This is a genomic window from Allobosea sp. 67-29 (genome assembly GCF_001898115.1).
Classification (GTDB): Bacteria; Pseudomonadota; Alphaproteobacteria; order Rhizobiales; family Beijerinckiaceae; genus Allobosea.
Genome location: NZ_MKSQ01000026.1, coordinates 1 through 111381 on the forward strand (window position 1 = coordinate 1; position 111381 = coordinate 111381).

Below are 111381 nucleotides of genomic sequence, written 5' to 3' on the forward strand. Positions count from 1 at the left end.
GAAGTCGAGATTGATGTTCTTCAGCGCCTTGTGCTCGCCGTAGTAGAAATCGAGGTTCTTCACCGCGATCCGGACGGGGGCCTCGGCATCGAGCGTCTGGGGGGAGAGTTCAAGGGTCGAGAGCATCGACATGGTCCTCAAGGTCGGGCGCGACCGGGTTGGATTCAAGTCTTATTTGCCGCCGGCGACGACGCGCCGGGCAATGATCGAAAGCAGCAGGATGGAGACCGTGATGATCAGCGAGCCGGCCCAGGCGAGCTGCTGCCAGTTCTCGTAGGGCGCGGAGGCGAACTGGTAGATCGTCACCGGCAGGTTGGAGACGCCGCCGGAGAGCGTGGGCGAGAACCAGAAATTGTTGTTCAGCGCCGTGAAGAGCAGCGGCGCCGTCTCGCCGGCGATACGCGCCAGTGCCAGCAGGATGCCCGTGACCATGCCGGCCTTGGCCGCGCGCCAGGTCACGCTGGTGATCACCACCGAAGGCGGCGCGCCGAGCGCGGCCCCGGCCTCGCGCAGCGGACCGGGCACGAGGCTCAGCATGTCCTCGGTGGTGCGCACGATCACGGGGATCGCGATGATCCCGAGCGCGACGCCGCCGGCCCAGCCGGAATAGCCGCGGAAGGGCTCGACCAGGATGACGTAGACGAACAGGCCGATCAGGATCGACGGAGCCGAGAGCAGGATGTCGTTGATGAAGCGGATCAGGTTCGCGAGCTGCGTGCCCCGTCCGTATTCGGCCAGCCAGGTTCCGGCCAGCACGCCGATCGGCGTCGCCACCGCGATGCCGAGGAAGGTCAGCACGAAGGAGCCGACGATGGCGTTGGCGAGGCCGCCGCCCTGCGTGCCGGGGCCGGGGGTCACCGCGGTGAAGGTCGCGAGCGAGAGCCCGCCGATGCCCTTCACCAGCAGCATGCCGAGGATCCAGAACAGCACGAAGATGGCGCAGAAGGTGAAGCCCGTCGCGATGATCTTCATCGCGCGATCGGCCGTGCGACGGGACTGGCGCACGCGGCCCCACGGGATGTGGGAGGTGGCGGCCGGGGTGGAAGCGTTCGTGGTCATGCTCATCTGATCCCAGCCTCAGAACTTCTTGACGCGGGCGACCAGCAGCCGCGCGATGACGAGGACGACGAAGGTGACGAAGAACAGGATGCAGCCCAGCGCGATCAGCGAGTTGAGCTGCAGGCCGAGCGCCTCGTTGAACTCGTTGGCGATGCGCGAGGCGATGGTCGAGCCGGGGTCGAGGATCGAGGCCGAGAGCCGGTTGGCGTTGCCGACGACGAAGGTCACCGCCATCGTCTCGCCGAGCGCGCGGCCGAGCCCCAGCATGATCGCCCCGATGATCGAGACGCCCGCCTGCGGCACCAGCACGTGCCGCACGACCTCCCAGGTCGTGGCGCCGATGCCGTAGGCGCTCTCGCGCAGCACCGAGGGGATCTGCTCGAGCATGTCGCGGGTGATCGAGGCGATGAACGGCACGATCATGAAGGCGAGGATGATGCCGGCCGTGAAGATGCCCAGCCCCGAGGGCGAGCGCGAATACAGGATCGTCCCGACGACCGGTATGCCCTCGACGAGGTTCGAGAGCGGGATCTGCACATAGGCGGCGAAGAGCGGCGCGAAGACAAACAGCCCCCACATGCCGTAGATGATCGAGGGCACCGCGGCGAGCAGTTCGATCGCGGTGGCGACCGGCTTCTTGAACCAGGGCGGCGCGAGCTGGGTCAGGAAGACCGCGATGCCGAGCGAGAGCGGCACGCCGATGACGAGCGCGATCAGCGCCGTCGAAAGCGTGCCGACGATGGCGGGCCAGGCGCCGTACTGCTCGTTCTGGGTGTCCCAGACGCTGGAGGTGATGAAGCCGAGCCCGAACTCGCGGAAGGCCGGCCAGCCGCCGACGATCATCGACAGCATGATGCCGGCGAGCAGGGCGAGGACGAGCAGGGCCGCAAGGAAGCTGGCATTCCGGAAGACGACGTCGAAGGTCGCCTTCGGCGTCCTGCGGGCGACCGGCTTCGGCGCGGCGGGAATGCTGGTCATGTCGGTCACTGCGGTCATCCGCGAGGCTCCGGTAGGAATTGGGCCGAGGCCGTCCGCCGGTCGCCCGGCTTCAATCGGCCTCAGCCCTCATCCTGAGGAGCGGTCCGCGGGAGTGCCTCTCGAGGCCCCGGCGCACTCCGGATCACCCTTCGGGAGGCCGACTGACGGCTCCTCAGGATGAGGGCTTGAACGGTGCGACGAGGCGGGCTCGGCCCGCCTCGTCTTCTTCAGCGGCGGGCGATCAGAAGATCGGCTTGCCGGAGTTGTCGGTCACGCCCTTCCAGGCGGTCCGGATCTCGTCCTTCACATTGCTCGGCAGCGGCACGTAGTCGAGGTCGCTGGCGAGCTTGTCACCGTTCTTGTAGGCCCAGTCGAAGAACTTCAGCGCGGCCTGCACCTCTTCCGGCTTCTCCGGCTTGGCGTGGACCAGGATGAAGGTCGCCGAGGTGATCGGCCAGGCATCCTTGCCCTTCTGGTTGTTGAGCGAGATGCCGAAGCCCGGCTGCTCCTTCCAGTTGGCGTTGGCCGCGGCAGCCTGGAAAGCCTCGATCGTCGGCATCGGGAAGTTGCCGTCGTGGTTCTTGATCAGGGCGTAGGAGAGCTTGTTCTGCTTGGCGTAGGCGTATTCGACATAGCCGATCGAGTTCGCGACCTGCTTGACCGAGGCCGAGACGCCTTCATTGCCCTTGCCGCCGATGCCGACGGGCCACTGCACCGAGGTGTTGTTGCCGATCTTCGACTTCCACTCGGCCGAGACCTTGGAGAGATAGTCGGTGAAGACGAAGGTCGTGCCCGAGCCGTCCGAGCGATAGACCGGGTTGATGTTGGCGTCGGGCAGCTTCAGGTCGCCGTTCAGCGCAACGATCTTGGGGTCGTTCCACTTCTTGATCTCGCCCATGTAGATGCCGGCGAGAACGTCGCCCGAGAGCTTGAGCTTGCCCGGCTCGACACCGGCGATGTTCACGGCCGGAACGACGCCGCCCATCACGGTCGGGAACTGGACGAGGCCGTCCTTGGCCAGGTCCTCACCCTTGAGCGGGGCGTCGGAGGCGCCGAAGGCGACCGTCTTCGCCTTGATCTGGCGGATGCCGCCGCCCGAGCCGATCGACTGGTAGTTGAGGCCGGTGCCGGTCGCCTTCTGATAGGCTTCGGCCCACTTCGAATAGATCGGGAAGGGGAAGGTCGCGCCGGCGCCGGTGATGTCGGCGGCCTGGGCGGAACCGGCGATCCCGGCGGCCACGGCCGCGAGAACGAGAATCTTGCGCATGTGAGATGTCCTCATCTGGTCGCTGTTTGCAGCGCCCCGTCAGAACACCCTCTGTATGACAGCCGCATGACAATTCGTCATGAAAACCGTCACAATGCCCGAAAGCTGTCTTCGTCCGTCAAGGATCAGCCGGCGCCTCGCGCCGCGCCGAAGCGCGGCAGGATGGCCTTGAAGGCGGCCCCCTGCCCCGGCTTGCTCTCGATCATCAGCCGCCCGCGATGCCGCAGCACGATGTGCTTGACGATGGCGAGCCCGAGCCCGGTGCCGCCGGCCTCGCGGCTGGCGGCGGTATCGACCCGGTAGAAGCGTTCGGTCAGGCGCGGCAGATGCTCGGGCGCGATGCCCGGTCCGTCGTCCCGGACGCAGACGCTGGCTTCCCCGTCATGGGCGTCGACGGTGATCGTCACCTCGCCCGCCCGCTTGCCGTACTTGATCGCGTTTTCGACGAGGTTCTCCATCAGCCGCAGCAACTCGTCGCGGTCGCCGGGCACCTGCAGCGGCTCCGACGGGACCTGAAGCTTCAGGGCCACCTCGCGCTCCCGCGCCAGCAGGGCCAGCGAGTCGACGATCTCCCGCGAGATTCCGGCGAGGTCGACCGGCGTGTCGGGCGCGACATGGGCGCGCTGCTCGATGCGCGAAAGCGAGAGCAGGTCGTCGACGAGGCGCGCCATCCGCAGTCCCTGCTCGCGCATGATCCCGAGGAAGCGCTCGCGCGCCCGCTCGTCGTTGCGCGCCGGGCCCTGCAGGGTCTCGACGAAGCCGAGCAGCGAGGCGAGCGGCGTGCGCAACTCGTGGCTGGCATTGGCGACGAAGTCGACGCGCATCCGCTCGATCACGCGCTGTTCGCTGAGGTCCTCGAAGGTGAGCAGGGTCGGGTGCCGTTCGCCCGACCCGGCAAGCGCGGCGATATGGATGCGGAAGGTCCGTTCGACCGGGACCCGCTCGACGAGCTCCAAGGTCTTGCGCTGACCTTCGCCCGCCACCGCCTCGATCGCCTCGATCAGATCCGGGTCGCGCAGCACCAGGGCGAGCAGCTTGCCGCGCTCCAGCCCGGGTATCAGCGCCCGCATCGCAGGGCTGAGCGCCTGTGCCACGCCCAGCTCGTCGAGCAGCACGACGGCGGAGCCCAGTGCCTCGACGAAGCCGCGCGCCGCGGCCATGGAAAAGTCAGCCCTGTCGATCATGGCACGCCCGCAACCACCGGCGGCCGCCGGCAGCGCCTTCCTGCGCATAACCGCGGAGGGCGTCAATTCCCTTCCGCACGACGGCCGGCTAGGGTGGGCCGCGCAACGAGGGACAGGCGATGGCCAAGAAGTTTTCCGGTTCCGAGGTGGGTAACGTCGTCGAGATGCCGGCCGCCAAGGCCACCGAGGCGGCGCAGAAGGACAAGGCCGCCCGCAAGCCGGCCAAGGCGAAAGGCTTCGACATCGAGGCCGCGACCCTGCCGGAATCGATCATCGACGCGGCCTATCACAGCGGCGGCTACCCCTATGGCAAGCGGATGAAGCGCAAGCGCTACAGCCGCGAACTCCAGCCGCTGCAGATCGAGCTGCAGAAGCTGATGCGCTGGGTCCAGAAGGAGGGCGAGCGCATCGTCATCGTCTTCGAGGGACGCGACGGCGCCGGCAAGGGCGGCACGATCTCGCGCTTCACCCAGCATCTCAACCCGCGCCATGCCCGCATCGTCGCGCTGTCGAAGCCCTCGGACACCGAGATGGGCCAATGGTATTTCCAGCGCTACGCCGCCGAGATGCCGACCGCCGGGGAAATGGTTTTCTTCGACCGCTCCTGGTACAACCGCGCCGGAGTCGAGCCCGTGATGGGCTTCTGCACGCCCGCGCAGACCGAGCATTTCCTGCGCGAGGCCCCCGCCTTCGAGGGCATGCTGGCGCGGGACGGCATCCGCCTCATCAAGCTCTTCCTGACCATCGGTCGCGAGATGCAGATGACGCGTCTGCATGCGCGCTGGCACGACCCGCTGAAGCGCTGGAAGCTGTCGCCGATGGACTTCGAGGCGATCCCCCATTTCGACGACTATTCCCGCGCCTTCGACGCCATGCTCGGGCGGACATCGACGGAAGATGCGCCCTGGTTCGTCGTGCGCAGCAACGACAAGCTGCGCGCCCGCCTCAACGCCATTCGCCACGTGCTGCGCGCGATTCCCTACAAGGACAAGGACGAGACCGCGATCGGCGCCCTCGACGACAAGGTCGTCATCTCGGTCGCGCGCTATCTCGACAAGGGCGGCGAGCCGGAAGGCTGAGCACGCGCGCCTCGCCTCACGGCCCCATGATGTGATCGGGCAGCCAGGTCGTCAGCGGCGGCCAGAGCGTGATCGCCGCGAGCACTGCAAGCAATGGCACGAGCCAGGGCAGGATCGCCTTCGACATCGTCTCGAAGGACACGTTGGCGATGCGCGTGACCACGAAGAGCACCACCCCGATCGGCGGATGGATCGTCCCCAGGATCAGGTTCAGGATCATGATGATGCCGAACTGCACCGGGTCGATGCCGAAGCTGTTGGCGGCCGGGACCAGGATCGGGATCAGGATCAGCATCGCCGCCAGCGCCTCCATGAAGCAGCCGACGACCAGCAGGATCAGGTTGCAGACCACGAGGAAGACGAGCGGGTGCGCGATGGTCTCGACGATCATCGGCGTCAGCGTCTGAGGCACGCGCGAGATCGACATGCACCAGCCCAGCGCGCCGGCCGCCATGACCAGCACCGCGACGAGCCCCATCGTCTCGACCGTATCGATCAGGATCGGCCAGAGCTGCCTGACCTCCAGCGTGCGGTAGACGAAGAAGCCGAGGAACAGCGCATAGAGGCATGCGACGGCCGCCGCCTCTGTCGGGGTCACGATGCCGGTGAACATCCCGCCCAGGATGAGCGGCGGCGTCATCAGCGCGAAGAAGCCGTTCAGGAAGCTGCGGCCGATCTCGCGGAAGCCTTTGAAGCCCTCCTTGCGAAAGCCCTGGCGGCGCGCGACGACCATCACCATCGCCATCAGCGACAGCCCCATCAGCACGCCGGGGATGACGCCGCCGATGAACAGCCGGCCGATCGAGACGTCGGCCGTGACCCCGTAGATCACCATCGGCAGCGAGGGCGGGATGATCGGCCCGATCGTCGCCGCCGAGGCCGTGATCGCCGCCGCCGTCTCCGGCCGGTAGCCGGCCTTCTGCATCGCGCGGATCTCGATGGCGCCCGAGCCCGCCGCATCCGCCACCGCCGAGCCGACCATGCCGGCGAAGATCATGCTGGTCAGGATCGAGGCATGGGCATAGCCGCCGCGCAGCCAGCCGATCACCGCCGTGGCGAAGGCGACGATGCGGTCGGTGATGCGCGCGGCCGCGAGGATGTTGCCCATCAGGATGAACAGCGGCGCCGCGACGATCGGGAAGGAGTTCATCGCCTGCGCCATCTTCTGCGGCACGATCGAGGCCGAGAGATCACCCAGCAGCACGAAGGCGAAGGCGGCGAGCCCCATCGAGGCGAAGAGCGGAAAGCCGGCGAGGATCGAGAGCAGCCAGACGGCCGAGATCTTGAAGATCAGCGCGCTCATTCCGCCGGCTCCTGCAGGCTCGCCGCGACGGGCTCGTACGGGGACGTCCGCCAGTTGCGCAGGTTTCCGAGGAACTCCGCGAGGCCCTGCAGCAGCGTGACGACCCCGGCCAGCACCATCGGCGCATAAAGCAGCCCCATCGAGAGCGGCACCGTCGTCGCCTCGAGATCGTAGTTCGACTGCACCAGATGCACCGAGTACCAGGCGACCAGCCCGCCGAAGACGATCATCGCGAGCTGCATCACCGCCTCGGCCGAGCGCCATCCGCGCGCCGGCAGCATGTCGTGGAAGAAGCGGATGCGGATATGGGCGCGCCGCCGGCTGGCGAGAATCCAGCCGGTGACGGCGACCCACAGCATCAGGAAGCGCGAGACCTCGTCGGTCCAGATCAGCGGCTCGCCGAGCGCGCGCGTGACGATGCCGAGCGTCACCGTGACGAGCAGGGCGACCAGTAGAAGGGCCGCGACGACCTCCATCGTCCGGTCGAATAGTCGGGGCCAGATCGTCATGCGGATGCCTTTGCTATCGGGGCGTTGGACACCGCCACCGTCATTCCGGGACCGGCCAGAGACGCAAGTCCGGCGTCGTCATGCTCGCCCTTGCGGCGAGCATCCACGTCATGAACACGCGGTTCGGCCCGAGAAGCCGTGGACGGCCGGGGCAGGCCCGGCTATCCCGGATGGCAAGCCGAGCTGCGGTTCGGGTTCGGTTGAGAACCGCCCGCCTCACAGCGCCTGGATGCGGTCCCAGAGCCCCTTGCCCCACTTGCTCTCGAACTTGGCCGGCACGCTCGCCAGGACCGGCTTGCGGAAGGCCTCGTTGTCCGGCGTGGTCACGGTCATGCCGGCCTTGCCGAGGCTGTCGGCGAGCCCCTTCTCCTGCTCCAGGATCTCGTTGTCCTGCCAGGTCGCCGCCTTGTCCACGGCCGCGACGACGACGTCGCGATCGGCCTGCGGGATCTTCTGCCAGGCGGCCTCGTTCACGATCACGAGGCGCGGCGTGATGATATGCGCCGTCAGCACCAGATATTTCTGCACTTCCGCGAGCTTGGCCGAGGCGATGGTCGGCAGCGGGTTCTCCTGCCCGTCGACCGCGCCCTGCGACAGGGCGAGATAGAGCTCGGAGAAGTTCAGCGGCGTCGGTCGCGCGCCCCAGGCCTCGGCCATGGCGCGGAAGGTGTCGACCTCCGGCACGCGCAGCTTGAAACCCTTCATGTCCTCGACCGAGTTGATCGGCTTCTTGCCGCTGGTGAGGTGGCGCACGCCGTAATAGTTGACGCCGATCATGCGCATGCCGCGCTTCTCGACCAGCGCCTTGTTGAGCTCGTCCATCAGCGGAGACTTCAGCGCCCGCGTCATATGGGCGGCGTCCTTCCAGATATAGGGCGCCTCGATGATCGAGAGCTGCGGCACGAACTGGCCGAGCTGCGCCGCGCCCTCGGTCACCATGGTCAGCGCGCCGCTGGCGACGGACTCGACCATGTCCCGCGAGGAGCCGAGCTGGCCGTTGGGGAAGGACTGGATCTCGATGCGCCCGCCGGTCTTCTCCTTGACCTCGGCGGCGGCCTTGAGCGCGCTTTGCGGCGAGGGGTGGGCGGCTGGCTGCCCGTCCGCCCAGCGCAGCACGACGGCCTGCGCCCGTGCGATCGCCGGCATGAAAACGGCAGCCCCTGCCGCGGCGGAGCCATGGAGAAAGTCTCGCTTGGTCAATCTGGTCATGGTCGTCTGCTCCCTTGAGGCCGGTTCTCCGGCTCGTCGTCATGTTGCGGTGCGTGATGGTAGCTTCAGCGCGAAGTTAATGCCAATGCCTCTCGATAATATTGCGTCTCAGTATTGCATCGCCCGCGCCCTGGCGTTGCCGATATGAGCCGCCATCGCTGCGCCCGCGCGCTCGGGGTCGCGGGTCTCGATCGCCGCGATGATGGCGAGGTGGTCCTGCATCACCGGCACGATGATGCTGTTGTGGATGCGCGTCTCATATTGCCGGATCAGCCGGATCTTGAGCCAGGTGACGCGGAAGGCCTGGCTCACGATGTCGTTGTCGAGATGATCGATGATCGCCTCGTGCATCAGCCGGTCGATGTCCTCGGCATCCTCGATCAGCGTCTCGTCGCCGCCGGCCTCGGCCCGCGCGATGATCGCCTCGTGGCGCGCCCTCTGCTCGGCGATCTCGGCGTCGCTCGCGTTCTGCGCGTAGAGCGCCGTCGCCTCCTTCTCGAGGAAAAGCCGGAACTGGAAGGCGTTGCGGATCAGGTTGAGGTCGACATGGGCAACCTGCATGCCCCGCTGCGGCACGGTCTTGATCAGCCCCTCCGCTTCCAGCCGCGGCACGAGCTCGCGGATCGCGCCCAGCGGAAAGCCCGTCATCGCGACAAGCTCGCGCTGGGTCACGAACTGGCCGGGCTTGATCTCGCGCGCCAGCAGCCGCTCGGTGAAGGAAGCATAGGCGCGCTCCCTCAGCTTCAGCGGCTCGCCCTCCCGCGGTTCCTGCTCCGGCTGGCTCACAATTCCTCCTCCAGGCCGCCCCGCTCAGGCAGCCTTCGCCTGTGTGATCGAATCGAAAGCGGCAAAGAGCCGCTTCCGGGTCGCCTCGTCCAGCGCCTCGAGCGGCGGGCGCATCGCGCCGTAGCCGGCATCGCCGTGGACATGGCCGGTCAGCGCCTTCACCGCTGCGAGCACCGGATAGGAGCAGATCTCGTCGACCAGCGCGTTCACCACCGGGCTGTCCTTCCCCTCGTACACCATCGGGCGCAGCAGCGCCGGCACCAGGTTCGCGACGCCGCAGATCGTGCCCTGCGCGCCATTGCGTACGGCCCTGGCGAGCTGCCTCTCGTCGCCGACGAGGATCGCAAGCTCGCCATGCGCCTTCAGCAGCGCCTCGGTGTTGGCGTAGTCGCCCGAGGAATCCTTCACGCCGGCGATCAAGCCCGGGAAGGCCGTCTTCAACCGCTGCACCAGCCCGACGCTGATCTCGACCGCCGTCACTGACGGGATATGGTAGAGGATGATGTTGCGGGCCGAGCTGCCGAGCTTCTCGAGGAACTGCGAGAACCAGGCATAGAGTCCCTCGTCGCCGACCCCCTTGAAGTAGAAGGGCGGCGCGACGAGCAGCCCCTTGGCTCCGGCATCGAGCGCGAGCCGCGACTGCTCGATCGCCTCATGCATCGAGGCGGCCGCGATGCCGGCATGGATCCGCGTCGCCGGATCGATCCCGGCGCCGATCAGCGCCCCCATCATCGCGGTCCGCGCCGGCAGGCCAAGCGCCGCACCCTCGCCGGTCGTGCCGAACAGGGTGACGGAATCGCAGCCCTGCGCCAGCACATGGCGCGCGTGACGGACGAGACGCGGCAGGTCGACGCCGCCGCCCTCCCGCATCGGGGTGGTGATCGCGCAGGAGAGGCCGAAGCGGGTCTTGTCGGAGGCCATGGGATGAGCTTTCAGGGCTGAATGTTGACTGACATGTTAGGATGAAGACAGTACCGCCTGCAAGCGGTCCTTAGGACTCTGCTAGCCGTCCTTGAGGCCTCCGGCGGAGAGGCCAGCGACGATCTGGCGCTGCGCGATGACGGTGACGAGGAGCACGGGCAGCGTCACCAGCAGCGCCGCGGCAGCAAGCGGCCCCCAGGAGATCTGCTCGAAGGTCAGCGAATTGTAGACGGCCGAAGGCAGCGTGCGGCTCGCCTTGCCGCCGAGCACCACCGAGAAGATGAAGTTGTTCCAGGAGAAGATGAAGGCGAGAATGCCGCCGACCACGATGCCCGGCTTCGCCAGCGGCAGCGCGACATGGCGGAAGGCCTGCCAGGTCGTGGCGCCGTCGATGCGCGAGGCATCCTCCAGCTCCATCGGCACGTTTTCGAAATACCCGATCATGATCCAGACGATGATCGGGATGGTGATGACGAGATGGGTGATGACCAGCGCGGTAATGGAGCCGACCAGCCCGGTGATCTGGAAGAGCAGGAAGAGCGGGATGAGATAGGACAGGGCCGGCGTCATCCGCGCGATCAGGATCAGGATCGCGAACTTATGCGCCTTGCCGCGCGCGATGCCGTAGCCGGCCGGCACGCCGACGAGAAGCCCGATCAGCACCGCCCCGCCGGTGACGAGGATCGAGTTCCAGAGATAGAGCCCGAAATTGTTCTGCGCGAAGACGTCGACATAGTTCTTCAGCGTCGGCGGGTTGGGGATGAAGACCGGCGGGAAGGCGGTGTTGTCGAGTTCGTTCTTGAGCGACAGCGAGATCATCCAGAGGAAGACCAGCACCGCCGGCGAGACCAGCACGAAGACCGAGGCCCAGAAGCCGGCTTTCTTGAGCACGCGGTTCATCACGCGTTCCACTTCGACTTCTGCCGGGCATAGAGCAGCAGCAGCGAGAGCATGATGATGATGACGAAGAAGATCACCACCACGGCCGAGGCGTAGCCGATCTTGTAGAACTGGAAGGCCTGCAGATAGAGGAAGATGTTCAGCGTTTCCGACGCCGTTCCCGGCCCGCCCTGCGTGATCACGAAGATCGTGTCGAACGCCTTCAGCGCATCGATGGTGCGGATCACGATCGCCACCATGATGAAGGGCCAGACCAGCGGCAGCGTGATGTGCCGGAACATGTGCCAGTCGTTCGCGCCGTCGATCAGCGCGGACTCGTAGGGTTCTCGCGGCAGCCCGGCCAATCCGCCCAGCACGATCAGCATGACCAGCGGCGTCCAGTGCCAGACCTCGACCATGACCAGCGTCGGGATCACCGTCGCCGGATCGTAGACCCAGCCCTGCGGCGGAATCCCGACCAGAGAAAGAAGGTAGTTCAACACCCCGAGCTGCGGGTGGAACATCATGGTCCAGACCAGCGCCACCGCGACCGGCGTCGCCATCATCGGCATGACGAAGACCGTGCGCAGCAGGCCCCGGAACGGGAATTCGCGATGGAAGACCAGCGCCGCCGCGGTGCCGAACAGGATGGGCAGCACCACTGCCAGCACCGTGAAATAGGCGGTGTGGCCGATCGCCTCGACGAAGCGCTCGTCCTTCGCCAGCGCGGCGAAATTGCTGAGTCCGACAGATTCGGCGCCGCCGCCGATCTTCCAGTCCTGCGTCGACATGAACAGGGTGAACAGCCAGGGGAAGACGATCACCGCCGCGATCACCAGCACCGCGGGCAGCGAGAACAACCAGTAGCGCGGCGTGAAATCCGCCGAGGCCGCAGCGGTGCTGGCGGGCGTCGTATCGGCAATGCCGGCTGGCAGGGACGTGCTGGTCATGCGTCTGGAACCGTCATGCCCGGGCTTGGGCCGCAAGCATGTCTTCGAAGCTGCGCTGGGGTGGCGTCATGGCCGGGCCGAGCCGGGCCATGACGCCTGATGGTCTCAGCCCTGCTCGCTCTTGGCGAGCACCGGCGCGAAGGTCTCGGTCGCCTTCTTCAGCTCGGCCGCGACATCCGCGCCGCCGATCATGTTGGTCAGCGCCACGCCGAAGACATCGCGGAACTCGGTCACCGGCACGATCTGCGGCAGCCCGGCCCGCGCGATCTTGGCCGAGTTCAGCAGGCAGTCGAAATACTGCTTGCCGAACTTGGAGGCCTGGATCGTCGCGGTATCGAGATAGGCCGAGGAACGACCGGGCGCGCCGGCGCCGCTCTTCAGCATCGCGAGCTGGTTCTTCTTGTTGGTCATGAACTGGAGGTAGAGCCAGGCCGCCTCCTTCTTGGAGGAGCCGCGCGAGATGCCCATGCCGTCGGCGAACATCGCCGCGTGATGCGCCTTCGGCCCCGGCGGCGTGACGCCGTAGCCGACCTTGCCGACGATGCGCGACTTGGACGGGTCCTCCAGCGGCGTGGCGAAGCCGACGCCGTCGAGCCACATCGCGGCGCGCCCCTGCATGAAGGTGGTCTGGCACTCGTTCCAGTTGAAGCCGACGGAGCCGACCGGCCCGGTCTCCTTGTTCAGCTTCTTGTAGAGTTCGCCGGCCCAGATCGCCTCCGGCGTGTCGGTCTGCAGCTTGCCTTCGGGCGAGGTCGTCTCCATGCCCTGGCCGAGCATCAGCGCGGTCCAGACCGGGACATTCGCGTTCTTCAGGCCGCGCGAGACGAAGCCGGCGACGCCCTTGGCGGGATCGTGCAGCTTCTGCGCCGCGGTGAACATCTCGTCCATCGTCTTGGGATAGGCGACGCCCTTCGCGTCGAAGAGCTCCTTGTTGTAGTAGACGATCCAGTAATCGACGAAGAACGGGATCGTATCGAGCGAGCCGTCGGCCTGGCGCGCATAGGCGACCGGGCCCGCGCCGAAATCGGCGAAGTCGAAGTCCGGCGAGGTCAGCGACGCGTTCTTGATGTAGGGCTCGAGGTTCTCGAACCACTTGCCCTTGGCCGCCATGCGCTTCTGCACGTGCAGCGAGATGCCGCTGACGTCGAAGGAGGGCTTGCCCGAGGCGAACTCGATCACAGCCTTCTGACGCTGCTGCTGCTCCGGCACCTGCTCGGAGGAGACCTTGATGCCGGTCATCTCGGTGAATTCCTTCTCCGCCTGCTGCATCAGGTCGGAGCGCGGGTTCTTGACCAGCAGCACGTCGATCGACTGGCCGGAAAACTTCTTCCAGTCGAACGCCCCTTGCGCCTGCGCCTTGCGCAGCACCAGCGGCGAGGCGAGCGCGGCGGCCGCGCCGCCCAGAAGGACGCGGCGGGTCGGCTTGAGAAGATGATCGGTCATCGGCGTCCTCCCCAGGACTCTTGCACCATGGTCGTGCCGCCCTTTGCGGGCTCGGCTTCGCGGGCCGCTCGGATGCGGCGCTTCCGCCACCCGCGACCGGGCTCGACGCTAATCCGCTTTCGGGCCGGTTGCAAGCTAACATGTTGGCGTGCACATAGTGCGGCACCAGATGCCGACCGGCACCGATCCTGCCGTTGGGAGACGCCCGTGCAGAGCCAGCCCCGCATCGATTCCCACCAGCACTTCTGGCGGCTCTCCCGCGGCGATTACGGCTGGCTCACCCCGGCGCTCGGCCCCATACACCGCGACTTCGAACCCGCCGACCTCGCCCCGCATCTCACCGAGCACGACATCGCCGCCACCATCCTCGTCCAGGCCGCCCCGACCGAGGCGGAGACGCGCTTCCTGCTCGATATCGCGGCCCGTACCCCCTTCGTCGCCGGGGTGGTCGGCTGGGCCGATTTCGAGGCTCCCGACGCCCCGGCCCGGATCGCCGCGCTGGCGGTCGACCCGCTGCTCGTCGGCCTGCGGCCCATGGTCCAGGACATTCCCGATCCGCACTGGCTCGCCCGGCCGGAGCTCGCCCCCGCCTTCGCCGCCCTGAACGAGCACGGCCTGGTCTTCGACGCGCTGGTGAAGCCGCCGCAAATCCCGGCCCTGCTCGCCCTGCTCGCGCGCGAGACGCAGCTTCCCGTCGTCATCGACCACGGCGCCAAGCCCGACCTCACCAAGCCCGACCTCACCGGCGCCGATCTCGCCGAGTGGCGCGACGGCATCGCGGCGCTGGCGGCGCGGCCGAACACGGCCTGCAAGCTCTCCGGCCTCGTCACCGAAGCCGGACCGGACTGGAGCGACGCAACGCTCGCGCCGGCTGTCGCCCATCTCGTCGCCTGCTTCGGGCCTGAGCGCCTGCTCTGGGGCAGCGACTGGCCGGTCGCGACGCTGCGCGCCGCCTATGGCGACTGGCACGCCGCCGCCCGGCGCCTGACCGCGACGCTGACCGAGCCCGAGCGCGCCGCGCTCTTCGGCGGCAATGCGGCGCGCCTCTACCTGGCGAAACGTGGCCGAAATCCGGCGAATCCCGTCAGCGGCGGTTCATCTTCCCGGTCCTAGCCTCTCTCCTGCTGCCCGACCGCCCGGAATGACCCGCCCGGCCGCAGCGGCACCGACAGGCATCCCTTCGCGGGAGGATCTCACATGACACGGACCAGATTCGCGCTTGCCGCCGGCTTCCTCGCGCTCGCCGGCGGGTTCACGATGCAGGCCTCGACGCCGGCGCTCGCGCTGACGATGAAGGAGTGCAGCAGCAAGTACCAGGCGGCCAAGACCGGCAACACGCTGAACGGCCAGTCCTGGAACGATTTCCGCAAGGCCCAGTGCGGCGACGGCACCGCCGCTGCCGCGACCTCCGCCGCCGGCGCGCCCGCCGCCGCGAACCCGCTGAAGCCCGCCGCCGCGACCGCCGCCGCCCCCGCGGCGCCGAAGCCCGCCGCGCCGCGCACGGCCGCGCCCGCCGGCAACGCGGTGTTCCCGAGCAAGGTCGACCCGAAATACTCGCAGCTCTCGGCCGGCAAGCAGCGCTTCAAGACCTGCGACGACCAGTACAACGCCAACAAGGCCACCAACGGCAATGGCGGCCTGAAATGGATCCAGAAGGGCGGCGGCTACTACAGCCAGTGCAACGCCCATCTGAAGGGCGCCTGAGCGCCTCTGCGCCCAGCGCGCGGGGCGCCGGCCCGCCCGGCCGTCCCGCGCCCGCCTCGCCTCGGCGCCCCCTGTCGTCAGGCGCCCTTGGCGATGGCCTGCTTCAGCCGCGCGACGGCCTCCGCCGCGCCGGCCCTGACTTGCACGTCGGCGCTCTCGCCCTCGCGCTCGACCAGCGCGATCAGCGCCTCCGGCGTGATCGCCTCCCGCGCCGCGGTGAGCTTCAGCACGGCATTGGCGAGGATGTTCGGCCAGAACGCCGCCCCGCCCTTGGCCAGCCCCTTGGCCTTGCGGCCCTCGAATTCGCGGGCGAGCTGTTCGGGGGTCTTCTTGGCCATGGTCGCGTCACCTCCAAAGCAATTCCGGCAAGACTGCGAAGCGGCTTTGCGCCCGGAACCGCGTCAAAACAAAAGGCTGGAGCCTGACGGCGAACCCGGTTCGCCGGACAGGCTCAAGCGGAACGAGCCGCTGCCTATCACGAAACGCCGGACCCTGCCTGCCGTTTCGCTCCGCCCCGGCGGCCGGACCGCCGAGCGGGAGGCGGCTGCCCGGCGTCATGGCCGGACTTGTCCCGACCGTCCCCGTCTTCGTCCGTCGCGCAGCGTCGTGTTCAGGAGACGGATGCTCCCTCGGGGGCGAGCATGACGGCGAGGTCCGCGCACGCGCCTTCGCCCGCCCGCGCCGGGGCGCGTTCGGCTGTCATGAGGGGCAGCGGAGCGCCGCGAGGCGCGAGGTGTATAGGCCGCGTCCATTGAGCCAGGATGCGGCGCGGAGGGATTGAGCCACCCTCCGCACGCCCCGTGGCGCTCCGCCTGCCGGCGTTCTTAAGTCTTCGGGCCGCGCTTATACGGCTGGGCCGGTCGGGAGCTGCGGGTCCGGGCGCCAGTTCCCCTCATCGGGTTGTCGCGCCCTCGCTTACGCAATCCGTCACGGCCGAGCCTTCCAGCGAGCTCCTCGCACAGGGATCGTAATGTCCCCAGGGCGGTGCCCCGAAGCCTCCCGGGAGTGGGTCGTAACCCCACCCGCAGGCGCCGCCCCCGCCCCCACCAACGGCATACCTCCGGATGGCTGCCCCTCGGGGACGAGGTGCGGCGATCATAGGCGCAGCGGAAGGAGCGGGGATAAGTTTTCCGGACGGGCGGCGGGGACCACTGATCCACCCGAAATGTTGCGCGTACAATAAGAAATCGCCTCTCCAAGTAACTCCGTTTCGAGTGGAAAATTAAAAATCGACATTTCGACACTTATCGCAGCCGATTCACATCATCGCAATCTTACAAAAACGCTTTAGATATCTTATTGAACAAATCTTGAAAATCAATCATATCTTTTTCTAAAACGGATGTACTCTTAAATTCTTCAAGAAGACATTTCTTTATATGGCTTTTAGCGGAATTCCGCTCCTTCGTTTCCTGAGATTGGAGAGCCATAACATGCATGTACTCGTTCGAATAAACCTGTTTCATTATATTAGCAGGAAGAAGTCCTTCGATGCACTGACAGCCTGCGGCAGGCTTGCCTACGGCAATGAAATCCCGTCCCTCCACCAAGCCAATCCTCTCGAGAGATGGCTTTATCTCATGGCGCGCATCTAGATCGAACGTGATAAATACGCGCCCAAATCTATTTATCATAAACTGAAGAAGAGACGTATTTTTAAGTGCATCCTTGCCACCATACGGAACTATCTCTACTCCATCTGGTATTTTGTATAGCTTTGGAAATTTTCCTTTAATAGTCTCGAAATAAACTCTATCGATATCGCCTTCGACTAAAACAGCCTTACTGCTATTAGAAGAAAAAATACCTTTCCAGCTTTCAAATTCACTAGGTATAATTCCAAGATTTTCAGCAAATGGCAGCATCCAATCTTTCCCAGATGTATCTATTATTGTAGTATCTCTCAAAGAATTTCTAAATACCTTACGTTCAAGAAGAATATTCGCCGACGGGTCATTTTGATTCAACATGTAGGGACTGTGAGTAGTTGCTATAATTTGAATCTCTAATTCTTCAGCAAGTCCATTCAAAACCTGGCCGAACTCAGCCTGCGCGGACGGATGAAGAAAGCTCTCAGGCTCCTCGACGATAAAAACCGGCGTGGACCTGTCCTTTGGGTTCACAGACGATCTGATTCTAATTGCATCCAAAACAGACATTAAAACTCTCGTTCGATTCTGCGTACCTGCGCCCCAATCATTTAGAGGAACTTCGACATTTTTATCTGTAAGCTTTACCTCAAGAGGAAATCTCGATGACCTACCGCTATCAATAGAGCTTAACTCTACCTGGTATTTTTCGTTCAATTTTCCCAAAAGTTTTTCTAATTCCTCCTTCTGCTGCTTTGTCGCTTTCTTCACGCGCGTCTGCAGCCCTTTTTCGGCCTCGGCAATTTTCTGCCTATCTTCAGGCGAAAAATATGCATCCAGAACTTCTTTGTAAGTTCCACCGAGGTAATACAATTGCCGCGACGGCTGAGTGGAATTATGAACTATAAGATTTGAGGTAGATCTAAATTTTTTAAGAATCTCACTGGATTCTTGTTGACCGAGAGCGTTTCCATCGACAAGACAAACCGTTTTTTCACCGCCGTCTTTCGAAAAAATACTCGTTAATTTGACGCCGACGTGCTTATCGATCAGTTTTCTAGTATTATATGTATCAACCACAAAGAAAACTTCCGAATCGTCATCTCTGTCAATCTCTACGGAAATTGAAACCTCAATATCGTCTCCCGCGACCCATTGCGTAGCATCCTTCGCAAAGGTTATGCCATTACCAAATAACAGGCGATCTTCATTTCTATCCCTCAAGAAAAACTCTATTATTCTAATAACAGCCGATTTTCCGGCATTATTCTTTCCAGAGATCGCACAATAATTCCTTTTGAAATCGAGACTAAAGTCAGCCAAAGTTCTAAAATTCTTTGCCTCGATGGAACATATCTTCATAAAATTCACTCCCCAGCGGTCTTCGAAAATACGAAACGACAGGAATCGACGCAACCCAAACTTGCATCTCACTGTGGCTAAGTTGTTGATTAAATTTGCTCTCAACATGCGATGCAGCGTCGCCGCGCTTGACTCCCCCCGCCCTCCCATCCTACCCCCATCGACGGGACACGCCCCCCCAACGGGGCGCGCCCATCTGTAAGGATGGAGACATCGATGGCGAACACCGTACCGACCACGCGTCCGCGCGTGCCTAATTTCTCGTCCGGCCCCTGCGCCAAGCGCCCCGGCTGGGCCCTCAAGAACCTCTCCGACGCACCGCTCGGCCGCTCGCATCGCGCCAAGATCGGCAAGGACAAGCTCAAGCGCGCGATCGACCTGACGCGCGAGGTGCTGCAGGTCCCCGCCGATTACCGCATCGGCATCGTGCCGGCCTCCGATACCGGCGCCGTCGAGATGGCGCTCTGGAGTTTGTTGGGCGCCCGCGGCGTCGACATGGTGAGCTGGGAGAGTTTTGGCGCCGGCTGGGTCACCGATGTCGTCAAGCAGCTCAAGCTCGCGGATGTCCGCACCTTCGAGGCACCCTATGGCGAATTGCCGAACCTCAGGAAGGTCGACACCAAGAACCGCGACGTCGTCTTCACCTGGAACGGCACCACCTCGGGCGTGCGCGTCATCGACGCGAGCTGGATCGCCGACGATCGCGAGGGGCTGACCATCTGCGACGCCACCTCCGCCGCCTTCGCCCAGCGCCTCGACTGGCCCAAGCTCGATGTCGTCACCTTCTCCTGGCAGAAGGTGCTCGGCGGCGAGGCCGCGCATGGCATGATCGTGCTCTCGCCCCGCGCCGTCGCCCGGCTCGAAAGCTACAAGCCGGCCTGGCCGCTGCCGAAGATCTTTCGCATGACCTCGGGCGGCAAGCTGATCGAGGGCATCTTCACCGGCGAGACCATCAACACCCCCTCCATGCTCGCGGTCGAGGACTATATCGACGCGCTGGAATGGGCGCAGAAGGTCGGCGGTCTCGACGGGCTGGTGAAGCGCGCCGACGGCAATGCCCGCGTCATCGCCAAGTTCGTGCGCGAGAACGACTGGATCGACTTTTTGGCCGTGAAGCCGAAGACGCGCTCCAACACATCAGTGTGCCTGAAGTTCACCGACCCGACTGTGACCGCCCTGCCGGCGGACGCACAGGCGGCCTTCGCCAAGCAGGTCGTCTCGATCATCGAGAAGGCCGGCGCCGGCTACGATCTCGGCCACTACCGCGACGCCCCTCCCGGCCTGCGCGTCTGGTGCGGCGCGACCGTCCAGTCGCGCGACCTCAAGGCGCTCATGCCCTGGATCGCCTATGCTTTCGCCGAGGCCAAGGCAGGGCTCGGCAAGAAGGCGGCGTAAGCGCCTAGCCCTGTCATTCCGGGGCGCGGGCCTTGGCCCGCGAACCCGGAACCCGCGACCGGGGCAGTCCCGTCATTGCGAGGAGCGCAAGCTCCGAAGCAATCCAGGGCGCCGTAGAGCGCTGCCGCCCCCGGATCGCTTCGCTCCGCTCGCAATGACGGCAACCCGCATCCCGTTTTCTCAGCGCAGAGCGCCTTAGCGCCGCGCCTTCCGGAGCCATCCTATGACAGCCCCAAAGGTCCTGATTTCCGACGCCCTCTCCCCCGCCGCCGTGCAGATCTTCAAGGATCGCGGCATCGACGTGACCTTCGATCCTGCGCTGGGCAAGGACAAGGACAGGCTCGCCGCCGTGATCGGCGACTATGACGGCCTCGCCATCCGCTCGGCGACCAAGGTCACCGCCAAGCTGCTCGGCGAGGCGAAGAACCTCAAGGTCATCGGCCGCGCCGGCATCGGCGTCGACAATGTCGAGATCCCCGCCGCGACCGCGCGCGGCGTGATCGTGATGAACACGCCCTTCGGCAACTCGATCACCACCGCCGAGCACGCCATCGCCATGATGTTCGCGCTCGCCCGGCAGATCCCCGCCGCCGACACCTCCACCCAGGCCGGGAAGTGGGAGAAGAACCGCTTCATGGGCGTCGAGATCACGGCCAAGACGCTCGGCCTGATCGGCGCCGGCAATATCGGCTCGATCGTCGCCGAGCGCGCCATCGGCCTGAAGATGCGCGTCATCGCCTATGACCCCTATCTCTCGCCGGAACGGGCGGTGGCGCTGGGCGTCGAGAAGGTCGAGCTCGACGACCTGCTGAAGCGCGCCGACTTCATCACGCTGCACGTCCCGATGACGGCGATGACGAAGAACATCCTCTCGGCCGAGAATCTGGCGAAGACGAAGAAGGGCGTGCGGATCGTCAACTGCGCCCGCGGCGGCCTCGTCGACGAGCAGGCGCTGGCCGATCTGATCAAGTCCGGCCATGTCGCGGGTGCCGCCTTCGACGTGTTCTCGGTCGAGCCGGCGGAATCGAACCCGCTGTTTGGACTGGAAAACGTGGTCTGCACGCCGCATCTCGGCGCCTCCACCAACGAGGCGCAGGAGAATGTCGCGCTGCAGGTCGCCGAGCAGATGAGCGACTACCTGCTGAAGGGCGCCATCACCAACGCAGTCAACTTCCCCTCGATCACGGCGGAAGAAGCGCCGCGCGTGAAGCCCTTCGTCGATCTCGCCGAGAAGCTCGGCTCCTTCCTCGGCCAGCTCACCGAGGCCCCGGTCAAGGGCATCCGCATCGAGTACGAGGGCGCGGTCGCTGCCCTCAACCTCAAGGCGATCTCGGCTGCCGCGATCACCGGCGTGCTCAGGCCCTTCCTGCCCGAGATCAACATGGTCAATTCGGCCATGGTGGCGAAGGAGAAGGGCATCGTCGTCGAGGAACTGACCCGCGAGGTCGCCGGCAATCTCGAAAGCGTCATCCGCATCGTCGTCGAGGCCGAGGACATGCCGCGCCACGCCTCCGGCACGGTGTTCCAGGACGGCAAGCCGCGCATCGTCGAGATCCGCGACATCGCGGTGGATGCCGAGTTCGCGCCGCACATGCTCTATGTCCGCAACGCCGACAAGCCGGGCTTCATCGGCCAGTTCGGCTCGCTGCTCGGCGAGGCCGGCGTCAATGTCGCGACCTTCGCGCTCGGCCGCGACAAGCCGGGCGGCGACGCGATCTGCTACGTCTCGGTCGACGAGCCGATCTCGGACGAACTGCTCGACAGGATCCACGAGATCCCGATGGTCAAGCGCGCCCGGCGGCTGAAGTTCTGACCGTGCTCGGCCCGCTGAAGGCTCTCGTCGCCGCGCCCGCCGGGGCGGCGGAGCCGATCCGCTTCGAGGTCCGCCGCGACGAGGCGGCGGGCCTCTGGTACGCCATGGATACCGGCGAGCTCGGCATCGTCACCGAGGCCGAGACGCTGGAGGCGCTGCGCGAGCGGCTGAAGCAGCTCCTGCCGGAATGCTTCGGCATCGAGGGCTGCCCGGTCGAGCTGGAGCTCTGCGATGCGGAGAATGGCGAGCCGGCCTGAGGGCTGCCGCAACCTCGCCGCAATATCACGGCCCTGTGATCGCTCCATCGCAGAGGATCGCCCATGCCTGCCCTTGCCCGCCTTGCCGCCGTCGCCCTTGCCTGCCTGACGGCCGTTCCGGCCCTTGCCGACTGGGACCGCGACAAGCTCGACAAGGGCATCGACGCCATCGAGACGCGCTCGAAGGGCCGGCTCGGCATCGCCCTGATGGACCTGCGCGACCGCAAGCTCTGGTCGCATCGCGGTTCCGAGACCTTCCCGATGCAGAGCGTGTTCAAGCTGCCGCTGGCGGTCGCCGTGCTGCAGCAGGTCGAGGCCGGCAAGTTCAAGCTGGACCAGCCGATCACCGTCACCCGCAAGGATTTCTCGCTGTTCCACAGCCCGCTGGTCAAAGCCTTCAAGGGCGAGCGCAACGATTATCCCTTGAGCGAATTGATCCGGCTCGCGGCCGGCGAAAGCGACAACACCGCCGCCGACCTGCTGATGCGCGAGATCGGCGGGCCGCAGGTGGTGACCAGGATGCTGCGCGACGGCGGCATCCAGGGCATGTCCATCGACCGCTATGAACGTCAGTTCCAGCCCGAGATCTACGGCCTGCCCGGCTTCGGCTGGGACCAGGTGGTGGACGAGCCGGCCTTCCGGGCGAAGCTCAAGGCGCTGAAACCGCGCTACCGCATCGCCTCGCTCGCCAAGGCGCTCACCGACAAGCGCGACGCCGCGACACCGGAGGCCAGCGCAGAATTCCTGGAGGCGCTCGCCCGCGGCAACTGGCTGCGCGACCCGGCGCACAACGCCTTCCTGATGAAGATCATCACCGAGACGAAGATCGGCGCCGACCGCATCAAGGCCGGTCTGCCCGCCGGCTCCAGCCTCGCGCACCGCACCGGCGCGGGCCTGACCACGGACGGCGTCAACCACGCCACCAACGACATCGGCATCGCCAGCCTGCCGGACGGGCGCCGCTTCGTCATCGTGACCTACCTCGCCGGCTCGCGCGCCGATGCGCCGCAACGGGAGGCCGCGCTGGCGGAGGTGGCGAAGCTGGCGGTTTCGGCGCTGCGCTGAGGGCCCCTCAGCGCCCCAGCCGCTCGGCGATGAAGATGCCGCCAAGCACCAGCGCCAGCGCCAGTGCATGGTGCAGGCCGAACGGCTCGCCGACGATGAGCACGGCCAGGATCGGGGCGAAGACCGGCACGAGATTGACGAAGACGCCGGCGCGCCCCGGCCCGATCAGTTCGATCGCGCGCATGAAGGCGAGCTGCGACAGGATCGAGGGGCCGATGATGGTGAAGGCGAGAATGGCCCAGCCCCGCAGCGTCGGGGCATGGTACTGGCCGATGCCGACCTCGATGGCGAGCAGGGGCAGCGCGATCACGCAGGCGAAGCTGGCCGCGACGGTGAAGAAGACCAGCGGCGGCATCTGCGGCCGGTTGCGCACGGCCACGGTGTAGCCGGCGTAGAAGATGCAGGCGAGGATCATCAGCAGGTCGCCGGCCACGAAGCGCAGGTTGGTGAGTGCGTGGATGTCGCCCCGGCTCGCGGTGACGGCTACCCCGAGCAACGTCACGGTGACGCCGAAAGCCTGCATCGCGCCGATCGGAATCCGATAGGCCGCGAAGGCGCCGAGCAGCACGAAGATCGGGATCGAGCCCTGGAGAATGCCGATATTGATCGCCGAGGTCGAATGGGCGGCGATGTACATCAGCGTGTTGAAGGCGGTGAAGCCGGTGATGCCGAGCAGGGCGATGAAAGGCCAGTGCGCCTTGATCTGCGGCCAGTGTGCCGCGATCTGCCGGCGCAGCAGGAACGGCATGATCAGGCAGACGCCGATCCAGCGGAACGAGGTCAGCGCCATCGGCGTGATGTTGCCGACGGCAAGCCGACTGGCGACGGCGTTGCCGGCCCAGATCAGCGTCGTCAGGATCATCAGGAGATAGGCGTTGTTCCAGGCCCGTCGCGGCCAGCTCAGCGTCGAAGTCCGGTCTGGGTGCACGTTTCCGCCCTGTCGCGATGGAGGGCCCCTGCAATAACCTTGCGCGACACGCTCCTCCTATGAGATTGCGCGCACACCCGCCCGTCGTCCGATGCATCCCCTGCGGAAATCACCCATGCTCGAAACCGGTCACCGCCCGCTCCGCCTGCTCTTCGTCGACGGCAACACGCGCGAGCAGCGCGCGAACTATGTCAGGGACTATGGCGCGACCCCGGCGGAAGCCTATGCCGCCGAGATCACGGCGATCGCGCCCGGCATCGTCTCGGACATCTGCCTCCCCGCCGACGAAGGCGCCAATCTGCCCGATGGCGATGGACTCGAATCCTATGACGGCATCTTCCTCACCGGCTCGGCCCTGCACATCTACGACATCGAACCGGCGGTCACCCGCCAGATCGAGCTGATGCGCGCCATCTACGCCAGTGGAACGCCCTGCTTCGGTTCCTGCTGGGGCATACAGATGGGCTGCGTCGCCGCGGGCGGAACGGTGGTCGCCAATCCGAACGGGCGCGAGGTCGGCTTCGCGCGGCGCATCGCACCGACGGAGATCGGCCGCGGCCATCCCCTACTGGCCGGGCGGCCCGCCGCCTTCGACGCTCCCGCGATCCATCTCGACACCGTGGCGCTGCCGCCGCATGGCACCACGATCCTCGCCTCCAATTCCATCAGCCAGGTACAGGCGGCAGAGATCAAGCATGACGGCGGCACCTTCTGGGGCGTGCAGTACCATCCCGAATTCTCGCTCGGGCTGATCGCCTCCATCCTCGGCCGCATGGTCCCGTCGCTGATCGCCGAAGGCTTCCGCAAGGACGAGGCCGCCGCCCGGGACTGGCTGGAGGATTTGCGCACGCTCGATGCCGAGCCCGGCCGGCAGGACCTCGCCTGGGCCCATGGTCTCGACCGCGAGGTGCTCGATGCGACGCGCCGCGTCACCGAACTTCGCAATTTCCTCGACCATCGGGTCCGGCCCTGCGCCAGCGAGCGCGGCCGGGCGTGACGGCGCTCCGCTCCGCCGGCTGATCAGCTTCGCTCGACGGTCAGCGCCGCAATGGCCGCTCCTGCGAATGCAGGACGAGGCCGTGGCCGCGGGCCTCTATCCGCAATCGGGCGCGATTTCGCCTTGGGTGCGCCGAATTCGCCGGGCCAATCTTGGCGCCTCATGCGTGATCCGGAGGGGACGATCGTCATGCGAAACCATATTGCCGCTGCGCTTTTCCTGATGCCGGGGCTGGCCTCGGCCGGCGAGACCGATCTCGACAGCCGGATCGACCGCGTCACCGTCTATCCGGACGGCGCCGTGGTGACGCGCCTCGGCAAGGCCTCGCTCCTGCAGGGCGCCTCGCAGATCGTGCTGCGCGGCCTGCCGGCGACGATCGACCCGGCCTCGATCCGGGTCGAGGGCAAGGGCTTCGCGGATAAGGCGGGCGACGGCGCCTTCTCGGTCGGTGCCGTCGATGTCCGCCTCGCGCCGGGCGAGGCGAAGCCCGTGCTCGACAGGACCGTCGAGGACAGGCTGAAAGCCCTTCGCGAGGAGAAGGGCGAGCATGAGGGCCGCATCGCCGCCATCGAGGCCCAGCGCGCCACGATCGAGCGCTTCGCCCAGGTCGGCCCCGACAAGCTCGGGCCCGACGGCAAGGCCCTGCCGGTCTCCGACTGGCCGGCCGTGTTCGCGGCGATCGGCACCGCGCTGGTCAAGGTCCAGAACGATCTGCGCGCGGAACGCACGAAGCTCGCCGATGTCGCCGCCGAGATCGCCGCGCTCGAGCGAGCCCATCCGCAGGGCCCCCGGCCCGGCGCGCCGAAGCGCGACATCGCCATCGCGGTCGAGGCCCCCCAGCCGGTCGCGGCCGAATTCACCGTGAGCTATCGCGTCAGCGGCGCCAGCTGGACGCCGACCTATGAGGCGCGCCTGACCACGACCGGCGAAAAGCCGGAGGTCGCCCTGACGCGCCGCGCCGAGATTCGCCAGCGCACAGGCGAGGCATGGGACAACGTCGCACTGACGCTCTCGACCACGCGCTCCACAGGCGGCACCCGTGCGCCTGAGCTCGTCCCGATGCAGGTCGCCTTCTTCGAGCCGCCGGTGGTCTATGAAAGCCGCGGGCGCGTCGGCGCCGTCGCGCCGGCCCCGATGGCCGCTGCCCGCGCCAAGGCCGAAGCCGAGGCGACTGCGGACGCATTGGCGCGACAGTCGCAGCGCGCCGCCGCGCCCAAGCCCGCCGAGCTTCAGGTCGCAACCATCGAAGCCGGCGCCTATCAGGCGAATTTCAAGGTGCCCGGCCTCGCCTCGATCCCGCAGGACGGCAGCCCGAAGACGGTGACCCTGAGCCAGCGCAAGGCGGAAGCGACGCTCGCAGCCCGCGCCGTGCCGGAGCTGGAGCAGAAGGCCTATCTCGAAGCTGCCTTCACCCATGGCGAGGAGGCGCCGCTGCTGGCCGGCCGCGTCGCGCTGCATCGCGACGGCACCTATGTCGGCATGGGCCGGTTCAATCTCGTCGCTCCGGGCGACGAGGTCGCGCTCGGCTTCGGCGCCGACGATCGCATCAAGGTGAGCTATGCCCCGGTGAAGCGACGCGAGAACGAGCCGCGCTGGCTCGCCCAGAGCCGCACCGACCAGCGTGAGTTCCGCACCGTCGTGAAGAGCCTGCACGCGCAACCGGTCAAGATCACGGTGCTGCAGCGCATCCCCTTCTCGGAGAACAGCGCGATCGCGGTCGAGCCCATCGCCGCCCAGACCACGCCGCCGACCGAGAAGCAGGTCGGCGACAGGCGCGGCGTCTCCGCCTGGACCTTCGACCTGCCGCCCGGCGGCGAGAAGGACATCCGCCTCGCCTACCGCATCAAATGGCCGGGCGACCGCGAGGTCGCCTATGAGGAGCAGCCATTGCCGCAGGCGGCGGACTGAAGCCGGATCAAGGCGGCGTGACTCACACCGCCATTTCGAGCTCGCGCTTGCGGCCGAGATCGTTCATCCAGCTCCGGAACTTCGGCTGCACGGCGATCTGGTGGCCGTAGTGCCGCCCCAGCGCCTCCGTCAGCCGGCCGCCGCGGCCGAGCTGCTCGTCGGCAAAGCCGATCATCACCGAATTCGGCCAGGCCTGCGGGCGAACCGCGCGCAGCCGCGCGAAGAGAGCGTCTTCGCCCTCAGCCGGATCGGCCTGCGCCATCAGCGTCAGCATCGCCGCGGTCGAGCGCGAGATGCCCATGTGGCAATGCACCAGCAGATGCCCCTTCAACCGCGAGGCGGCGGTCGCGCGCAGGCCCTCGCCGAAGTTCAGGATCGCCTCGACATGTTCGGGCGCCGGCATGATCTGGCCGGGGCGCGGCTCGATGATGTCGTGGAAGCGCAGCGTCACGCGGTGATGCTCGCCATAGGCATCGAAGGCCGCGATCTCGGCCCGGTCGGGATCGAGCACCGAAAGCACATGCGTCACTTCGCGGGCGCTGTTGCCGGGCAGTTCCTCGATGCCGCAGATCGTCAGGGTCGAGATGGCGAGGGTCTTCATGGCGCGCCTCCGCTGCGGAGCCCCTTGTCCGGCACCGGCACGGCCGCGCGCAACCGCCGGAACGGGTCGCTCCCCTGAAAGGCCAGCGGCCGGCGACGACGCCGGCCGCTGGCTTGTCCTCACTCCGCCGCGACGGCGCGCAGGCCCTGCCCGAGCTCCTGATCGACGACGCCGACCCAGTAGCGCACGCCGTCCGGGATGATCGCGTCGTTGAAGTCGTAGAGCGGCGTGTGCAGGCCGACGAAGGAGCCGTCCGGATTGACGCCGTTGCCGATCCGCATGAAGGCACCCGGCCGCACCAGCATCATCTCGGCGAAATCCTCGCCGCCCGTGCCGGGGCGGAGCTGGCCGTTGACCTTCTCGGCGCCGACCGCTGCGGTTGCCGCTGCAACGCCGACGCGCACCTGCTCGGCCTCGTTGACCAGCGGGCTGGTGCCGCGGTGGTAATAGGCCTCCGCCTGGCAGCCCCAGGCCTGCGCCGTCGCAGCCGCGAGCTCGGCGATACGCCGCTCCACCGTGTCGCGTACCTCCTGCGAATAGGTGCGGGCCGTTCCGCCCAGCACGAGTTCGGAGGGGATGACGTTGGAGGCGTTGACGTCGCCGCCATGGATGTAGCCGACGCTGATCACCGCCGTATCGAGCGGGGCGACGTTGCGGCCGACGATGCCCTGCAGGCCGAGGACGAAATGCGCCTGCGCATAGGTGATGTCGGTCGAGCGGTGCGGCTGCGAGCCGCCATGGCCGCCGACGCCGCGGAAGGTGACCTTCCACGAATCCGCCGCCGCCAGGAACGGGCCGACCGTGGTGCCGAAATGGCCGACCGGCATGCCGGGCGTGTTGTGCAGGCCGTAGATCGCGTCGCAGGGGAAGCGCTCGAAGAGACCGTCGGCCAGCATCGCGTTGGCGCCGCCGCGGCCTTCCTCGGCCGGCTGGAAGATCAGGTTGACGGTGCCGGCGAAGTCGCGGTTCTCGGCGAGGTAGCGCGCGGCCGCGAGCAGCATGGTGGTGTGCCCGTCATGGCCGCAGGCATGCATCCGGCCCGGGTTCTTCGAGGAATAGGGCAGGTTCGTCGTCTCTTCGAGGGCGAGACAGTCCATGTCGGCGCGCAGACCCACGGCGCGGCCGGGCCTGTTGCCGCGGATCACGCCGACGACTCCGGTCTTGCCGACATTCTCGGTGACCTCGACGCCCCATTCGCGCAAGCTATCGGCGACGAGCTTGGCCGTGCGGACTTCCTCGAGGCCGAGTTCGGGATGGGCATGGATGTCGCGGCGGATCGCCGTGAACGCGGCGTGATGCTGGTCGAGCCAGGCGTCGAGCTTGGTCATGGTCGCTGTTCTTCCCCTTCTGCGTCCGCGCCGGCAGGCACCGTCCCGCCCTGCGCCTGACGCCATCCTAGCCCTTACGCGCGATTGCGGCAGGATTACCGCGCAGATCATGCAGGTCTGCCATGCTTTCGCGGGCGTTTTCCCGGCGCCGGCCCGTCCGGGGCACCGGAAAACTTGACCTGAGCGCCCTCTTGGCCCATGAGGGCTTGCAAGGACCTGCCCCGAAACCCCGGCCTTGCGCCGGGGTTTTGCATTTGCGCGGGCCGCTTGCGAGAGGCAACGCGGTAACAGCAGGGACACCTCGCTCATGGCGAATGTTGTGGTGGTCGGCGCCCAGTGGGGCGACGAGGGCAAGGGCAAGATCGTCGACTGGCTTTCCAGCCAGGCCGATGTCGTCGTGCGGTTCCAGGGCGGCCATAACGCCGGCCATACCCTGGTCATCGACGGCGTCACCTACAAGCTCTCGCTGCTGCCCTCCGGCATCGTCCGCCCCGGCAAGCTCTCGGTCATCGGCAACGGCGTCGTCGTCGATCCCTGGCACCTTGTCGAGGAGATCGGCAAGCTGCGCGCCCAGGGCGTCGCGATCACCCCCGACAACCTGCGCATCGCCGACAACGCGACGCTGATCCTGCCGCTGCACCGCGAGCTCGACCATTTCCGCGAGACCTCGAATGCCGGCATGAAGATCGGCACGACCAAGCGCGGCATCGGCCCGGCCTATGAGGACAAGGTCGGCCGCCGCGCCATCCGCGTCATCGACCTGAAGGACCCGGCCCTGCTCGAGGCCAAGATCGAGCGCCTGCTCGCCCATCACAACGCGCTGCGCCGCGGCCTCGGCATCGGCGAGGTCGACGGCGCGGAGCTGCTCGGCCAGCTCAAGGCGATCGCGCCGGAGGTCCTGCCCTTCGCCGATACGGTCTGGGCCCTGCTCGACGGGCAGCGCCGCGCCGGCAGGCGCATCCTGTTCGAGGGCGCGCAGGGCGCCCTGCTCGATGTCGACCACGGCACCTATCCCTTCGTCACCTCCTCGAACATCGTCGCCGGCCAGGCCGCGACCGGCTCGGGCATGGGCCCCTCGGCCGTCGGCTACGTGCTCGGCATCGCCAAGGCCTACACCACCCGCGTCGGCGAGGGCCCCTTCCCGACCGAGCTCTTCGACGAGATCGGCGAGTTGATCGGCACCAAGGGCAAGGAATTCGGCGTCGTCACCGGGCGCAAGCGCCGTTGCGGCTGGTTCGATGCCTGCCTCGTGCGCCAGACGGTCAAGACCTCCGGCATCGACGGCATCGCCCTGACCAAGCTCGACATCCTCGACGGCTTCAAGGAGATCAAGGTCTGCGTCGGCTACCGGCTCGACGGCGAGATCATCGAGCACCTGCCTGCCGGCCAGGCCGACCAGGCCCGCGTCGAGCCGATCTACGAGACGATCGAGGGCTGGGACGGCTCCACCGCCAACGCCCGTTCCTGGGCCGATCTGCCGGCGCAGGCGATCAAGTACGTCCGCCGCATCGAGGAGCTGATCGGCGCCACCGTCGCCGTGCTCTCGACCAGCCCCGAGCGCGACGACACCATCCTCGTCCACAATCCGTTCGAAGGATGACCCCGCCCTTCGAGGGTTGACGCGACCCGTCATCAGCGACAAGTGAGGCCAATGGCCGATTTCTACCCGATCCTGGCGCGAGCCGTCGCCGGGCTGCCCGACAACACTCCCGAGGCGCGCCGCGCCATCTTCGATCGGGCGCGGGCTGCCCTCGTCGCGCAGTTGCGCAGTCTCGATCCGCCGCTGGGCGAGGCCGAGATCATGCGCGAGCGCCTGACCCTCGACGAGGCCGTCGCCCGGATCGAGGCCGAATACGACGAAGCGGCCGCGCCGCAGCCGGGCACCCGTGGCCCGGTGATTCGCCCGCAGCCCGAAGCCGCGCAGCCTCCGCGCCCGCCCGAGCCGAAGAAGCACCCCGAATTCGCCCCGCTGCCGCGGGCCGAGGAGCCGGATTCGGCCGGCACCGACGAGGTTCACGACCTCGACGACCGGCTGGAGCCGGCCGACCCCCAGCCGGCGCGGCCCCGGGTGATGCCACCGCGCGAGCCGCGGGTGAAGCCGGGCCACATCCGCACCATCGTGGTCGGCTCCGTCGTGGCCGTCGCCGTCGCGGCGATCGCCGGCACGGCGATCTATGTCCACAAGCTCAAGCCGCAGGAAACGCCGCGGCCAGGCACGGAAACCGCCTCTCAGCAGCAGCCCGCACAGCCCGACAACGCCGGCAAGATCGGCGACCGCGTCGGCGAGCCGAACGCTCCCGCCCAGGGACGCAGCGGCAACGCGGCCAGCAACGCTCCCGGCACGCCGGTGCAGCAGCCCGGCGGCGAGATCGCCGTCGCGCAGCGCGCCATCCTCTACATCGAGACGCCGGACAATCCGCAGCAGCCGCGCGCCGTGAACGGCCGCGTCTTCTGGCGCCTGGACAGCGAAAGCGCCGGCCAGGGCCGCCCGGTCGAGACCATCGTGCGCGCCACCATCGAGATCCCCGATGCCGGCATGAATCTCGACTTCACCATCCGGCGGAACACCGACACGGCCTTCCCCGCTTCGCACATCATCGGCCTGCGCTTCACCAACAGCGGCGATCCGTCGCAGGCGGTCAAGGAAGTCGGCGTGCCGCAGTTCAAGACCGCCGAAGGCGAGCGCGGCGCGCCCCTGTCCGCGATCAACTCGGCACTCGGCGACAATCTGTTCGTCGTGGCCCTGTCGAACGTGCCGGTCGAGGTCGAGCGCAACACCGACCTCATCCTGAACCGCAGCTGGATCGACCTGCCGGTGCTGTTCACCTCGGGCCGGCGCGGCATCATCACGTTCGAGAAGGGCGTCTCGGGCGCCCAGACCCTCGGCGACGCCTTCGGCCGCTGGCAGTAGGGCCGCCTTTTCGGCGCGCCCGGGTCGCCTCGGGCAGGCTGCGTCCGCGGCTCCGACCCCGGACGGCCGCGTCGATCTGGAACCTCAGCTCTGCCGCTGCGCGGCGAAGCGCGCGGCGGCGCGCAGCACATCCGCATCGGGCCCGAATCCGGCGAGAGCCGTGACCGCGACCTCGCCGAGCCGGTCCCTCTCCTGCCGGGCGCCGCCGAGCCCGAGCACGCCGATCAGCGTCGCCTTGCCCTTGGCGGCGTCCTTCGCCGTCGCCTTGCCCATCTGGGCGGCGTCGGCCTCGACGTCGAGGATGTCGTCGGCGACCTGGAAGGTCGCGCCCAGGGCCCGGCCATAGGCGTCGAGCGCCTTGAGCGCCGCGGCATCGGCCCCGCCGAGGCGCGCGCCGATCTCGACGCTCGCCGCCAGCAGGGCGCCGGTCTTCATCCCCTGCAGGCGCCGGATCTCGGCCTCGGTCAGCGCACGCTTCTGCGCCTCGAACCGCCCTTCGGCGGCGAGGTCGAACATCTGTCCACCGACCATTCCGCCAAGGCCGGACGCCCGGGCGAGCGCCCGCACCAGAGCCGCACGCACCTCGCCGGAGGCGTGCGTCGCCGGGTCGGCCAGCACGTCGAAGGCCAGCGTCAGCAAGGCATCCCCCGCCAGGATCGCCGTCGCCTCGTCGAAGGCCCTGTGCACCGTGGGCCGGCCCCGGCGCAGATCGTCGTCGTCCATCGCCGGCAGGTCGTCATGGACCAGCGAATAGCAATGCAGCAGCTCGACGGCCGCGCCCGCCCGCAGCGCCTGCTCCTGCGGGACGCCGAAGAGCCGAGCCGTCTCGACCGTCAGGAAGGGCCGCAGCCGCTTGCCGCCGGCAAGCGCCCCATGCCGCATCGCGGCGACAAGGCGCTCCGGCCGTGCGATCTCGCCCTCTCCCGGCGTCATGGCGAGCAGGCTTTCCAGCAGGGCCTCGATCGCCTCGGCGTTCTCCGCGAGGCGCGGGGCGAGACTGCTCCCCATGGCGGGGGGTGTGACGGAACTCATGCGCCGATCTCGCGTTCGCTGCCGGGACGGGGGCCTTGCCGGACCTTCGCCGCATCGTCAAGGTGCCGGCGATGCCGGGCACGCGCCGCGCGGCGCGAAACGGGGGACGGTCTGCTGGGTTGGGTGATCGGATGGTGCCTGAGGCTGGCGGTCTGGCTCGTCCTGGCCCTTGCCGCCGCCCTGGTGCTCTATCGTTTCCTGCCGGTGCCCTCGACACTGATGCTCGGCCGCTGGCTGACGCTGCAGACCGTCGAGCGCGACTGGGTACCGCTCCAGCAGATCTCGCCGAACCTGGTCCGGGCCGTGATCGCCTCCGAGGACCAGCGCTTCTGCAACCATCGCGGCGTCGATTGGGTCGAGCTCAATGCGGTGATGGAAGATGAGGACGGGCCCCGCCGCGGCGCCTCGACCCTGACCATGCAGACGGCCAAGAACGTCTTTCTCTGGCCGGGCCGCTCCTATCTCCGCAAGGGGCTGGAGATCCCCATCGCCATGGCAATCGACCTGGTCTGGGGCAAGCAGCGCGTCATCGAGGTCTATCTCAACGTCGCCGAATGGGGCGAGGGGCTGTTCGGTGCCGAGGCGGCGGCGCAGCGCTACTTCCGCAAATCCGCGGCCCGACTCACCCCGACAGAGGCCGCCCGCCTCGCCGGAGCCCTGCCCAATCCGCTCCTGCGCAATCCCGGCAAGCCGAGCCGGGCTCTGCAATCGGCCGCCGGGCGGGTGCAGCGCCGCATGGTCCAGCTCGGCCCGCTCGGCAACTGCGCCCTGCCCGATTGAGGCCGAAGGCCGGGCTTCCAGGTGGTGCCAGGACGCGCCGGCCACTTTTTCACATGGGGCTCTAGCCATCGTGGCCTCAAGCGTGTATGGGCAACGCCTCACGAGATTGATCCGTCGTCGTGGCGGGGGTGCGGCTTTGGGCCAGCGCTTCCGGGCGGCGGCACGATGGAGAGTACAATGGCCGTTCCGAAGAAGAAGACGTCGCCGTCGAAGCGCGGCATGCGCCGCTCGGCCGACGCGCTGAAGCAGCCCACCTATATCGAGGACAAGAACTCCGGCGAACTGCGCCGCCCGCACCATGTCGACCTGAAGAGCGGCATGTATCGCGGCCGCCAGGTCCTCAAGGTCAAGGCCGACGCCTGAGGGCGACCTGGCCGGACGCCGCGTCCGGCCTTTGCCTCAGCATGACGAGACCGGCCGAGAGGCCGGTTTTTCTTTGCCTGCCGCCGGCAGGCCCTCAGCGTCCAACGCTCCCGGCGCGAGCCAGGCACGCCGCCCTGCGATAGAGCGCCGCGGCCGATTGTGGCGTCGCCCGCTCCCTCGCGGCAAAGGGGCCGATCCGCGCCTGGGCGGCGGCGGCCTGCAGCAGCAGCAGCGCAGAGGCGCCGGCGCCTTGCCTGCCCTGCTCCACCGTCTCCTCGCTACGCAACATGTCTCACTCCGGCACATGGCGATGTGACGGAACGGCAGGTTGCAAGCCGGCGGCCAGACTTAACGCCGTGTTAATCAGAATCCTCGCATCGTTTGGAGACGTTTCCCCACACTGGGACAGGCGAACCGCACCAGGACGGCGCGGAGCGTGCTGTCTTGATCGAGGCCGCCCGCGATGCCCGCCCCGTCGCTCTTCAGCTTCCGCAAAGAACCTGCGGTCGACCCCAGAGGCCTGCTCTCCTCGATCGGTGAAGTCGTCTACAGCTGGGACATCCACAGCGACGTGCTGAAATGGGGGCCGAACGCGGCCGAGGTGCTCGGCGCCCTGCCCGACCGGGCGATGCTGCGCGGCATCGGCTTCGCCGGCCTGGTCGAGCCCGGTAGCGGCCCGAGCCGCTACGATGCGATCTTCGGCACCAGCGAGCAGGACCAGGGCGAAGGCGTGCTCTACCGCACCCGCTATGCCGTCGACCTCGCCGGCCGGAAGATGTGGGCCGACGACACCGGCCGCTGGTTCGCCGGCAGCGACGGCCGGCCCGCCCGCGCGCGCGGCGTGCTGCGTCTCGAGCGGGCCGCGCGGACCGGCGAGCTGGACGAGACCGGCAGCGGCCTCTGCGACCGTCCGGCACTGGTCGACCAGATCGGCCTCGTCCTGCAGGAACACCTGCCCCAGGAGCGGCCTGTCGTGGTCCTCGTCGCGGCGATCGACGAACTCGCCCGCCTCAACGACGACTTCGGCCATGAGGCCACCGACGAGATCGTCGCCACCGTGCACGAGCGGCTGCGCTCGGTGACGCGCCGGCGCGACCATCTCGTCCGCTACGCCGGCAACAGCTTCGCGATCATCCTCTCCGCCTGCCCGCGCGACCAGATCGATTCGGCCGCGCGCCGCTTCATCAAGGTGGTGGCGGAATCGGCCATCGAGACCAGCCATGGCATCGCGCTGGTGCGGCTGCGGGTCGGCGCGGCCCATGCCCCCGAGCTCGGCAGCCATGCCGGCGAGTTGCTGGCCGCCGCCGAAGGCGCCCTCGCCACCGCCCGGGCCAGCGCCGCCGACGATGTCGTCGTCGCCCGGCCCCAGCGCCGCAGGCAGGACAGGGCCGAGCGCAGCGGGCTCGACGTCCAGGCCGTCACGGCCCTGAACGAGCACCGCGTGCGGCTCGCCTTGCAGCCCGTAGTCTCGGCGCGCACGCGCGAGCCGGCCTTCCACGAAGCCTTGCTGCGCGTCGGCCAGCCCGAGGCCGGGCTGTTCTTCGCCTCGGCCGAGCTCGTGCCGCTGCTGGAGCGCCGCGGCCTCGTGCGCCTGTTCGACCATCGCGTGCTGGAGCTGGCGCTGGCCCTGCTGGCCGCGGACCCGGCGCTCAGGCTTTCGATCAACGTCTCGCCCGTCTCGCTCGGCGACCCGGAATGGCTCGGCGCCTTCCTGTCGCTCGCCGGCACGGCCCGCAACCTCGCTTCACGCCTGATCGTCGAGGTGACGGAGACGGCGACGATCGAGGACCCCGCGCGGCTGGCGAAGCTGCTCGGCCGCATCAAGGATTGCGGAACCCGCATCGCGATCGACGATTTCGGCGCGGGCCACACCTCGCTGAAGCATCTGCGCGCCTTCCCGGTCGACATCCTGAAGATCGACGGCGCCTTCACCCAGAACCTGCGCCGCTCGACCGACGACCGCTTCTACGTCCGCACGCTGATCGATCTCGCCCACCATCTCGGCGTCGAGACGGTGGCGGAATGGGTCGACGACGAGTTGCAGGCGACGATGCTGCGCGACTGGGGCATCACCTATCTGCAGGGCCATCTCGTCGGCCGGGCCGAGCTGATGCCGATGGTCGAGCCGGAACGCCGCCGCGCCGCCTGCTGAAGCGCGCCGGGCGCGGCAGGCGAAGGCCCGCCGGTCCCAGCTCGCAGAGCCGCTCTCACTTGCTGCGGGAGAGCTTGTCCAGCCGCTCGCGCATCTCGTTGAGCTCGCGCTTGAGGTCGCCGAGCTCGTCGCCCTTGGCCGCCGGCTCGGCCGCCGCCCCCTGCTTGGCCTTCGCGGCCGCCGACGCGGCGAACGGGTTGAACATCCGGAACGCCTCGGTGAACATCTGCATGTTCGCGCGGGTCTGGGCCTGGATGGCGTCGAGCGCGTTGCCGCCGAAGGCCGAGCCGCCGAAGGCCTTGGCCATCTGCTCCCGGAACTTGTTCTGCTCCTGGGTGAAATTCTCCATCGAGAATTCGAGGTAGCGCGGCACCAGCGCCTGCATGCTGTCGCCGTAGAAGCGGATCAGCTGTCGCAGGAAGGTGATCGGCAGCAGGTTCTGACCGTCCTTGGCCTCCTCGTCGAAGATGATCTGGGCCAGCACCGAACGGGTGATGTCCTCGCCGGACTTGGCGTCGTAGACGACGAAATCCTCACCGGCCCTGACGAGCCCTGCCAGATCCTCCAGCGTGACGTAGGAACTCGTCCCTGTGTGGTAGAGGCGCCGGTTGGCGTATTTCTTGATGACGGTCGGTTCTTTTTCGCTGGCCATCATACCCTGCTAGACGTTGATCCGCGGCGCCGGCCGGGCCGGCGCGGTTCGACGGAACGTTCTCCCCGCGCCGACGATAGCCGCTCGGTGCTGCGCCGCAAGTTTTTTGAGCGTGCGGCGCAAAAAGCCGTCGGAATTGAGGCGGCCGCGCCGGCGGGCCCGCATGCTCCACAGCCGGCGCACCGTCGCGGCGCCGGATAGGGCAGCACGCCTGACTTGACGGCGTCACGACAGGCTTCGAAGGTGGCGGGGAAGGCTGCGCCGGCGGGAGCGGCGCGGCAGGCACTCGAGAAAGAAGCAAGGAATTCCCTCATGGCAGATACGGATATCGTGATCGTCGGCGCGGCGCGCACGGCGGTGGGCGCCTTCAACGGCGCTTTTGCCAACACGCCCGCCCATGAGCTCGGCGCCGCCGCCGTCAAGGAAGCGCTGAGCCGCGCCAAGGTCGACGCCGCCGAGGTCGACGAGCTGGTGATGGGCCAGGTTCTCGCCGCCGGCCAGGGCCAGAACCCGGCCCGCCAGGCCGCGATGGCGGCCGGCATCCCGCAGGAGCGGACGGCCTGGGGCCTCAACCAGCTCTGCGGCTCGGGCCTGCGCACCGTCGCCATCGGGCTGCAGCAGATCGCCAATGGCGACGCCGACGTCATCGTCGCCGGCGGCATGGAATCGATGTCGCTCGCCCCGCACGCCTCCTATCTGCGCGCCGGCACCAAGATGGGCGACGTCAAGTTCGTCGACACCATGATCAAGGACGGTCTCTGGGACGCCTTCCACGGCTACCACATGGGCACCACCGCGGAGAACGTCGCGACCAAGTACCAGATCAGCCGCGAAGAGCAGGACCGCTTCGCCGTCGCCTCGCAGAACAAGGCCGAGGCCGCCCAGAAGGCCGGGAGGTTCAAGGACGAGATCGTCCCCTTCACGATCTCGACCCGCAAGGGCGACATCGTCGTCGACACCGATGAATACCCCCGCCACGGCGCCACGCTGGAGGCCATGGCCAAGCTCAAGCCCGCCTTCTCGAAGGACGGGACCGTGACCGCGGGCAACGCGTCCGGCATCAACGACGGCGCCGCCGCGCTCGTCATCATGACGGCCAAGGAAGCGGCCCGCCGCGGCCTGACCCCGCTCGCCCGCATCGCCTCCTGGGCGACGGCCGGCGTCGATCCGGCGATCATGGGCACGGGCCCGATCCCCTCGACCCGCAAGGCGCTGGAGAAGGCCGGCTGGAAGGTCGGCGATCTCGATCTCGTCGAGGCCAACGAGGCCTTTGCGGCGCAGGCGATCGCGGTCAACAAGGACCTCGGCTGGAACCCCGACATCGTCAACGTCAACGGCGGCGCCATCGCCATCGGCCATCCGATCGGCGCGTCGGGCGCCCGCGTCCTGGTGACGCTGCTGCACGAGATGGCCAAGCGCGACGCCAAGAAAGGTCTCGCCACGCTCTGCATCGGCGGCGGCATGGGCGTCGCCATGGCCGTGGAGCGCTGAGCCAGGCGCCCCTCCATGGCGAAGCGCACGACGCTTTACCGCTATCTCACCGGCCCCGATGATGCCGCGTTCTGTCATCGGGTGTCGGAGGCCTTGAGCCGGGGCTGGTCGCTCTACGGCCAGCCGACGCTTGCCTTTGACGCAGCGCAAGGACGCGTCATCTGCGGCCAGGCCATCATCAAGGACGTGGACGTGGCCTACACGCCCGCGCTGAAGCTATCCGAACAATAACGGCGGCAAAGCCGCACGGGACTTGACCAAGAGGGAGACTGGCTATGACGAAGGTGGCGCTGGTTACGGGGGGAACGCGCGGTATCGGCGCGGCGATCTGCAAGGCCCTGCAGGAGGCCGGTCACAAGGTCGCGGCCAGCTATGCCGGCAACGACGAGGCGGCCGCCAAGTTCAAGGCCGAGACGGGAATCCCGGTCTTTAAATGGGACGTCGGCGACTACGATGCCTGCGCCGCCGGCATCGCCAAGGTCGAGGCCGAGCTCGGCCCGGTCGACATCCTCGTCAACAATGCCGGCATCACCCGCGACGGCTTCTTCCACAAGATGACCAAGGAGCAGTGGTCGGACGTCATCCGCACCAACCTCGACTCGCTGTTCAACATGACCCGGCCGGTGATCGAAGGCATGCGCGCCCGCGGCTTCGGCCGGGTCATCGTGATATCCTCGATCAACGGCCAGAAGGGCCAGATGGGCCAGGTCAACTATTCGGCGGCCAAGGCCGGCGACATCGGCTTCGTCAAGGCATTGGCGCAGGAGAACGCCAACAAGGGCATCACCGTCAACGCCATCACCCCCGGCTATATCGGCACCGACATGGTCGCGGCGATGCCGGAGGCGGCACTGCAGCGCGTCATCGCCGGCATCCCGGCCGGGCGCCTCGGCAAGCCCGAGGAGATCGCACAGATGGTGGTCTGGCTGGCGTCCGAGCATGGCGCTTTCGCCACCGGCGCGACCTTCGCCATCAATGGCGGCCAGTACATGGCCTGACCCCCGCCCGGAGCGCGCCCCGGCCGCTCCGAAGCAGGCGGTGCGAGCTGAGCGAGGAGGCCGCGGCGATGCCGCGGCCTTCGTCATGAAGGCGCCCGGCCCGGGCGGGTTCAGAGGCGCTTGACGCTTCTCGGCAGCAGGAAGGTCAGGAGCCCGAGCGCCGGCAGCCAGGCGCAGAGCTTGAACACCTGGATGATGCCGACCTGGTCGGCGAGCGCGCCGAGCGCCGCCGCCGCGACGCCGCCGAGCCCGAAGGACAGGCCGTAGAACAGCCCTCCGACCAGGCCGATGCGATGCGGCACCAGGTCGATGGCGTAGATCAGGATCGCCGAGAAGGCGCTCGCCATGATGAAGCTGACGATGACCGAGAGCACGCCGGTCCAAAACAGGTCGGCATAGGGCAGCGCCAGCGCGAAGGGCAGCGAGCCGAGGATCGAGAGCCAGATCACCCGGTCGCGCCCGATCCTGTCGCCGATCATGCCGCCGAGGATGACGCCGATGGCGCCCACCACGAGGTAGAGGAACAGCATGATCTGCGAGAGCTGCACCTCCACGCCGAAGCGCTGGATCAGGTAGAAGGTGTAGTAGGAGGTGAAGGCCGCGGTGTAGCCGTTCTTCGAGGTCAGCAGCAGGATCAGCACCGCCATCGCCAGCAGGATGCGTCCCCGCGGCAGCCCGTGGCTCGCGACCTCCTCGACATGCTCACGGGAGGATGTCTGCTCGCGCCGCATCGCCGCGTAGCGCGCGCCGATCCAGCCCATCAGCCCCATCGCCAGCAGCACCACCAGAGAGAACCAGGACAGGCTCTCCTGCCCGCGCGGCACGACGACCGCGGCCGCCAGCAGCGGACCCACCGCATAGCCGACATGGCCGCCGACCTGAAACACGCCCTGCGCCAGACCCTGCCGGCCAGCCGCGGCATGGCGCGCCATGCGGGTGGCCTCCGGATGGAAGACCGCCGAGCCGAGGCCGATCAGACCCGCCGCCAGCAGCACCACCGGATAGCTGTGCGCGAAGGACAGCAGCAGCAGCCCCGTCAACGTCGAGCACATGCCGGCGACCATCGCATAGGGCCACGGCCTGCGGTCGGTGACGTAGCCGAGCAGCGGTTGCAGCAGCGACGACGTCACCTGGAAGGCCAGCGTGATGAAGCCGATCTGCATGAAGTCGAGCCGGTAGGTCTCCTTGATCAACGGATACAGCGCCGGGATCATCGACTGGACGAGATCGTTCAGCAGATGGGCGAGGCTGAGCGCTGCCAGAACCGGCATCAGCGGCCGGCGCGCGACGGACGGCATCGGGATCGTGGTCATGAAGGAGGCATATCCGAGCCGGCTCCGGCGTCAACGCTGCCCGAAGCATGGCGCCCATGGCCGCCAAGCCGGGTTGCGATGCAAAATGCCGCTCTCGCCTTGCCGCACCGCCCAGCTGGCATTTGCCGCCGAAGCTGCTATCGCAGCCCGGTCCCAGTCCTTGAGCCGATCGTGACCACCCGCTCCGCCACTCTCATCGGCTTCTGCGCCATCCTGCTCTGGTCGACGCTGGCGCTGTTCACGGCCATGTCGGGACGCGTGCCGCCCTTCCAGCTCGTCGCCATGACGTTCGTGATCGGCGGGCTGCTGATCCTGGCCATCACCGCCTTGCGCGGCGATCTTCGCCGGGTGCGGCCGACGCCGGCTTCCTTCGCGCTTGGCCTCTACGGCCCCTTCGGCGACACCGCGCTGTACTATGCCGCGGTGAAGACCGCCCCGCCGGCCGAAGCGAACCTGATCCATTACCTCTGGCCGCTGCTGATCGTGCTGTTCGCCGCGCTCCTGCCGGGCGGCAGGCTGAAGCCGCGTCATCTCGTCGGCGCGCTGATCGGCCTCGCCGCGACCGGGCTCTCGTCTCGGGCGGGCTCGGCGGCGGCCGCGGCCTCGCCTTCGGCCATCTGCTCGCCGCGCTCGGCGCCTTCGTCTGGGCGAGCTATTCGGTGGCCTCGCGGCGCTTCGCCGAGGTGCCCTCGGAAAGCCTGAGCCTCACCATGCTGGGCTGTGCCGTGCCGGCGCTCGCCTGCCACCTCGCCTTCGAGACGACGCTGTGGTCTCTGACGGCGGTGGAATGGCGCGGCGTGCTGGGGCTCGGGCTCGGCTCGATCGGCCTCGCATTCGTGGTCTGGGACATCGGCATGAAGCGGGGCGACGTCGCGCTGCTCGGCGTCGCCTCCTATGCCGCCCCCGTGCTCTCGACGCTGATCCTGGTGCTGTTCGGCTACGCCCAGGCGAGCTGGCTGCTGGCAGCCTCCTGCGCGCTGATCGTAGTCGGAGCGCTGGTGGCGAGCGGCGGCGGGCGGAAGGCCTGAGCGGCTCAATTGCGCCGCAGCAGCCGCTCCAGATAGTCGAGCTCTTCCTGCGGCCGCAGCGGATCGCCGAGGCGCTTGCGCAATTCCTCCAGGATGCGCCGCGCCCGCTGCGTCGCGCTCTCGTCGGCGCCCGGGACCTTGACGCGGCCATCGGCCCAGTCGCGCTGGCGCTGCGGCCGGCCGAGCGGGTCCTCGCTGCCGCGCTGCTGGCCGGAAGGCCGGCCCTGCTGGCGCCCGTCCGGATCGCCATAGGCATTCTCGGTGCCGTCGCCCTCGCCGGGCTGGCCCTGCATCTGCTGCGCGAGGTTCTGTCCGCCGCGGCGCAGCGCATCGATCGCCCTGCCCTGCGCGTCGAGCGCGCCCTCGCCGTCGCCCTGCCCGAGCTGCCTTTCGGCCTCGCGCATCGCCTCCTCGGCCTCGCCGAGCTCGCCGTTCTGGGGGGCGCCCATGCCGCGCATCCGCCGCTGCAGGTCCTGGAGCCGCTCGCGCAGCGCCTGCTGGCGCTGGGACAGCCCCTGCCCGTTCTGGCCCTGCATGCCCTGGCCGCCTTCGCCGTTCTCGCCCTGGTCGCCGGGCTGCTGGCCGGGCTGCCGGCCGCGCTGCCCCTGCTGGCCTTGCTGGCCTTGCTGGCCGCGCTGACCCGGACGGGCCTGCTGCTGGCCGGGGCGCTGGCCGCGCTGAGCCTCGCCCTGGCGGTTTCGCTCGTTGCGATAGGTCTCGTCGCGCAGGTTCTGCTGGTCGCGCGTCATCCGGTCGAGGTCGCCGAGCGCCTGGTTCATCTGGTTCTGGCGCGGATCGCCCTGTCCGGGGCGCGCCATCTGCAGGTTGTTCAGCATCCGGTTGAGCTCTTCCATCAGCCGCTGCGCCTCGGCCATGTCGCCGCGCCGGGACAATTCCTCGATGCGGTCGAGCATGTTCTGCAGATCCCGCGGCGTCACCGTGCGGAAATTCTCCGGCAGCCGTGCCTGGTCCTGCTCGCCGTTCTGCTGCTGGCGCATCATCTGCTCGGCGAGCTGGCGCATGTAGTTGTCCATCGCCCGCCGCATCTCCTCGGTGAGCTTCTTGATGTCCTCCTCGGAGGCGCCGCGCTCCAGCGCCTGCTGCAGGTTTTCCTGCGCCTGCCGGAGCGCCCGCTCGGCGTCGGACATGTCGCCGTCCTCGAGCTGCAGCGCCATCGCCCACATCAGCTCCGAGACCTCGCGCAGCTGGTCGTCGCTTTGCGACTTCCGCAGCCGCTCGGTCAGCATACGCATGCCGAGATAGGTGCCCGTCTCCTTCATGAAGAGCGCCGGCTCGATCATCAGCGCATCCATGGCGAGCTGCACGAGCTTGCGGTCGTCGACGTTCATCACCAGCTTGCGCCGCTGCTCGACCAGCGCCTTGGCCAGCGGATTGGTGAAGGTGCGCTGCGGCAGCACCACCTCGACCGGCTGGCTGCGCCCCTCCTGGCCGGCCTCGTCCTTGGCGATCAGCACCATGCGGACCTTGGCGCCGGCCCAGGGATGCGCCGAGAAGTCGACGTTGCCCTTCAGCTCCTGCTCTCCGGTGGCGGAGGAGGGAACGGCGAGGTTCTGCTTCGGCGGCTCGACCAGCGAGCGACCGCCCTTCGCCGCATCGGGCCGCGAGACGGCGACCTCGATCGAGGCCAGACCGTAATCGTCCTTGGCCTTGTAGGTGATGCTCAGCCCGCCCGACTGCGCCCCCACCACCGGTTTCGGCGGATCGACGAAGGCGATGGTCGGCGGCTGGTCGGGAATGGCGGTGATGCGCAGCGTCGCCCCGGGCGCGCCGCTGCCGGTGAGCCGGAGCGTGCCGTTGCCGGCCAGCACGTAGCGGCGCTCCAGCACCGCCTGCTGCGGATCGCCGGGCTGGGCCTGACGTGCCGGCTCGGCCTTGCTCCCATCGCCAGCCTTGTCCTCGGCCGGCTTCGCTTCGAGCTTGCCGGTCGTCACCACGTCCATATTGGTCTTGCCGGCGACGCGCACGACGATGACCGATTTTTCCGGCGCGCTGAGATTGGGGCTCGCCAGCTTGGCGAAGTCGATCAGGATCGGCGGCAGGCGGGTATAGCCGGGAGGGTCGATCCAGGCGTCGATGCGGCTCGACGGCACGGAACCGGGCGGGCCCTGCCAGTCGAAGGCGGCGGAGATCCGCTGCGTCGCCTCCGGACCCGCGACGAAGAAGCCGGCGATCGCGGCGAGCAGCGGCGCGGCGCGCAGCGCCCGCCGGTCGCGGACCGCCATCAGCGGATGCGGCAACGAAACCCGCAGCGCCGCGACCTGCCGGCTCTGGCGCTCGACATGCAGCTTCCACAGCGCCTGCGAGACGGGATCCTTCGAGCCGACGGCGAGGCTGTCCTCCAGCGCCGAAGCGGGTCGATGCCCGCCGGCGAACGAGCGATCGAGCCTGACCAGCGCCTCCCGATGCGTCGGCGGGGCCCAGCGCGCGACATGCCACAGGCTGGCGAGGAAAGCGGCGGCGACGGCCAGGACGCCGGCGATCCGCCCGTACCACGGCAGATGCGTCCACAGGCCGAACCAGGACAGGGCGAGGAAGGCGAGGATGATGCCGAGCGGCAGCCAGAGCCGCGGCCAGAGCCGCTCCCAGCCGAGCGAGACCCGGGAGGCAAGCGCGAGACGGCGCAGCCGCTGCCGGATGCCGTCCATCGTGTCGGGCGCCTTCCGGCGCTCTGCCTCGCTCATGCCATCGCTCCGGGCGGCCCCCATTTCCGTCTGAGATCACCTGACCCGATCAGGCTAACACGGGAATGTGGCATTGCCAGTCCTCGGACGGGCCTTTGCACCGCGCTCGACGTTTCGTGAACGATCGGCTGCGCCGGTTCAGCCGAACCACTCCGGCGCGCGGTCCGTGCCGATCAGTTCCTCGTAGCTCTGGCGTGGCCGCGTGACGGCATAGCGGTCGCCCTTGACCATGACCTCGGCCACCAGCAGGCGCTGGTTGTAGGTCGAGGACATCGAGGCACCGTAGGCGCCGGCGGTCATGAAGGCGAGAAGGTCGCCCGGCTTCATCTGCGGCAGCGCCCGCCCCGTGGTGAAGGTGTCGCCCGACTCGCAGATCGGCCCGACCACGTCATAGGCGAGATCGGGCGCTTCGGCGGGACGCTCGGTCACCGGCCAGATCTCGTGATAGGCCTCGTACATCGCCGGCCGGACGAGATCGTTCATCGCCGCGTCGACGACGAGGAACTGCTTGGTCGGGCGCGGATTGAGGTGCAGCACCCGCGTCAGCAGGATGCCGGCATTGCCGACGATCAGGCGGCCGGGCTCGAAGCCGAGCTCGACATCGAGCCCCTTGGTCACCTTGGCGACCATCTGCGCATAGGCCTCGATCAGCCCCGGCCCGTAATCGAAGGTCTTGGGGATGTCGTAGGGAATGCCGAGCCCGCCGCCGAGATCGAGCCGGTCGACGCGGTGCCCCTCGCCCTTCAGATCGCCGACCAGCGCGACCATCTTCGAATAGGCCGCCTCGAAGGCGTCGATCTCGCGGATCTGGCTGCCGATATGGACGGCGAGGCCCATGATCCGCACGCCCGGCATGTTGGCCGCGCGGGAATAGAGCCGGCCGACCTCCTCGAAGGAGACGCCGAACTTGTTCTCGGAGGAGCCGGTCGTGATCTTGGCGTGGCCGCCGGCGCCGATATCGGGGTTGACCCGGAACACCGCTTCCTGACGCTTGCCCAGCGAGGCCGCGACCCTGGAGAGCAGGTCGAGCTCGCTCTCGCTTTCGATATTGACCTGGTAGATGCCGGCCTCGACGGCGAAGCGCAGCTCCTGCTCGCTCTTGCCGACGCCCGAGAAGACGATCTTCTCGGGCGGAATGCCGGCGGCGAGCGCCTTGCGCACCTCGCCCTCCGAAACGGTATCGATGCCGGCGCCGAGGGCTCCAAGCGTCTTCAGCACGCCTAGATTGCCGTTCGCCTTCATGGCGTAGAAGACATGGGCCTTGCCGTCCGGCGCAGCCTTCTTCACCGCCGCCTCGAACAGCCTGTAGTGCCGCTCGATCGTCGCGTTCGAATAGACATAGACCGGCGTGCCGACCTCCGCCGCGATACGGGCGAGATCGACGCCCTCGGCATGCAGGGAACCGTCGCGATAGGCGAAATGATGCATGGGAAAACCCCGAGAAGGCCGATTTGAACCGCCCGGACGTTCCGGGCGCAGCTAACGAAGTGCCGCGAGGCGAGCCTCGCTCCCGCCGAGACAGACTCCCGGTGCGGGTCCGCCGCCTCGCTTCGATCGCCCGGACCGGCCGGGCGAAAGCCCCGCTACATCAGCGGGTCGAGCAGGAAGGGCTTGTCCGGCACGACGATCGCCTTGTTCGCCTTCGCCGGCTTCGCCAGCACCGAAGTCTGCCCGTAGGACGACATGTCGGTCGCGTCCTCGCCGCCGATCTGGTTGTCCGGAAGATCGACCGCGCCCGATACGTTCGGCGGCGGCTCGAGCGGCCCCTTGCGCCCACAAGCCGCGAGCGCCAGGCCGAGCAGGCCCACGACCAGGAGAGTGCGGCCGAATTTCAGTCGGGCAGGATTGAGACGAGATGGGAGCACGAAGACAGGCCCTCGGACGGAACGTGGCGGGACAGTAGCGGAGGATGCGGCGGAGCGCGAGGCTCTCCGCCGCTGGACCCTCAGCCTTTCGCAAGCTGCTTCAGCCAGCGCCTGGCCTGCTTGCGGACATTGGCCGGGGCCGTGCCGCCATAGCTGACGCGGCTCTTCACCGACTGGTCGACGCCGAGCACGGCGAAGACGGCCTCGGTGATCTTCGGCTCGACGGCCTGCATCTCGGCGAGCGAGAGCTTCTCCAGCCCCACCTTCCTCTCCGAGGCGATGCCGACGAGGCGGCCTGTGACGTGATGCGCGTCGCGGAACGGCATCTTCAGCACCCGGACCAGCCAGTCGGCGAGGTCGGTCGCGGTCGCGTAGCCGAAGCCCGCGGCCTTCTTCATCGCCTTGAGGTCGGGCTGCATGTCGCGGACCATGCCGGCCATGGCGGCGAGGCAGAGCGACAGCGTCTGCAGGGCGTCGAAGGTGCCTTCCTTGTCCTCCTGCATGTCCTTGGAATAGCTGAGCGGCAGGCCCTTCATCATGGTCAGCAGCGCCTGCAGCGCCCCGAAGACGCGCCCCGCCTTGCCGCGCACCAGCTCGGCCGCATCGGGATTGCGCTTCTGCGGCATGATCGAGGATCCCGTCGAGAAGGCGTCGGAGAGCCTGACGAAGCCGAATTGCGGCGTCGCCCAGAGCACGATCTCCTCGGCCAGGCGCGACAGATGCATGGCGCAGATCGAGGCGGTGGAGAGGGTTTCCAGCACGAAGTCGCGATCCGAGACCGAATCGAGCGAGTTCGCCGTCGGCCGGTCGAAGCCGAGCGCCTTCGCCGTCATGTGCCGGTCGATCGGGAACGAGGTTCCGGCGAGAGCGGCGGCGCCGAGCGGGCACTCGTTGAGGCGGGCGCGGGCATCGCGGATGCGGCTGCGGTCGCGGCCCAGCATCTCGACATAGGCAAGCAGGTGATGGCCGAAGGTGACCGGCTGCGCCGATTGCAGATGGGTGAAGCCCGGCATCACCGCGCCGGCATACATGTCCGCCTTCTCGGCCAGCGCCAGCTGCAGGTCGGCCATCTGGCCGTCGAGTTCGTCGAGCGTGTCGCGCACCCACAGCCGCATGTCGGTCGCGACCTGGTCGTTGCGCGAGCGGGCGGTGTGCAGCCGGCCGGCGGCGAGGCCGATCTTGTCCTTGAGGTTCGATTCGACGTTCATATGGACGTCTTCGAGCGCCCGCGAGAAGGTGAAGCTGCCGGCCTCGATCTCGCCCTCGACCTGCTTGAGACCGGCCGTGATCGTCGCGACGTCGTCCTTCGTCAGGATGCCGGTCTCGGCCAGCATCGCGGCATGGGCGAGCGAGCCGCGGATATCCTGGCGCCAGAGCTTCCTGTCGAAATCGATGGAGGCGTTGATCTCCTCCATGATGGCGTCGGGACCTGTGGCGAAACGCCCACCCCACATGCGGTTGCTCACGGCGGTCTTTCCTGCTTCTAGGGCGCGATGAGGTCTCGAACGATCATCCTGTCCGCAGCCGGGGCGCTGGCCCTGATCGCCCTCGGCGGCGGCGCAGCCTTCTACTCCGGGCTGGGCCGCGCCGGCAACGGATCATGCAGCGCGGCCGCCACGACGGCAGCGCGCATGGCCCCGCTGGCGAAGGGCGAGGTGGCCGCGGTCGAGGTCCGGGCCCGCCCGCAGCCGGCGCCGGAGCTCGCCTTCAACGGACCTGACGGCCAGCCCCTGACGCTGGCGGCGCTGAAGGGCAAGACCCTGCTCGTCAATCTCTGGGCGACCTGGTGCGCGCCCTGCCTCAAGGAGATGCCGGCACTCGACACGCTCGAGAAGGAGATGGGCGGCGCGGATTTCGCCGTGGTCGCGATCAACATCGACACGCGCAATCTCGACAAGCCGAAGGCCTGGCTCGCCGAGAACAAGGTCACGGCCCTGCCGTTCTACGGCGACCCGCAGGCCGCGACCTTCCAGGCTCTGCGCAAGGCGCACAAGGTCGAGGGCATGCCGGTCAGCATCATCGTCGACAAGACCGGCTGCGAGCTCGGCATCATCCAGGGCCCCGCCGACTGGGCCAGCGCCGATTCGAAGGCGCTGATGAAGGCCGCCATCGGCCGCTAGATCACTCCGGCGAGCCGGCTTTCGCCGCGGCCGGCACGGCAGGCCCGGCCGCGCTGTCGAGCCGTCCTGCGACATGCAGCGGCGGCGCCTTCCCCTGCTTGTCCTCGCCCATGTAGAGCGTGACGTGCGGAAACGGGATCTCGATGCCGCGCCGGTCGAAGATCTCCTTGATGAGCTCGTTATAGGCCCGGCCGGCGCTCCACTGCGCGCCTGGCAGCGTCTTGATGCGCGCCCGCACCGTGATCGCGGAATCGCCGAAGGCGGTGACGCCCTGCATGTCGAGGGGCCCGATGATGCTCTCGCCATGCTCGGTCTCCCGGAGCCGCCCGAAGGCTTCCTCCATCGCCTCCTTCACCTCCGGGATGCTCTCGCGATAGGCGACGCCGATCTCGGCGACGTGGAAGGCGAAGCCGCGCATCATGTTCGAGACATGGTCGACCGAGGAGAACGGGATGAGGTGCACCGTGCCGTCCAGCGAGCGGATCGAAACCGAACGGATCGTCAGCCGCTCGACCACGCCGGACTTGCCGCCGACCTGCACCACGTCGCCCTCGTTCATCACGTTCTCGAACTGGATGAAGACGCCGGTGATGATGTCCTGCACCAGCTTCTGCGCGCCGAAGCCGATGGCCAGGCCCAGCACGCCGGCGCCGGCGAGCAGCGGCGCGATGTTCAGCCCGAGCTGCGCCAGCGCCAGCATCAGCACCAGCACCGCCAGCGCCACGGTGAAGGCATTGCGGAAGAGCGCGAGCAGCGTCTTCTCCCGCGCGGTCGGCACCGTGCCGAAATCCGGGTTGAGGCGGTATTCGACCCAGGACAGCATCGCGACATAGACCGCCAGCCCGATCAGCACGATCAGCGCGGCCGAGACGAATGCGCCTGCGAGCCGCTGTCCCGATGCGCTCGACAGCCAGGCGAAGATGTCGAGGGCGTGCCAGGCCTGTGCGATCAGCAGCAGCACCGCCGCAACGACCAGCAGGCGCACGATCTGCATCACGCGCGGCGCGAAGGCCTGCAGGCGCGGTTCCAGCAGGGGCAGGCGCAGCCGCACATCCTCGGGCAGGCGCACGCTGACGTTCACCAGCCGGGAGACGAAGGCGAGCACCAGCCCGCCGAGCAGGGCGATGACGGCCGACTGGGCGGTGGCGCCGAGGACGAACGGCAGGGCGTGCAGCGGATTGACCAGCCAGACGACGAAGACGCCGACCAGGTAGAGAATGGCGACGACATGCCAGAACTGACCGGCGACATGGCTGGCCTGCGCCAGCAGGTCATGCCGCCCGGCCTCCCGGGCCGCGAAGAGGCGGCGCCTGACCTGCAGGCGGTTCTGCAGGATGATGAGGATCGCGATCACCAGCGCGGTCAGCACGACGAGGATCTTGAGCGCCTGGACCGGCGCCGCCGGCAGGTAGAGCGCGAGCACCGGCGCAACGAAGAGGAAGGTGTAGCCCAGCAGCGAGACCAGCCGCGCCAGCCAGAAATACCAGTAGGCGGCGGTCGTGTCGTCGAGCGGGAGCAGTCTCAGCGCCGGATGCCGCGGCTCCAGCGCGGCCCGCATCGCGACCTTGACGATCTCGACCGCGAGGAAGGCGTTGAGCAGCAAGCTCTGCTCGAGGGTGATGCGCCCGGCCGTCCCGACCAGGTTGAGGACGAGCAGATAGCCCGCGCCCCAGGCCAGCGCCACGCCGGCAAGATCGACCGCCACCGCAACCACGAGCCCGGCCGTCCGTGCCGGCCAGGACAGGCCGGCGATGCGACGGGCGAGCGCCGCCTGCAGGCGCTCCGCGAGCAGGCGAGCGATCAGGAAGCTGCCGAACAGCGCCACCGCGACGAAACCCAGCGCCAGCCCGATATCGCGCAGCCGCAGCAGGTCCACCTGTGACCGCCCGGAGACGACGCTGCCAAGCTGGCGGAAGGTCTGCACCGTCGCCGACAGCGCCGCGGCGCTCTGCTCGGCGATCGCCTTGGTGTACTCGGCCACGCTGCGCGCCAGACCGGGCTCGGTCTCGGCAGGCGCGGCCGCGGGAGCTGCGCCCTGCGGGCCGGCCTGCCGCTGCTTCAGCCGCTGCAGCAGATCGGCGCGCAGCTTGTCGTCTTCCAGGATGCGGACGAGATCGTCGATCGACGCCGCGCCCGCCTGCGCGGGAGCAGCAGTTGCGGCGGCTGGAGGCGGAGGATTTTCCTGAGCCGAAACAAGATTTCCGGCTGCGATCAGAAAGGCCGCGACCAACATCCACAATCTCATGACCATCTTCAATGCTTTCGAGAGAAAAATCTCCTTCATACTAGTCACAGGGTCATCAAGGTCAAACCTGCGTAGCCTTACGCACAGCAGGCAGCATGAGCATCGTCTGGCGAATACTGGACAACGCCTCTCCGTCGAATCGACAGTCAATGCGGCAGCGAGACGGTTGGCGCCCGGCGCCGAAGCGGGCTATTGCGTTGCCCATGCGCTATACGATCGGTCTCGCCACCACCTTCCACGATCCCGCCCTCGCGATCATCGGGCCCGATGGCGCAGTGCTCTTCGCCGAGGCGACCGAGCGCTACCTGCAATACAAGCGCGCGCCGAACTGCGAGCCGGATTCGGCGCCGCGCATGGAAGGACTGCTGAAGCGCTACATCCCGAAAGACGCCGAGGTCACGATCGCCACGAGCTGGGGCGAGGATTTCACCGGCTTCCTCGACCAGATGGCCCGCGCCGGCTCCTTCACGCTGGATGCCCTGCTCAAGCTCTCGCCCGAGCTCAACCGCTCGCTGGTGCCGGAACGGACCGAGCGCGCGCTGATCGCCTCGCTCCATCTCGGCCAGCAGCGCGCCGGCATGGGCGTTCTGCTCGGGCTCGACCGCGCCTATGGCAAGGCCAATGTCACCGGCCTGAAGCGCTACGGCCACCATCTCAGCCACGCGGCCTATGCCTGCTGGTCCTCGCCCTTCGACAACGCCGCCTGCCTTGTCGTCGACGGCATGGGCGAGACAGGGGCCTCCGCCATCTTCGCGCTGGAGAACGGCAAGCTCCGCGAAGTGAAGCGCCATCGCGGCCGCGAATCGATCGGCTTCTATTTCGGGCTCGTCACCGATCTCGCCGGCTTCGACCAGGCCAAGGGCGAGGAATGGAAGATCATGGGGCTCGCCCCCTACGGCAAGACCGATCCCGAACTGATGGCGCTCTTGCGCAGGCTCTATCAGATCGATGGCCACAAGCTCTCCTTCGCCAAGGCCGACGTGGTGCAGGCCGTCGCCGCCGAAATCCTGACGAAGCGCCCGACTGACGCCCTCGACCAGGGCTGGGCCGATCTCGCCCGCTGCGGGCAGGACGTCTTCGCCGAGATGATGGAAGCGCTGCTCGGCGAGGCCGCCGCCCTCGTCCCGAGCGAGAACCTCGTCATGGCCGGCGGCTGCGCGCTGAATTCCTCCTTCAATGGCAAGATCGCCGGCCGCCACGGCTTCAAGACCGTGTTCGTGCCCTCGGCGCCGGCCGATGACGGCAACGCGATCGGCGCCGCCTGGCTCGCCCACGCCGAAGCCAATCCGGACTGGCGTGCGCCGAAAGGGCCGCTCACGCCCTATCTCGGCTCGACCGTCTCGACCGAGCCTTTCGAGCGCATGCAGCTCTGGGAAAAGCGTCTGCGCAAGCTCGCTCCCGACGAGGTCGCGCCCGTCACCGCCAAGCTTCTCACGGAAGGCAAATTGATCGGCTGGGTGCAGGGCCGCGCCGAATTCGGGCCGCGTGCGCTCGGCAACCGCTCGATCATCGCCGATCCGCGCCCGGCCGACGCCAAGGACATCCTCAACGCCAAGGTGAAATACCGCGAGGCCTTCCGGCCCTTCGCGCCCTCGATCCTGGCCGAGCATGCCGCCGACTGGTTCGAGAACTATCAGGACGCGCCTTATATGGAACGCACGCTCACCTGGAAGGAAGCGGTGCGGAACCGCGTTCCGGCCGTGGTCCATGAGGACGCGACCGGGCGCCTCCAGAGCGTCACGGCCGAGCGCAATCCCCGCTACCATGCGCTGATCTCGGCCTTCCATGAGCTGACGGGCGTGCCGGTGATCCTCAACACCTCCTTCAACATCATGGGCAAGCCGATCCTGCACACGGCGGAGGACGCGATCCTGATGTTCTATACCAGCGGGCTCGACGCGCTGGTGATCGACGACTGGCTGCTGGTGAAGTAGCCCGCAACCGACCGATCCGCCGGATTGATCGGTCGGATCACGCGAAATCGCTGGTTTCGGTCCGGTTTGCGGTCATTCTTCCGGCCCATTGGAAGGGAGACGAGCCATGCTGCAACTGCGCCCGAACTGCGAATGCTGCGACCGCGACCTGCCGCCGCAATCGCGCGACGCTCTGATCTGCACTTTCGAATGCACGTTTTGCGTCGATTGCGCGGAGACGCGCTTCGCCGGCACCTGCCCGAATTGCGGCGGCGACCTGGCGCGCCGGCCGATCAGGCCGGAGCGGATGCTGGAGAAATACCCGGCCTCGACCGAGCGCGTCCGCAAGCCGCACCCGCAATGCGCGGCGGCTTGAGGAAAGCTGTCAGATCAGAAAGCCGATCGTGAGACCGGCGAGCCTTAGCTCGCCTGCTTCACCGCGATGCCCTTCTCCTCGAAGAGCGCCTGCAATTCGCCGGCCTGGAACATCTCGCGGGTGATGTCGCAGCCGCCGACGAACTCGCCCTTGACGTAGAGCTGCGGGATCGTCGGCCAGTTGGAATAGGCCTTGATGCCCTCGCGGATTTCCTGGTCCTCGAGCACGTTCACGCCCTTGTAGGGCACGCCGATATAGCCGAGGATCTGGGCGACCTGACCGGAGAAGCCGCACATCGGGAATTGCGGCGTGCCCTTCATGAAGAGCACCACGTCGTTGTTCTTCACTTCCGCATCGATGCGGGCATTGACGTCGGACATCGTCTCGTCTCCTGAAGCGGGTTCAAGGCCCGCCGGATGGTTTCATTCTAATCTTGGGGAACGGCGGTCGTCAGCGCAAGGGCGTGCAGTACGCCGCCCATATTCCCCTGCAGCGCGGCATAGACCATCTGGTGCTGCTGCACCCGGGTCTTGCCCTTGAAGGCGGCCGAGACGACGGTCGCGGCATAGTGGTCGCCATCGCCGGCCAGATCCTTGATCTCGACGGCCGCATCCGGCAGTGCCGCCTTGATCATTCGCTCGATCTCGTGGGCATCCATCGCCATGGGTCGAACTCCTCAGGCCGCCTTGCCGGCCATGTAGGACGGCAGCCAGTCTTCATGGATCTTGCGCAGATCGGCGATCGCAAGCGCCGGCTCACCCGGCAGTACAAGCGAAGCGCCGCCCGTCTTGCCGATGGCAAGCGCCGGCACACCGGCAGCCTTCGCCGCCGCGATCACGGTATCGGCCTCGGCCGCCGGGACCGTCAGGACATAGCGCGCCTGATCCTCGCCGAAGAGCGCGGCATGGGCGGGGCCGGCCGGCAGCGTCTCGATGGTGGCACCGATGCCCTTGGCCATCGCCATTTCGGCGAGCGCGACAGCAAGGCCGCCATCCGACAGGTCATGGCATGTCGTGACCTTGCCCGACGCGATCAGCCTGCGCACGAAATCGCCGTTGCGGCGCTCGATCGCGAGATCGACCGGCGGAGGGGCGCCCTCCTCGCGGCCGCAGATGGTCGCGAGATAGGCGCTCTGACCGAGCCAGCCGGCGGTTTCGCCGATCAGGACGATCGCCTCGCCCTCGGCCTTGAAGGCGATGGTGGCGTGCTTGGCCACATCGGCCATGACGCCGACGCCGCCGATGGTCGGGGTCGGCAGGATCGAGACGCCGTTGGTCTCGTTGTAGAGCGAGACGTTGCCGGAGACGACCGGGAAGTCGAGCGCCTTGCAGGCCTCGCCGATGCCCTTGATGCAGCCGACGAGCTGGCCCATGACTTCCGGCTTCTCGGGATTGCCGAAGTTCAGGTTGTCGGTGATCGCGAGCGGCGTGGCGCCGGTCGCGGTCAGGTTGCGCCAGGCTTCGGCCACCGCCTGCTTGCCGCCCTCGAACGGATCGGCCTCGCAATAGCGCGGCGTCACGTCGGCGGTCATGGCCAGGCCCCGCGGCCCGTCCTCGATGCGGATCACGCCCGCATCGCCGCCGGGCCGCACCGCGGAATTGCCGAGGATCAGCGTGTCGTACTGCTCCCAGATCCAGCGCTTCGACGACAGATCCGGCGAGCCGATCAGCTTCTTCAGCGCCTCGGCATTGCCGTGAGGAGCAGCCACGCTCTCGGGCGCGATGCGCTGCTGCGGCGGCGTCTCGATCCAGGGCCGGTCGTATTCGGGAGCCTCGTCGCCGAGCTCCTTGATCGGCAGGTCGGCCATGACCTCGCCCTGGTGCTTCACGACGAAGCGCAGCGTATCGGTGGTGTGCCCGACCACCGCGAAGTCGAGCCCCCATTTCTGGAAGATCGCCTCGGCAGCCTCCTCATGGCCCGGCTTGATCACCATGAGCATGCGCTCCTGGCTCTCCGACAGCATCATCTCATAGGCGCTCATGCCCTCCTCGCGGCAGGGCACCTTGTCGAGGTCGAGCTCGACGCCGAGATCGCCCTTGGCGCCCATCTCGACGGCCGAGCAGGTCAGGCCGGCCGCGCCCATGTCCTGGATCGCGTCGACATGGCCGGCGGCCATGATCTCGAGGCAGGCTTCGAGCAGGAGCTTCTCGGCGAAGGGGTCGCCGACCTGCACGGTCGGGCGCTTCTCCTCCGACTTGTCGTCGAATTCGGCCGAGGCCATGGTCGCGCCATGGATGCCGTCGCGGCCGGTCTTGGAGCCGAGATAGACGATCGCCTTCCCGACGCCGGAAGCCTTGGCGTAGAAGATCTCGTCGGCCTTGGCGATGCCGACCGCCATGGCGTTGACCAGGATGTTGCCGTCATAGCGCGAATGGAAGCCGGTGGCGCCGCCGACATTCGGCACGCCGAAGGAATTGCCGTAGCCGCCGATGCCAGCGACGACGCCGGAGACGAGATGGCGGGTCTTGGGATGGTCCGGCGAGCCGAAGCGCAGCGCGTCGAGCACCGCGATCGGGCGCGCGCCCATGGTGAAGACGTCGCGCAGGATGCCGCCGACGCCGGTCGTCGCGCCCTGATAGGGCTCGATGAAGGACGGGTGGTTGTGGCTCTCCATCTTGAAGACGATGGCGGTGCCGTCGCCGATGTCGATGACGCCGGCATTCTCGCCCGGCCCCTGGATCACCCAGGGCGCCTTGGTCGGCAGCGTCTTGAGATGGATCTTCGACGACTTGTAGGAGCAGTGCTCGTTCCACATCGCCGAGACGATGCCGAGCTCGGTGATCGTCGGCTCGCGGCCGATCAGATGCAGGAAGCGCTGGTACTCGTCCGGCTTCAGGCCGTGCTCGGCGACGAGCTGCGGGGTGATCTTGATGTCGTTCGGAATCACGGGCTCAGGGTTCCTGGCGGTCCGGCGAGGGGGTTGGCAGGGGCATAGCCTGCCTCACGCCGCAGTACAACGCATTCGCAGCCGCGGCGTCGTTTTCAGCTCTCGATCGCAGCCAGAGCCGCCCTGAGCGATGCCGGAATGGGCACGGGCTTCTGACCTGCCCGCTGCACGTAGACATGGGTGAAGCGCCCCTGCGCCGCCGCCTGCGCGGCCCCCTCCCGGAAGACGCCGATGCGATAGGTGACGGAGCTGTTCCCCAGCCGCTCGACCGCGATCCCGACCTCGACGACCTCGGGAAAGGCGATGCTCTCGAAATAGGTGCAGCCTGTCTCGACCACGAGGCCGACGATCCCGCTCGTCGCCGGATCGAGGAAGCCGCCCTCGACCAGCCAGGCATTCACCGCCGTGTCGAACCAGCCGTAATAGACGACATTGTTGACGTGCCCGAAGACGTCGTTGTCGTGCCAGCGTGTCGGGATCGCGCGGAAGATGCGGAAATCGGCGCGGGCCAGGCGCGGTTGGCGCTCGCTCATCCCTCGCCTCCCGGCTTCTCGCCCGCCTTGATCTCCGGCACGCCGAGCGCATCGGCCAGCCGAGCCTTGGCCGAACCGGGCCGGAGCGGTTTCTGCTGGCTTTCATGCGGCGACCATCCGGACAGCCAGACGAATTCGAACGTCGCCGGCACGCGCCCGTCGGGATCGGCGAAGCGCTCGGCATAGAGCGCAACCGCCCGCAGCAACGTTTCGCGCCGAAGCGGTGCCTTGCGACGGGCAGTCAGGCTGTTCGCCCAGCCCATCGCCCGGAGATCGCGCATGAGCCCGAAAGCGTCGCGATAGCGCACCGTGACGGTTTCGCTGTCGATCACGGGCAGCGCGAAGCCGGCTCGCTGCAGCAGCCCGCCGAGATCGCGCAGATCGGCGAAGGGCGCGACGCGCGGGCTGACGCCGCCGGTCGTCTCGCTCTCGGCCTCCAGCAGCGCCTGCCGGAGCTCCTGCAGGCTGCGCCCACCGAGCAGGCAGGCCATGAACAGCCCGTCCGGCTTGAGCGCCCGCTTGATCTGGATGAGCGCGCCGGGCAGGTCGTTGACGCCCTGCAGCGCCAGCAGCGAGACGGCGAGATCGAGCGAACCGGGCGCGAAAGGCAGGCCTTCGAGATCGCCGACGATCCCGCCGTCACCGCCTTCCGCTTCCGCCATGCGCAGCACCCTGCCCGCCTTGCCGGCGAGCACGGGCGCCACGACCGGCAGCGGCGTGCCGAGATCGGCTGCGATCGGGAATTCCCGCAGCACCGCGCCAAGGCGCTCCTGCAGGTCGCCTGCCGCGCGCTGGATCAGGAAATCCGGATAGTTGCCGGCGAGCGCGCGCCTCAGCCGCGAACGGCCGAGCGCGCGGTCGAAGACGAGGCGGTCGTCACTCAACCCGTCTGTCCCCCCTGCCGAGCCTGCCCGCTCAGCGATCGAGCAGCTTCTCGATCTCGGCGCGCAGCTGCGGGCCGAGATCGCTGCGGTCGAGCGCATAGGCGACGTTCGCCGCGAGGAAGCCGATCTTCGAGCCGGCGTCATAGATGTCGCCGTCGAAGCGCACCGCGTAGAAGGGCTCCTGGCGCGACAGGGCGATCATGGAATCGGTCAGCTGGATTTCTCCGCCCGCGCCCTTCTCCTGATTGGCGAGCAGGTTGAAGATCGTCGGCTGCAGGATGTAGCGGCCGCTGACATGCAGATTGGACGGCGCCGTGCCCCGCGGCGGCTTCTCGACCATGCCGGTGATCTTCGAGATCTTGGCCTTGGCGTCCTCGACGGCGACGATGCCGTATTGATGGGTCTGGTCGTCCGGCACCGGCGCCACGGCGATGTGGTTGCCGCCATGCCTGTCATAGGCCTCGATCATCTCGGCGAGGCAGCCCTTGCCGTGGCTGTAGTGCAGCATGTCCGGCAGCAGCAGCGCGAAGGGCTCGTCGCCGACGATCTCGCGGGCGCACCAGACCGCGTGGCCGAGCCCGAGCGGCGCCTGCTGGCGGGTGAAGCTGGTCGCTCCGGCGGCCGGCAGATCCTCCTTGAGCGCCTCGAGTTCCTTCGTCTTGTTGCGCTTGGCCAGCGTGTCGTCGAGCTCGTAGGCCATGTCGAAATGGTCCTCGATCACCGCCTTGTTGCGCCCGGTGACGAAGATGAAATGCTCGATCCCCGCAGCGCGCGCCTCATCCACGACATGCTGCACGACCGGACGATCGACGATGGTGAGCATCTCCTTCGGGACCGCCTTGGTTGCGGGCAGGAAGCGGGTGCCGAGACCGGCGACGGGAAGAACGGCCTTGCGGATGCGTTTCGTCATGAAGGGTCCTTGGCGCGTTGCCTTTGCCGAAGCGAGGCTGTGATGGGGTGGGCCGCACAACTGTCACGGTTGCGGGCCATCAGGATTGTATTAGCTGACAGGCCTTGAGAACCCGTCAACGGTTTTTGGATAGGCCGGGTTCCTGACGAAGATGAGGCGAGAGAGACGATGGCGGTATTGGTCTCCGGCGGTGCCGGCTACATCGGCAGCCACATGGTGCTGGAATTGCTCGACCGCGGCGAGAAGGTCGTCGTCCTCGACGATCTCTCGACGGGTTTCTGGTGGGCGGTCCCGCCGGAGGCGATCTTCCTGCAGGGCGACATCGGCAACCAGGACCTTGTGGAAGGGCTGATCGCCGAATACGGGGTGACCGAGATCGCGCATTTCGCCGCCAGGATCGTGGTTCCGGAATCCGTGTCCGATCCTCTGGGCTATTATTTCAACAATACCGTGAAGACCCGCGCCCTGATCGAAAGCGCTGCGCGCAAGGGCGTGAAGCACGTCATCTTCTCCTCGACGGCCGCCGTCTACGGCGAGCCGCCGGTCTCGCCCGTGCCGGAGGAGATCGCGCTCAACCCGATCAACCCCTACGGCCGCTCCAAGCTGATGAGCGAGTGGATGCTGCAGGACGCCGCGAAGGCGCACGGCTTCTCCTATGTCGCCCTGCGCTATTTCAACGTCGCCGGTGCCGATCCGAAGGGCCGTTCCGGCCAGTCCTCGCCGAACGTCACCCATCTCATCAAGGTCGCAAGCCAGGCGGCGCTGGGCCAGCGCGACGGCCTCACCGTCTTCGGCACCGACTACGCGACGCCGGACGGCACCTGCGTGCGCGACTACATCCATGTCACCGACCTCGCCCGCGCGCATCTGGCGGCGCTCGACCATCTGCGGCGCGGCGGCGAGAGCCTGACACTGAACTGCGGCTATGGTCGCGGTTATTCGGTCAAGGAGGTCGTCGAAGTCGTGAAGAAAGTCTCAGGCGTCGACTTCCCGGTGACTCTGGCGCAGCGCCGGCCGGGCGACCCGGCCTCGCTGATCGCCCGTGCCGACCGCATCCGCGCCGAGCTCGGCTGGCGGCCGGAGCACGACGATCTCGAGGAGATCGTCGGCCAGGCCCTCGCCTGGGAGGAAAAGCTCAGGATCAAGAACGCCTCGGCCTGAGCTTCGCCGCGCTTGTCAGTGTGCCGCCGGCTCCTCGGCCGGTTCGCGCACCGCGAGCACGGTCAGGCGCTTCACGTCCCCGGAGCGCGTCGTCCAGTCGATGGATCGCTCCGGCGCCATGCCGATCAGCGCCACGCCGATCGGCGTCATCACCGAGATGCGGTTCTTCTCGATGTCCGCGTGCTCAGGCCAGACCAGCGTGACGATGGTCTCGCGCCCGGTGCTCTCGTCGCGATAGACGATCTGGCTCCCGATGCGGACATGATCGTGCGAGACCCGCCCCTCCGGCAGGATGCGGGCACGGTCGAGCTCATGGGTCAGTTCGGCGGCGAGCTCGGGCATGGTATGGGCCGCGCCGGCCGCGATGCGGCTGAGCATGGCATGGTCCGCGGCCGTGACGGTGATGGCGGGACGCCTGGTGGACATGTGACATCTTTCATCGAAATGGCGAGCGCAGGCCGGCGGAACAGGGCCGCACGGCATCAGGAAGGCGAACTCGCAGGTTGACAGCTGGTGACGAGGCGCCCCCGAACCGGAGGCGCCAAGCGCGACAGGCCCGGGGCTAGAAGCCCGCGATGAGGTTGCCCGAGCGGTGCAGGCCGCGGCGGAAGGGAAAGGCGCTGTGCATCGCGGCGAGAATCCGCCAACCGCTACGGCTTGTCAAATTGCCTGCATCTGCGCCTGAATCCGGCTGGTTTAACCCTTGGTTAATCTTGTTCGGGCGCTCTGGAGGTGGTTTCATCCATAGCTTGCCGGGAGCCCCCATGCGCCTGTCCGTCATCGCTGCTTCGGCCTTGCTCAGCCTGGCGCCGGCGTTGGCGCAGACCACGGGCTCTATCAACGTGTCGCGGGCTCATGCCCGCCCGCCCGTGGCGACGCCCGTCAGCGCCGGCTTCGACATCTTCCTCCAGCGTCTCTGGCCGCAGGCGCAGGCGCGCGGCATCTCGCGCGCGACCTTCGACCTCGCCTTCCGCGGCGTGACGCCCGACGCCTCGATCGTCGCACTCACCAGGAAGCAGTCGGAGTTCAGCGCCCCGATCTGGTCCTATCTCGCCAATGCTGTCGGCGGCCAGCGCATCCAGCGCGGCCAGGCCGTGGCGGCCGAGAACGCCGCCGTATTGGCACAGGTCGAGGCCCGCTACGGCGTGCCCAGGGAGGTCGTCCTCGGCGTCTGGGGCATGGAGACCAATTTCGGCTCGTTCAAGGGCGGCAAGGACGTCATCCGCTCGCTGGCGACGCTCGCCGCGATCCGCTACCGCGGCGACTTCTTCCGCGACGAGCTGCTGACGGCGCTGGAGCTGATCGAGAAGGGTTACGTCGAGCGCAGCGAATTGCGCGGCTCCTGGGCCGGCGCCATGGGCCATACCCAGTTCATGCCGTCCAGCTATCTGAAATACGCCGTCGACTGGACCGGCAACGGCCATGCCGACATCTGGAACTCGTCCAGCGACGCCATCGCCTCGACGGCCAACTACCTGAGGAGCCATGGCTGGGTGCCGGGGCTGCCCTGGGGGATGGAGGTGACGCTGCCTGATGGCTTCGACCACCGCCTCGACAAGGCGAGCTTCGCGGCCTTCCGCGCCGCTGGCCTGCGCCGGACCGATGGCCGTCCCCTGCCCTCCTCCGGCGAGGGCCGGCTGTTCTATCCTGCCGGTCACACCGGCCCGGTCATGCTGCTGACCGCGAATTTCGACGTCATCAAATCTTACAACTCGTCCGATGCCTATGCGCTGGCGGTGGGCCATCTCGCCGACCGCATCATGGGGCGCCCGGCGATCCAGGCGGACTGGCCGGTCAAGGCCGCCCGCCTCGACATGGCCGGGACCAAGGATCTGCAGCGCCGGCTGAAGGCGCTGGGACTGTATGATCACGATGCCGACGGCCGGGTCGGAACCGGCACGCGCGAGGCGGTGCGCCGCTATCAGATCAGCGTCGGCGAGATCGCCGACGGCTACCCGACCCCGGCCCTCCTCGCCCGGATGCGCGCCGGCCGCTGACTTGCGGCCGCTCCCGGCCTATAGTGGCTACGTCGCGGCCGCTGCATGGGATGGCTGATGCGCCTGCGCTCGCTCATCGTGGTTCTCTGCGCCGCCGGCCTGCTCCTGCTGACGGGCGGACCGGTCTCGCTCGCCCAGCAGCCGCAGCAGCGCAGCCTGTTCCAGCTCTTCTGGCAGCTTCCCGCCAAGCCGACGGCGCAGCCGCAGCAGCGCCAGCGGATCGCTCCCGCTTCGCGCCGCAGGGCCGCGCCGGTCGTCGTCCGCGACGATCCGGTGATCCCCAAGGTGGACGTGGCCTATCATGTCGTGGTGATGGGCGATTCCCTCGCGAACCTGCTCGCAGACGGCCTGGACGATGCGCTCAACAATCGCCCGGACGTCGAGGTCGTCCACCGGGCGAAGCCGGATTCCGGCCTCGTCCGCAGCGACTTCTACGACTGGTCCAAGGCGGTCGCGGAGCTGCTCGCAGGCGACCAGAAGATCACCGTCGCCGTGATGATGATCGGCCTCAACGACCGCCAGCCGATCCGCGACGGCGAGGTCGTCCAGGAGCCGCTGAGCCCGCGCTGGCTCGAGCTCTATCGTGACCGTGTCGACGCCATCGCCGCAGCCTTCGCCGCGAAGCGCATCCCGCTGGTCTGGGTCGGCGCCCCGCCGATGCAGAACACGCGCCTGTCGGCGGACCTCGTCACGCTCAACGAGCTCTTCCGCGAACGCATCGAGAAGGCCGGCGGACACTATGTCGATCTCTGGGGCGGCTTCGTCGACGGCGAGAACCGTTACGCGGCGACCGGACCGGACGTCTCCGGCCAGCCGACGCGGCTGCGCCTGGGCGACGGCATCCATTTCACCAAGGCCGGTGCCCGCAAGGCCGCCCATTTCGTCGACCTCGTCATCCGCCGCATCATCGAGGCGGCGCCGCAGGCGAGCGTCATCGCCCTGCCGGTCGCGCCGGAGACCGGCGCCCCGACCGCACCGGAGCTGCAACCCGGCGGCGTCGAGCGGCTGATCGACCAGATGGCTGCCGGCCTTCCGGTGATCGGCCTGCCTCCGGCCCTGCAGGCCCGCCCGCTGGCAGGCCCCATCCAGCCGCTCACCGGGCTGGCGACGCCGTCGGAACAGCCGCTGCTCGCCTCGATCGCCGAAGCGCGTGGACATGGAGACGCAGCCGACCAGCTCGAGCGTGTCTTCGGCCAGGGCATCGCGCCCGACCCGGTCCCCGGCCGGATCGACGATTATCGCTGGCCGCGCTGAAGCCGCCTCACCCCGCCATCAGCCGATCGAAGACCGGATCGGGATCGTCGACCTCGACCAGTTTCCTGCCGGAGATCACCCAGATCCGCGTCGCCACCGCCCGCACGAAGGCGCGGTCATGGCTGACCAGCAGGCAGGCGGTCTCTTGCCGGATCAACTCGCTCTCCAGCATGTCCTGCCCCTCGATATCGAGATGGTTTGTCGGCTCGTCCAGCAGGTAGAAATTCGGCTCGATCAGACGCAACAGCAGCATCGCGAGCCGGGCCCGCTGCCCACCGGAGAGCCGCGCAACCGGCGCGGTCTGCGCCTCGCTCGCGATGCCCGCGCCCGCGAGCACGGTGCGCGCCGTCTGGTCGCCGAGATCGCTGGAGCGCTTGACCGCATCCCAGGGTGTGCGCCACGCACCGAGCTGCGACAGGGACTGATCGGAATAGCCGGCCTTCAGGGTTGAAGCGCCACGGATTTCCGGGTCGGAACCGTCAAGCGCCGCCTGCAAGCGCGCGACGAAACGCGTCTTGCCGCTGCCATTGGCGCCGAGCAGCGCGATCCGGTCGCCCTTCTCGATCCAGAGCGGACCGGTGCGGAACAATACGCGCCCATCGGGCGTGCTGACGGCGGTTTCCTTGATCGCGACCAGCGCCTTGGCATGGGTGCCACTGCTGGCGAGCCGGATCGTGCCGGCCGCGCGCTCCTTGTGCGCGGGCCTCGCCTGCTCCTCCAGCTTGTCGGCGCGCTCGGAGAGTTGCTTGGTCTTGACCACCAACAGGTCCGAGCCGGAATTGATGCCGATATTCTTCAGCTTGGCCGCCTGCTGCCGGAGCGCTTTGACCTTGCGCATCTCGTTCTCGAACTGCCGGTCGCGCGCCGCGTCCCGCTCCTCCAGCGCCTGCAGGGCGCGCGAATAGGGCAAGGCGAAATCGGCGCTCTCCGCCGGGCGCAGGAACAGGGTGCGCGTGCTGACATCGTCGAGGAAGGCGCGGTCATGACTCGCAGCGACCACGGCGCAGTCGCGCGGCAGATTGGCGAGGAAACGCTCCAGCAAGCCGATGCGTTCGAGATCGAGATGGTTCGTCGGCTCGTCCAGCAAAAGCAGGTCCGGCTCGATCACCGCCGCTCGCGCCAGCAGCATCGTGCGCTGCCAGCCGCCGGAGAGGCTGCCCACGGCGCGATTGCGCAGGCTTTCCTCGACCATGAGATCGTCGAGCAGCACGTCGACGCGCCAGCTCTCGGTCTCCGCCGCTTCGGCATCCAGCGCGTCCAGCACGGCATCATAGAGGCTCAGCGGCAGCAGGCGCTCGGGCGGGTCCTGCGGCGCGAAGGCGGTGACGAGGCCGCGCGAGCGGGTCAGCGTGCCGCCGCTCGCCTCCTCCGTGCCGGCCAGGATGCGCAGGAGCGAGGATTTGCCGCGCCCATTGGCGGCGACGAGGCCGAGGCGATCGCCCTTGGCGATGGCGAGGTCGAGGCCGGCGAAGAGCGGCGCGCTACGGGCGAGCGAGAGATCTTTCAGGGTGATCAGGGACATCGGAATCTCATGAAGTCAGGCATGCGCGCAGGAGCGCGCCGAGAAAGGCTGACGATGAGACGACGATGCGTTCCCGGTCAGCCCCGCGAGGTGAAGCGCGGGGCGCAGACAGGTCCGCGGGTGCGGCAATGGAAGCGTTGGCGCGGCGCCTGCTTCCCCTTCTGGTTCGATTCCATGGAAGCGATCATAACAATGGCGACGTGGTTGAACAGTCCCCGCCCCCTCACACCGGCAGGATCGTCTCGCCCATCAGCTGCTTGTCGATCGCATGGGCCGCTTGCCTGCCCTCGCGGATCGCCCAGACCACCAGCGACTGGCCGCGGCGCATGTCGCCGGCGACGAAGACCTTGTCGGCGCTGGTCCTGTAGTCGCGGTCGTTGGCGACGACGTTGGCGCGCTTGTCCACACCGACGCCCGACTGCGCGATCATGCCCTCGATCACCGAGCCGGCGAAGCCGATGGCGAGGAAGCAGAGATCGGCCTGGAGTACGAATTCGGTGCCGGGAATGGGTTTCCGCTTCTCGTCGACGCGGGCGCACTTCACGCCGGTGAGCTTGCCGTTGCGGCCTTCGAGACCGAGCGTCGCCGCCTGGAACTCGCGCTCGGCGCCCTCCGCCTGCGAGGAGGAGGTGCGGAACTTGGTCGGCCAGTAGGGCCAGACCGTCAGCTTGTCCTCCAGCTCCGGCGCCATCGGCCGGATGTCGAGCTGCGTCACCGACAGCGCGCCCTGCCGGAAGGCCGTGCCGACGCAGTCCGAGGCCGTATCGCCGCCGCCGACCACGACGACATGCTTGCCCGCAGCCAGGATCGGCGCCTCGTTCGAGACGTCCTCGCCGCCGACGCGCTTGTTCTGCTGGGTGAGGTAGGGCATCGCGTAATGCACGCCCAGGAGATTGGTGTCCGGCAGGCCGGGATCGCGCGGCGCTTCCGCCCCGCCCGTCATCAGCACGGCGTCGTGTTCGGCGACCAGCTTCGCGAAGGGCACGGTGACGCCGATGTTCTGCCTGTAGTGGAAGGTCACCCCTTCCGCCTCCATCTGCTTCACCCGGCGGTCGATATGCTTCTTCTCCATCTTGAAGTCGGGGATGCCGTAGCGCAGCAGGCCGCCAGCCTTGGCCTCGCGCTCATAGACATGGACATCGTGCCCGACGCGGGCGAGCTGCTGCGCCGCGGCCATGCCGGCGGGGCCGGAACCCACGATGGCGATGCGCTTGCCGGTGCGCCTGGCCGGGATCTCCGGCGCGATCCAGCCTTCTTCCCAGCCCTTGTCGGCGATCGCCTGCTCGATCGTCTTGATCGTCACCGGCATGTTTTCGAGGTTGAGCGTGCAGGCCTCCTCGCAGGGCGCGGGGCAGATGCGGCCGGTGAATTCCGGGAAGTTGTTGGTGGAGTGGAGGTTGCGCAGCGCCGCCTCCCAACCGCCGGAATAGACCAGCTCGTTCCAGTCCGGAATCTGGTTGTGCACCGGGCAGCCGGTCGGCCCGTGGCAGAACGGAATGCCGCAATCCATGCAGCGCGCCGCCTGCTTCTTGACGTCGCGCTCCTCCAGCGGGAGCGTGAACTCGCGGAAATGCCGGATGCGGTCGCCGGCGAGCTGATACTTCTGCTCCTGCCGGTCGTATTCGAGGAAGCCCGTGACCTTGCCCATGCCGTTTCTCTCGCCGTGTGCCCGGGTAGTCCCGCGCGCGTGCCTGATCCTGATCGCGTGACCGGGGCCGCAAGGGCCCCGGTGGGTGGCGTCTTAGCTTATTCCGCGGCCTGCAAGGTGCGGGCCTGCTCCATCTCGCGCAGCGCGCGGCGGTATTCGACCGGCATCACCTTGACGAACTTGGTGCGGTAGTCCGCCCAGTTGTCGAGGATCGCGCGCGCCTTCGCCGAGCCGGTATAGGTGAAGTGGTTCGTCAGCATCTGCATCAGGCGCTCGTCGTCATGGCCCGACATGTTGGCCATGTCGATGCGGCCCTTGTGCTCGAGATCGCCGCCGTGATGGTGCAGCCGCTCCATCAGCTCCTCTTCCTCCTCGACCGGCTCGAGATCGACCATGGAGAGGTTGCAGCGCGATTTGAAGGTGCCGTCCTCGTCCAGCACATAGGCGATGCCGCCCGACATGCCGGCCGCGAAGTTGCGTCCGGTCTGGCCGATGACCGCGACGACGCCGCCGGTCATGTATTCGCAGCCATGGTCGCCCGTGCCTTCGACCACCGCGATGGCGCCGGAATTGCGCACCGCGAAGCGCTCGCCGGCGACGCCGCGGAAATAGGCCTCGCCCGAGATCGCGCCGTAGAGCACGGTGTTGCCGACGATGATCGAGCGCTCGGGCGCGGCCTTCGAGGCCGGGTCCGGTTTCACCACCAGCTTGCCGCCCGAAAGGCCCTTGCCGACATAGTCGTTGGCCTGGCCGGTGAGCTCGACGGTGACGCCGGCAGCCAGGAAGCAGGCGAAGCTCTGGCCCGACGTGCCCTTCAGCTTCACCGTGATGGTGTCGTCCGGCAGGCCGGCATGGCCGTACTTCTTAGCGACGGCACCCGAGAGCATGGCACCGGCCGAGCGGTCGACATTGGAGATCGTCTCCTCGATCACGACCGGCTTGGCCGTCTCGATCGCATGCTCCGCCGCCGCGATCAGCCTGCGGTCGAGTACAGTGTCGATCGGGTGCTTCTGCAATTCGACATGGCGGATCGCCACGCCCGGCAGATCGACCTTGTGGAAGAGCTTGGTGAAGTCGAGCCCCTTGGCCTTCCAGTGCTCGATGGCCTCGCGCTTGTCGAGCAGATCCGAGCGGCCGACGATCTCCTCGATCTTGGTGAAGCCCATCTCCGCCATGATCTTGCGGACATCCTCGGCCACGAAGAAGAAATAGTTCACGACATGCTCGGGCAGGCCCTTGAAGCGCTTGCGCAGCACCGGGTCCTGCGTCGCGACGCCGACCGGGCAGGTGTTGAGATGGCACTTGCGCATCATGATACAGCCGGCCGCGATCAGCGGCGCGGTCGAGAAGCCGAACTCGTCGGCCCCGAGCAGCGCACCGATGATCACGTCCCGGCCCGTGCGCAGGCCGCCGTCGACCTGGAGCGCGACGCGACCGCGCAGATGGTTCAGCACCAGCGTCTGCTGGGTTTCGGCAAGCCCGATCTCCCAGGGCGAGCCGGCATGCTTCAGCGAGGTCAGGGGGCTCGCGCCCGTGCCGCCCTCGAAGCCGGAGATGGTGATGTGGTCGGCGCGCGACTTGGCGACGCCGGCCGCCACCGTGCCAACGCCGATCTCGGAGACGAGCTTCACCGAGACGTCCGCCGCCGGGTTGACGTTCTTCAGGTCGAAGATCAGCTGGGCGAGATCCTCGATCGAATAGATGTCGTGATGCGGCGGCGGCGAGATCAGGCCGACGCCCGGCGTCGAATGCCGGGTCCGGGCGATCTTGGCGTCGACCTTGTGGCCGGGGAGCTGGCCGCCCTCGCCGGGCTTGGCGCCCTGCGCGACCTTGATCTGCATCACGTCGGAGTTGACGAGATACTCGGTCGTCACGCCGAAGCGGCCGGACGCGATCTGCTTGATCGCCGAGCGCTTTGAGCGCCCGTCCGGCATCGGCTTGAAGCGGATCGATTCCTCGCCGCCCTCGCCGGTGTTCGACTTGCCGCCGATCTGGTTCATCGCGATGGCGAGCGTCTCATGTGCCTCGCGCGAGATCGAGCCGAACGACATCGCCCCCGTGGCGAAGCGCTTGACGATCTCGGCGGCCGGCTCGACGCTCTCCAGCGGCACGGGCTGGCGCCCGTCATCACCAGCCATCCTGACCTTGAACAGGCCGCGGATGGTGCTGAGTCGCTGCGCGTCGTCGTTGACCTGCCGGGCGAACTCCTCGTAGCGGTCCTGCGCGTTGAGGCGCACGGCATGCTGGAGCGAGGCGACGACATCCGGCTTCCAGACATGGTCCTCGCCACGGACGCGGTACATGTACTCGCCGCCGATATCGAGGCTGTCGCGGTAGAGCGGCGAGTCGCCGAAGGCATCGCGATGGCGGCTGACGCTCTCCTCGGCGATCTCGTCGAGGCCAACGCCCTCGATCGCCGTGCCCGTGCCGAAGAAGAACTTGTCGACGAAGGCGCTCTTCAGGCCGACGGCATCGAAGATCTGCGCGCCGCAATAGGACTGGTAGGTCGAGATGCCCATCTTGGACATCACCTTCAGCACGCCCTTGCCGACCGACTTGATGTAGCGCTTCACCACCTCGTCGGCATCGACCTCCTCGGGGAAGGCGCCCTGCTCGTGCTGGTCGAGCAGGGTATCGAAGGCCAGATAGGGGTTGATCGCCTCGGCGCCATAGCCGGCGAGGCAGCAGAAATGATGGATCTCGCGCGGCTCGCCGGATTCGACGACGAGGCCGACCGAGGTGCGCAGCCCCTTGCGGATCAGGTGATGATGCACCGCCGCCGTCGCCAGCAGCGCCGGGATCGGGATGCGGTCGGCGCCGACCTGCCGGTCGGACAGGATGATGATGTTGTAACCGCCATGGACCGCGGCCTCGGCGCGCTCGCAAAGCCGCTCCAGCGCGCCCGCCATGCCGGCCGCGCCCTCGCGCGCCGGATAGGTGAAGTCGATCGTCTTGGTGTCGAAGCGATCCTCGTAATGGCCGATGCAGCGGATCTTCTCGAGATCGTCATTGGTCAGGATCGGGGTGCGAACTTCGAGACGCTTGCGCCGCGAGGTGCCTTCGAGGTCGAGGATGTTCGGCCGCGGCCCGATGAAAGAGAGCAGGCTCATCACCAGCTCCTCGCGGATCGGGTCGATCGGCGGGTTCGTGACCTGAGCGAAGTTCTGCTTGAAATAGGTGTAGAGCAGCTTCGACTTGAGCGAGAGCGCCGAGATCGGCGTGTCCGTGCCCATCGAGCCAACGGCTTCCTGCCCGGTCACCGCCATCGGGGCCATCAGCAGGCGCACGTCCTCGGTGGTGTAGCCGAAGGCCTGCTGGCGATCGAGCAGCGGCACGTCGGTGCGCGAGGCCCGCGCCTCGACCGGCGGCAGCTCCTCCAGCACGATCTGGGTGCGCTTCAGCCAGTCCTTGTAGGGGTTGGCGAGGCACAAGCTCGTCTTGATCTCGTCGTCGCCGATGATGCGGCCCTGTTCGAGATCGATCAGCAACATCTTGCCGGGCTGAAGGCGCCACTTCTCGACGATCTTCTCCTCCGGAATCGGCAGCACGCCGAATTCCGAGGCCAGCACGACGAGGCCGTCATCGGTGACGAGATAGCGCGCGGGCCTGAGGCCGTTGCGATCCAGCGTCGCGCCGATCTGGCGCCCGTCGGTGAAGGCGATCGCGGCCGGCCCGTCCCAGGGCTCCATCAGGGCAGCGTGATATTCGTAGAACGCGCGCCGCTCCTCGTTCATCAGCGGGTTGCCGTTCCACGCTTCCGGCACGAGCATCATCATCGCATGGGTCAGCGAGTAGCCGCCCTGCACCAGGAATTCGAGCGCGTTGTCGAAGCAGGCCGTGTCCGACTGCCCCTCATAGGAGATCGGCCAGAGCTTCGAGATATCGGCTCCGAACAGCTCCGAGTCGACGCTCGCCTGCCGCGCCGCCATCCAGTTGACGTTGCCGCGCAGCGTGTTGATCTCGCCGTTATGCGCGACCATCCGGTAGGGGTGGGCGAGCCGCCAGGATGGGAAGGTGTTGGTGGCGAAGCGCTGGTGGACCAGCGCGAGCGCGCTCTCGAAGCGCTCGTCCTGCAGGTCCTTGAAGTAGGAGCCGAGCTGGTTCACCAGCACCATGCCCTTGTAGACGATGGTGCGGGCCGACATCGAGACGGGGTAATATTCCGCCGTCTTGCGCTCCTGATGCTTGTAGACCTTGTTCGAGACCGACTTTCTCAGGACATAGACCTGCCGCTCGAACTCCTCCTCGTCGGTGATGTCGTCCGGCCGGCCGACGAAGAGCTGGCGGTGCACCGGCTCGGTCTCCAGCACCGCCTTGCCGAGGTCGCTGTTGTCGACCGGCACGTCGCGCCAGCCGAGGAAGTTCAGGCCTTCCTCCTCGACGGTCTGGGCGATGATCTCCTCGCAGAGCGTCCGGCTCGCAGCGTCTTGCGGCATGAAGAACTGGCCGATCGCATAGAACCCCGGCTCCGGCAGTTCGATGCCGAGCTTGGCGCACTCCTCCTTGAAGAAGCGATGCGGGATCTGGGTGAGGATGCCGCAGCCGTCGCCGAGCTTCGGATCGGCGCCGACCGCACCGCGATGGTCGAGATTGTGCAGGATCTGCAGGCCCTGCTGGACGATCGCGTGACTCTTGCGGTTCTTCATGTCGGCGATGAAGCCGACACCGCAGGAGTCCTTCTCGTTGCGCGGGTCGTACAGGCCCTGATGCGTCGGCAGCGCCGGATCGCGCACGGCCGGGAAACGCTCGAAGGTCTCGACACCGCTCGACTTGCTGGTTGCGCTCATCGTCAAACCTGCTCCCAGAACCCCGCCGGCTTCTCGCCATCGGGCAGACCGTCAGTCACAATCCTCCCCGCGGCCGCATCGGCGCCGACGGGAATGTCGGCGTCGCGAATGAAGCCAGGCCGGGTCGGCCGTCTTTTCGTCGGAGGCTTACTTGCGCTTTGTTTCCACCGCGCCCGCGTCCTCCGCAGGCGCTTCGGGCTGGTTATCGCCCGGTCGCGCCTGTCTCAGGCCGTCGTTTTACGGACGGCGCACGTACGGTCGGCTTTGGCATCAGCAGCCCGGCCCCTCGTCATGCTCCGCTCCGTTGCGACGGCGCGACCTGGAGCCTGCAACGGCTTTCGGTCGGCGCGATGAAAAATGGGACAGCAACACTGTCCTATTACGATGAACTTGCCAGAATTCCAATCTGCGCACAAGCGTCGATTTCGCGTCGCAGCGAAATTTTATTGCAAAATCGACTCCGCACTAGACATTTACGGCATGAAAGCCGGACTCAGGCGACCCGCTTCTTGTTCTGCCGCCTGCCGGCAGGCACATGGCGCAGATCGTCTCACCGCCCCTGCCGCTTGGCAGGAACGGGCCGGCCTCGTAACCCTTCGACCATGAACTTCATCAGCGACAACACCGCCGGCGCCAGCTCCCGTGTCATGGCCGCGCTGGCGGCTGCCAATGACGGGCCTGCCTCCGGCTATGGCAGCGACGACTGGACCAGACGGGTCGAGGACCGCCTTTCCGTCGTGTTCGAACGCGAGGTCGCGGCCTTCCTCGTCACGACCGGCACGGCAGCCAACGCTCTCGCCCTCGCCTGCCTCGTCAAGCCCTGGGGCGCCGTCATTACCCATGAGGACAGCCACATCGTCGAAGACGAATGCGGCGCGCCGGAATTCTTCAGCAACGGCGCCAAGCTGGTCGATCTTCCTGGCGCGGGCGGCAAGCTGACCCCGGCGGCGGTGGCGCGCGCGCTGGGCTACCTGAACGAGGGCAGTTTCCACAACGTCCAGGCTCAGGCGCTGTCGATCACCCAGGCGACGGAATGCGGCACGATCTATACAGCGGCCGAGGTGCGGGCCCTCGCGGAAGCCGTCGCGGCCCGGCGCCTCGCCGTTCACATGGACGGCTCCCGCTTCGCTAATGCCGTCGCCACGCTCGGCTGCACGCCGGCCGAGATCACCTGGAAGGCCGGCGTCGACGTGCTCTGCTTCGGCGGCACCAAGAACGGCGCATGGGCGGTGGAAGCCGTGGTCTTCTTCGACCCGGCCCGGGCCGAGGAGATGAAGTGGCGGCGCAAGCGCGCCGGCCAGACCCTGTCGAAGGGCCGCTTTCTCGGCGCCCAGTTCGAAGCGCTGCTCGCGGACGATCACTGGCTCGACCTCGCCCGGCATGCCAACGCACAGGCCGGGCGCCTGGCCGAAGCGGCCGGCAGCGGCGGCCGGTCGCGCCTGGCCTGGCCGAGCCAGGCCAACGAGGTCTTCCTGATCCTGCCCGCCGCCACGCAGGATCGGCTGGCGGCGGCCGGCGTGCGCTACCATGCCTGGCCCGACCGTTCGCTCGCCCCCGACAACGCCTTGCGGGAGGGCGAGATCATCGGCCGTTTCGTGATGTCCTTCGCCACCGACCCGGGCGAGGTGGAGCGGCTGATCGCGACCATCGCGGGGTGAAGCGGGTTTTCAGACCCGGTGCGGCCCCATGCCTGCCGCAATCGCTAAGGAAAACTGAAGGCCGCGCGACATCCGTTAAGGAAGGACAGCATGGCAAAACCTTCGACCGCGTCGAGGCGTATCGGTCTGATGGGGCTGGCCGTGGCCGGTGCGCTCGCCGGCTCGGCGGGAAGCGCCGCCGCCCAGTATTACTACTATGACGACTATTACGACGCAGTGCCGGTGGTTCCGTATCCGCCTGCCTATGGCTACCGCTATCGCTACGCTCCGCGCATTGCCGAACCGGTGACGACCTACGACATCCGCCGCATCGCCACGGATCGGTACGGCTTCGTCCGCATCGACCGGCTTTATCGGACCGGCGACACCTATGTCGTCGACGGCATGCGGGCGAACGGCCAACGGCAGCGCCTGGTGCTCGACGCCTTTGCAGGCAACCTGATCCGCCGTGTCCCGCTACGCGGCGGCCAGGCCGGGCAAGCCCCGGACATTGCCCGGATCGACCCACAGCAGGAGCGGGAGCCGCCGCGCCCGCATCTCGTGCCGAAGCCGCCCCAGCGCCCGGCCGCGCTCAAGCCCCCGAGCCAGGCGAGCGCGCCGGCGACCATCGCGCCGCCCGCGCCTGCCACCCCGGCGGCGGGGCAAGAGGCGCCGAGCCCGGCGCCGACACCGCCGCCCCCCGTCGAGGCCAGCGCTCCCGCCACGCAGACCGCGCCCTCGCCCGAGGCCGCCCCCGCCGCGCCGTCGCCCGGCCCGGTCGACGCCACGAGCGGCGCCGAGAAGCCCAGGCTGGTGAATCCTCAGGATGTCCGCGGCACCGACGAGGCGGAGCGCAAGCCGCCGCTCTCGAGCCCGCCGCCGGCCTCGGCCGAGGCCGCGGTGCCGCTGGCGCCGGTGCAGGGGCAGGATTCGAACACCGCCAAGCCGAAGCCGGAGACGCCGATCGCACCGGTCGCACCGCTGAACTGATCGGTCTCTCCCGTCGGCCAGCCGCCGCCGGCACGAAAAAGGGCTCCCGTCTCCGGGAGCCCTCGTTGGTCGAACCACGAGTCCGAGGGGTTACGCAGCCCTGGCGCTCTCGACCTTGGCTTCGAGAACCTTCGCCGAGCCGGCGCCGATCGGAATCTGGCGCGGCTTCTTGGCCTCGGGAATCTCGCGCACGAGGTCGATATGGAGCAGCCCGTTCTCGAGGCTCGCGCCCGTCACCTGCACGTAGTCGGCAAGCTGGAAGCGGCGCTCGAAGGCACGCGCGGCGATGCCCTGATGCAGGACCTCGCGCTTCTCGCCATTGTCGTTGGCCTGCTTCTCGCCCTTGACGGTCAGCGCATTCTCCTTGCTCTCGATCGAGAGGTCGGCCTCGCTGAAGCCCGCGACCGCGATGGTGATGCGGTAGGCGTTCTCGGCGGTGCGCTCGATGTTATAGGGCGGATAGCTCGGGGCCGCCTCGTTGCTGGTCGCCTGGTCGAGAAGCGAGAACAGGCGGTCGAAGCCGACGGTCGAGCGATAGAGGGGGGAGAGGTCGTAGTGACGCATGATGTGTCCTCCAGAGAAGCGACATGCAGTGCGGCCCGCCTCGCCTGAGCACGGGCCTGGTTGAGGTTCGCGCAGCCGGTTCAGGCCTGCGCAGCTTTGATCTGGGTAAGCGTTTTCGGCTTTTCAAGAGGCCGCCGCGAAGGGCATAAGCGAAGCTCCGCAACAGCCCGCGCAGCCGGCAGGCAGCGCTCGCTGGCGCATTTTTCACGCGACGTGGCCCTCCTTCCCGCGCTGGAAAAATGCCTCAGCCTGGAGTCTGCAATGGCCGAGGCCGCCTTCTTCGAGGATGCCGATTATCCGGTTCCGGGCCATGGCAAGGTCTGGCTCGCGACGACCCGCGACGGCGCGGCGCTGCGCTTCGCGAGCTGGCGTCCGACGGTGAAGCCGGTCCGCGGCACCGTCGTCCTGGTGCAGGGCCGCGCCGAGTTCATCGAGCGCTACAGCGAGACGGTCGCCGAGCTGCGCCGGCGCGGCTTCCATGTGCTGGCGTTCGACTGGCGCGGCCAGGGCGGCTCGCAGCGCTTCGTGCGACGCACGCGCAAGGGCCATGTCGGCCGGCTCAAGCATTATGAGGCCGACCTCGCCCTCGCGATGGCCCAGATGCAGGAGAAATTCCCTCCGCCCTATTTCGTCCTCGCCCATTCGATGGGCGCGGCCATCTGCCTCGATGCCGCCCGCCACGGCGCGCTGCCGGTCGCGCGCATGGTCGCCCTGGCTCCCATGCTCGGCCTCACCATGGTGAAGCGCCCGGCCGCTGCGAGCCGCCTCGCCAGCCTGCTCTACTGGCTGGGCTTCGGCCGCGCCTTCGTCCCCGGCGGGGGCGACACCGCCATCGCCACCAAGCCCTTCGAGGGCAACCGGCTGACCAGCGATCCCGCGCGCTACGCCCGCAACAGCCGGCTGTCGGCGCACGCCCGCCATCTCAGCATCGGCGATCCGACCATCGCCTGGGTCCGCAACGCCTTTCGCCTGATGGCCCGGCTCAACGGGCCGTCGGCGGCGCTCGACGTCAAGGTGCCGACCCTCGTGATCGCTGCCGGGCAGGACCCGGTCGTCTCGACTCCGGCGATCGAGCGCTTCGCCGCCCGGCTGAAGACGGGCTCGGCCCTGGTGCTGCCGGAGGCACGCCACGAGATCCTGATGGAGAGGGATGCGATCCGCGCCCGTTTCTGGGCTGCCTTCGACGCCTTCGTTCCCGGCGAGGATCACGCCGGGCGCGGCTCAGCCGGCGAGCAGGCGCAGGGCGGCCTGATGCAACGCCTCGCTGGCGGCGGCGATGACACGGCCTCCCCCGGCGGCGCTGCCGCCGTCCCATGAGGTGACGATGCCGCCCGCGCCCTCGATGATCGGGATCAGCGCGACGATGTCGTAGGGCTTCAGGCCGCTCTCGATCACCAGGTCGACATGGCCCGAGGCGAGCATGCAATAGGCATAGCAGTCGCAGCCATAGCGCGAGAGCCTGACCTGGGCCTCGACGCGCGCGAAGGCCTCCGCCTCCTCGCCCTCGAAGAGATGCGGCGAGGTCGTCATCAATGTCGCCGAGGCCAGGCCCGGCACCTGCCGCGTCTGCAGCCGCCGGGGGCCGCCCGGACCTTCGTAGCGCGCCTCCCGTCCGTCGCCGGAGAAGCGCTCGCCCGAGAAGGGCTGGTGCATCATCCCGTAGACCGGCACGCCCTGGCGTGTCAGCCCGATCAGCGTGCCCCAGACCGGGATGCCGGATATGAACGCCCGCGTCCCGTCGATCGGATCGAGCACCCAGACATATTCGGCCTCGACGTTCTCGTTGCCGAACTCCTCGCCGAGCAGGCCGTGCTCGGGGAAATGCTGCCGGATCAGGCTGCGCATCACCGCTTCGCCGGCGCGGTCGGCCTCCGTGACGGGATCGAAGGTTCCACCGGCCGATTTGTCTTCTAGGGCATGATGGGCCCGGAAGAACGGCAGGATCGCCTGACCGGACCGGGTCGCGAGGTCGGCCACGAAGGCCCCGAAATCGACGGCACTCATGCGCGGCCCTCCGCTCGGCTTTTTGTGCTTTGCAACATGGACCTGCCTCTTACCCCATCCCGGCCCCCGCAGGCACCCACAGAAACGCCGGAAATCGTTTTGCTTGCAACGATTTCCGGCCGACGCCATGCATTGCATGCATGGCGTCTCTGCCGGTCGCCGATTTCGCTTGATCTTTTGCGTCGCACCGTCATATTGTGCACTTGCGAAGGGGAGATCATCTCAAGCCTTCGCTTGCCCTCCTTGGGCGTTTCCTCCCTAGACTTGGGCCGCCACGCAAGTGTGCGGCCCTTTTTTCTTGGCTGCCGCGCTTCGTCGCCGGAGGAGCGGCTATTCGGCCGCCTCACGCCCTTCGTCGAGCCAGCCGCTCCAGCGCGCGAAGCAGTCGGCGAGCGCGCGCGAGATGCCCTCCCGCAGGGTCTCGAAGCCGTCATGCGGCTCCAGCGTCGCCTCGTTCATGTAGAGTGCGCGGTTGACCTCGATCTGCAGCGCATGCACCCCGGCGGCCGGCGCGCCGTAGTGCTCCGTGATGAAACCGCCCGCATAGGGCCGGTTGCGGGTGACGCTGAGCCCCTGCCGGCTGAAGGCCTGCTCGGCGATGTCGACGATGTAGCCCGCGGCGCTGGTGCCGAATCGGTCGCCGAGGATGATGTCCGACTTGGCGAGCCCGTCCCGGTCCAGCCCTGCCGACGGCATCGAATGGGCATCGACCAGGACGCAGGTACCGAAGATGCCCTGGGTCCGCTGCACGAGGCCGCGCAGCGCCGCGTGGTAAGGGCGGTAGAGCCCGTCGATCCGCGCCAGCCCCTCGGCGACCGGGATCCGTCCGAAATAGATCTCCTGCGCATCACCGACGATTCGCGGGATCGTCCCCAGCCCGCCAGCGACCCGCATCGAGCGGGTATTGGCGAAGGGCGGCACCCGCCCCTCGAACATCCGCGGATCGAGCTCGTAGGGCTCCCGGTTGACGTCCAGATAGGCCCGCGGGAATTCGGCGACCAGCAGCGGCGCCCCGAGCGCGACGCCCTGCTCGAACAGCCTGTCGACGAAGGCGTCCTCGGAGCGCCGCAAGCCCCTGAGCGGCAGCCGCGCCTGCTCGACGAAGCCGGCCGGGTAGCGCCGCCCGGCATGCGGTACGTCGACGACCACCGGCACCACCTGCAACGCCGGCGGATACAGGGTGAAGGGCCGCTCGATCTCGCCGACGACCTCGTCGGGAGCGGGGGGGAACGGTGTGGAGAACAGGCTCATCTCACCGGACTGAAGCACACAAACCGGAAGGGTTGAAGCCGCAGCCGCCGAAGCCCCGTTCGGCGGCTGCGGATTCACGCGTTGTTTACCACGATGAGGCCTTATAGAACGGCATGGTTCCAACGATGCGGCGGGGTCGCTACCCAACCGCAGCGGGCCCGAAGGCGGCACGGGCGCCAGACGCATTGAAACGGACTCTGCATCACCCGGGCCGAGCCCGGAGAGACAGGCCTCAGGGACGGACAGAACAGGCCCATGACGAAGATTTTGCTCGCGGAAGACGACAACGACATGCGTCGCTTCCTGGTCAAGGCCCTGCAGAACGCAGGCTATGACGTCGCCTCGTTCGACAACGGCCTGTCGGCCTATAATCGCCTTCGCGAAGAACCCTTCGAGCTGCTGCTGACCGACATCGTCATGCCGGAGATGGACGGAATCGAGCTGGCGCGCCGCGCCACCGAGCTCGACCCCGACATCAAGGTGATGTTCATCACCGGCTTCGCCGCCGTCGCGCTCAACCCGGATTCGCAGACGCCCAAGGACGCGAAGGTGCTTTCCAAGCCCTTCCATCTGCGCGAGCTGGTCAACGAAGTCGAGAAGCTGCTGGCCGCCTGAGAATTTATGCGGCAAACGCCTTGCAAGCCGCGAGGCGAGCCGCTATAGCCCCCTCACCTCGCAGCGTGATCGCGGCCACCACGGCCCGGACACGCTTCCGGAAGTCGCCTCGGGCGGCGGAAGGGCGCGTAGCTCAGCGGGAGAGCACTACGTTGACATCGTAGGGGTCACAGGTTCGATCCCTGTCGCGCCCACCATTTTCCTCTCGATCTGATCGGGACCTACGGCCACCCTCCGGGTGGCTGTTTTGCGTTTGGGGCCAGGCCCGCACGCCACATTGCAAAAGCCCTTCGGACACGACTTCGGAATCGGGCGTGCCCTCCTCGCCGGCAGCGATCGCGCCGGCCGAAGGCCGTTGACGACGGCGATCCGCAGCAGGGCGGTCCGACACCGATCGACTCCGGTCGCCGTCAGTTCGCCTGGAGGCGCCAGGCGGCGCGGCCGAATTGAGCGACGGCGGCTCCCATTTCGACCAATTTCGTCATTCGGCAACTGATTACGGTAAAAGCCGCCATGCGCTTTCAGCGATGATTTCCATCGCGGGCTTCGACCGCCGGATCATCTCGCTGCGGGGCGAACGGAAATGTCGAACCTACGAGTTGTCCCCTCCGAAACCCGCAAAATCGGACTCGGCCAGGTCCTGCTCCTGGTCACGGCCTGCGGTTGGGGCCTGAACTGGACGGTCCTGAAATTGGTCCTGCACGACTGGCCGCCCTTGTTTGCGCGCGGAAGCGCCGGCTTGCTCGGAGCCGCCGGCCTTGCCCTCATGGCGCATCTGCGCGGCGAGAGCCTGTCGATCCCGAAAGGCGCCGGCATGCCGCTCGCCTTTGCGGCCGCGATCAACGTCTTCGCCTGGATGGGATTCACGGCGCTCTCGTTGAACTGGCTCAAGGTGTCGGAGGGCGCGCTGATCGCCTATTCGATGCCGATTTGGGCGATGCTGATCGCTTGGCCCCTGCGGGGACAACGTCCCCGGGCACGTAGCGTGCTGGCATTGGCATTGGGCATTGCCGGAATCGCCGTGTTGCTGGGCGGGCCGGATTTCGACGCCGGCAAGGCCCCCGGTATCCTCTTCGGCCTCGCTGCCGCGATCCTGTTCGCTCTCGGCACGGTTCGAGCCAGCAAGCCGGTGCCGATGCCGTTCATCGCACTGACGGCTTGGCAGGTCGCGCTCGGTTGCCTGCCGATGGTCGTCCTGGGACTATGGCTGGAACGGCCGAACATCTCTGCATTGTCGCCGTCCGGCATGCTTGGCCTCGCCTATATGGCCGCGGGGCCGATGGCGGTCTGCTACCTGACCTGGTTCGGCGCCTTGCAGCGGCTACCCACCTCGGTCGCCGCCACGGCGATGCTGCTCGTCCCGATCATCGGAACGGTTTCAGCCGTCCCGCTCCTGGGCGATTCCCTCGGAATACGGGAAGCCATCGCAATCGCATTGACGCTGAGCGGGGTCGGACTGGCCCTCCGGAGCAGAGCCGGTTCCTAGAGAAGGCTGCCCCCCTCAAGGAAGGGCTGGCACCACCGGATGCGCGGCGATGCCGTGTCGAGGCTCGCGACGGCCCCCTGCCTAGCGCAGGAGGTTGAGATAGCGCTCGCGGTCCTTGACCGGCATGCTGGCCGGCAGCGGCGGCAGTTGGAAGCTCCAGGTCTCGGAGAGCGTGCGCCCGTCCAGCTCCAGCGCCGCGCGCAGTTCCGACGCCTTGGTCGAATCCTTGACCTTGACCCGGTAGGTCAGGCGCCAGCCCTGGATGGCCGGGTTGGGCTGCAGCACCGTGCCGACGATCTCGACATTGTCGTTGGCGCTGATCCGGGCGGCGACGGGTGCGTTGGCCGCGAGGTCGCGCAGCGGGCCGCCCTTGAAGTCGACGAGGAAGGCCAGCGTGCCATCCGCCGCGCGAATCAGGTTCGACTGGTAGATTTCGCCGGTGGAGCGCATCGTCTGCCAGACATGCGCCGGCCCGTCCTTGAGGATGGCGGGTTCGTCGGTCGTCCAGTGGATGCGGTAGTCGAACTGCATCGCCTGGCCGACCTCCGGCAGGGCGTCCGGCGCCCAGAAGGCGACGATGTTGTCGTTGGTCTCGTCCGCAGTCGGAATCTCCACCAGGCGGACATGCCCCTTGCCCCAGTCGTTCTGCGGCTCGATCCAGGCGCTGGGCCGCAGGTCGTAGCGGTCTTTCAGGTCCTCGTAGCGCGAGAACGCCCGGCCGCGCTGCAGCAGGCCGAAGCCTTTCGGGTTCTCGGCCGCGAAGCTGCTGATCGCCACCATCGGGGGATTGTTGAGCGGACGCCAGATCCACTCGCCATTGCCGGCATGGATGGCGAGCCCGTTGGAATCGTGGATCGCCGGGCGGAAATTGTAGGTCGGCGGCGGCTGGTTGGGACCGAACAGGAACATGCTGGTCAGCGGCGCGATGCCGAGCGCCGCCGGCGCCCCGCCGGCACGCTGGAAGATCCGCGCCTTGACGTCGAGCAGCGCGTCGGAGCCGGGCGTCAGCGTGAACTCGTAGGCGCCGGTGGCGCGCGGCGAATCGAGCAGGGCATAGAAGGTGATCGACTTGTCCTGCGGTCCAGGGCGCCGGATCCAGAACTCGCGGAAGGCCGGGAATTCCTCCGGAATCGAAAGGCCGGTATCGATGCCGAGCCCGCGCCCCGACAGGCCATAGATCTGGCCCTTGCCGATGACGCGGAAATAGCTGGCGCCCAGCACGCTCATGATCTCGTCGTCCTTACCGGGCTGGTTGACCGGATACATAATCCGGAACCCGGCCCAGCCAAGCTTGCTGGTCTGCTCGCGGTCGAAATGCAGGTCGCCGAAGTCGAAGCGTCCGGGATCGTAGGGAATCTCGCGGACCACGCCGGCGACGATCTCGTTGATCCGCACCGGCGTGTTGAACTGCATGCCCTGATGGTAGAACGACAGCTTGAACGGGGTCTCGACCTCCGACCAGGCGAAGCGGTCCCGCCGCGGCTGCATCTTCTGGTAGTCGAAGAACTGCATCTTGCTGAAGACGTCGGGCAGGTTGCTGACCGGCGCGACATAGGGGGACGCCGCCAGAACCCGGGCCCGGGCCGTCACTTCGCCGAGGCCGAACCCAGGTTTCTCCTGCGCCAGCGCGGTCCCGCAAAGCCCGAGCAGCCCGGCGACCAGCCAGCCCAGGATCGCCTGCGGAAGGGACGGACAGGCTTGCCGACGAGCAGGGCCTTCCCCGGGCGCTATCGGCGCGGATCGGGTCGAGAATAGCCGGGCCGGATCGTGATGGCCGGCCGCGGGACGGGTCGACAAGTTCACGGAAGCTCCCTTAAATACCGGATGACAGGATGGAACGCGCCCGTCCTGCCTGGCAGTGGCGCGTCCGAGCACAAATGCCCATCATGGGGACGAGGGTCAAGGAATCAGCCCTGCCGATTCGCCCCGCTTCCTCGCCCCCGCCAACCATCATCGAAGTGAACGAAAGCCAGCATGGATAATCGAAACGGTGTGCGGGTCGTCTCGGGGCGAGAGGAGGACTCTTGCTCCGGTACGGACAGGAACGGTCTGTCCCGGCGGCAGGCGCTAGGGGCGCTCGCCTCGGCCGCCGCAGCCGCCGGAATCGCCGGTGCTCCGGCGGCGGCAGCCCCGAAAAGGCCCGTCGCGCCGGCAGGTCCGGCGGCCAAGAAGGCCTTCATCGACGACCTCATCGCGCGCATGACCGTCGACGAGAAGGTCGGCCAGTTGCGGCTCATCAGCATCGGGCCCGAGATGCCCCACGCCAAGCTGGTGGAGGAAGTCGCGGCCGGCCGCATCGCCGGCTCCTTCAACACCGTCGTCCGGCGCGACAATCGGCCGCTCCAGGAAGCCGCGGTCAAGCGCAGCCGCCTGAAGATCCCGCTGTTCTTCGCCTACGACGTGGTGCACGGCCACCGCACAACCTTTCCGATCCCGCTCGGCCTGGCGGCGAGCTTCGACATGGCGGTGATCGAGCGGATGGCGCGCGTCTCGGCCATCGAGGCCTGCAACGACAGCGTCGACATGACCTTCGCCCCGATGGTCGACATCAGCCACGACCCGCGCTGGGGCCGCACTTCGGAGGGCTTCGGCGAAGACCCCTATCTCGTGTCGGAATGCGCCCGCGCCAGCGTGCGCGGCTTCCAGGGCGCCGCGCCCGACAAGCCGGATACGATCATGGCCGCGGTCAAGCACTTCGCGCTTTACGGGGCGGTCGAGGGCGGACGCGACTACAACACCGTCGACATGAGCCCGCTGCGGATGCACCAGGTCTATCTGCCGCCCTACAAGGCCGCGATCGATGCCGGCGCCGGCGGCGTCATGGTGGCGCTGAACTCCGTCAACGGCATCCCTGCGACCTCGAACGTCTGGCTGCTGCAGGACCTCCTGCGCAAGCAATGGGGTTTCAAGGGCGTCACCGTCAGCGACCACGGCGCCATCACCGAGCTGACGCGGCACGGTGTCGCGCGCGACAACCGCGAGGCGGCCAAGCTCGCGATCAAGGCCGGCATCGACCTCAGCATGGCCGACCAGGTCTATCTGGCCGAGCTGCCCGGGCTGATCGCCTCGGGCGAGATCAAGATGGCCGAGATCGACGCCCGCGTCCGCGAGGTTCTCGGCGCGAAATACGACATGGGCCTGTTCGCCGATCCCTTCCTGCGCATGGGCAAGCAGGAGGACGATCCGGCCGATGTGCGCGCCGAGGACCGGCTCCATCGCGAGCCCGCCCGCGCCATCGCTCGGGAAACCATCGTGCTCCTGGAAAACCGCAACCAGACCCTGCCGCTGAAGAAGCAGGGCACGATCGCGCTGGTCGGACCGCTGGCCGAATCCGGGCTCGACATCCTCGGAAGCTGGTCGGCGCAGGGCGTGCCGGAGCAGGCCGTCACCGTCCGCGCCGGCATCGAGAAGGCGATCGAGGGCAAGGCACGCCTCGTCACCGCCCGCGGCGCCAACGTCCTCGACGACAAGAAGGTGGTCGACTACCTGAACTTCCTGAACTGGGACAAGCCGGAGGTCGTCCAGGATCCCCGCCCGATCGAGACGATGATCGAGGAAGCGGTCGCCGTCGCCAGGGAGGCTGACGTCGTCATCGCCGTCGTCGGCGAATTGCGCGGCATGTCGCATGAATCCTCGAGCCGGGTCAGCATCGACATGCCCGGCTCGCAGCGCCGGCTGCTGCAGGCGCTGAAGGAAACCGGCAAGCCGCTCGTCGTCGTGCTGATGAACGGGCGCCCGCTCGCCATCGGCTGGGAGAAGGACAACGCCGACGCGCTGCTGGAAACCTGGTACACGGGCACCGAGGGCGGCAATGCCATCGCCGACGTGCTCTTCGGCGACCACAACCCTTCGGCCAAGCTGCCGATCAGCTTCCCGCGCTCGGTCGGCCAGATCCCGACCTACTACAACGCGCTGCGCATCGGCCGCCCCTACACGCCGGGCAAGCCCGGCAACTACACCTCGCAATATTTCGAGGAGGAGCAGGGGCCACTCTATCCCTTCGGCTTCGGGCTGAGCTTCAGCCGCTTCAGCCTCAAGGACCTGAAGCTGTCGGCCACCCGCCTGAAGCGCGGCCAGACGCTCATCGCCGAGGCGACGTTGACCAACGAGGGCAGCTACGACGGCGCCAATGTCGTCCAGCTCTACATCGCCGACCCCTACGCCTCGATCGCCCGGCCGGTGAAGGAGCTGAAGGGTTTCCAGAAGCTCACGCTCAAGCCCGGCGAGAGCCGTGTCGTACGCTTCGAGATCGGCGAGGAGCAGCTCAAATTCATCAACGCCGACCTCAGGCAGGTGGTCGAGAACGGGCGCTTCGACGTGCAGCTCGGCCTCGATTCGCACGACGTGCTGGTGGAGAGCTTCGAGCTGGTCTGAACCGCGCGGCATCCGCCGGACGCGCTCGAACCTAGCCGGCGGGCCTTCCGCGCCGGCTCGTGGGGCTGCCTGCGGGCAGGAGACGGCCGGCGCCTGACAGGATGCTGGCGGCGAGCGCCCGCGCCGCCGCCTCGTGCGACTGGCCGCCCACGACGACGAACTCGATCGAGCCCAGCCGCGGCAGCGCCTCGGCCGGCTCGGCCTCGGCCAGCCCGGGCGGGATCAGCCGTGCCGAATGGGCGGTGACGCCGAGCCCCGCGACCGTCGCCGCGCGCAAGCCGGCGAGGCTGCCGCTCGTGCAGGCGACGCGCCAGGCCCTGCCGGCGCGCTCCAGCGTCTCGATGGCGTGGACCCGCGTGATGCTGGGCGGCGGATAGAGCACCAGCGGCACCACCGGCTGCTCGGCCAGCCGCGCCCCGGGACGGCCGACCCAGACCAGCCGCTCCTCCCAGGCCACGACACCGCGCGTGTCGCCGTTGCGGCGCTTGACGAAGATCAGGTCGAGATCTCCGGCATCATATTGCTCGTAGAGCCGGCCGCTCAGGCCGACCGTCAGTTCCAGGTCGACGGCATGATGCTGCATGGCAAACTCGGCCAGGATGTCCGGCAGTGCCGTAAAGGCGAAATCCTCCGAGACCCCGAGCCGCAACCGGCCGCGCAGCGTCGAGCCCTTGAGATAATGCTCGATCCTGCTACCGGCCTCGAGCACCTGCCGTGCGAAGGGCCGGATCGCATCGCCATCCGGCGTCGGGCGAACCTCATGGGTGTCGCGCGCCAGCAATCTGCGCCCGACGCGCCGTTCCAGCCGCGCGACGTGCTGGCTGACCGAAGATTGCCGCAGCCCGAGCTGCCGCGCCGCCTCGGTGAAGCTGAGCGTTTCGCAGACCTTGAGAAAGCTGCGCAGCAGCACGGGATCGAGCGGCCTGGGGTCGGTTTCCATGTCCATCATGTTTCATGATGATCAATATCATGTCCAGCACAGATCAAAATGAGCCGGCAATCTGCTAGGACGGCACCGGTTCTTGGAAGGAAGACGCCGGATGATCCGCCGCACGCTCGCCCGCTTCGGCATCGACCCGTATCTGCTCGCACTGCTCGGCACTGTCGCGGTCGCGATCATCCTGCCGGCGCAGGGACGCGGAGCCGTGGTCGCCAACGACGCCGTCTCCGTCGCGGTGGCGCTGCTGTTCTTCCTCTACGGCGCGCGTCTTTCGCCGAGGGCAGTGTGGGAAGGGTTGCTGCATTGGCGGCTGCAGTCCCTCGTCTTCGCCAGCACCTACCTGCTGTTTCCGGTGCTCGGCCTGGGCCTGACGCGGGCCTTCGGCGGCTGGCTCTCTCCCCCGCTGATCCTGGGCCTGATGTTCGTCTGCGTGCTGCCCTCCACCGTGCAGTCCTCGATCGCCTTCACCTCGATCGCGCGCGGCAATGTCGCCGCTGCGCTGTGCAGCGCCTCGGTCTCGAACCTGTTCGGCATGGTGGTGACGCCGCTGCTCGTCATGCTGCTGCTCGATTCGAAAGGCGTCGGCTTCAGCGGCGCGGCGATGGAGAGCATCGCCCTCCAACTGCTGCTGCCCTTCGCGGTCGGCCAATGCCTCAGGCCCTGGATCGGAAGCTTCCTGCAACGCTACAAGTCGGTGATCTCGCTCGTCGACCGTGGCTCGATCCTGCTAGTGGTCTACGACGCCTTCAGCGAGGGCATGGCGGCCGGCATCTGGTCGCAGGTCACCGTGAGCGATCTCGTCATGGTCGTTCTGCTCGACATGGCTCTCCTCGCCGCCGTCCTCGCGATCACCACGATCGTCAGCCGCCGTCTCGGCTTTTCCAAGGAGGACGAGATCGTGATCGTCTTCTGCGGTTCCAAGAAGAGCCTGGCCAGCGGCATTCCCATGGCCAACATCCTGTTTCCGGGCCAGGCGCTCGGCCTCATCGTCCTGCCGCTGATGCTGTTCCATCAGATCCAGCTGTTCGCCTGCGCGACGCTTGCGCAGCGCTATGCGCGCCGCCCCGTCGAAGCGCGCCCGGAGCCGGAGCCGCGCACCGTTCTCGGCTCTGCCGAGGCTTGATGCGGTTTCGCGGGCTTTTTTGCCTCCCCGAGGGAACAGCCGCGCGTCAGCCTTGTTGATCCTGCGCCTGCCCTTACATGAAGGGGAGCTCGAATCGACATCGAGCCGCCCTTCGATCTGGGGCGCGATGGAGACGCAGGCGAGGTCTGGCGCGCTTCCGGCCGCCCTCGCCGGGTGCCTCCAGCAACAAGCCGCACCGGCCGCCCCCGGGCGTGCGGCGGGATGGCGGTGGACCGCCAGCGGTGGTCCGTCCGTCAGGAAAGACGGAGGATCTGCATGACCCTGAACGAGAAATCCCAACGCGAGATTCGCAAGATCGCCTACGCGATCTGGATGAAGGAAGGGCAGCCGGAGGGCCGCGACCGCGAGCATTGGGAAGCGGCCAAGGAACTCTGGGCCTTCCGCAGCCACAACCATGCCCTCCCCGACGAGGAGGACGAGGTCAAGGCCGCCGCGCGCGGCAAGCAGTCAGAACACGGCCGCCCGATGTAGCGGTCGCAAGACGAGAACCGGCCTCACCCTGCAGGGTGCCTCGCGAAGAAGGGCCGGGCGTCGATACGGGTCAGGGGCAGGCGTAACCGCCGGGCGTCGCCATGCAGCGCGCTCCGGTGGGCAGGATGAGCGCGCCGCCGCGATCCCGGCGGACATAATCACCGTTCGGCAACCGGAAGCCACCGGTCGGGTCGGGCGTGACGCGCGTTCCGTCGGGGAGCACCAGCTGGCCGCCGTCGCGGAGGATCTGCTTCGCGGCCCCCGTCTGCGCGACAGGCGTAGGGACTGGCCGGCTGGAAACACAGCCTGAAATGAACAGCGCGATGGCGCCGAGCGAAATGGATGTCTTGATCATAGCCTCACCTTTGCCGCGCCGATGAGCAGTGGAAGAGCGATGGCGGTCAAGCCGCCATCGCTCGATCATGGGGAGGCAGGGTCGCGCCCGGAGGGTGCGCCTGCGCACGTGGCATCGGGCCGTTACCGGATCAGTACACCCAGCGACAGACGCGAACCGGACGGCCGAAGCGATTGCGCCGAACCGTGCAGACCTGGCGGCGCGGGCGGCGACGATGCCGATAGTACTGGGCCTGCTCGATCGGAGTTCCGTCGGGAAGGGTCGTCGCCTTCTCGGAGGGCGTTGCCCCCAGCGCCGGAGCGGCGGCGCCGAGCGCCGCGGCATCGGCCTTGCCGGAGATGGCGACGGTGGCCGCGCCGGCGGAGAGGGCGAAAAGCCCCAGCAGGAAAGAGCGTCGTTCCATGAAACGTTTCTCCAATCGAATCGAATAGGCCCGGTCGAATCAAACAAGACGAGGCTATGGCCCAAAACGGCCCAGCAACAAGAATGTTTCGTTAACGTGCGCGCTTCGATGGACAGACCCTGCACCCGCAAGGTGACAATGCGTTGAATTCCATCCGTGGGCACCGGCTGAATTTGCCGGGCAAATCATGATCTTGCGCGTCGGACGGAGGCGACGCAAGGCGACTGGCGCCGCGCAGCGTCCGCCCATGCGAATCCTTGACGCTCCGCGCTCGGGACGGCGCCCGCGAAGGGTAGAGGAGGCCTGCTGCGCGCCGGATCGATCCTTCCTGACCCCGCGGAGAGGCGCTTCTAGACCGCCGGCGGCGTGCCGTGCGTGTGGAAGCTCTCGATCGTCTTGAGCCCCCAGGCTTGCCCTTTCTTCCGCTCGGTCTCGGTCCAGGTCACGGTCTGCCAGTCCGGATCGAGGATAAGCCGCGCGCCGGCATTGGCGATCTCGACGCGGTTGCCGGCGGGTTCGTAGACATAGAGGAAGAAGGTCTGCTGCACCGCGTGCTTGTGCGGCCCGGTCTCGATGAAGACGCCGTTCTCCAGGAAGAGATCGGCCGCCTCCAGAATGTGCTCACGCTGGTCGACGGCATAGGTGACATGGTGGAAGCGCCCCTGCGCCGGCATGTGGTCGCGGGTGTAGGCGATGTCGTAGCTCTTGTTGTTGACCGTGAACCAGCATCCGCCGACCTCGCCCGAATCCAGCACGATCTGCTCGGTGATGCGGCTGCCCAGCGCCTTCGGCATGAACTCGCGGATCGCGGCGACGTCCTGCGCCAGCAGGTTGAGATGATCGAGCCGGCGCACGGCGCAGCCGCGGCCGTGATTGCGCTGCGCCTGGTTCTTCAGCGCCGGCCGCTCGCTTTCGGGCGCCCGATATTTATGCGTGTCGAAATAGATCTCGAAGACATGGTTGTCGGGATCGCGGAAGCGATAGGCCCGGCCATGGCCGAGATCGCCCTCGCTCCAGCCGATGCCGGCGCCCATCGCCTCTATCGCGGCGACGCGGCGCAGCAGCCCCGCCTCGCTCGACGCGCGATAGCCGATATGGCCGACGCCGGTGGTGCTCGACGCCGTGAGTTTCAGCGTGTGGAACTCGTAGTCGTCCCAGGCACGCAGATAGACCGAGTCGCCCTCGCGCCCACTCTCCGTCAATCCGAAGATGTTGACGAAGAAGTCGAGGCTGGCTTCCGGCTTGTTGGTGAAGAGCTCGACATGGCCCAGATGGGCGATGTCGAAGCAGGGCTCCGCACTCATCCCCAGACTTCCTTGGCCACTTCGAGAATGCGCGAGAGCTTGGCCCATTGCTCGTCCTCGGCCAGCACATTGCCTTCCTCGGTCGAGGCGAAGCCGCATTGCGGCGACAGGCAGAGCTGCTCCAGCGGCGCGAACTTGGCGGCCTGCTCGATGCGGCGCTTGAGATTGTCCTTGCTCTCGATCTCCCCGAACTTGGAAGTGACGAGGCCGAGCACGACCTGCTTGTCGCCCTTGGGCAGGAAGCGCAACGGCTCGAAGCCGCCCGAGCGGTCGTCGTCCCACTCCATGAAATAGCCGTCGACATCGATCTGGTTGAAGACCATGTCGGCCACCGGCTCATAGCCGCCCGACGCGATGAAGGTCGATTTGAAGTTGCCGCGGCAGGTATGGGTGGTGATCTGCATGTCGGCCGGCTTCGCCTTCAGCGCGGCGTTGAGCACGTCGCGATAGACGAAGATCAGCTTGTCCGGATCGTCGCCGCGCTCGGCCAGCATCTTCCGCTGCTCGGGATCGCAGAAATAGGACAGGCTGGTGTCGTCGAGCTGCAGATAGCGGCAGCCGGCGTCGTAGAAGGCCTTGATCGCCTTGGCGTAGGCCTTGCCCAGGTCCTCGTAGTAATCCTCCATCCTCAGATAGGCGCTCGGGTCGATTGCCTTCCGCCCGCCGCGGTAATGCAGCATGGACGGGCTCGGGATGGTCATCTTCGGCACGCGGCTGGTCACCGAAGCCAGGAATTTGAAATGGGCGAGATGCGGATGGTCCGCCGGGAAGTCGAGCTTCCCGGTGACCCGGATGCCGTGCCCCTTGGTGGCCACGCCCTTGAACTGGATGCCGGCGTCGGTCTCGTAGGTGGTGACGCCGGTCAGGCCGTCGAGGAAGTCGAAATGCCAGAACGCCCGGCGATACTCGCCGTCGGTCACGGCCTGCAGCCCGACCTCCTCCTGCTTCCTGACGAGCTTCCTGATCTCCTCGTCTTCGATCTTGGTCAGCTCGGCCTGCGCCATCTGCCCGGCAGCGACCTTGGCGCGCGCGTCCTTGACCGGCGCGCTGCGCAGCAGGCTGCCCACCATGTCTCCCCGGAACGGCGGCTTTGTCCTCTGAGTCATGCTGTTTCCTCCTGGTTCTTGCTGGTCAGGTCGCGGCGGCGAGGCCGAGATGGTGTTCGAGCCGCTCGGGCTCGGCGATGAGCGTCGCGCTGCGCTCGGCGAGGACCACGCGGCCGCGTTCGAGCACGATCGCATCGTCCGTCAGTTCGAGGATCTTGCGCGCATGCTGCTCGATCACGATGGCTGAAATCCCCTCCTCGCGGAACAGGGCCTTCAATGCCCTCAGCAGTTCCTCGACGATGATCGGCGCCAGCCCTTCGGTCGGCTCGTCGAGCAGCAGCAGCTTCGGGTTCAGCATCAGCGCCCGGCCGATCGCCAGCATCTGCTGCTCGCCCCCGGAAAGCTGGTTGCCGAGATTGGTCTTCCGCTCGGCCAGCCGCGGAAACATGCGGAAGACGCGGGCCACGTCCCAGGGTCCCGGCCGCGCGACCGCGGTCAGGTTCTCGAGCACCGTCAGCGACTTGAAGATGTTGCGCTCCTGCGGCACCCAGCCGATGCCGGCATGCGCCCGCTGTTCGGGCGAGGCGGTCGAGAGATCGCGCCCGGCCAGCACGATCCGCCCGCCGCGCCGGCGGGTCACGCCGATGATGCTGTTGACCAGCGTCGTCTTGCCGACGCCGTTGCGGCCGAGCAGCGCCAGCGAGTGCCCTGCCGCCAGCGAGAGGTCGATGTCGAACAGCACCTGCGCCTCGCCATAGCCGGCGCTCAGCCGCTCGATCGTCAGAAGCGTCGGCTGCGAAGCGTCAGACATGGGCATCCTCGCCGAGATAGGCCTCGCGAACGGCGGCATTGCGCGCCATCTCCTCCGGCGTCCCCTCCGCCAGCACGCGGCCGTTGACGAGCACGGTGATGCGCGTGGCGAAGCGGAAGACGACGTCCATGTCGTGCTCGATCAGCAGTACGGAAACGTCGGCGGGCAGGTCGGCGACCGTCCGCATCAGCTCGCGACGCTCGGCCTCCGGCACACCGGCCGCGGGCTCATCGAGCAGGAGCACGGAGGGCCGCGCGGCGAAGGCGGCGGCGATCTCGATCTGGCGCTGCTTGCCATAGGGCAGCGTCGCGATTGTCCGGTCCATGATGTCGTCCAGCCGGAAGCGGCTCAGGATGTCCGCGACCTGGCTCACGAGCTCCGTGTCGCGGTCGAGCGTGCGGAACAGGTGGCTGCCGCGCCCGAGGCGTTCGGAGATGACGAGTGCGATCATCTCCAGCGGCGTCATGGTCGCGAAAAGCTGGTTGATCTGGAAGGTGCGCGCCAGGCCGCGCTTCACCCGCGCCTCGCGCGGCAACCCCGTGATGTCCTCGCCCATCAGCGCGATGCGGCCGGAACTCGGCTTCAGCACGCCGGTCAGCTGATTGACGAAGGTGGTCTTGCCGGCGCCGTTCGGGCCGATCAGCGCGTGGCGCGCCCCTTTCGCCAGCGTGAAGTCGACATGGTCGGTCGCCGTGATCCCGCCGAAGCTCTTGACGAGGTCGAAGGTCTGGAGCGCGGCGCTCATCGGACGGCCCCCTTGCGAACGGCGGAGAGGCGCCCGGCGACGCCCTTGACCACACCGTGGATGATCTCGCGGCCTCCCAGCACGAAGAGAACGAGGAAAAGCCCGATCCAGAACATCCAGTATTGCGGCGTGAAGCTCGCGATCGCATCCTGTAGCAGCTTGAAGACGATCGCGCCGACGAGACCGCCGTAGAGATAGCCCGCGCCGCCGATGATCAGCACCAGCATCAGGTCGGCCGAGCGGTGGAAATCGAGCACGTCGAGCGAGACGAACTGGGTGGTCTGGGCCAGCAGCGCTCCGGCCGCCCCGGCATAGGCGGCGGCAAGCGTGTAGGCGGCGGCGAGACGCCGCGCATTCGGCACCCCCGACGCCGCGGCGCGCAACGGGTTGTCGCGGATCGCGCGCAGGGACAGGCCGAAGGGCGAATGCACCACCCGCCGCGCCACCAGAAACAGCACGAAGAGCACGCTGAGCGAATAGAGATAGGCCGTGCGGCCGAAGATGTCGAAATCGAACAGGCCGAGCACCGGCCCCATCGCGACGCCCTGCAGGCCGTCGGCGCCGCCCGTCAGCCAGCCCAGGGAGTTGGCCAGCTCGTAGACGATCAGCGCGACGCCGAGCGTGATCATGAGGCGGGTCAGATCGCTGCCGCGCAGCACCAGCGGGCTGGTCAGGAGGCCGAGCATCGCTCCGGCGCTCATGCCCGCCAGAAGCCCGGCAACCGGATCGCCGCCGACATGCTTCGCGAAGAGCCCCGCAGCGTAGGCGCCCATGCCGAGGAAGGCGGCATGCCCGAGCGAGACGATGCCGGCATAGCCGAGGATGAGGTCGAGCGAGAGCGCGAACAGCGCAAGGATCGCGATCTCGTTGAGAAGCAGCAGCTGGCTCGGCAACAGGACGAAGGCGGCAAAGGCCAACAGCCAGAAGGCGAGCTCGGCCGGGTGCCAGCGTCGCCCGGCATAAAGGGCGTGCCCGACGCGGCTCTCGAAGCTTCGCGCCGTCATGTCCGCGCCCTCGCGAACAGCCCGTGCGGGCGGGTGATCAGCAGCGCGACCATCAGCGCGTAGATGATGAAGGCACCGATCTCGGGGACGAGATACTTGCCGACGACGTCGGCGACGCCGAGCAGCATGGCGGCGAAGAACGGCCCGGTGATGCTCGAGGTGCCGCCGACGGTGACGACGATGAGGAAATAGATCATGAATTTCAGCGGAAAAGTCGGGTCGAGGCCCATGAGTTCGATGCCGAGCGCTCCACCCAGCCCGGCCAGGCCGCAGCCCAGTGCGAAGGTCAGCGCGAAGAGCCGGTTGACCGGGATGCCGAGCCCTCTCGCGACGCGGGCATCGTCCACCGCCGCGCGCAGGCGGCTGCCGAAGCGGGTGCGCGTGAAGCCCCATTGCAGCGAGAAGGCCAGCAGGCCGCAGATCGCGATGACGAACAGGCGGTAGCGGCCGATGCCGATGCCGGCGATCTCGAAGCGCCCCTGCAGCCAGCCAGGCAGGTGGATGAACTGCTGGCCGGAGCCCATCAGCCAGTCGGTGCCGGCAACCGCCATGAACACCAGCCCGATCGAGAACATCACCTGGTCGAGATGGCTCTTGGCGTACATCGGCCGGTAGATCAGCCGCTCCAGCGCGATGCCGACCAGCGCCGCCGCGAGGAAGGCGAGTGGCAGGCTCGCCAGGAACGGCACTCCCAGCCGCTGCATCGCCTGCACCGCGACATAGCCGCCGAGCATCGCGAAGGCGCCGTGCGCGAGGTTGACGAAGTTCATCAGCCCCATCGTCACGGACAGCCCGCAGCCGAGGACGAACAGCACCATTCCATAGGCGATGCCGTCGAAGAGGATGGTCAGCATGGGCGTCGAGCCGCCGCGGTCGGACGTTCGGCCGTCACTTCCGGGCTTTCACCGGGTCCTTGACGTCCTTGATCGTCGCGAACTCGACATTGTACAGCTGCGAGCCGACCTTCTCGGTCTTGCGGACGTAGATGTTCTGGATGATGTCGCGGGTGTCGGGGTCGATCTTCACCGGCCCGCGCACGCTCTCCCAGGAGGCGCCCTTCATCGCCGCGATCAGCTTGTCGCCGCTCGCGTCGCCCTTGGTGCTTTCGAGGGCTTTCGCGATCAGGTGCATGCCGTCATAGCCGCCGACCGCCATGAAATTCGGCCGCATGCCGGGATTGGCCTTCTCGAAAGCCGCGACGAAGGCCTTGTTGGCCGGGCTGTCATGGGCTGCCGAGTAATGGTGGGTTGTGATCGCACCGAGCGCGACGTCGCCGATGCCCTCGAGGATGTCGTCGTCGACCACGTCGCCGGTGCCGATCAGCTTCACGCCGGCCTTGTCGAGGCCGCGCTCGACGAACTGCTTCATGAATTGCGCGCCTACGCCCGACGGCACGAAGACGAAGAGCGCATCGGGCTTGGCCTCGGAGACGCGCTGCAGGAACGGAGCGAAATCGGGATTGCGCAGCGGGATGCGGACGCTCTCGACCGTTCCGCCGGCCGCCTTGAACTTGGCCGCGAAGGAGGTTTCGGCATCGATGCCCGGCCCGTAGTCGGTGACCACGGTGAAGACCTTCTTGATCCCGTTCTTGGCCGCCCAATCGGCCATCGGCTCGGCAGCCTGCGGCAGGGCGAAGGAGGTGCGCACGATATAGGGCGAGGCCTCGGTGATCGAGGACGTCGCAGCCGCCATCACGACCTCCGGCACCTTGGCCTGCGTCGCGATCTGCGCGGTCGCCATCGCGAGCGGCGTCAGACCGAAGCCGGCGAGCACCGCGACCTTGTCGTTGACGACCAGTTCCTGCGCCAGCCGGCGCGTCTGGTCGGCATTGCCCGCATCGTCCTTCAGGATGACCTCGAGCTTGCGCCCGCCATGGCTGGCGCCTTCCTGTGCCAGGAAGAGCTTCACCGCCGCGTCGATCTGCTTGCCGGTCGAGGCGAAGGGGCCGGTCATCGGCAGGATCAGGCCGATCTTCACCGGCTCCTGCGCCAGTGCGTACCCGCTCGTGGAGGCGGCCAGCGCCAGCCCGAGCATGCCACCGAGAAGCGTCCTGCGATGCGTCATTGCCGTTCCCTTTCCCCAGAAATTGGCTCTCTTGAGAGGCCTGTTCTTCGTCTCAATCGTCGTCGCGATAGACGAGGCCCGCTTTTGCGAGCCCTTCCCGCATAGCGTACATGTCCAGTCCGAGTTCGCCAGAGGCCAGACGCCTGCGCTTGTCCTCCTCGCTGGCCTCGCGCTTGCGGCCGGCGGCCGCCACCGTCTCGGCCTCCAAACGCGGCACCACCACGACGCCGTCGTCATCGGCGACGATCGCGTCGCCGGGGTGGACCAGCGCCCCGGCGCAGACCACCGGCACGTTGACCGCACCCAGCGTCGCCTTCACCGTCCCCTTGGCCGAGATCGCCCGCGACCAGACCGGGAAGCCCATCTCGGTCAGCACGCGCACGTCGCGGACGCCGGCATCGATGACCAGCCCTACGCCGCCGCGCGCCTTGAGCGAGGTCGCGAGCAAATCGCCGAACATGCCGTCGGTATTGTCGGTGGTGCAGGCGACGACGAGCACGTCGCCCGGCTGCACCTGCTCGATCGCGACATGGATCATCCAGTTGTCGCCGGGTTGGGCGAGCACGGTGACCGCCCCGCCGGCGATCTGCGCGCCGGCATAGATCGGCCTCATATAGGGCTTCATCAGCCCGCTCCGGCCCATCGCCTCATGCGTCGTGGAGACGCCGAGCTCGCGGAGATCGGCCACCGCCGCCGCTGCCGGGCGCTTCCTGGTCCGGATCACGACGGGGTTCATGCCAGCGTCTCCAGCGCTTCCGGGAAGAGGCGCTGATAGGCCTCGCCATAGGTCATCGCCTTGCCCGAGTTGCGCCCCCCCTGCATGCCGCGGTTCAGCGCGACGCGGGTGTAATATTCCCAGAGATGCTTCTGTGCGGCGAGGATCTCGAAGGCCTTGCGCTTCTGCTCCCAGACCTCGTCGATGTTGAGGATGACGTTCGGCTTGAAGTTGCACTGCTCGGGCTGGTGCGGCTCGAACAGGAAGACCGGCGGGGCGGCATAGGCGCGGCCGGGATCGGGCTTGTGCCCCGCCGCCTGCGCGATGATGCGCGCCTCCTGGGCGAAGCGCGTCGCCTCCGGATGGTCGACATTGTAGGGGTCTTCCAGCGCATGCGTCAGCACGAAGCTGGGGTTGAGCTCGTGGAAGATGTCGATGGCGCGTTCCAGCATGGCGGGCGTCGTCCGCAGCGGATAATCCCCCGCATCCATGAACTCGATCTCCGCCCCGAGCAGGTTGGCCGCCGCCTGCGCCTCCTCCCGGCGCTGCGCCTTGACGTCCTCCATCCGGACGCCCGCCTTCTTCCAGGCGAACTGGCTCTCGCCGCGCTCGCCATAGGACAGGCACAGGATCTTCACGCGCATCCCGCGCCTGGCGTGCAGCGCGATGGCACCGCCCGCCCGCCAGACGAAGTCGCCGGGATGCGCGGTGATCACCAAGCCGGTCTTGTGCGCATTCGCCATGGGCTTTCGGTCCTCTCGTCTCATTCGGCCGCATCGCGGGCCGGGCCCGCATGCGCCGCCATCATGCTCGCCGGCACGAAGGCGCGGCCGTCCATCAGGATGCGCGCGGTCCGCAGAAGGCCCGCCCGCTCGATCGCCGGCTGCTCGGCCGTTCCACCGACCGTCAGCGTCACCGTGAACTCGCCGGTCGGATGCTCGACCGAGAGCGAGCGCTCCCGTCCCTCCGGCATCACGGCGACGGACGCGGCGGGCGACCCCGGCAGCGCCGCCGCCGTCGCCACGGTCACCGCGGCGAAGACGCCGATCGAGGCGTGGCACTCATGCGGGATGAAGCTGCGCGTGCAGATCGAACCGCCCGCCTGCGGCGGCGCCACGAGCGCGATCTTCGGTACCACCTTCTTCGCGACGTCGCCGAGTTTCATCAGCGGCCCGGCGGCGAGGCGGATGTGCTCGATCCGCGCCTTCAGTTCCGTATCCCTGTCGAGCGCCTCGCGCGTCTCGTAGCCGGTGCGCCCGACATCCGCGGCCCGCATCACGATCACCGGCATGCCGTTGTCGATCAGCGTGCAGGGTACGCCCTCGATCACGTCGACGACGTTGCCGGTCGGAAGAAGCGAACCGCAGACCGAGCCCTCGGCATCGAGGAAGCCGATATCGATCGGCGCCGAGGTGCCCGGCACGCCGTCGATGCGTGCGTTGCCCTCGGCGCTCGCCTCACCGTCGGGCGTGTCCATGGTGAGATCGGCGATCGTGCCGGTGTTGATCGTGCGGACGCGCACGGTGGTCCGCGCCCCCTTCGCCTGGACGAGTCCGCGCGCCAGCGCGAATGGGCCGATGCCGGCCAGGATGTTGCCGCAGTTCGGCGTCGTATCGACCTGGGCCGTCTCGATCCCGACCTGCGCGAACAGGAAGTCGACGTCGCAGCCCGGTTCGTCCGAACGCGAGACGATCGCGACCTTGCTGGTCAAAGGATGCGCGCCGCCGAGCCCGTCGACCTGCCGCTTGTCGGGCGAGCCCATCACCGCCAGCAGGAAGGCGTCGCGCGCAGCGATGCCAACCGGCAGGTCGTCGCGGAGGAAGTAGGCTCCCTTCGAGGTGCCGCCGCGGATCAGCATGCAGGGAACGCCGACCTGTCCCATCGCCCTACTCCGCCGCCTTGATGCCGGCGCGCGTGATCACATCGCGCCAGAGCGTCAGCTCCGAGGCGATCAGTTGGCCGAAGCCGTCCGGCGTTTCCGGCCGCGCGATCGCACCGTCACGGGCAAGCGCCGCGGCGAAATCGGGCTGGCTCAACGACGCATTGATCTCGCGATTCAGCCGGTCGACGATCGCGCGCGGCGTCTTCGCCGGGGCGACCACGCCATACCATTGCACGGCCTCGAAGCCGGGCAGCCCCTCTTCCGCGAGGGTCGGCAGCTCGGGCGCGAAGCCGACGCGCTCGCGGCTGGCGACGCCGAGAACCCGGAGCTGCCCGCCCTCGGCGAGCGGCAGCACCGCTGGGCCGCCGGTCAGCGTGAACTGGACGTTGCCCGCGACGAGATCGTTCACCGACGGCGCGGTCCCCCGATACGGGACATGCACGGCATCGATCCCGGCGCGATAGGCCAGATAGGCCGTCGCGATATGGGCGGCGCTGCCCTGGCCGCCGGAGCTGTAGTTCAGCTTGCCGGGATTCGCCTTGGCGTAGGCAATGAACTCTCCGAGCGTCCTGGCCTGGAGCTTCGGGTTGATCGCCAGAATGTTGGGCACCATCGCCACGAGCGCGACCGGCTGGAAATCCTTGACCGGATCATAGGGCACGCTGGGATAGAGCGAGGGCGCGAAGGCGAGCGTGCCGATATGGCCCATCATCAGGGTATGGCCGTCCGGATCGGCTTTCGCGACCTGGCCCGCCGCCGTCATTCCGCCGGCGCCCGGCCGGTTCTCGATGACGAAGCCCTTCCCCGGGATGACCTGCTCGAGCTTGTGAGCGATCAGGCGCGCCAGCACGTCGGTGCTGCCGCCCGGCGTGAACGGCACGACCACGCGGATGACCTGGCTTGGCCAGCCCTGCTGAGCCCGCGCCGGTGCGAAAGCGGCGGCCCCCATGGTGGCGAAGCCGGCGAGAACGGAGCGGCGGTCGGGCTGCATCAGAATTCTCCCCGGGGACGTGCGCCGCGCTGCTGGGCGTCGGCGACCGCGCTGGCCAGCCCCGGCGCGAGACCCGCCACGGCGAGCATCTCCGCCGCCTCGCGCATCTCGGCCGCGCGCCGGACTCCATGGGTGGCGACGCGCTCGCGCATATCCGCGGCGAGCGCGTGGAAATCGATCGAGGGGAAGGTCGCGCGCAGGCTGGCAAAGACGGGATCCTTGACGTCCCAGGCCTCGCAGGCGGCGGCGCAGTCCACCATCAGCGCCTCCAGGCCCTTGATGACGATGGAACGGCACAGCTTCATCGCGGAGGCGCGGCCGAAGACGTCGGAGACCGGCGTCATGTTCATGCCCAGCCGGTTCAACGTCTCGGCTGCGGCTTGCGCCCTCGGCCCTCCGGCAAGGATCGCGACGCCGAGGCCGGGCTTCAGCACGGGGGCCATCACGGCCGCCTCGACATAGTCCGCGCCGCTCGCCATGACGGCCGCCGCCGCCCGCTGCTTCGTCGAGGGTGCGGCGGAGTTGACGTCGACGAAGATCTGGCCGGGCCGCAGCCAGCCGGCGGCCTCCCGCGCCACGGCTTCGGCACGGTCCGCGGTGACGGCCGAGAACACGAACCCGGCCCCGGCGCAGGCCTGTTCGGCCGTCGCGGCCCGGGTCACCCCGATCTCGGCGGCAGCGGCCTCCAGCCGGCGGCCGGCCTCCTGATCGAAGAGCAGGTCGAAGGCGCGGATTCCGTCCACGCCGTTGGCGTGGAGGTCGCGCGAAAACCGCTGGCCGACCTCGCCGAACCCGATGAACGCGATCGCGGCTGTTCCAGCCATCGTCGCCACTCCCTGTGCGTTTCTTCCCGCAGCAAGGGTGGAGCAGCGTCATTCTCTCATCAAATGATAAGAATGCAGGGATTGATTACTTTGATTCATCGCGTCGTGGCGCGACGCTGCGTTTCAGCGCCTGGCTCAGCAAGGACAGCAGGTCCCGCGCCGGAGCGCGCAGCGGCACGGTCTTCCGCGTGATGATGCCCAGCGTGCGCGTCACGCTCGGCGAGCGCAGCGGCACCGCCACCAGGTCCCCTGCATCGACCACGTCGAGCGCCAGCTGCGGCACGATCGCGTAGCCGATGCCGGACCGCACCAGGCTCACGGCGGTGACGACCCGCTGCACCTCGTAGCGCCAGCTCAACGTCTCGCGTCGCGCGCCCAGCGCGTCGTCGAGCAGGATGCGGTTTCCGGTTTCGGCGCTGATCCGCACCAGCGGCTCGTCCTGGAGCTGCGCCCAGGTCAGTGACGAGGCCCCGGCGAGCGGCATCCGGCGATGGCTGACGAGCACGAAAGGCTCCTTCACCACGGGCTTGAGCTCCAGGTCCCAGCGATTGGCCGCCACGATGGTGACCCCGAACTCCGCCTCTCCGGACTGGACCTTGTCGGCGATCTCGGAGGCGGAGTTGTCGTGAACCCGGACGCCGACGCCGGGATGGCGTTTCGCGAAAGCCGCGATGACGGCCGGCATGCAATGGGCCGCCACCGTGGGGAGGCAGCCCACGGAGACCTGCGCATCGCCCTCCCTGCGGTCGACCCGGACCTCGTCGAGCGCGAAGCCGAGATCCTCGAAGATGCGCCGTGCGCGCGGCAGCAGCGTCGTGCCGGCCGCGGTCAGCGAGACCTGCCGGGTGGTGCGCAGGAAAAGCGGCGTGCCGAGCGCTTCCTCGAGCTTGCGGATGCGGTGGCTCAGCGCCGTCTGCGACAGGTTGAGGTGCGAGGCCGCCGCCCGGAAGCTGCCGCGCTCGGCGATGCTGACGAAGGCCTGGAGCCCGAGGACGTCAACCCGCATGCGGACGCCCGGCACCGCAACCAGCGACAGGCGGGCGCGATGCATGAAGAGCCTTCAGCCGCTCTGCGCAACGGAACTGTCCTGCCACGGCACGGTCGCCTTTCCACGAAGCACCGTTCGACCATAGCAGGAAACCGCGCCGCGACCCCATCGCATGACGAGGCGGCTGGCCGTCATCCCAACCCCATCCCGGCGCAACCGTCGGGGCATGAAGCGCTGCAGCCCGGATCAGCGCGGGCGGCAGCGGGACCAGCTGAGCGGGATCACGTTGGAAGGAGCCGCCTTCTTCGGGCGAACCGGCCCGGCCTGCACCCTGCTCAGGTCGACCAGCGCTTCCTCGATGGCCTTCCGCAAGGTCTCGTCCGCGGATGTGCGGCCGGTCAGGCAAAAGAATGCACTGAGGAGATGGACGATGCACTCGTCATAATTCGAGTTGGAACGTGCGCTACGGCGCTGCAACGACATGGTGGCCCCACACGGTACAAACTGTTTCAATTCGGGCCGGCATAGGCATAGCGGGCATGGCGGCAGCAATTTCCCGGCCAGCCGCCTCCATGGTGGACCCAAACCGGCGCCGCCGGGGAACCTCGGCCCGCCCCGGCGGTTGACGGGGGCGTTGCGCTTCGCGCTCACCAACCTTCAGGGGGGATTCATGCCATCCCGTCGCACGGCTCTCGGGCTGTTGATCGGCGCCTGCGCTCTCGGGGCGCGGCCTTCCGCCTCGCAGCCGGCGGACGGAGCGCCCAAGGCCTTCGGCTATGAAGACGTCGTGCGGCAGGCGCGGGCACTTGGCGAGCGCCCTTTCGATCCGGGAGGAGCCTCGATTCCGCCGGAGCTGTCGAAGCTGACCTATGACAGCTACCGCGAAATCCGCTTTCGCCGGGACAAGGCGCTCTGGCGCGACGGCGAGTCCGATTTCCGGCTGCTGCCCTTCCATCTCGGCTTTCTGCACGACAAGCCGGTGCAGCTCTACGTCATCAGCCGCGGGGCGGCCGTGCCGGTGCCGTTCACCACGGGCCTGTTCGAATATGGCAAGGTTCCGGTGCCGAAAGGGCTTTCTCCCTCGCTCGGCTTCGCCGGATTCGCCGTCACGACCAATCTGAACGATCCCAAGGTGCAGGACGAGGTCATTTCCTTCCTCGGGGCGAGCTATTTCCGCGTGCTCGGGCGCGGCCATCGCTATGGGCTCTCGGCCCGCTCGCTGGCGCTGGATGTCGGCGGCGAAAAGCCCGAGGAATTTCCCTTCATGCGCGCGCTATGGGTCGAGGAACCATCCCGCGACACCACCGAACTCGTCATCTATGCGCTGCTCGATTCCCCCTCGGTCGCCGGTGCCTATCGCTATGTCGTCAGCCCCGGCCGGGAAACCCGCGTCGAGATCACCGCGACGATCGTCCCGCGCCGCGTGATCGAGCGCATCGGGATCGCGCCGCTGACCTCGATGTTCCAGGCCGGCGAGGGAGACCTCGCCCAGCGTTCCGACTTCCGACCGGAAGTCCACGATTCCGACGGGCTGATGCTCCACAGCGGACATGGCGAATGGATCTGGCGCCCGATCCGCAATCCCAAGACCCTGCGCATATCGAGCTTCGGCGACCGGAATCCGCGCGGCTTCGGCCTGATGCAGCGCGATCGCGCCTTCAGCAGCTATCAGGATCTGGAGGCGCAGTATCATCGCAGGCCGAGCTACTGGATCGAGCCGCATGGGGACTGGGGCGAGGGCCGGGTCGACCTCATCGAGATCCCCACCGACACCGAGGCGTTCGACAACATCGTGGCTTGCTGGACGCCGAAGGAGCCCTTGCCCATCGCCCAGCCGGCCGAATTTCGCTATCGGCTCTCCGCCATGTCGGCGACCTGGGATCTGCACCCCTATGCCCAGGCGCAGCAGAGCTTCAATGGCTCGGATGTGGAAGACGAACGTGCCGACGGGCGCGGCAGGAAGCGCTTCATCGTCGATTTCGCGGGTGGTGACCTCGCCTACTATCAGCACGATCCGGACAGGCTGGAACTGGTCGCGACGACGACCGCCGGCGAGATCGCCTCGAAGATCCTGATGCTGAACCCGCCGCTCGCCGGTGTCCGCGCCATCGTCGACGCCACCCTGCCCGACGGCCAGTCTGCGGAACTGCGCATGTTCATCAGGTCGCGCGCACGCACCCTGAGCGAAACCTGGACGGCGACCTGGTCGGTCCCGCCCGGCGATGGTGCCCCCGAGCCGCTATCGCGAAACTAGTCCGGCGAAGCCGGGCCGATACCGTCCAACACCTTGCATGGCGCGGGATCAGAGATAGCGGATGCCCGGATGGCGGCCCGGGTCGAAGGCCTGCCCCGGTGCGAGGGTGGAGACGAGAATGGCCGGCAGCGGCGTCGTCAGGACGATCTGCCAGGCCATCTGTCCACGCGGATATCCGTGCGGATCGGCTCGATGCTCCGGCTTCAACCGCAGGCCGTCGGGAAGCGAGCTATAGCCGCGCACCTCGAACCCGTTGAGGGTCGGCGTTTTCCGAAACCTGAAGATGCGGCAGCCCTGGTCGAGCGAACCCGGACGCAGTCCGAGAGCGGTTTCGATCTCCTTCGGCGTCTTCCTGCTCAGCTCGGACTGCAAGGTGACATAGCCGCCGAGTTCGATCTCGCCATCGGCATTCTGCGAAACGGCCCGACCGAGATCGAGCACCTTGACCAGATTGTAGGCGCCCCAGAACTCGATGCGCTCGAGATTGGCCTTTCGAACGCGCTCCGATGCCTGAAGAAGGCGGGTGCGCTTCGGATCGATGTAGAATTTGTCCATGACGAGCGCCCCGCCTGACCTTTGGTAAGGATAGCGAGCGATCTGCCGGGCCGCAATGCGGTCGGCGCGCCCTGCCCGGCCGCCGTTTCCATCGGCCCAGCCATTGGCCGGAGCTCGCCGGCTCGCGGGCATGCCGCGAATGGAGCCATCCGTCATTTGCACGAAGACGGTCCCGAGGCGGCACGTTAACCTGGGCTATCGCTCTCGATCGGGAGGGTCTCCATGCGCCTTCTGCTGATCCCGGTACTCCTCGCCGCATCCGGAGCATTGTCCGAGGCGCGGGGCGCGGGAAACGACCTGTGCTTGCTGTTCACGAAAAGCGAGGCCTCCGCCTACCTTGGCGCCCCGGTCGGCGCGGGCCAGAGCAGCCTGATCCCGGGCATGCCCGGCTGCACCTGGTCGGACGATGGAACGGGGGCCAAGCTGAGCCTGAGCGTCTCGCCGGCCGGCAATGCTCTCCAGCTCAAGACCTGGGGCTTCGAAAGCTGGGAGGGTTTCCGGTCCGTTCCGGATATCGGCGCCAGGGCCTATGTCGCGCGTTCCCCCATGATGGAGGTCATGGGGAAGAAGATCGGCGGCGATTGGCAGGCAGGCGCAATCGTCGGCAGCGACTATGTCGCCGTTGGCCTCAAGGGACCGAAGGGCGATGCCGGCGCGGCGATCGGTTTGCTGAAGGAGGTGCTCCGGCGGCGGCGATAGCGCCGGCACCCTAGTGGCAGACGACGCCGCGGCCCCTCATCGTGCAGGTCGAGGTGATCTGATTGCCGGCGGAAGGCTGATCGAGACCGCCTTCCGTCGCCGGCGCGTAGACTTGCGGGCCGCCCTGCATCACCGCGCCATCGCCAGGGCCGGGAAAGACGAAGCCGCCGCACCCCGTCAGGAACAGGCAGCACGCCGCTGCGAGAATCATCTTCATGGCGACCTGCCTCTCCAATGTTGGACCGGGGCGCGTGTCGTAGACCGCGCCGCCGGACCTCTACCGCCAGTATCGGCCTTCCGACGACGACAATGATCTGCGTCCCCTGACCGCTGCGACGACGACCCTACCGCTCAAGAAGCCCGTCGCCAATGAGCGGTGGTCGCAACCGCCGGAGAAAGATTCCACCACCTCGCGGGAGCAAGCACCGTCATCGGGCGTTGGCACCGGCATGACCACGCCACGCGCCCGCATCCCTGCTCGTTGTCCCGGCCGGAACCGGCCGCTGCCGTGGCGCCGTCGAGCATGGCCGCGAGGCCGGCCCTGCGGCCGATTGAATCGGACCGCTCAAGCCGTGCGAGCCGCGGTCCGAATGATTTCGAAGGCCTCGGTCCGGGTGGCAACGCCGGGCGACCCGTCCGCATCGGCCCGGCGCGCGCGGCTTCAGACCGCCGCGACAGAAACGGCTTTCCTGCGTGTCGTCACCCTAATATGGACGGATGATCCACCCTCGCCGGGCTCCGGTCCTCTGAAACACGGCGATATCAACGCTGCGCGCTCCCGAATTCCATCCGCATGATCGAGATCAGACATTTCCTGCGCCAGGAGACGCAGGCGCTTCATCGCGAGCTCGACGCCAGCGTCGGCGTCTTTTCGAGCCGCGCCGAATATGCCCGCTTCCTGCGGGGCACGTTTCGTCATCGCGCACCGGTCGAGGCTGCCTTGTTGGACGGCCTCGCACGACCGTCCGGTTGGCGGCCTCGCGAGCTCCTGCCTGCGCTGTGCGCCGACCTCGCCGACCTGGCTCTCCTGCGCCCGAAAGTCGAGCCGTTCCCGCTGTCAAATGACATGGCTGCCTTTCTGGGAGCCGCCTATGTTCTGGAAGGCTCGGCCCTCGGAGCTCGGGTGCTGGTGCAAGGAGTGGGCGCACTGGGATTCGGGCCTGGATTCGGAGCGCGCTATCTGTCGGCGCAGGCGGGCTCGCTCGATGGCTGGTGCACCTTGCTCGTGGCGCTGGAGGGTCTCGATCGGCAGCTGTGGCAGGCTGCCGCCCAATCGGCCAGGTCCGTCTTCGCGCATGCCATTCACGCCTTCACCTCGGAAGAACTCTCTCCTGCATGACAGTTGATCTGACGAACTGTGATCGCGAGCCGATCCATATCCCCGGCAGCGTCCAGCCGCATGGCTGCATGATCGTCTGCGATGCGGAGGTAGTGACGATCAGGCGCCACTCGACGAATGCCAGCGCCTTCCTCGGCCTCAAGGAGTTCGAGCTCGTCGGCCGCAAACTGGAGGAGGTCCTCGGCGGGCCGATCGTCCACGAGATGCGCAACGCGCTGGCCCGCTCGGGCGCACCCGCGCGCGCCGGGCTGATGCCGCGCTATCGCTTTGCCGCGCTCGACCGCGAGTTCGACGTCTCGATCCACGCCTTCAAGGGCAATGCCATCATCGAATTCGAGGCGACCGTTCCGGCCGGACCGAGCTCGCCGCTCGAATTCGCGCGGACGCTGGTCGGCCGGCTCTCGGATGTCACGACACCGGCCCAGCTCATCAAGAATGCGGCGCGCCTGCTCAGGGCCGTGCTCCAGTACGACCGGGTGATGATCTACCAGTTCGCGCCCGACGGCTCCGGCAAGGTCGTCAGCGAGGCCAAGCGGCCGGACCTCGAAAGCTTCCTCGGGCAGCATTTCCCGGCGAGCGACATCCCGCAGCAGGCGCGACAGCTCTACCTTCTGAATCCCATCCGTGTGGTCTCGGATTCGAGTGGCGAGCGCTTTCCGATCACCCCGGTGCTGGATGCCGCCGGGGAGCCTCTCGACCTGTCCTACGCGCATCTGCGCAGCGTCTCGCCGATCCATTGCGAATATCTGCGCAACATGGGCGTCTCCGCCTCGATGTCGGTGTCGATCATCGTCGACGGCGCGCTCTGGGGGCTGATCGCCTGCCATCACTACAGCCCGCGCTCGCTCTCGATGAACCGCCGTATCGCCGCGGAGATCTTCGGCGAGTTCTTCGCGCTGCAGCTCGGCGCCCTGACGCAGAAGCAGATGCTGCTGGCGGCCGAGAGGGCCCGCGACTTTCTCAACGGCCTGCTGGCCTCGGCATCCCATGTGACGGACGCCTCCGGCTTCCTCGGCGAGCATCTCGCCGAGTTCCGCGACCTCGTGGAAAGCGATGGTGTCGGCGTCTGGGTGAGCGGCGAATGGCGAGCCGAGGGCAGCGCGCCGCCCGCCGAGTTTGCCGAAGAGCTGGCAGCCTTCGCCGGATCGGTCTGCGAGGGGCGCATCTGGGCGACGACGGCGTTGGCCGAGGCGCTGCCGGCAGCGCGCGCATATGCCGATGAATTCGCCGGGCTGCTCGCCATCCCGCTCTCCCAGATCCCGCGCGATTATCTGTTCTTCTTCCGGCGAGAGCTGGTGCACACCATCGAATGGGGCGGCGACCCCAACAAGACCTACACGACCGGCCCGCATGGCGACCGCCTGACGCCGCGGCAGAGCTTCGCGGTGTGGAAGCAGACGGTGGCCGGCCATTCCAAGGTCTGGACGCCGGTCGAGCGCGAACTTGCGGAGTCCGCGCGCCGGACCTTGATCGAGGTCGTACTGCGCCAGAGCGAATTGCTGGCGGACGAGCGGAACAAGGCGGAGATCCGCCAGAAGATGCTCAACCAGGAGCTCAATCACCGGGTCAAGAACATCCTGGCCCTGATCAAGTCGGTCGTCGCCCATCCTCTCGCCGAAGGAGCGACCATCGAGGCCTACGTCACCTCGTTGAAGGGGCGCATCGAAGCGCTCGCCATCGCGCACGACCAGGCCATGCGCGCGAGCGGTGGAGGGCTTCTGCTCGACCTCGTCAATGCCGAGGCCCTGCCATACCGGACCAGCGGCGGAGCGATCACGGTGCGCGGGCCGGCCGTTTCCCTCGACGCCCGCGCCTTCGCGGTCGTCGCCCTGGTGATCCACGAGTTGGTCACCAACGCCGCGAAATACGGTGCGCTCTCGGTCAAGGCCGGCGAACTTGCGATCGACTGGTTCGCCAATGCCGCGGGCGACTGCGAGATCCTGTGGCAGGAGCGCGGAGGGCCTCCCGTCATGCCGCCCTCGCGCCAGGGGTTTGGCAGCGTCCTGGTCGAGCGCAGCATCCCGTTCGACCTCGGCGGTCGCAGCGAATTGACCTTCGGATCGGAAGGCGTGACGGCCAGGCTCTGCATTCCCGCGAAGTTCGTCCGCTGGACCGGGCATGCCGGCGCGACGGCGGACGCTCCCGCTCCCGTCAGGGACAAATCCGGCCGGCCGCTCGAGGGCCTGCGCGTGCTGCTGGTCGAGGATCAGTTCATCATCGCCCTGGATTGCGAGGACATGCTGACGACGCTGGGAGCCAGGCAGGTCGACGTCTGCGCAAACGTGCCCGAAGCCTTGTCCTTGTTGAGCCGCACCGCTCCCGACCTGGCGATCCTCGACGTCAATCTCGGCTCCGAGACCTCGGAGCCGGTCAGCCACCGCCTGCGCGAACTCGCCGTGCCCTTCGTTTTTGCGACCGGCTATGACGATCTGGCGATCCTGGGGCTCGCCGAGGCCGCGACGTTGCGAAAGCCCTACAACCTCGCCTCGCTGGAGGCCGCGCTGCGCCGGCTCCTGGGATCGGGCTAGAGCATCGGCCTCGCAAAGTGGAACGCGGCTTTCGGAAGAAACCGATGCAAAATCAAAGAGCGAGAGTATCCGACCGAATACCGTATTCCGTCCGATGCCCTAGCCGTCCGCTGCCTCGGGAGGCGCCAGGCCGGAGAGGGAGAGCTCCATGACGGCATGTGTGCCGCGCCCCTCTCGCTGTTCGTAGCGCAGTTCCGTCGCGAGGCTCCGGGCCATCGCGCTGACGATCTTGCTGCCCAGCCCCGTGCCCTTGATCGCACCGGTCCCGGTCCAGCCGATGCCGTCGTCGGCGACCTCGAGGGCAACCTTGTCGTCCACGCGGCTGAGTCTGACCCGGACTTCGCCCTGGCCGTCAGGATAGGCGTATTTCAGCGCGTTGGTGACGAGTTCCGTCGCGATCAGGCCGATCGAGATGGCCTTATCGGTTTTCGTCAGGATGGGCTCGGCTTCGAAGCTGACCGTCGGCATCCGGCCCGAGCCGGACATCGACCGGGCGAACTCCTCCAGCAGCGAGCGCAGATAGCTCGCGAGTTCGACGGTGCGGACATCGTCCGAGGTATAGAGGCTGCGATGCAGGTTGCCGATCGCCGTGATCCGGGCCTGGGTTTCGGCCAGGGCCGCCTTGGCGCCGGGATCCTCGACCGAGCCGGCCTGCATGCGAACGAGCGAGCCGACGAGCGACAGGCTGTTGGCGACGCGATGATTGACCTCCGCCAGCAGCGTCACCGCGCGATCGCGCGCCGCCCGCACCTCCAGCTCGGCCTGCTCGCGGGCGCGGGTCAGCCGGGTCTTCACGACCGCATGTTCGAGCGCCGCCCGCAGCAGCACCTCGAAATCCTCGCCGACGGTCTTGACGACGTAGTCCATCGCGCCGGCCTTGAGCGCGGTGACGGCGATCGACAGCTCCGAAGAAGCCGTGACATAGATGACGGCGGGCGCCGAGGCATGTTCCGCGAGATCGGCGAGCACGTCGAGGCCGGAAGCGGAGCCGAGATCATGGTCGAGGATGATGACGTCGACCCCGCCTTCCTGGGCCCGCGAAAGACCGGCCTCGGCGGTTTCGACATGCTCCACGACATAGTTGTGACGCCCGAGCATGCGCTGCACGAGCCGCCCCAGCGTGGCGTCGTCGTCGATATAAAGGACGTTGATCGGCCGGTTCGGCATCAGCGGCGGCCACGCAAGCCGGTCATGGCGTTTCGGGAACCTGGATGACGGAGAAGAACAAGCCGAGCTGGCGGATCGCGTTGGCGAAGCCGTCATAGTCCACGGGCTTCGTGATGTAGACATTGGCGCCGAGATCGTAGCAGCGCTGGATCTCGCGGCTGTCGTCGGTCGTGGTCAGCACGACGACCGGCGAGCGGCGCGTATGGGTGTTGGCCTTGACCTTCTCGAGGATGTCGACGCCGCCCATATCGGGCAGGTTGAGATCGAGCAGGATGAGGAGCTGGCGGCCGGCGCTGACGGCACCGGAGCCGTCCGGGCCGAACAGGTAGTCCAGCGCATCCGTGCCGTTGGCGAAGGGGATGATCTCGTTGCTGACGCCGGCGCGGCGGATGTTCTTCTCGATGAGGCGGGCATGGCCTTCATCGTCCTCGATCATGATGATCGAGACGGGCTTTCCATTGGTCACGCTTCGGCACTCCGTCTGTAGGCCGCGAGGTCGGGGGGCAGGGTCACGGTGAAGGTCGTGCCCTTTCCAAGTTCTGAGCGCACGGCGATGTCGCCGCCGAGATTGCGCACCATCGTGCGGACATGGGCGAGGCCGATGCCCTCGCCCGCCGTGTTCTGCGCACCGGAGCGACGGAACAATTCGAAGACGCGCTCGTGGTCGCTCGCCGCGATGCCGCGGCCGTTGTCCTCGATCTCGATCGTCACCCAGCCGCGCCGCTCTCGCCGCGTCCGGACGGCGATGCGGATCGGACGATCCGGCGCCCGGTACTTGATGGCGTTGTCGAGGAGGTTGCCCATGATCTGGTCGAGCGACAGGCGGTCGCTGACGATTCGGGGAACCTGCGAGTCGACGGCGATCCCGCCGTCCTCCTCCGCGCTCGCTTGATGGTGGACCGCACCCGCCGCCGTCTCGATCAGCGCGGCGAGGTCGACGCTTTCGGCTCGCAATTCGCGCCGCCCCTCGCGCGAGATCTTGAGGATGGCGTTGATCAGACCGTCCATCTTGCGCGTCGACGAGCGGATGAAGCCGATCGCCTCGGCGACATCGACCCGCAAGGCCTCCTCCGCCGCGGCCTTCTGCTCGGGAGAGGCCGCGGCTCCGGCTTCGACATAGGCGTCGATCGGCTTGAACATAGCCTCCAGCTCGCTGGTGAAGCCCATGATGTTCACCAGGGGCGCCCGCAGGTCATGCGTCACGATATAGGCGAAGCGCTGCACCTCCTCATTGGCCTTGACCAGCGCATCCGTGCGCTGGCGCACGCGCTCTTCGAGGCCGATGTTGAGGACCTCGACCTCCCGGCGCGCCGCGACGAGCTCGCGGGTATAGCTGATGATGGTCCAGCTCGCCGCACCGGCCATGGCCAGGATGAGGACGGCGCCGATAATCGTCGTCCAGCGGAGCCTGTTCGAAGCCGTCAGCTGCGCGTCGATCGCTTCCCGCAATTCCGTTTCCGACGTTGCCACGATGGCATTGAGGTCGGCGCGCAGTTCATCCATCAGCCGCTTGCCGGTTCCGCTGCGGACCAGCGCCGTCGCCGCCTCGACATCGCCCTGGCGCGTCGCCTGCACCGTGGCGGCTAGCTCCGCCATCTTGCGGTCGAGCGCGCCGGTCACCCGCTGAAGGATCGGGTCGACCTCGCGCAGCCGGGCCGCCGCCTGTTCAAGCCGGACTCGCTGATCGGCCAGTCGGGAGACGGCGGCGGTGTAAGGCTCGAGATAGCTTTCATCGCGAGTAAGCAGGAAACCGCGTTGGCCGGTCTCGGCATCCTGGACCAGCGACAGGAGGTCGGCGGAGGCGCTCCGCACGGCGCGGGCTGCCGTCACCTCGCCGAAATAGCGCTCGCTCGCGGCCGTCAGCCATAGCGACGTTGCGACGATGACGACCAGCACAGCGATGCCGACGGCCAGGAGCAGGGCGTTCGAGCGTTGGAAGAACGCCTGGGAGATAGGCATGCGGAAGACCAGTAGGAGAGATGCATCCTCTCTTCGCCAATCACGGCATAGCGGGCAATAGCAAATGACATTGCGATCCGCGCCGCTCTGTGAGTGGCGAGCGGCGCCTCAGCTGGTCTCGTCGTGCTTCCCGGCGTGAGCGGGGGCGCCCCGACGCCCTTCGAAATGCAGGCTTGCCACGTAGATCTCGGCCCCTTCGGCGTTCTGCACGATCACCGACAGGGACATCTCATCGCCGTTCGGCAGGCGCTCGCGATTGAGGGCTGCGAGCAGTTCCTTGGCGGCATGGCGCGCGCTCCGGTCGTCGGGGAGATCCGTGCCCTCCTCGTCGATGTCGAGCTTCTCTCCGTCGCGCGTGTGAAAGAAGTAGCTGGGCATATCTGCCCAATGCGGCCGGGGCCAAGCTGTTCCTCACTGCGGATCGATTTTGGCGGCCTCGGGTTGGAGGTGCAGGTAGTCGGGATCGAAATCGGCCAGCTCGCAGAGGCCCTTCCAATCGAGGACGGTCAGCCGGTTGGCCCGCAGCCGGACCAATCCGGCCTCCCTGATTTCGCGGAGCTTCTTGTTCATGTGCACCGTGGACAGACCGAGCGCGTCGGCGATCTCGGGCTGCGTCAACGGCAGGGTGCAGGTCACGCCGTCGGACAGTCCGATGGCGGTCATCTTGGTGATGAACTCGCAGAACAGGTGGGCGATGCGGCTCGGAGCCGAGCGGCGGCCGATGCCCACCATCCATTCGCGATAGATCGAGGCTTCGATCAGCGTTTCCCGCCAGAAGGCCTCGGAAATCCGATAATGGGCACGCGTCAGCGTCCGGACCGCCTCATGCGGGATCAGGCCTATCACTGCCGGGGTCAAGGCACCCAGGCTGTGGTCCATGCGTTCGACGAGCAGGGAATGGATGTCCGGAATGTCGCCGGGAAGGTGGAGCGACAGGATCTGCCGCAGGCCGTCGCCGACGATCTTGTAGCGGCACACCAGCCCTTCCGCGACGAGGCAGCACTGCTTGGTGAGCTCTCCCTCGCGGACGATGTCCTGGCCGGCGTCGAAGCGCTTCAACGTCAGCGGCAGGTCGAGGAGCTTCCGCCGCTCGGCCGCCGGGAGGGAGACATGCGTTTCCAGCTTGAAAACGAGCCGTTCGAGATAGTGATGCTTGTCCATTCGGTCCTGCTGCGCCTGATCATCCGCGATGACCCTATCAGCAACTCTCGCCGCTTTCGCCTTCGGGCCGGCTTTCTCCGGGAACGGACCGCGCGAGCCTCCGGTCCGGGTTGGCTGCAGCCGGTTCGCCGATGACAGCTCGCAGACACACGGGCCGGGCTGCATTTGTTCCCGTCACGTTCCATAAGATGACCTTACGGAATTTTCATTCCAGGTTTTCGCGGGGAGAGCAGGGAGAAACGGCCAGCGTGCAGGGTCGCTCGCTCGAGAAACGGCAAACCGAATGGCATTCGAACAGGAGAGCAGCGAGAGGTGGCGGACAGGGAGGGATTTGAACCCCCGATACCCTTGCAGGTATGCCGCATTTCGAGTGCGGTGCATTCAACCACTCTGCCACCTGTCCGCGGTCGCCATCGGTCGAAGCGAGGCGCTTGTTACACAAGCCGCGCCCGGGGGGCAAGCCTCCCGGACAGGAGAAATCGACCGTTCGAGACTGCTTCCGCTTGACCTTCGCGAAGAGCCCGACTATCGAGCACCGTCCGGCGCGGGGAAACCCGCGCCCGATCTCTTTTGGCATGTGCGCTGCGTCGCATGCCGGCAAGAGCAAGCCAGACCACGCAATCGACTGCCAAAAAGCCGTCCCACGGGCCTCCATCCGGAAGCCGCGACAGGACGGGGCCGAACATGGAGGACAAAATGTTCGCAGTCATCAAGACCGGCGGGAAGCAGTTCCGCGTCGCCGCCAACGACAAGATCACCGCTGCCAAGATCGAGGGCAACGCCGGCGACACCGTCGCCTTCGACTCGGTGCTGATGCTCACCGAGGGCGAGAAGACCACGCTCGACGCCAAGGCCCTTTCCGAGATCACCGTCGTCGGTGAGATCGTCGAGCAGGCCCGTGGCGAGAAGGTCATCGCCTTCAAGAAGCGCCGCCGCCAGAACTCGAAGCGCAAGCGCGGCTTCCGCGCCGAGCTGACCGTCATCCGCATCACCGACATCCTCACCGGCGGCAAGAAGCCGGAGATGAAGAAGGCCGATGCCGCCGCTGCTCCGGTCGCCGCCAAGGCGAAGGC

General features: G+C 67.6%; 102 protein-coding genes and 2 tRNA genes (1 of these 104 only partly in view). 39 read left to right on the top strand and 65 right to left on the bottom strand.

Going from position 1 to position 111381, the window contains the following annotated elements; translation table 11 throughout:
• Positions 1-171: 171 nt before the first annotated feature.
• From pstA to BGO20_RS19085, 4 genes are all read right to left on the bottom strand, one after another.
• Complete coding sequence (gene pstA, locus BGO20_RS19070) at positions 172-1065, bottom strand: phosphate ABC transporter permease PstA (RefSeq protein WP_440141773.1); 894 nt, start codon at positions 1063-1065, stop codon at positions 172-174.
• Positions 1066-1077: 12 nt separating this feature from the next.
• On the bottom strand, positions 1078-2055 hold the full coding sequence (pstC, locus tag BGO20_RS19075; protein ID WP_291664206.1) for a phosphate ABC transporter permease subunit PstC: 978 nt from the start codon (positions 2053-2055) through the stop codon (positions 1078-1080).
• A gap of 223 nt (positions 2056-2278) precedes the next feature.
• Complete coding sequence (gene pstS, locus BGO20_RS19080; RefSeq protein WP_291664205.1) at positions 2279-3304, bottom strand: phosphate ABC transporter substrate-binding protein PstS; 1026 nt, start codon at positions 3302-3304, stop codon at positions 2279-2281.
• A gap of 125 nt (positions 3305-3429) precedes the next feature.
• Entirely contained in the window at positions 3430-4488 is a 1059-nt protein-coding gene (locus BGO20_RS19085; protein ID WP_291664204.1) for an ATP-binding protein, read from the bottom strand.
• Positions 4489-4607: 119 nt separating this feature from the next.
• Between BGO20_RS19085 and ppk2 the strand changes: the two genes are divergently transcribed.
• Positions 4608-5567, top strand: a complete 960-nt coding sequence (gene ppk2, locus BGO20_RS19090; protein ID WP_291664203.1) for a polyphosphate kinase 2 — start codon at positions 4608-4610, stop codon at positions 5565-5567.
• A 16-nt stretch (positions 5568-5583) separates the two neighbouring features.
• On the opposite strand, the gene BGO20_RS19095 is transcribed toward ppk2, so the two are convergent.
• The 8 genes from BGO20_RS19095 to BGO20_RS19130 all read right to left on the bottom strand — a co-directional run bounded on the left by BGO20_RS19095 (position 5584) and on the right by BGO20_RS19130 (position 13567).
• Positions 5584-6870, bottom strand: coding sequence for a TRAP transporter large permease (locus BGO20_RS19095; protein WP_291664202.1), 1287 nt, complete (start codon positions 6868-6870; stop codon positions 5584-5586).
• Positions 6867-7379 carry a TRAP transporter small permease gene (locus BGO20_RS19100; protein ID WP_291664201.1) on the bottom strand — a complete coding sequence of 171 codons (513 nt, stop codon included), beginning with the start codon at positions 7377-7379 and terminating at the stop codon, positions 6867-6869. Before BGO20_RS19100 ends, BGO20_RS19095 begins: the two co-directional genes overlap by 4 nt.
• 216 nt (positions 7380-7595) lie before the next feature.
• Entirely contained in the window at positions 7596-8588 is a 993-nt protein-coding gene (locus tag BGO20_RS19105) for a sialic acid TRAP transporter substrate-binding protein SiaP (RefSeq protein ID WP_291664200.1), read from the bottom strand.
• Between the two features lie 108 nt (positions 8589-8696).
• Positions 8697-9374 (bottom strand): GntR family transcriptional regulator, encoded by a 678-nt coding sequence (locus BGO20_RS19110; RefSeq protein ID WP_291664199.1) that lies wholly within the window; start codon positions 9372-9374, stop codon positions 8697-8699.
• 24 nt (positions 9375-9398) lie between these two features.
• Positions 9399-10295: a dihydrodipicolinate synthase family protein gene (locus BGO20_RS19115; RefSeq protein WP_291664198.1), complete on the bottom strand. Its 897-nt coding sequence runs from the start codon at positions 10293-10295 to the stop codon at positions 9399-9401.
• An 81-nt stretch (positions 10296-10376) separates the two neighbouring features.
• Positions 10377-11195: a carbohydrate ABC transporter permease gene (locus tag BGO20_RS19120; protein ID WP_291664197.1), complete on the bottom strand. Its 819-nt coding sequence runs from the start codon at positions 11193-11195 to the stop codon at positions 10377-10379.
• Positions 11195-12124, bottom strand: a complete 930-nt coding sequence (locus BGO20_RS19125; RefSeq protein WP_291664196.1) for a carbohydrate ABC transporter permease — start codon at positions 12122-12124, stop codon at positions 11195-11197. The genes BGO20_RS19120 and BGO20_RS19125 overlap by 1 nt, the downstream gene beginning before the upstream one ends.
• 105 nt (positions 12125-12229) lie before the next feature.
• Positions 12230-13567, bottom strand: coding sequence for an ABC transporter substrate-binding protein (locus BGO20_RS19130; RefSeq protein ID WP_291664195.1), 1338 nt, complete (start codon positions 13565-13567; stop codon positions 12230-12232).
• A 207-nt stretch (positions 13568-13774) separates the two neighbouring features.
• Between BGO20_RS19130 and BGO20_RS19135 the strand changes: the two genes are divergently transcribed.
• Complete coding sequence (locus BGO20_RS19135; protein ID WP_291664194.1) at positions 13775-14680, top strand: amidohydrolase family protein; 906 nt, start codon at positions 13775-13777, stop codon at positions 14678-14680.
• Positions 14681-14764: 84 nt separating this feature from the next.
• A complete protein-coding gene (locus BGO20_RS19140; RefSeq protein ID WP_465246058.1) occupies positions 14765-15271 on the top strand; it encodes a hypothetical protein in 507 nt (168 codons plus the stop codon).
• Between the two features lie 77 nt (positions 15272-15348).
• Here the strand turns inward: BGO20_RS19140 and BGO20_RS19145 are convergent, their stop codons facing one another.
• Together BGO20_RS19145 and BGO20_RS19150 are read right to left on the bottom strand one after the other, a co-directional pair.
• Positions 15349-15609: a hypothetical protein gene (locus BGO20_RS19145; RefSeq protein WP_291664193.1), complete on the bottom strand. Its 261-nt coding sequence runs from the start codon at positions 15607-15609 to the stop codon at positions 15349-15351.
• Between the two features lie 936 nt (positions 15610-16545).
• A complete protein-coding gene (locus tag BGO20_RS19150; protein ID WP_291659068.1) occupies positions 16546-18222 on the bottom strand; it encodes an ATP-dependent nuclease in 1677 nt (558 codons plus the stop codon).
• A 216-nt stretch (positions 18223-18438) separates the two neighbouring features.
• On the opposite strand from BGO20_RS19150, the gene BGO20_RS19155 reads away from it, so the two are divergent.
• From BGO20_RS19155 to bla, 4 genes are all read left to right on the top strand, one after another.
• On the top strand, positions 18439-19617 hold the full coding sequence (locus BGO20_RS19155) for a phosphoserine transaminase (RefSeq protein ID WP_291659069.1): 1179 nt from the start codon (positions 18439-18441) through the stop codon (positions 19615-19617).
• Between the two features lie 223 nt (positions 19618-19840).
• Complete coding sequence (gene serA / locus BGO20_RS19160) at positions 19841-21430, top strand: phosphoglycerate dehydrogenase (protein WP_291659070.1); 1590 nt, start codon at positions 19841-19843, stop codon at positions 21428-21430.
• A gap of 2 nt (positions 21431-21432) precedes the next feature.
• Positions 21433-21687 (top strand): DUF1902 domain-containing protein, encoded by a 255-nt coding sequence (locus BGO20_RS19165; RefSeq protein WP_291659071.1) that lies wholly within the window; start codon positions 21433-21435, stop codon positions 21685-21687.
• 63 nt (positions 21688-21750) lie between these two features.
• Complete coding sequence (gene bla, locus BGO20_RS19170) at positions 21751-22752, top strand: class A beta-lactamase (protein ID WP_291659072.1); 1002 nt, start codon at positions 21751-21753, stop codon at positions 22750-22752.
• 7 nt (positions 22753-22759) lie between these two features.
• Here bla and BGO20_RS19175 read toward each other — a convergent pair whose 3' ends face one another.
• On the bottom strand, positions 22760-23680 hold the full coding sequence (locus BGO20_RS19175; protein ID WP_291659073.1) for a DMT family transporter: 921 nt from the start codon (positions 23678-23680) through the stop codon (positions 22760-22762).
• A 115-nt stretch (positions 23681-23795) separates the two neighbouring features.
• Here BGO20_RS19175 and BGO20_RS19180 point away from each other — a divergent pair, with 115 nt between their 5' ends.
• Positions 23796-24677 (top strand): type 1 glutamine amidotransferase, encoded by an 882-nt coding sequence (locus tag BGO20_RS19180; protein ID WP_291659074.1) that lies wholly within the window; start codon positions 23796-23798, stop codon positions 24675-24677.
• A 189-nt stretch (positions 24678-24866) separates the two neighbouring features.
• On the top strand, positions 24867-26585 hold the full coding sequence (locus tag BGO20_RS19185) for a mucoidy inhibitor MuiA family protein (protein ID WP_291659075.1): 1719 nt from the start codon (positions 24867-24869) through the stop codon (positions 26583-26585).
• Positions 26586-26607: 22 nt separating this feature from the next.
• Here BGO20_RS19185 and BGO20_RS19190 read toward each other — a convergent pair whose 3' ends face one another.
• Together BGO20_RS19190 and BGO20_RS19195 are read right to left on the bottom strand one after the other, a co-directional pair.
• On the bottom strand, positions 26608-27186 hold the full coding sequence (locus BGO20_RS19190; RefSeq protein WP_291659076.1) for a tyrosine phosphatase family protein: 579 nt from the start codon (positions 27184-27186) through the stop codon (positions 26608-26610).
• A gap of 119 nt (positions 27187-27305) precedes the next feature.
• A complete protein-coding gene (locus BGO20_RS19195) occupies positions 27306-28514 on the bottom strand; it encodes a M20 aminoacylase family protein (RefSeq protein ID WP_291659077.1) in 1209 nt (402 codons plus the stop codon).
• A gap of 307 nt (positions 28515-28821) precedes the next feature.
• On the opposite strand from BGO20_RS19195, the gene BGO20_RS19200 reads away from it, so the two are divergent.
• Together BGO20_RS19200 and BGO20_RS19205 are read left to right on the top strand one after the other, a co-directional pair.
• Complete coding sequence (locus tag BGO20_RS19200) at positions 28822-30114, top strand: adenylosuccinate synthase (protein ID WP_291659078.1); 1293 nt, start codon at positions 28822-28824, stop codon at positions 30112-30114.
• A gap of 51 nt (positions 30115-30165) precedes the next feature.
• Entirely contained in the window at positions 30166-31425 is a 1260-nt protein-coding gene (locus BGO20_RS19205) for a histidine kinase (RefSeq protein WP_291659079.1), read from the top strand.
• Between the two features lie 84 nt (positions 31426-31509).
• On the opposite strand, the gene BGO20_RS19210 is transcribed toward BGO20_RS19205, so the two are convergent.
• Positions 31510-32457, bottom strand: a complete 948-nt coding sequence (locus tag BGO20_RS19210; protein WP_291659080.1) for a polyprenyl synthetase family protein — start codon at positions 32455-32457, stop codon at positions 31510-31512.
• 123 nt (positions 32458-32580) lie between these two features.
• On the opposite strand from BGO20_RS19210, the gene mtgA reads away from it, so the two are divergent.
• Complete coding sequence (gene mtgA / locus BGO20_RS19215) at positions 32581-33237, top strand: monofunctional biosynthetic peptidoglycan transglycosylase (RefSeq protein ID WP_465246059.1); 657 nt, start codon at positions 32581-32583, stop codon at positions 33235-33237.
• A 177-nt stretch (positions 33238-33414) separates the two neighbouring features.
• The gene (gene rpmF, locus BGO20_RS19220) at positions 33415-33600 is read left to right on the top strand and encodes a 50S ribosomal protein L32 (protein ID WP_038363858.1); all 186 of its coding nucleotides are present in this window, start codon (positions 33415-33417) and stop codon (positions 33598-33600) included.
• A gap of 94 nt (positions 33601-33694) precedes the next feature.
• On the opposite strand, the gene BGO20_RS19225 is transcribed toward rpmF, so the two are convergent.
• Complete coding sequence (locus tag BGO20_RS19225) at positions 33695-33889, bottom strand: hypothetical protein (protein WP_291659081.1); 195 nt, start codon at positions 33887-33889, stop codon at positions 33695-33697.
• A gap of 174 nt (positions 33890-34063) precedes the next feature.
• Between BGO20_RS19225 and BGO20_RS19230 the strand changes: the two genes are divergently transcribed.
• Positions 34064-35752 carry an EAL domain-containing protein gene (locus BGO20_RS19230; RefSeq protein ID WP_291659082.1) on the top strand — a complete coding sequence of 563 codons (1689 nt, stop codon included), beginning with the start codon at positions 34064-34066 and terminating at the stop codon, positions 35750-35752.
• A gap of 55 nt (positions 35753-35807) precedes the next feature.
• On the opposite strand, the gene phaR is transcribed toward BGO20_RS19230, so the two are convergent.
• Positions 35808-36404 carry a polyhydroxyalkanoate synthesis repressor PhaR gene (gene phaR, locus BGO20_RS19235; RefSeq protein WP_291659083.1) on the bottom strand — a complete coding sequence of 199 codons (597 nt, stop codon included), beginning with the start codon at positions 36402-36404 and terminating at the stop codon, positions 35808-35810.
• Between the two features lie 312 nt (positions 36405-36716).
• Between phaR and BGO20_RS19240 the strand changes: the two genes are divergently transcribed.
• From BGO20_RS19240 to phbB, 3 genes are read left to right on the top strand one after another with little or no spacing between them, the layout of a single operon-like run.
• Positions 36717-37895, top strand: a complete 1179-nt coding sequence (locus tag BGO20_RS19240) for an acetyl-CoA C-acetyltransferase (protein ID WP_291659084.1) — start codon at positions 36717-36719, stop codon at positions 37893-37895.
• Positions 37896-37910: 15 nt separating this feature from the next.
• On the top strand, positions 37911-38126 hold the full coding sequence (locus tag BGO20_RS19245) for a DUF1737 domain-containing protein (protein WP_291659085.1): 216 nt from the start codon (positions 37911-37913) through the stop codon (positions 38124-38126).
• Positions 38127-38170: 44 nt separating this feature from the next.
• Positions 38171-38893, top strand: coding sequence for an acetoacetyl-CoA reductase (phbB, locus tag BGO20_RS19250; protein ID WP_291659086.1), 723 nt, complete (start codon positions 38171-38173; stop codon positions 38891-38893).
• A 110-nt stretch (positions 38894-39003) separates the two neighbouring features.
• On the opposite strand, the gene BGO20_RS19255 is transcribed toward phbB, so the two are convergent.
• Complete coding sequence (locus BGO20_RS19255) at positions 39004-40206, bottom strand: MFS transporter (protein WP_291659087.1); 1203 nt, start codon at positions 40204-40206, stop codon at positions 39004-39006.
• A gap of 171 nt (positions 40207-40377) precedes the next feature.
• On the opposite strand from BGO20_RS19255, the gene BGO20_RS23635 reads away from it, so the two are divergent.
• Together BGO20_RS23635 and BGO20_RS23640 are read left to right on the top strand one after the other, a co-directional pair.
• Positions 40378-40908 (top strand): DMT family transporter, encoded by a 531-nt coding sequence (locus tag BGO20_RS23635; RefSeq protein ID WP_362890482.1) that lies wholly within the window; start codon positions 40378-40380, stop codon positions 40906-40908.
• Positions 40866-41234, top strand: a complete 369-nt coding sequence (locus tag BGO20_RS23640) for an EamA family transporter (protein WP_362890485.1) — start codon at positions 40866-40868, stop codon at positions 41232-41234. Before BGO20_RS23635 ends, BGO20_RS23640 begins: the two co-directional genes overlap by 43 nt.
• 5 nt (positions 41235-41239) lie before the next feature.
• On the opposite strand, the gene BGO20_RS19265 is transcribed toward BGO20_RS23640, so the two are convergent.
• From BGO20_RS19265 to argH, 4 genes are all read right to left on the bottom strand, one after another.
• Positions 41240-43936 carry a TIGR02302 family protein gene (locus tag BGO20_RS19265; RefSeq protein ID WP_291659088.1) on the bottom strand — a complete coding sequence of 899 codons (2697 nt, stop codon included), beginning with the start codon at positions 43934-43936 and terminating at the stop codon, positions 41240-41242.
• Positions 43937-44074: 138 nt separating this feature from the next.
• On the bottom strand, positions 44075-45364 hold the full coding sequence (lysA, locus tag BGO20_RS19270; protein ID WP_291659089.1) for a diaminopimelate decarboxylase: 1290 nt from the start codon (positions 45362-45364) through the stop codon (positions 44075-44077).
• Positions 45365-45519: 155 nt separating this feature from the next.
• Positions 45520-45801, bottom strand: coding sequence for an LPS translocon maturation chaperone LptM (lptM, locus tag BGO20_RS19275; RefSeq protein ID WP_291659090.1), 282 nt, complete (start codon positions 45799-45801; stop codon positions 45520-45522).
• Between the two features lie 80 nt (positions 45802-45881).
• A complete protein-coding gene (gene argH / locus BGO20_RS19280) occupies positions 45882-47267 on the bottom strand; it encodes an argininosuccinate lyase (protein ID WP_291659091.1) in 1386 nt (461 codons plus the stop codon).
• A gap of 27 nt (positions 47268-47294) precedes the next feature.
• Between argH and tlpA the strand changes: the two genes are divergently transcribed.
• A complete protein-coding gene (gene tlpA / locus BGO20_RS19285; protein WP_291659092.1) occupies positions 47295-47921 on the top strand; it encodes a thiol:disulfide interchange protein TlpA in 627 nt (208 codons plus the stop codon).
• A 1-nt stretch (position 47922) separates the two neighbouring features.
• On the opposite strand, the gene BGO20_RS19290 is transcribed toward tlpA, so the two are convergent.
• A complete protein-coding gene (locus BGO20_RS19290; RefSeq protein WP_299858617.1) occupies positions 47923-50166 on the bottom strand; it encodes a mechanosensitive ion channel domain-containing protein in 2244 nt (747 codons plus the stop codon).
• A 203-nt stretch (positions 50167-50369) separates the two neighbouring features.
• Between BGO20_RS19290 and BGO20_RS19295 the strand changes: the two genes are divergently transcribed.
• Both BGO20_RS19295 and BGO20_RS19300 read left to right on the top strand, forming a co-directional pair.
• Positions 50370-52100, top strand: a complete 1731-nt coding sequence (locus BGO20_RS19295) for a carbamoyltransferase family protein (RefSeq protein WP_291659094.1) — start codon at positions 50370-50372, stop codon at positions 52098-52100.
• 106 nt (positions 52101-52206) lie between these two features.
• Positions 52207-52455 carry a DUF1272 domain-containing protein gene (locus BGO20_RS19300; RefSeq protein WP_291659095.1) on the top strand — a complete coding sequence of 83 codons (249 nt, stop codon included), beginning with the start codon at positions 52207-52209 and terminating at the stop codon, positions 52453-52455.
• Positions 52456-52499: 44 nt separating this feature from the next.
• Here BGO20_RS19300 and grxD read toward each other — a convergent pair whose 3' ends face one another.
• The 6 genes from grxD to galU all read right to left on the bottom strand — a co-directional run bounded on the left by grxD (position 52500) and on the right by galU (position 57669).
• Positions 52500-52835, bottom strand: a complete 336-nt coding sequence (grxD, locus tag BGO20_RS19305) for a Grx4 family monothiol glutaredoxin (protein ID WP_291659096.1) — start codon at positions 52833-52835, stop codon at positions 52500-52502.
• A 47-nt stretch (positions 52836-52882) separates the two neighbouring features.
• A complete protein-coding gene (locus BGO20_RS19310) occupies positions 52883-53119 on the bottom strand; it encodes a BolA family protein (protein ID WP_291659097.1) in 237 nt (78 codons plus the stop codon).
• Positions 53120-53131: 12 nt separating this feature from the next.
• Complete coding sequence (gene purL / locus BGO20_RS19315) at positions 53132-55342, bottom strand: phosphoribosylformylglycinamidine synthase subunit PurL (RefSeq protein ID WP_291659098.1); 2211 nt, start codon at positions 55340-55342, stop codon at positions 53132-53134.
• 95 nt (positions 55343-55437) lie between these two features.
• Positions 55438-55875 (bottom strand): acyl-CoA thioesterase, encoded by a 438-nt coding sequence (locus BGO20_RS19320; protein WP_291659099.1) that lies wholly within the window; start codon positions 55873-55875, stop codon positions 55438-55440.
• On the bottom strand, positions 55872-56759 hold the full coding sequence (locus tag BGO20_RS19325; RefSeq protein ID WP_291659100.1) for a methyltransferase domain-containing protein: 888 nt from the start codon (positions 56757-56759) through the stop codon (positions 55872-55874). Before BGO20_RS19325 ends, BGO20_RS19320 begins: the two co-directional genes overlap by 4 nt.
• Before the next feature lie 31 nt (positions 56760-56790).
• A complete protein-coding gene (gene galU, locus BGO20_RS19330; RefSeq protein WP_291659101.1) occupies positions 56791-57669 on the bottom strand; it encodes a UTP--glucose-1-phosphate uridylyltransferase GalU in 879 nt (292 codons plus the stop codon).
• A 168-nt stretch (positions 57670-57837) separates the two neighbouring features.
• Between galU and galE the strand changes: the two genes are divergently transcribed.
• Complete coding sequence (gene galE / locus BGO20_RS19335; protein WP_291659102.1) at positions 57838-58830, top strand: UDP-glucose 4-epimerase GalE; 993 nt, start codon at positions 57838-57840, stop codon at positions 58828-58830.
• Between the two features lie 15 nt (positions 58831-58845).
• Here galE and rnk read toward each other — a convergent pair whose 3' ends face one another.
• A complete protein-coding gene (rnk, locus tag BGO20_RS19340; RefSeq protein WP_291659103.1) occupies positions 58846-59256 on the bottom strand; it encodes a nucleoside diphosphate kinase regulator in 411 nt (136 codons plus the stop codon).
• Positions 59257-59594: 338 nt separating this feature from the next.
• Here rnk and BGO20_RS19345 point away from each other — a divergent pair, with 338 nt between their 5' ends.
• Together BGO20_RS19345 and BGO20_RS19350 are read left to right on the top strand one after the other, a co-directional pair.
• Positions 59595-60827 carry a lytic murein transglycosylase gene (locus BGO20_RS19345; protein WP_291659104.1) on the top strand — a complete coding sequence of 411 codons (1233 nt, stop codon included), beginning with the start codon at positions 59595-59597 and terminating at the stop codon, positions 60825-60827.
• Positions 60828-60884: 57 nt separating this feature from the next.
• Positions 60885-62081, top strand: a complete 1197-nt coding sequence (locus BGO20_RS19350) for an SGNH/GDSL hydrolase family protein (protein WP_291659105.1) — start codon at positions 60885-60887, stop codon at positions 62079-62081.
• A gap of 7 nt (positions 62082-62088) precedes the next feature.
• Here the strand turns inward: BGO20_RS19350 and BGO20_RS19355 are convergent, their stop codons facing one another.
• The 3 genes from BGO20_RS19355 to gltB all read right to left on the bottom strand — a co-directional run bounded on the left by BGO20_RS19355 (position 62089) and on the right by gltB (position 70038).
• Positions 62089-63603: an ABC-F family ATP-binding cassette domain-containing protein gene (locus BGO20_RS19355; RefSeq protein ID WP_291659106.1), complete on the bottom strand. Its 1515-nt coding sequence runs from the start codon at positions 63601-63603 to the stop codon at positions 62089-62091.
• Between the two features lie 223 nt (positions 63604-63826).
• The gene (locus BGO20_RS19360) at positions 63827-65251 is read right to left on the bottom strand and encodes a glutamate synthase subunit beta (protein ID WP_291659107.1); all 1425 of its coding nucleotides are present in this window, start codon (positions 65249-65251) and stop codon (positions 63827-63829) included.
• 98 nt (positions 65252-65349) lie between these two features.
• Positions 65350-70038: a glutamate synthase large subunit gene (gltB, locus tag BGO20_RS19365; protein WP_291659108.1), complete on the bottom strand. Its 4689-nt coding sequence runs from the start codon at positions 70036-70038 to the stop codon at positions 65350-65352.
• Positions 70039-70640: 602 nt separating this feature from the next.
• Between gltB and BGO20_RS19370 the strand changes: the two genes are divergently transcribed.
• Positions 70641-71696, top strand: coding sequence for a threonine aldolase family protein (locus tag BGO20_RS19370; protein WP_291659109.1), 1056 nt, complete (start codon positions 70641-70643; stop codon positions 71694-71696).
• A 90-nt stretch (positions 71697-71786) separates the two neighbouring features.
• Positions 71787-72665, top strand: coding sequence for a hypothetical protein (locus BGO20_RS19375; RefSeq protein WP_291659110.1), 879 nt, complete (start codon positions 71787-71789; stop codon positions 72663-72665).
• Between the two features lie 90 nt (positions 72666-72755).
• Here BGO20_RS19375 and BGO20_RS19380 read toward each other — a convergent pair whose 3' ends face one another.
• Positions 72756-73229 (bottom strand): Hsp20 family protein, encoded by a 474-nt coding sequence (locus BGO20_RS19380; RefSeq protein WP_291659111.1) that lies wholly within the window; start codon positions 73227-73229, stop codon positions 72756-72758.
• Between the two features lie 261 nt (positions 73230-73490).
• Here BGO20_RS19380 and BGO20_RS19385 point away from each other — a divergent pair, with 261 nt between their 5' ends.
• The gene (locus BGO20_RS19385) at positions 73491-74546 is read left to right on the top strand and encodes an alpha/beta fold hydrolase (protein WP_291659112.1); all 1056 of its coding nucleotides are present in this window, start codon (positions 73491-73493) and stop codon (positions 74544-74546) included.
• On the opposite strand, the gene hisN is transcribed toward BGO20_RS19385, so the two are convergent.
• Both hisN and BGO20_RS19395 read right to left on the bottom strand, forming a co-directional pair.
• The gene (gene hisN, locus BGO20_RS19390; RefSeq protein WP_291659113.1) at positions 74451-75233 is read right to left on the bottom strand and encodes a histidinol-phosphatase; all 783 of its coding nucleotides are present in this window, start codon (positions 75231-75233) and stop codon (positions 74451-74453) included. The two genes, BGO20_RS19385 and hisN, sit on opposite strands and share 96 nt — an antisense overlap.
• Positions 75234-75563: 330 nt before the next feature.
• Positions 75564-76484 (bottom strand): N-formylglutamate amidohydrolase, encoded by a 921-nt coding sequence (locus tag BGO20_RS19395; RefSeq protein WP_291659114.1) that lies wholly within the window; start codon positions 76482-76484, stop codon positions 75564-75566.
• Between the two features lie 255 nt (positions 76485-76739).
• Here BGO20_RS19395 and cpdR point away from each other — a divergent pair, with 255 nt between their 5' ends.
• From cpdR to BGO20_RS19410, 3 genes are all read left to right on the top strand, one after another.
• Positions 76740-77099 carry a cell cycle two-component system response regulator CpdR gene (gene cpdR, locus BGO20_RS19400; protein WP_038363805.1) on the top strand — a complete coding sequence of 120 codons (360 nt, stop codon included), beginning with the start codon at positions 76740-76742 and terminating at the stop codon, positions 77097-77099.
• Positions 77100-77221: 122 nt separating this feature from the next.
• A tRNA-Val gene (locus BGO20_RS19405) sits at positions 77222-77296 on the top strand.
• A 386-nt stretch (positions 77297-77682) separates the two neighbouring features.
• Positions 77683-78585: a DMT family transporter gene (locus tag BGO20_RS19410; protein ID WP_291659115.1), complete on the top strand. Its 903-nt coding sequence runs from the start codon at positions 77683-77685 to the stop codon at positions 78583-78585.
• An 81-nt stretch (positions 78586-78666) separates the two neighbouring features.
• Here BGO20_RS19410 and BGO20_RS19415 read toward each other — a convergent pair whose 3' ends face one another.
• Positions 78667-80388, bottom strand: coding sequence for a glucan biosynthesis protein G (locus BGO20_RS19415; RefSeq protein ID WP_291659116.1), 1722 nt, complete (start codon positions 80386-80388; stop codon positions 78667-78669).
• A gap of 171 nt (positions 80389-80559) precedes the next feature.
• On the opposite strand from BGO20_RS19415, the gene bglX reads away from it, so the two are divergent.
• On the top strand, positions 80560-82959 hold the full coding sequence (gene bglX, locus BGO20_RS19420) for a beta-glucosidase BglX (protein ID WP_291659117.1): 2400 nt from the start codon (positions 80560-80562) through the stop codon (positions 82957-82959).
• A 31-nt stretch (positions 82960-82990) separates the two neighbouring features.
• Here the strand turns inward: bglX and BGO20_RS19425 are convergent, their stop codons facing one another.
• Positions 82991-83899 (bottom strand): LysR family transcriptional regulator, encoded by a 909-nt coding sequence (locus BGO20_RS19425; protein ID WP_291659118.1) that lies wholly within the window; start codon positions 83897-83899, stop codon positions 82991-82993.
• 100 nt (positions 83900-83999) lie between these two features.
• Here BGO20_RS19425 and BGO20_RS19430 point away from each other — a divergent pair, with 100 nt between their 5' ends.
• Both BGO20_RS19430 and BGO20_RS19435 read left to right on the top strand, forming a co-directional pair.
• Complete coding sequence (locus BGO20_RS19430; RefSeq protein WP_291659119.1) at positions 84000-85022, top strand: bile acid:sodium symporter family protein; 1023 nt, start codon at positions 84000-84002, stop codon at positions 85020-85022.
• A 276-nt stretch (positions 85023-85298) separates the two neighbouring features.
• On the top strand, positions 85299-85514 hold the full coding sequence (locus tag BGO20_RS19435) for a DUF2934 domain-containing protein (protein WP_291659120.1): 216 nt from the start codon (positions 85299-85301) through the stop codon (positions 85512-85514).
• Positions 85515-85584: 70 nt separating this feature from the next.
• On the opposite strand, the gene BGO20_RS19440 is transcribed toward BGO20_RS19435, so the two are convergent.
• The 16 genes from BGO20_RS19440 to BGO20_RS19515 all read right to left on the bottom strand — a co-directional run bounded on the left by BGO20_RS19440 (position 85585) and on the right by BGO20_RS19515 (position 99129).
• A complete protein-coding gene (locus BGO20_RS19440) occupies positions 85585-85938 on the bottom strand; it encodes a hypothetical protein (protein ID WP_291659121.1) in 354 nt (117 codons plus the stop codon).
• Positions 85939-85999: 61 nt separating this feature from the next.
• Positions 86000-86272, bottom strand: coding sequence for a hypothetical protein (locus BGO20_RS19445; RefSeq protein ID WP_291659122.1), 273 nt, complete (start codon positions 86270-86272; stop codon positions 86000-86002).
• Positions 86273-86622: 350 nt separating this feature from the next.
• Complete coding sequence (locus tag BGO20_RS19450; protein ID WP_291659123.1) at positions 86623-87576, bottom strand: catechol 2,3-dioxygenase; 954 nt, start codon at positions 87574-87576, stop codon at positions 86623-86625.
• The gene (locus BGO20_RS19455) at positions 87573-88682 is read right to left on the bottom strand and encodes a 5-methyltetrahydropteroyltriglutamate--homocysteine S-methyltransferase (RefSeq protein WP_291659124.1); all 1110 of its coding nucleotides are present in this window, start codon (positions 88680-88682) and stop codon (positions 87573-87575) included. Before BGO20_RS19455 ends, BGO20_RS19450 begins: the two co-directional genes overlap by 4 nt.
• Positions 88683-88707: 25 nt before the next feature.
• A complete protein-coding gene (locus BGO20_RS19460) occupies positions 88708-89433 on the bottom strand; it encodes an ABC transporter ATP-binding protein (protein ID WP_291659125.1) in 726 nt (241 codons plus the stop codon).
• Positions 89426-90178, bottom strand: coding sequence for an ABC transporter ATP-binding protein (locus BGO20_RS19465; RefSeq protein WP_291659126.1), 753 nt, complete (start codon positions 90176-90178; stop codon positions 89426-89428). The genes BGO20_RS19460 and BGO20_RS19465 overlap by 8 nt, the downstream gene beginning before the upstream one ends.
• Entirely contained in the window at positions 90175-91182 is a 1008-nt protein-coding gene (locus BGO20_RS19470; RefSeq protein ID WP_291659127.1) for a branched-chain amino acid ABC transporter permease, read from the bottom strand. The genes BGO20_RS19465 and BGO20_RS19470 overlap by 4 nt, the downstream gene beginning before the upstream one ends.
• Positions 91179-92036 (bottom strand): branched-chain amino acid ABC transporter permease, encoded by an 858-nt coding sequence (locus tag BGO20_RS19475; RefSeq protein WP_291659128.1) that lies wholly within the window; start codon positions 92034-92036, stop codon positions 91179-91181. Before BGO20_RS19475 ends, BGO20_RS19470 begins: the two co-directional genes overlap by 4 nt.
• Before the next feature lie 34 nt (positions 92037-92070).
• Complete coding sequence (locus BGO20_RS19480; RefSeq protein ID WP_291659129.1) at positions 92071-93246, bottom strand: ABC transporter substrate-binding protein; 1176 nt, start codon at positions 93244-93246, stop codon at positions 92071-92073.
• 52 nt (positions 93247-93298) lie between these two features.
• On the bottom strand, positions 93299-93982 hold the full coding sequence (locus tag BGO20_RS19485) for a 4-carboxy-4-hydroxy-2-oxoadipate aldolase/oxaloacetate decarboxylase (protein ID WP_291659130.1): 684 nt from the start codon (positions 93980-93982) through the stop codon (positions 93299-93301).
• Positions 93979-94704 carry a PIG-L deacetylase family protein gene (locus BGO20_RS19490; protein WP_291659131.1) on the bottom strand — a complete coding sequence of 242 codons (726 nt, stop codon included), beginning with the start codon at positions 94702-94704 and terminating at the stop codon, positions 93979-93981. Before BGO20_RS19490 ends, BGO20_RS19485 begins: the two co-directional genes overlap by 4 nt.
• A gap of 20 nt (positions 94705-94724) precedes the next feature.
• Positions 94725-95843, bottom strand: a complete 1119-nt coding sequence (locus BGO20_RS19495) for a 4-oxalomesaconate tautomerase (RefSeq protein WP_291659132.1) — start codon at positions 95841-95843, stop codon at positions 94725-94727.
• Between the two features lie 4 nt (positions 95844-95847).
• The gene (locus BGO20_RS19500; RefSeq protein ID WP_291659133.1) at positions 95848-96834 is read right to left on the bottom strand and encodes a Bug family tripartite tricarboxylate transporter substrate binding protein; all 987 of its coding nucleotides are present in this window, start codon (positions 96832-96834) and stop codon (positions 95848-95850) included.
• Positions 96834-97658, bottom strand: coding sequence for an NAD(P)-dependent oxidoreductase (locus BGO20_RS19505; RefSeq protein WP_291659134.1), 825 nt, complete (start codon positions 97656-97658; stop codon positions 96834-96836). Before BGO20_RS19505 ends, BGO20_RS19500 begins: the two co-directional genes overlap by 1 nt.
• Before the next feature lie 85 nt (positions 97659-97743).
• The gene (locus BGO20_RS19510; protein WP_291659135.1) at positions 97744-98709 is read right to left on the bottom strand and encodes a LysR family transcriptional regulator; all 966 of its coding nucleotides are present in this window, start codon (positions 98707-98709) and stop codon (positions 97744-97746) included.
• A 183-nt stretch (positions 98710-98892) separates the two neighbouring features.
• Positions 98893-99129 (bottom strand): hypothetical protein, encoded by a 237-nt coding sequence (locus BGO20_RS19515; protein ID WP_291659136.1) that lies wholly within the window; start codon positions 99127-99129, stop codon positions 98893-98895.
• A gap of 187 nt (positions 99130-99316) precedes the next feature.
• Between BGO20_RS19515 and BGO20_RS19520 the strand changes: the two genes are divergently transcribed.
• Positions 99317-100900 (top strand): OpgD/OpgG family glucan biosynthesis protein, encoded by a 1584-nt coding sequence (locus BGO20_RS19520; RefSeq protein ID WP_291659137.1) that lies wholly within the window; start codon positions 99317-99319, stop codon positions 100898-100900.
• A gap of 48 nt (positions 100901-100948) precedes the next feature.
• Here the strand turns inward: BGO20_RS19520 and BGO20_RS19525 are convergent, their stop codons facing one another.
• Positions 100949-101455, bottom strand: a complete 507-nt coding sequence (locus BGO20_RS19525) for a hypothetical protein (RefSeq protein WP_291659138.1) — start codon at positions 101453-101455, stop codon at positions 100949-100951.
• A gap of 222 nt (positions 101456-101677) precedes the next feature.
• On the opposite strand from BGO20_RS19525, the gene BGO20_RS19530 reads away from it, so the two are divergent.
• Positions 101678-102154, top strand: coding sequence for a hypothetical protein (locus BGO20_RS19530; protein WP_291659139.1), 477 nt, complete (start codon positions 101678-101680; stop codon positions 102152-102154).
• Positions 102155-102164: 10 nt separating this feature from the next.
• Here BGO20_RS19530 and BGO20_RS19535 read toward each other — a convergent pair whose 3' ends face one another.
• Positions 102165-102371, bottom strand: coding sequence for a hypothetical protein (locus tag BGO20_RS19535; RefSeq protein WP_291659140.1), 207 nt, complete (start codon positions 102369-102371; stop codon positions 102165-102167).
• 576 nt (positions 102372-102947) lie between these two features.
• Here BGO20_RS19535 and BGO20_RS19540 point away from each other — a divergent pair.
• Both BGO20_RS19540 and BGO20_RS19545 read left to right on the top strand, forming a co-directional pair.
• The gene (locus BGO20_RS19540) at positions 102948-103493 is read left to right on the top strand and encodes a biliverdin-producing heme oxygenase (RefSeq protein ID WP_291659141.1); all 546 of its coding nucleotides are present in this window, start codon (positions 102948-102950) and stop codon (positions 103491-103493) included.
• Positions 103490-106021 (top strand): HWE histidine kinase domain-containing protein, encoded by a 2532-nt coding sequence (locus BGO20_RS19545; RefSeq protein WP_291659142.1) that lies wholly within the window; start codon positions 103490-103492, stop codon positions 106019-106021. Before BGO20_RS19540 ends, BGO20_RS19545 begins: the two co-directional genes overlap by 4 nt.
• A 99-nt stretch (positions 106022-106120) precedes the next feature.
• Here BGO20_RS19545 and BGO20_RS19550 read toward each other — a convergent pair whose 3' ends face one another.
• The 6 genes from BGO20_RS19550 to BGO20_RS19575 form a co-directional block, all read right to left on the bottom strand.
• Positions 106121-107188, bottom strand: coding sequence for a response regulator (locus BGO20_RS19550; protein ID WP_291659143.1), 1068 nt, complete (start codon positions 107186-107188; stop codon positions 106121-106123).
• A 22-nt stretch (positions 107189-107210) separates the two neighbouring features.
• Positions 107211-107624 carry a response regulator gene (locus tag BGO20_RS19555; RefSeq protein ID WP_291659923.1) on the bottom strand — a complete coding sequence of 138 codons (414 nt, stop codon included), beginning with the start codon at positions 107622-107624 and terminating at the stop codon, positions 107211-107213.
• Between the two features lie 26 nt (positions 107625-107650).
• A complete protein-coding gene (locus BGO20_RS19560) occupies positions 107651-109147 on the bottom strand; it encodes a sensor histidine kinase (protein WP_291659144.1) in 1497 nt (498 codons plus the stop codon).
• Positions 109148-109255: 108 nt separating this feature from the next.
• Positions 109256-109525 carry a DUF6894 family protein gene (locus BGO20_RS19565; RefSeq protein WP_291659145.1) on the bottom strand — a complete coding sequence of 90 codons (270 nt, stop codon included), beginning with the start codon at positions 109523-109525 and terminating at the stop codon, positions 109256-109258.
• A 33-nt stretch (positions 109526-109558) separates the two neighbouring features.
• Positions 109559-110308, bottom strand: coding sequence for a Crp/Fnr family transcriptional regulator (locus BGO20_RS19570; protein WP_291659146.1), 750 nt, complete (start codon positions 110306-110308; stop codon positions 109559-109561).
• 313 nt (positions 110309-110621) lie between these two features.
• A tRNA-Ser gene (locus tag BGO20_RS19575) sits at positions 110622-110711 on the bottom strand.
• Between the two features lie 293 nt (positions 110712-111004).
• Here BGO20_RS19575 and rplU point away from each other — a divergent pair.
• On the top strand, positions 111005-111381 hold the 5' portion of the coding sequence (rplU, locus tag BGO20_RS19580) for a 50S ribosomal protein L21 (protein WP_291659147.1). 115 nt of this gene lie beyond the right edge of the window; the window shows 377 of its 492 coding nt (coding positions 1-377); it begins with the start codon at positions 111005-111007; its stop codon lies off the right edge, out of view.

What these genes read in the sequence shown, in the direction of transcription:
- serA (WP_291659070.1), top strand. Translation starts at nt 19,841, where the DNA reads ATGACAGCCCCAAAGGTCCTGATTTCCGACGCCCTCTCCCCCGCCGCC.
- grxD (WP_291659096.1), bottom strand. Translation starts at nt 52,835, where the DNA reads ATGTCCGACGTCAATGCCCGCATCGATGCGGAAGTGAAGAACAACGAC.
- BGO20_RS19450 (WP_291659123.1), bottom strand. Translation starts at nt 87,576, where the DNA reads ATGAGTGCGGAGCCCTGCTTCGACATCGCCCATCTGGGCCATGTCGAG.
- BGO20_RS19375 (WP_291659110.1), top strand. Translation starts at nt 71,787, where the DNA reads ATGGCAAAACCTTCGACCGCGTCGAGGCGTATCGGTCTGATGGGGCTG.
- BGO20_RS19445 (WP_291659122.1), bottom strand. Translation starts at nt 86,272, where the DNA reads ATGGAACGACGCTCTTTCCTGCTGGGGCTTTTCGCCCTCTCCGCCGGC.
- BGO20_RS19535 (WP_291659140.1), bottom strand. Translation starts at nt 102,371, where the DNA reads ATGAAGATGATTCTCGCAGCGGCGTGCTGCCTGTTCCTGACGGGGTGC.
- BGO20_RS19455 (WP_291659124.1), bottom strand. Translation starts at nt 88,682, where the DNA reads ATGACTCAGAGGACAAAGCCGCCGTTCCGGGGAGACATGGTGGGCAGC.
- BGO20_RS19505 (WP_291659134.1), bottom strand. Translation starts at nt 97,658, where the DNA reads ATGGCTGGAACAGCCGCGATCGCGTTCATCGGGTTCGGCGAGGTCGGC.
- BGO20_RS19345 (WP_291659104.1), top strand. Translation starts at nt 59,595, where the DNA reads ATGCGCCTGTCCGTCATCGCTGCTTCGGCCTTGCTCAGCCTGGCGCCG.
- BGO20_RS19195 (WP_291659077.1), bottom strand. Translation starts at nt 28,514, where the DNA reads ATGACCAAGCTCGACGCCTGGCTCGACCAGCATCACGCCGCGTTCACG.
- BGO20_RS19550 (WP_291659143.1), bottom strand. Translation starts at nt 107,188, where the DNA reads ATGCCGAACCGGCCGATCAACGTCCTTTATATCGACGACGACGCCACG.
- BGO20_RS19500 (WP_291659133.1), bottom strand. Translation starts at nt 96,834, where the DNA reads ATGCAGCCCGACCGCCGCTCCGTTCTCGCCGGCTTCGCCACCATGGGG.
- BGO20_RS19565 (WP_291659145.1), bottom strand. Translation starts at nt 109,525, where the DNA reads ATGCCCAGCTACTTCTTTCACACGCGCGACGGAGAGAAGCTCGACATC.
- BGO20_RS19240 (WP_291659084.1), top strand. Translation starts at nt 36,717, where the DNA reads ATGGCAGATACGGATATCGTGATCGTCGGCGCGGCGCGCACGGCGGTG.
- BGO20_RS19105 (WP_291664200.1), bottom strand. Translation starts at nt 8,588, where the DNA reads ATGACCAGATTGACCAAGCGAGACTTTCTCCATGGCTCCGCCGCGGCA.
- BGO20_RS19485 (WP_291659130.1), bottom strand. Translation starts at nt 93,982, where the DNA reads ATGAACCCCGTCGTGATCCGGACCAGGAAGCGCCCGGCAGCGGCGGCG.
- galU (WP_291659101.1), bottom strand. Translation starts at nt 57,669, where the DNA reads ATGACGAAACGCATCCGCAAGGCCGTTCTTCCCGTCGCCGGTCTCGGC.
- BGO20_RS19370 (WP_291659109.1), top strand. Translation starts at nt 70,641, where the DNA reads ATGAACTTCATCAGCGACAACACCGCCGGCGCCAGCTCCCGTGTCATG.
- BGO20_RS19290 (WP_299858617.1), bottom strand. Translation starts at nt 50,166, where the DNA reads ATGAGATTGTGGATGTTGGTCGCGGCCTTTCTGATCGCAGCCGGAAAT.
- BGO20_RS19320 (WP_291659099.1), bottom strand. Translation starts at nt 55,875, where the DNA reads ATGAGCGAGCGCCAACCGCGCCTGGCCCGCGCCGATTTCCGCATCTTC.
- phbB (WP_291659086.1), top strand. Translation starts at nt 38,171, where the DNA reads ATGACGAAGGTGGCGCTGGTTACGGGGGGAACGCGCGGTATCGGCGCG.
- rpmF (WP_038363858.1), top strand. Translation starts at nt 33,415, where the DNA reads ATGGCCGTTCCGAAGAAGAAGACGTCGCCGTCGAAGCGCGGCATGCGC.
- BGO20_RS19435 (WP_291659120.1), top strand. Translation starts at nt 85,299, where the DNA reads ATGACCCTGAACGAGAAATCCCAACGCGAGATTCGCAAGATCGCCTAC.
- BGO20_RS19185 (WP_291659075.1), top strand. Translation starts at nt 24,867, where the DNA reads ATGCGAAACCATATTGCCGCTGCGCTTTTCCTGATGCCGGGGCTGGCC.
- BGO20_RS19385 (WP_291659112.1), top strand. Translation starts at nt 73,491, where the DNA reads ATGGCCGAGGCCGCCTTCTTCGAGGATGCCGATTATCCGGTTCCGGGC.
- BGO20_RS19430 (WP_291659119.1), top strand. Translation starts at nt 84,000, where the DNA reads ATGATCCGCCGCACGCTCGCCCGCTTCGGCATCGACCCGTATCTGCTC.
- BGO20_RS19300 (WP_291659095.1), top strand. Translation starts at nt 52,207, where the DNA reads ATGCTGCAACTGCGCCCGAACTGCGAATGCTGCGACCGCGACCTGCCG.
- BGO20_RS19200 (WP_291659078.1), top strand. Translation starts at nt 28,822, where the DNA reads ATGGCGAATGTTGTGGTGGTCGGCGCCCAGTGGGGCGACGAGGGCAAG.
- BGO20_RS19245 (WP_291659085.1), top strand. Translation starts at nt 37,911, where the DNA reads ATGGCGAAGCGCACGACGCTTTACCGCTATCTCACCGGCCCCGATGAT.
- pstS (WP_291664205.1), bottom strand. Translation starts at nt 3,304, where the DNA reads ATGCGCAAGATTCTCGTTCTCGCGGCCGTGGCCGCCGGGATCGCCGGT.
- BGO20_RS19115 (WP_291664198.1), bottom strand. Translation starts at nt 10,295, where the DNA reads ATGGCCTCCGACAAGACCCGCTTCGGCCTCTCCTGCGCGATCACCACC.
- BGO20_RS19395 (WP_291659114.1), bottom strand. Translation starts at nt 76,484, where the DNA reads ATGAGCCTGTTCTCCACACCGTTCCCCCCCGCTCCCGACGAGGTCGTC.
- BGO20_RS19440 (WP_291659121.1), bottom strand. Translation starts at nt 85,938, where the DNA reads ATGATCGAGCGATGGCGGCTTGACCGCCATCGCTCTTCCACTGCTCAT.
- BGO20_RS19460 (WP_291659125.1), bottom strand. Translation starts at nt 89,433, where the DNA reads ATGTCTGACGCTTCGCAGCCGACGCTTCTGACGATCGAGCGGCTGAGC.
- BGO20_RS19100 (WP_291664201.1), bottom strand. Translation starts at nt 7,379, where the DNA reads ATGACGATCTGGCCCCGACTATTCGACCGGACGATGGAGGTCGTCGCG.
- BGO20_RS19130 (WP_291664195.1), bottom strand. Translation starts at nt 13,567, where the DNA reads ATGACCGATCATCTTCTCAAGCCGACCCGCCGCGTCCTTCTGGGCGGC.
- gltB (WP_291659108.1), bottom strand. Translation starts at nt 70,038, where the DNA reads ATGAGCGCAACCAGCAAGTCGAGCGGTGTCGAGACCTTCGAGCGTTTC.
- BGO20_RS19410 (WP_291659115.1), top strand. Translation starts at nt 77,683, where the DNA reads ATGTCGAACCTACGAGTTGTCCCCTCCGAAACCCGCAAAATCGGACTC.
- galE (WP_291659102.1), top strand. Translation starts at nt 57,838, where the DNA reads ATGGCGGTATTGGTCTCCGGCGGTGCCGGCTACATCGGCAGCCACATG.
- BGO20_RS19225 (WP_291659081.1), bottom strand. Translation starts at nt 33,889, where the DNA reads ATGTTGCGTAGCGAGGAGACGGTGGAGCAGGGCAGGCAAGGCGCCGGC.
- BGO20_RS19545 (WP_291659142.1), top strand. Translation starts at nt 103,490, where the DNA reads ATGACAGTTGATCTGACGAACTGTGATCGCGAGCCGATCCATATCCCC.
- BGO20_RS19095 (WP_291664202.1), bottom strand. Translation starts at nt 6,870, where the DNA reads ATGAGCGCGCTGATCTTCAAGATCTCGGCCGTCTGGCTGCTCTCGATC.
- BGO20_RS19140 (WP_465246058.1), top strand. Translation starts at nt 14,765, where the DNA reads ATGACACGGACCAGATTCGCGCTTGCCGCCGGCTTCCTCGCGCTCGCC.
- BGO20_RS19520 (WP_291659137.1), top strand. Translation starts at nt 99,317, where the DNA reads ATGCCATCCCGTCGCACGGCTCTCGGGCTGTTGATCGGCGCCTGCGCT.
- BGO20_RS19150 (WP_291659068.1), bottom strand. Translation starts at nt 18,222, where the DNA reads ATGAAGATATGTTCCATCGAGGCAAAGAATTTTAGAACTTTGGCTGAC.
- pstA (WP_440141773.1), bottom strand. Translation starts at nt 1,065, where the DNA reads ATGAGCATGACCACGAACGCTTCCACCCCGGCCGCCACCTCCCACATC.
- phaR (WP_291659083.1), bottom strand. Translation starts at nt 36,404, where the DNA reads ATGGCCAGCGAAAAAGAACCGACCGTCATCAAGAAATACGCCAACCGG.
- BGO20_RS19155 (WP_291659069.1), top strand. Translation starts at nt 18,439, where the DNA reads ATGGCGAACACCGTACCGACCACGCGTCCGCGCGTGCCTAATTTCTCG.
- bglX (WP_291659117.1), top strand. Translation starts at nt 80,560, where the DNA reads ATGGATAATCGAAACGGTGTGCGGGTCGTCTCGGGGCGAGAGGAGGAC.
- BGO20_RS19180 (WP_291659074.1), top strand. Translation starts at nt 23,796, where the DNA reads ATGCTCGAAACCGGTCACCGCCCGCTCCGCCTGCTCTTCGTCGACGGC.
- BGO20_RS19515 (WP_291659136.1), bottom strand. Translation starts at nt 99,129, where the DNA reads ATGTCGTTGCAGCGCCGTAGCGCACGTTCCAACTCGAATTATGACGAG.
- tlpA (WP_291659092.1), top strand. Translation starts at nt 47,295, where the DNA reads ATGAGGTCTCGAACGATCATCCTGTCCGCAGCCGGGGCGCTGGCCCTG.
- BGO20_RS19470 (WP_291659127.1), bottom strand. Translation starts at nt 91,182, where the DNA reads ATGACGGCGCGAAGCTTCGAGAGCCGCGTCGGGCACGCCCTTTATGCC.
- BGO20_RS19530 (WP_291659139.1), top strand. Translation starts at nt 101,678, where the DNA reads ATGCGCCTTCTGCTGATCCCGGTACTCCTCGCCGCATCCGGAGCATTG.
- BGO20_RS19295 (WP_291659094.1), top strand. Translation starts at nt 50,370, where the DNA reads ATGCGCTATACGATCGGTCTCGCCACCACCTTCCACGATCCCGCCCTC.
- BGO20_RS19205 (WP_291659079.1), top strand. Translation starts at nt 30,166, where the DNA reads ATGGCCGATTTCTACCCGATCCTGGCGCGAGCCGTCGCCGGGCTGCCC.
- BGO20_RS19490 (WP_291659131.1), bottom strand. Translation starts at nt 94,704, where the DNA reads ATGGCGAATGCGCACAAGACCGGCTTGGTGATCACCGCGCATCCCGGC.
- BGO20_RS19190 (WP_291659076.1), bottom strand. Translation starts at nt 27,186, where the DNA reads ATGAAGACCCTCGCCATCTCGACCCTGACGATCTGCGGCATCGAGGAA.
- pstC (WP_291664206.1), bottom strand. Translation starts at nt 2,055, where the DNA reads ATGACCGCAGTGACCGACATGACCAGCATTCCCGCCGCGCCGAAGCCG.
- BGO20_RS19555 (WP_291659923.1), bottom strand. Translation starts at nt 107,624, where the DNA reads ATGATCGAGGACGATGAAGGCCATGCCCGCCTCATCGAGAAGAACATC.
- BGO20_RS19540 (WP_291659141.1), top strand. Translation starts at nt 102,948, where the DNA reads ATGATCGAGATCAGACATTTCCTGCGCCAGGAGACGCAGGCGCTTCAT.
- rnk (WP_291659103.1), bottom strand. Translation starts at nt 59,256, where the DNA reads ATGTCCACCAGGCGTCCCGCCATCACCGTCACGGCCGCGGACCATGCC.
- BGO20_RS19230 (WP_291659082.1), top strand. Translation starts at nt 34,064, where the DNA reads ATGCCCGCCCCGTCGCTCTTCAGCTTCCGCAAAGAACCTGCGGTCGAC.
- BGO20_RS19510 (WP_291659135.1), bottom strand. Translation starts at nt 98,709, where the DNA reads ATGCATCGCGCCCGCCTGTCGCTGGTTGCGGTGCCGGGCGTCCGCATG.
- BGO20_RS19310 (WP_291659097.1), bottom strand. Translation starts at nt 53,119, where the DNA reads ATGGCGATGGATGCCCACGAGATCGAGCGAATGATCAAGGCGGCACTG.
- bla (WP_291659072.1), top strand. Translation starts at nt 21,751, where the DNA reads ATGCCTGCCCTTGCCCGCCTTGCCGCCGTCGCCCTTGCCTGCCTGACG.
- BGO20_RS19525 (WP_291659138.1), bottom strand. Translation starts at nt 101,455, where the DNA reads ATGGACAAATTCTACATCGATCCGAAGCGCACCCGCCTTCTTCAGGCA.
- BGO20_RS19085 (WP_291664204.1), bottom strand. Translation starts at nt 4,488, where the DNA reads ATGATCGACAGGGCTGACTTTTCCATGGCCGCGGCGCGCGGCTTCGTC.
- BGO20_RS19380 (WP_291659111.1), bottom strand. Translation starts at nt 73,229, where the DNA reads ATGCGTCACTACGACCTCTCCCCCCTCTATCGCTCGACCGTCGGCTTC.
- hisN (WP_291659113.1), bottom strand. Translation starts at nt 75,233, where the DNA reads ATGAGTGCCGTCGATTTCGGGGCCTTCGTGGCCGACCTCGCGACCCGG.
- BGO20_RS19425 (WP_291659118.1), bottom strand. Translation starts at nt 83,899, where the DNA reads ATGGAAACCGACCCCAGGCCGCTCGATCCCGTGCTGCTGCGCAGCTTT.
- BGO20_RS19210 (WP_291659080.1), bottom strand. Translation starts at nt 32,457, where the DNA reads ATGAGTTCCGTCACACCCCCCGCCATGGGGAGCAGTCTCGCCCCGCGC.
- BGO20_RS19355 (WP_291659106.1), bottom strand. Translation starts at nt 63,603, where the DNA reads ATGTCCCTGATCACCCTGAAAGATCTCTCGCTCGCCCGTAGCGCGCCG.
- BGO20_RS19480 (WP_291659129.1), bottom strand. Translation starts at nt 93,246, where the DNA reads ATGACGCATCGCAGGACGCTTCTCGGTGGCATGCTCGGGCTGGCGCTG.
- BGO20_RS19465 (WP_291659126.1), bottom strand. Translation starts at nt 90,178, where the DNA reads ATGAGCGCCGCGCTCCAGACCTTCGACCTCGTCAAGAGCTTCGGCGGG.
- BGO20_RS19350 (WP_291659105.1), top strand. Translation starts at nt 60,885, where the DNA reads ATGCGCCTGCGCTCGCTCATCGTGGTTCTCTGCGCCGCCGGCCTGCTC.
- BGO20_RS19120 (WP_291664197.1), bottom strand. Translation starts at nt 11,195, where the DNA reads ATGAACCGCGTGCTCAAGAAAGCCGGCTTCTGGGCCTCGGTCTTCGTG.
- cpdR (WP_038363805.1), top strand. Translation starts at nt 76,740, where the DNA reads ATGACGAAGATTTTGCTCGCGGAAGACGACAACGACATGCGTCGCTTC.
- BGO20_RS19145 (WP_291664193.1), bottom strand. Translation starts at nt 15,609, where the DNA reads ATGGCCAAGAAGACCCCCGAACAGCTCGCCCGCGAATTCGAGGGCCGC.
- BGO20_RS19475 (WP_291659128.1), bottom strand. Translation starts at nt 92,036, where the DNA reads ATGCTGACCATCCTCTTCGACGGCATCGCCTATGGAATGGTGCTGTTC.
- BGO20_RS19125 (WP_291664196.1), bottom strand. Translation starts at nt 12,124, where the DNA reads ATGACCAGCACGTCCCTGCCAGCCGGCATTGCCGATACGACGCCCGCC.
- BGO20_RS19560 (WP_291659144.1), bottom strand. Translation starts at nt 109,147, where the DNA reads ATGCCTATCTCCCAGGCGTTCTTCCAACGCTCGAACGCCCTGCTCCTG.
- BGO20_RS19570 (WP_291659146.1), bottom strand. Translation starts at nt 110,308, where the DNA reads ATGGACAAGCATCACTATCTCGAACGGCTCGTTTTCAAGCTGGAAACG.
- lysA (WP_291659089.1), bottom strand. Translation starts at nt 45,364, where the DNA reads ATGCATCATTTCGCCTATCGCGACGGTTCCCTGCATGCCGAGGGCGTC.
- BGO20_RS19255 (WP_291659087.1), bottom strand. Translation starts at nt 40,206, where the DNA reads ATGACCACGATCCCGATGCCGTCCGTCGCGCGCCGGCCGCTGATGCCG.
- BGO20_RS19495 (WP_291659132.1), bottom strand. Translation starts at nt 95,843, where the DNA reads ATGGGACAGGTCGGCGTTCCCTGCATGCTGATCCGCGGCGGCACCTCG.
- BGO20_RS19265 (WP_291659088.1), bottom strand. Translation starts at nt 43,936, where the DNA reads ATGAGCGAGGCAGAGCGCCGGAAGGCGCCCGACACGATGGACGGCATC.
- BGO20_RS19360 (WP_291659107.1), bottom strand. Translation starts at nt 65,251, where the DNA reads ATGGGCAAGGTCACGGGCTTCCTCGAATACGACCGGCAGGAGCAGAAG.
- ppk2 (WP_291664203.1), top strand. Translation starts at nt 4,608, where the DNA reads ATGGCCAAGAAGTTTTCCGGTTCCGAGGTGGGTAACGTCGTCGAGATG.